The organism is Pseudomonas sp. B23(2017), from assembly GCF_002113725.1.
Classification (GTDB): Bacteria; Pseudomonadota; Gammaproteobacteria; order Pseudomonadales; family Pseudomonadaceae; genus Aquipseudomonas; species Aquipseudomonas putida_Z.
Window position 1 is genome coordinate 171,434 of record NZ_NEJM01000003.1, and the last position, 113,503, is coordinate 284,936.

Here is a 113,503-nt window from a genome sequence, read left to right on the forward strand (position 1 = left end):
CAGGTTGCCATTGCTCGAAGTGACGACTTGGCCCTGCTGCTCCACTTGGTTAGGCGTGATTGCGTCGTTGTACTTCATTACCGGGTTGCTATAGGTCGTCACCAGGTCTGGCGGATAGTCCGAGCTATTGAGCGACCCGGCATACTGCCCGAAGCGAGTATTCAGGCCTTTCACAGCAGGGCCAACCGTGTTGCCAGGCTTGGTAGCGGCGTTGTCACCGACATTTCGGCAAGCCGAGGCGCCACCAGCCATGAGTTCGCCAACCTCCTTGCCGCCCGAGCCAAAATCGAGCAGCTGAAAATTGCCCGGGCCAATCGGGTCGCTGTCCTTGGAAGCTGATTTCAAGACCTCCAGGTCACCAAAGCGATACCCCCAGAACATGCCTGTATCCGGGGTGTATTTGGTCGGGTCCCCACACACCAGCAGCGGCGCAAGATCACATGGACTGGTGGGGCTCGGCCCGGCGGTGGCAATCGCCGTCACACTTTTGGTCCCCACGGTTCCTGTACCGATTGACTGGGCGAAGCTCCAGAAAAAGCCCGCCAGTGAGTAGTTCGATACCGAGACCCGCACATAGGTGGCATTGGCCGGCCCGGGGAAGGAGAAAGGCCCATAGACATTGTCTGCCAACTCCACCACGGCAAATCCGCCAGGGTTGCCGCCGATTGCCGTCAACAGCTCCATGTTGCCAGCGGCCTTGGCATTTTCGTTGAGGGTGAAGAGCGCGGCTGCTCGCGTGGTACTGGCAGAATTGCCAGTGCCCATCACCTGGCTCAGGGTCTTGGCGCCACTGAGGGCGGCGGCGTCCACGGCATTCTGCAGTCGAGTCTTGTTCAACAACATGTGACCGCCATCGAGCACCAACGCTGCCATCATCAGTATCGCCAACAAGGCGATGACGATGATGACAGTCACTGCCCCCCGCTGTTGGCCTCGCGGCGCGGTGAACATCCGTTGAGCTCGAGGAGTCATGATCACACCCTCAATCAGCGAGTTGAATCAGTAACTTGGATCTGGATCGGCTGACCGACCTGCTGCGCATCGCCAGTCGTCCCCCGATAACCATTCATCACCTTCTCCAGCAACGGCCCATCGGCGCCGACGGCAGGCAGCTCGGTGCCTGGATTGGCGGCCACCTGCTTGTCGGCAATCTGCTGGTAGGTGGTCTGGTAGACGCTGTAACCCAGCGGGCCGACGCGCCCCTCGTCGTACGACATGCAACCGGACACCCCCGACAGCAGCGCGCAACACACGATCATGGTTCTCATGCTGGTTCTCTCCGATCAGTTCAGATCATGGCCAAAGTTGCCACCGCTGACACCGAGGCTGACAGGCACCGCGCGCCCCGGCTCACTGCCCTTGGTCTTGCCGAGCAGGTAGAAGTCCAGGTCACTGGGCTCGACGAACTTCTCGGTGGGCAGGCGCACCGCCTTGGCATCCACGGGCTTGGCGAGGTGCGGCGTCACCAGGATCACCAGTTCGGTTTCACCGTTGATGAACGATTGGCTGCGGAACAGGTGCCCGAGTATCGGCAGGTCCCCCAGACCCGGGAAACGGCTGACGAAATCGCGAGTGTTTTCGCTGATCAAGCCGGCGATGGCAATGGTCTGGCCATTGCCCAGTTCGACCGTGGACTCTGCGCTGCGCTTGGTCAGCGACGGAATAACCTGGGAAACTCCATCGCCCAGGATGCTGCTGAGGCCCGTGTCGAGTACCAGCGAGTTGGCGTTGGAAAGCTCGCTCACCGAGACATTCAGGTTGAGGTTGATACGCCCGGAGTCGAGCACCACCGGCAGGAACTTCACGCCGACACCGAATTCCTTGTATTCGATGGTGATGCCATCATCCTCGGTGATCGGCACAGGGAACTCGCCACCGGAAATGAACTCCGCCTGCTGGCCGGTCAGTGTGGTGAGGGTGGGTTCTGCCAGCACCTTGGCCGAACCATTGTCCTTGGACGCTTCCAGCACCACATTGAAGAGGAAATCGTCGGACAGGAACTGGGCGAACAAGCCTTTGCCGCCACCAATCAGCGAACCTGGCGAAAGGATCGACCCGCCGCCTGGAGTCAGGCCCAGTCCTTGACCATTGTTGAACCCGCCACCGCTCCAGTTGCCGGATGAGCCAAGGGCATTGAAGCGCACGTTGAGGTTCTTGATCAGGCTGCGCTGCATCTCTGCCACTTTGACTTCCAGCATCACCTGCTGGCTGCCACCGACGCTGAGCAGGTTGATCACCTCCAGCGACTGGGCCGGGGCCGCCTCGGCGGCTTCACCCTTGCCTTGCACAACACTCGAGGTTTGCGCGGCATAGGTCTTGGCCACTTTCATCGCTGTGTCCATGGCCGCGGCGCTGCGCACCTGGCCACGCAGTACCAACGCGCCCTGGGCGCTGAACACCTCGATGTTCTCCTCGGGCAGCAGCTGGTGCAGTTTGGTCTTGAGCCCGGTGAGGTCATGCACGACCTCCACATCCATGGTCTCGATCAAGCGGTTGTTGCTGTCCCACAGCAATACGTTGGTAGTGCCGAGGGAACGGCCGAGCAGGTAGAGCTGGGTCGGGCTGGTGATCAGGATATCGGCGATATCCGGGTTGCCGACCGAGATTTTCCTCACCGGCGTACGAGCACTGATCGTCCGCGACTTGTAGATGGGCACCTGGACCAGGTTGGTGTTGGCCGCCGGCATGGCGCTGTATCCCGATCCTGGTTCTGCAGCCTGCGTCACACCGACGAACAGCAGCTGCGTACCCAGCCCGCACAACAGGTACATCCCTAGTCTCTGCAAAGTATTCATGCACAACTCCTTGCGAGGTATTCTTGTTCCTGCCGAAGGTTAACCATTCGGACGCCAGCTGCTTTAGAACCGTGCTTTCGCTACTTCAACTTCAGTCCCACGGATGATGGTGACCGCGCCACCGTCACTACTGCGATTTACCACCGGTCTTGTTTGGGGTTTGAATGCTGGCGTTGCAGCCTTCACCGGCTCGACAGCGGCAACGGCTGGCGCCTGCTTCTGAGCGTCCAGCGGGTTGCGCAGAGCCAATTGCAACTTCCCTTCGGATTGCGCCCTGACCAGCACCTCGGCCTCTTTGGCCGACATTTCCAGGGTCACGGCACGTACCACCACCGGCTGGGTCTTGTCCGTCCCCGCTGTCTGGTCCACAGCCAATACCCGGAGGTCCTGGAGGATGGTTCTGGATTCAGCGTCATTACTACCGCCATTGCTTTGCTTGGTTGCCAGAACATCGACCCGGTTGCCCGGCAACAGGAACCCGCCCACCCCGACCACATCATCCACACGCACCGAAATGGCGCGCTTGTCTGGAGCAATCAACGAAGCCAGGGTACTGCCACCCAGGTGCTCGGCCAGGCGAGCGCTACGCAGCACATCGCCGCGCAACAATGCAAAAGTGGCAATCTTGCCAACCACCTTTTCATTGCTGTCAAAGGCATCGTCAGGTACCGCATCCTTGGGCATGCGCACGATGGCGACTTGCTGCGCCTCGATCATCTGCCCGAACGGGATCTCCACCGTGGCGACCGCCACGTTCTTCATGTTGTCATCCGGGGCGGCGTTGAGCCGACCATTGAGCCAGTTGTTCGCCATCAAGGCGGCGCCAAGCCCCAGGGTCAGGGACACGGCAACCAAGGTCAGCGTACGGGCACTCATGTCTGCATCTCCTTATCCAAGGAAGTCGATCTGCACGAAGTAGCTTTGCCAGGCCCATTTCAGCTCCTGCTCCGACAACGGCCCCTCGCCCCCCATGTAACGCTGGCGGTCAAGTGCCATGTTCAGCAGATCGCGAGGGTGGCAGGGCACCAGCGGCACGCCTTCTGCCTCGTACAGGGCCTGTAGCGCGTAACGCAACAGCAGCGGGTCGTAAGCCAGGCCCAGGCGTTCGCATTCCTGACGCCAGATGCGTTCGTACTCATCGACTTTCAGGTAGCTGAACTGCAGCTTGTAGCCAATGCGCCGCAAGAAGGCTTCGTCAGCCAACTCCAGCGGGTTGAGGTTGGTGGAGAACACCAGCACCAGATCGAACGGCAGCTCGCAATGGCGCCCGCCACCCAGGTTGAGGAAGTCGCGCTTCTCTTCCATCGGCACGATCCAGCGGTTGAACAGTTCGGCCGGGGCCATGCGCTGGCGCCCCATGTCATCGATGATGAACAGGCCGTTGCTGGCCTTGAGTTGCAAGGAGGCCTGGTACTGACGGGTACTGGGATCGAAGCGGACGTCCAGTTGCTCCATTCCCAACTCACCGCCAGTGATCACAACCGGGCGTTTGCAGCGCACCAGCCGACGATCGATTCCTTCGTTGAGCAACAGGCTGGTAGATTGGCTTTCTTCCTCCAGGCGCTGATGCACCTGGGGGTCGTATACCTCGATGACCGACTCGTTGATCTCGATGGCATGGGGTACCCAGATGGCTTCGGCGAACAGGCGGATCAGGCGGCTGCTGACGTAGGTCTTGCCGGTGCCTGCGGGGCCATAAATCATGATGGCGCGTCCGGAGTTCAGCGCTACCCCTAGCTGGTCGAGCATGCTCTCCGACAGCACTACGCCCGCAAAGGCCTTGTGCATGTCCTGCGTACTGATGCGGCCATGGTGGATGGTCTGCAGCTTGAGCAGGTCACGATAGGCACTTACCGGGAAGGGCGCCGCGCCGATGTAGCCGCTGCGCGCCAGTGCATCACGGGCGGTACCGCGGCCGCGTTCGGTCAAGCCGTAACGCAGCACCTGCCCCCCCGTTTGCACACCGACCTGGCCCAGTACTTCAACGCGGCCATCCTTGCGTAGAAAAGCCAGTATCTCCTCTACCACCGCACCGGTCAGCGCCAGGCGCTCGACCAGGCGCGACAGATCCAGCGTACCGGCGTCGTACAGGTGCTTGCACAGCAAATCACCGAGAAAGCTTTCCGCCAGTCCAGTCTCACGGACTGTGCGAGGTTGTGGTGCCAGGCTCTGCACTGCGTCCTTGTCACAGGCACCGCTGTCTCTGAGTGCGTACATTTTCAGCCTCCTAGGCTAAAGGCCAGCGGTTGCCAGAAAAGGCTGACAAGGGTTCCGAGAAGAATTGCCACGGCGTATGGGAAGGGCTTTCCGGCCACCTCATCAGCCTCCGGCGCGAAATACGCCTGTGCTCTCAACATCAACCAGTAACGCGATAAGGTCATCGGTAATTGGCCACGCACTAGAATTAGAAGAAGACCACATAGACATCCGGCAATCAGACTCAGAAGTGCCGCGTTGAGCGCGCCGTTCAAAGGAAGAAAAGCGCCGACCATAGCCATCAGCTTGACATCGCCGGCAGCCATCCCACCCAAGGCGTACATTGGGAGAAAAATGGCGAAGGCAATCAGCACCCCCAGCAACCCATAACCGAAACCACTGACTCCGACGGAGTAAGCCTGACCAGCCAAGCCCAACCCCAGCCCCACCAGAATCAGGAGGTTGGGAATGCGGTGGCGACGAATGTCGCTCGCCACCGCGATACCCAGCAGCCCCATCAGCAAAACAGTCATAACCAACTGCTCTCTGGTCATCACCGCCTCTCCCTGCTGGATGATTATTTCTATTAGCACGCCGACCCTTTGATGGCAGTGCAGAGAGTCTGCATCTTTGTTTGCACTGCAGTTCCGAGACTAGTGAATATCCCAACAACAAGTGCCGTCACCAACCCACCAGCCACCGCATATTCCACAACGGTCAGGCCATCTTCATCTTTGACGAACTTCACGACCGAAGCCTTGATTGTTTGCAGAGTCATTTCGCTCACCTCGCTAAGGACATTGTTTTTCTTCGCGGGCAGTGGCGGTTGCACTACCTGTTGGGAATCCTAGTCAGGGGGAGGCGACAGTCGTTAGGAGATTTTTGCGAATCGCTAGGACTTTTTTGCGGCCATTGGCCAGCATCCAAAAAGTGACATTGCCACCAGGAAAACAGGTAGCAAGCGTCAATATGAGAAGCACTTTCGTACGCATTTGCAGTCGGCTCAGGGAAAGGTTCTGGCACGTTTGTTCAAAGCCGACGAGCGGTCGCCATGATCAAAGACCAGCCTGGCTGCGGAACCTGTCTAACATCAGGGTTTTACAAAACGTATAGAACCCCTTAAGCAAAAACGATCTAAGTTAATAACCAAATTGCTCGTCGAACTAATAGTGTTTTGACAATACTGCTGCTCGTAGGGAAACTCCCAGCACTAAGGTTAAGTCACGATGTCTAACCCGGGCACAAAGCCGCTGTTGTTGTGGTTCGATCTGACACGCGATCATTCCACCGAAGCGCTGATGGCACAGTTCAGCCATGTCTGCGATTGCAAACTGGCGAAGGCCGTCGCGCATTCCGAACGCCAGCAGGCAGACATGATCTGCATGCATTTCGATCGCCCCGACACCCTCAACCTCAACCTGCTGCTGGAAGTGAAACGCAACTCACCATCCATCCCGGTCACCATGTTCACCGTGCAGCACTCCGAAGAGTTGGCCGTCTGGGCCATGCGTTCGCGGGTCTGGGAGTATCTGGTATTGCCGCTGACAAGCGGTGAGAAAAGTCGCTACATCGATGTCCTCAAGCAGCTGTGCGACATACGCCGCGCCAGCAAGCCCTCAGGCAATGCGCAGCGCATCGATCACCTTCCCTCCCTGCCGGACAGCATTCGCCTGACCGGCGAACACCACAAGCACCAGGCGCTCAGCAAGGTCATGCCGTACATCGACCAGCACTTTCGCGAATGTGTCGATCAAAAGGACCTCGCGCAGCGTTGCGGCATGACCACGGCCCGCTTCAGCCGCCTGTTCAAGGAAGTCAACGGCGTTGGGTTTCTGGATTACATCCTGAGCAAGCGCATGAACCTGGCCATGGACCTGCTCGTCAACAGCCAGATGCCGATTACCAGCATCGGCTATGAGGCAGGCTTCAAGGACCCGTCCTACTTCGCCCGCACCTTCAAGCAGGTCAGCAACTGCACGCCCAGCGAATACCGCCAGGCCCGCCAGCTCGAAGCGACGGCCAGCGAAAGCGAGCCCTTGAAAGATACCAATGCAGCCGTGGCAGACAATTTGTTGCAGGGCGCGGGGACTCACAAGTATCGCTGAAGCACTACCCGCTCATATGCGCTTGAAATATTGACTGCCATCGCTATGCGAGCCAGTTCAAGGGTGCCCTGGCCAATTGAGTAGCTACCCCGCGCCTGCAACCAAACCAGAATGTCGGCAAGATGCCAGAGAGCAGTGCTGCCATCGTGCACGGGGGCAGGGAAGTTATGTGAATGCGCCAACATCAATTTCCGCATGTTTTGCCGAGATACGCCTATGATTTCAGCCACGTCGGAAAGCCCTACAAGATCGGGGGTCGCTTCGATGAGGCGAGCGCCTGGCACCACTCTGCAAACATCTTTCAAAGCGCTCTCGATAGCCTCTTTCGCAGTAGGGGACTCGCGGATGAAGGCAAGCGCCAAGCGGCCCGGTTGACCTACGCCAACCACCGCATCATCGCATCCGCCTTCAGCCAGACGCTCCAGTAGCGCGTCGGTATCTTCGTTTTCGCTCAATTGATACTTGAGGGTGAACTCATATTCCACTGCTTCTACTCCTCTCCGGCATTTGGTGCGCCTAAGGCAACTTTGCTGCCCGAACAGTTATCAACCACACGCCTCAGCTGACGCGCCAAATTGCCAGGGCTCCTCGGGGTGCTCCAGATACTGGTAATGCAAAACTCCCCACACCGACAATGGGCATCGTTCCACGGGCAGTACATTTTCCCCCAACAATGCCCCCCACCCACCACTACTCTCCATCCCTTTGACTCAGCGTGCCTCAAGGCCTGCTCAACCTCCTTCCTGGCGTGACTGGGGCGTGACATCAGATTTTCTCCAGTGTGGACTTGCATGCCAAAGGTTGTCAAATGACAACCGCCCAATCGGCAAGCGTGCACGCCACACTACAGAATTGATGATGCTGGGAGTCGCTGTAAGTAACTGTTGGGAATTGTCCTACGCGGAATCGGGACTTCGACCCGAAGAATGTTTTAGAGGCCCGTAGAAGCAAGCAGTGCTATCAGAGCAACCCGTCCCCTCGCAACAACGTCTCCAGGCAATGCTCCTGCACTCCATAGAACGCCTTGAGCTGCCCGATCTTCTCCAGCAACGCGCCGTTGTCCCCTGCCTGGCGCCGCTTCACCGCAAGAATCATCTTGTTCTTGTTGGTGTGCTCCAGCGAGATGAACTCGAACACCTTGGTCTCGTACCCGCAGGCTTCCAGGTACAGCGCACGCAGGCTGTCGGTCAGCATCTCGGCCTGCTGGCCCAGGTGCAGGCCGTACTGCAGCATCGGTTGCAACAACCCCGGGCTGTGCAGTTGCGGGCGGATCTGCTTGTGGCAGCACGGCGAGCACATGATGATCGCGGCGTTGCAGCGGATGCCGGTGTGAATGGCGTAGTCGGTGGCGATATCGCAGGCATGCAGGGCGATCATCACCTCGATGGCCTCGGGCACCACGCTACGCACGTCACCACACTGGAACTCCAGGCCCGGGTGCTCCAGGCGCAAGGCGGCGGCGTTGCACAAGTCGACCATGTCCTGGCGCAGCTCGACGCCGGTTACCTGCGCTTCGCGGCCCAGGCTGTTGCGCAGATAGTCGTGCATGGCAAAGGTCAGGTAGCCCTTGCCAGAGCCGAAGTCGGCTACCCGCAGCGCCTGCTCCGCCGGCACCGGGGCGCTGGCCAGGGCGTGGTCGAAGACTTCGATGAACTTGTTGATCTGCTTCCACTTGCGCGACATGGACGGGATCAGCGCGCCTTGTGCGTCAGTCACGCCGAGGTCACGCAGGAATGGCCGCGACAGCTCCAGATAGCGCTTCTTTTCGCGGTCATGGCCGCTGCTGCTGGCAGCTTCGCGCGGTGCCTGTGCGCCGTGGCGCTGGAGCATGGGCTTGCCCTTCTTGCTGAAGGTCAACTGCACTTCACCGTCGGCGTCGAACAGGTGCGCATTGCGGAAGCTGTCCGGCAGCAACTCGGCGACCAGCGCCTGGGCCTGATCCAGCGCCAGGTTGCGGGTGATGTCGCGGGTCTGGTGGCGATAGACCAGCGACAGGCACGGCTGGCCCTTGACCTGCAGCGGCTTGGCAATGATCCGTTGCAAGCTCTGGTCGGCACCGACATGGCGCGCCAATACCAGTTTGACCAGGGTATTGCCATGCAGGGCGGCGTTCAGCAGGTCGAGAAACTGGGTGCGCGCATCCGGCGCGGATGGGGCAGAAGAACTGGCGGACATGGAAAAACGGTGCCTCGGATAGCGGGGAGCGCATGGCGCAATGCGCGCATTCTACAGGGTGGCTAACTTCCTGTGGGAGATCGCCCAGTCGTTTGGGCTGCGCTGTCGCGTAGAGAACTGAATTCGCAAGCGGTACGCGTACCCTGTGGGAGCGGCTTTAGCCGCGAAGAATCCAACTCGGTGCATGGCACCGGCTGCGCCGGTGTTCGCGGCTAAAGCCGCTCCCACAGAGTCCCTGCTAATTCAATGAGTTATGTGCAGTTCTAAGGGCGCGTCAAGCCATCGGGGTTCGGCTCAATCGAGAATCACCAACCGGTTGGGCAACTCGTTACGTGCATGGGTAGGCGGCACATGCTCGCTGAGCAGTTCGCCGCACGCCTCGATGCACTCGACAAAACCCTGCAAGGTGCGGCCCTGGCGTACCTGTTCGGCAAAGCGAGCGACGATGGCCGCGCGGGCGGTGGCATCCAGGTGGTGCTCGATGCCGCGGTCAACCAGGATCTCCACATGCCGCTCCGCCTCGCTGACAAAGATCAGTACGCCCGTGGCACCAGCAGTGCGCTGCAGGTTCTGTTCGCGAAACTGCTGGCGGGCCAGGCGCGAGGCGCGCCAGCGGCGCAGGGCCCGGGGGATCAGCCAGCCGGCCAGGCGTGGGCTGCGCAGCAGCAGGCACAAGCCGACGAACAACAGCACATTGGCCACCAGCAAGCCACGCACTCCGGGCCAACCCAGCAGCCAGTGCAACAGGGCCGGCACGGCCAGCGCCAGCACGGCGGCCCAGAACAACGGCCAGTAGGCGTAGTCATCGGCCCGGCGGGCCAGCACCGTCACCAGTTCGGCATCGGTGCGCCGTTCGGCACGGGCAATGGCTTCGGCGATCTGGCGCTGATGGTATTCGTCGAGGGGGGTCATGCCGTCGGTCTCTTGAGCGTTCTTATAGTTGTTGTCCCGGCATTCGGGGCTTCGTCCGCAGGCGACATATTCAGGCATAATCCGCCGCTGGAAGAAATGCCTGCAAATCGTACAACAATAGCCGCCTGAAAACTTCGGCCGCGCGCGTATCACCGTGGATACGGCAGAGGCCCCACAACGGAATTGATGATGAAACTGTCTTTGCTGGGCCTGGCCATGGGCCTTGCCAGTCAGGCGGCCCTCGCCGCCCCCTCCGCCCCGCCCCTGCAGGACAAGCAGGCGTTCATCGACCATCTGATCAGCCAGATGACCGAAGCCGAGAAGATCGGCCAGCTGCGCCTGATCAGCATCGGCCCGGAAATGCCCCACGACAAGATTCGCGAGGAAATCGCCGCCGGCCGCATCGGTGGCACCTTCAACTCGCGTACCGCGCCTGAGAACCGGCCGATGCAGGACGCTGCCATGCGCAGCCGCCTGAAGATCCCGATGTTCTTCGCCTACGATACCGTCCACGGCGAGCGCACCATTTTCCCGATCGGCCTGGGCATGGCCGCGACCTGGGACATGGACGCCGTCGCCAAGGTCGGCCGCACCGCCGCCATCGAAGCCGCGGCCGACGCCCTGGACATGACCTTCGCACCGATGGTCGACATCGCCCGCGATCCGCGCTGGGGCCGCACCAGTGAAGGCTTTGGCGAAGACACCTACCTGACCTCGAAGATCGGCCAGGTGATGGTCCGCTCGTTCCAGGGCAGCAGCCCGGCCAACCCCGACAGCATCATGGCCATCGTCAAGCACTTCGCCCTGTATGGCGCGGTGGAAGGCGGGCGCGACTACAACACGGTCGATATGAGCCTGCCGAAAATGTACAACGACTACCTGCCACCCTACCGCGCCGCGCTTGACGCTGGTGCCGGCGGGGTGATGGTGGCGCTGAACTCGATCAACGGCGTGCCTGCCACCTCCAACACCTGGCTGATGAACGACCTGCTGCGCAAGGAGTGGGGCTTCAAGGGCGTGACCATCAGCGACCACGGCGCCATCCAGGAGCTGATCCGCCATGGCGTCGCCCGCGATGGCCGCGAAGCCGCCAAGCTGGCGATCAAGGCCGGCATCGACATGAGCATGAACGACACCCTGTACGGCGAAGAGCTGCCAGGCCTGCTGAAGTCCGGCGAAGTGACCCAGGGCGAGCTGGACCAGGCGGTGCGCGAAGTGCTGGGTGCCAAGTACGACATGGGCCTGTTCAAGGACCCGTACGTGCGCATCGGCAAGGCTGAAACCGACCTGAAGGACTACTACGGCAACGACCGCCTGCACCGCGACGCCGCGCGTGACGTGGCGCGCCGCAGCCTGGTGCTGCTGGAAAACCGCAACCAGACCCTGCCGCTGAAAAAGGCCGGCACCATCGCCCTGGTCGGCCCGCTGGCCGATGCCCCGATCGACATGATGGGCAGCTGGGCTGCCGACGGCAAACCAGTGCACTCGGTGACCGTGCGCGAAGGCTTGCGCCGCGCCGTGGAGGGCAAGGCCAAGCTGGTCTACGCCAAAGGTTCCAACGTCACCGGCGACAAGGCGATGTTCGATTACCTGAACTTCCTCAACTTCGATGCCCCGGAAATCGTCGACGACCCGCGCCCGCCCGCGGTGCTGATCGACGAGGCGGTGAAGGCGGCGAAGCAGTCCGATGTGGTGGTGGCAGTGGTCGGTGAATCCCGCGGCATGTCCCACGAGTCGTCGAGCCGTACCACCCTGGAAATCCCCGCCAGCCAGCGGGAGCTGATCAAGGCCCTGAAGGCCACCGGCAAGCCGCTGGTGCTGGTGCTGATGAACGGCCGCCCACTGTCGATTGCCTGGGAGCGCGAGCAGGCCGACGCCATTCTGGAAACCTGGTTCGCCGGTACCGAAGGCGGCAACGCGATCGCCGACGTGCTGTTCGGCGATTACAACCCGTCCGGCAAGCTGGCCATCACCTTCCCGCGTTCGGTCGGGCAGATCCCGATGTACTACAACCACACCCGTATTGGCCGGCCCTTCACGCCGGGCAAGCCGGGCAACTACACCTCGCAGTACTTCGAGGAGCCCAATGGCCCGCTGTACCCGTTCGGCTATGGCCTGAGCTACAGCAGCTTCGAGCTGTCGGGGCTGAAGCTGTCGAACAAGGACCTCAAGCGTGGCGACACGCTGGAAGCCAAGGTGACAGTGAAGAACACCGGCAAGGTGGCAGGCGAGACCGTGGTGCAGCTGTACCTGCAGGATGTATCGGCATCGATGAGCCGCCCGGTGAAGGAACTGAAGAACTTCCAGAAGCTGATGCTCAAGCCTGGCGAATCGCGCACGTTGAGCTTCCGCATCAGCGAAGAAGACCTGAAGTTCTACAATGGCCAACTGCAGCGGGTTGCCGAGCCAGGGGAATTCAATGTCCAGGTCGGGCTGGATTCCCAGGCGGTGCAGCAGCAGAGCTTTGAACTGCTGTAACTGACAGGTTTGCCTGTACCGGCCCCTTCGCGGGTAAACCCGCTCCCACAGGTACTCCGCAAGCAGATGGCCTGCGCGATACCTGTGGGAGCGGGTTCACCCGCGAAGAGGCCCGCCCTGATATCCCATTCATCCGGATCCGCCCCATGCCCTTTTCCGTTCGCGCCCTGCGTCTGGGGCTGATCACCCTGCTGATCGTGCTGGGCACCGCCTTCAGCGCCGGCTGGGCCATGCACCAGGCCAAGCGCCAGGCCATGGAAGCCGACGCCCAGCGTGCCAGCCAGCAGTTGGGCCTGTACGCCAATGCCCTGCACACGCTGATCGACCGCTACCGCGCCCTGCCCGCCGTGCTGGCGCTGGACCCGGAGCTGATCGCCGCCCTGCGCGGCCCGGTCAGCGAACCGGTGCAGGACGCCCTGAACCGCAAGCTCGAACGCATCAATGGCGCCGCCAACTCCTCCACCCTCGAACTGCTCGACCGCACCGGCCTGGCCATCGCCGCCAGCAACTGGCGGTTGCCCAGCAGCTACGTGGGCTCCAACTACGGTTTTCGCCCCTATTTCAAGCAGACCCGCAGCCAAGGCAGTGGCCGCTTCTACGCCGTGGGCGTGACCAGTGGCGTGCCGGGCTACTTCCTCGCCAGCGCGGTGAACGACGAGCATGGCCGCTTCCTCGGCGCCATCGTGGTGAAGCTGGAGTTCCCCGAGCTGGAACGCGAGTGGCGCCAGGGCAGCGACATCCTGCTGGTCAGCGATGCCCGCGGCATCACCTTCATCGCCAACCAGGACGGCTGGCGCTACCGCGAACTGCAGCCGCTCAGTGGTGCCGACCGTGCCGAACTGGCCGAAACCCGTCAGTACGACAAGCAACCGCTGGTGCCGCTGCAGCACCAGGTGCTGACCCGCTTTGCCGACAACAGCACCCTCAGCCGCGTGCAAGGCCCGGAGGGCAGCGCCGAGTACCTGTGGGAAAGCCTGCCACTGGAGGGTGAAAACTGGACCTTGCACCTGCTGCGCAAGCCGCAGGTAGCCGCCGACGGTCGCAATGCCGCACTCGGCGCCGCCGCCGTTTGGCTGAGCCTGGTGTTCGCTGCGCTGTTCGTCAGCCAGCGCCTGCGCCTGGCCCGCTTGCGCCAGCGCAGCCGGGAGGAGCTCAAGCGCCAGGTCGAGGAGCGCACCCGTGAGCTGCGCACCGCTCAGGAGGGGCTGGTGCAATCGGCCAAGCTGGCGGCGCTGGGGCAGATGTCGGCAGCCATGGCCCATGAAATCAACCAGCCGCTGACCACCCAGCGCATGCAGCTGGAAACCCTGCGCCTGCTGCTCGACCATGGCCGACATGACGAAGCACGCCAGGCACTGGAGCCGCTGGAGCAGATGCTCACACGCATGGCCGCGCTCACCAGCCACCTGAAAACCTTCGCCCGCAACAGCCCGGTCGGCCTGCGCGAGCGCCTCGACCTGGCCACGGTGGTCGACCAGGCCCTGCACCTGCTGGAAGCACGCATTCGCAGCGAAGAAGTGGAGGTAGCCCTGTACCTGGCGCGCCCGGCCTGGGTGCGCGGCGATGCCATTCGCCTGGAGCAGGTGCTGATCAACCTGCTGCGCAATGCCCTCGACGCCATGACCGACAAGCGCTACAAACGCCTGGAGATCCGCATCGAGCCCGACGGCGAGCTGTGGCGCCTGAGCGTGCTGGATTCGGGTGGCGGCATTGCCGAGGCCGACCTGGCCAAGGTCTTCGACCCGTTCTTCACCACCAAGCCGGTGGGCGAAGGCCTGGGGCTGGGCCTGGCCATTTCCTACGGTATCGTCCACGAGGCCGGTGGCCAGCTGCAGGCCGAAAACCTGCCTGGCGGCGCGCGCCTGAGCCTTACCCTGCCCCGTGACCTGGAGCCTGTATGTTGAATTCAGTGATCGTCGTCGATGATGAAGCCAGTATCCGCACCGCGGTCGAGCAATGGCTGAGCCTGTCCGGCTTCAGCGTGCAACTGTTCACCCGCGCCGAAGAATGCCTGGCACACCTGCCACGGCACTTTCCCGGGGTAATCATCAGCGATGTACGCATGCCGGGCATGGATGGCCTGCAATTGCTCGAACGCCTGCAGGCGGACGACCCCGACCTGCCGGTGATCCTGCTGACCGGCCACGGCGATGTGCCCATGGCAGTGGATGCCATGCGCAGCGGGGCCTACGACTTCCTGGAAAAACCCTTTACCCCGCAGCACCTGCTGGGCAGCCTGCGCCGGGCCCTGGAAAAGCGCCAGCTGGTCCTGGAAAACCGCCGGCTGCACGAGCAGGCCGACCTCAAGTCACGCCTGGAAGGCACGCTGCTTGGCATGTCCCAAGGCCTGCAACAGCTGCGCCGGCAAGTGCTGGACCTGGCCAGCCTGCCGGTCAATGTGCTGATCCGCGGCGAAACCGGCAGTGGCAAGGAGCGCGTGGCCCGGTGCCTGCACGATTTTGGCCCGCGCGCCGACAAGCCGTTCGTCGCCCTCAACTGTGCAGCCATCCCCGAGTCGCTGTTCGAGGCCGAGCTGTTCGGCCATGAAAGCGGCGCTTTTACCGGTGCCCAAGGCAAGCGCATCGGCAAGCTGGAGTACGCCAACGGTGGCACGGTGTTCCTCGACGAAATCGAAAGCATGCCACTGGCCCAACAGGCCAAGCTGCTGCGGGTGATCCAGGAACAGAAGCTGGAGCGCCTGGGGGCCAACCAGAGCATCAGCGTCGACCTGCGCATCATTGCCGCGACCAAGCCCGACCTGCTCGAAGAAGCCCGCGCCGGGCGCTTCCGCGAAGACCTTGCCTATCGCCTGAACGTGGCCGAGCTGCGCCTGGCGCCATTGCGTGAACGGCGTGAGGACATTCCACTGCTGTTCGAGCACTTTGCCCGTGCCGCCGGCGAAAAGCTTGGCCGCGCAGCCCCGCCACTGTCGGGCGCGCAACTGGCGCAGCTGCTGTCGCATGACTGGCCGGGCAATGTGCGTGAACTGGCCAATGCGGCGGAACGCCATGCATTGGGGCTGGGCTCGCCGAACATCGAGGTGGCGCCTGCCGGGCAGTCGCTGAGCGAGCAGATGGAAGCGTTCGAGGCGCAATGCCTGCGCGCGGCGCTGCGCCAGCACGGGGGCGCGATCAATGCTGTGATGGAAATGTTGCAGCTGCCGCGGCGCACGCTGAACGAGAAGATGCAGCGGCATGGGTTGGTGCGCGAGGACTTCATTGGGCAGGAATGAGCGGAAATCCGCCTATCGCGCTCGGTCACTAAGCAAATAACCGCTCATTAGCAGGATTCTTTTGGGGCTGCGTTGCGGCCCTTCGCGGGCATGCCCGCTCCCACAGGGAAACGCGAAGAGTCAGACGTCACGCGGTCCCTGTGGGAGCGGGCGTGCCCGCGAAGGGTCGCGCAGCGCCCCCATTTGAAGCCCAATGCACCCATTTGGCACACCTTCTGCAATTGCCTTGGCAAGCTGCGCCACGGCGCGCTCCACAAAAACAACGAGAAGGTATCCCTGATGGATAATGCCACCTCCCTGCCAGCCGGGGCGGCCACCGCGCCTGCCACAGAAAAAACCACCGCCAGCCGCCTGAAGTCGATCTTCAGCGGGTCCATCGGCAACATGGTCGAATGGTACGACTGGTACGTCTACGCCGCATTCTCGCTGTACTTCGCCAAGGCCTTCTTCCCAGCCGGCGATTCCACCGCACAATTGCTCAATACCGCCGCGATCTTCGCCGTGGGCTTCCTCATGCGCCCGATCGGTGGTTGGCTGATGGGCCTGTACGCCGACCGCAAAGGCCGCAAGGCCGCACTGATGGCCTCGGTGCTGCTGATGTGCGCCGGCTCGCTGGTCATCGCCCTGACCCCGGGCTACGAAACCATCGGCGTCGCCGCGCCAATCCTGCTGGTCATCGCACGCCTGCTGCAGGGCTTGTCGGTGGGTGGTGAATACGGCACCTCGGCCACCTACCTCAGCGAAATGGCCAGCAAGGATCGCCGTGGCTTCTTCTCCAGCTTCCAGTACGTGACCCTGATCTCCGGCCAGCTCATCGCCCTGGCGGTATTGATCGTCCTGCAACAGACCCTGACCACCGAGCAGCTGTATGCCTGGGGCTGGCGCGTACCGTTCGTGATCGGTGCGCTGTGCGCCGTGGTGGCCCTCTACCTGCGTCGCGGCATGGAAGAAACCGCCTCCTTCACCAAGAAGGAAAAGGCCAAGGAAAGCCTGATGCGCACCCTGCTGCGCCACCCCAAGGAGCTGATGACCGTTGTCGGCCTGACCATGGGCGGCACCCTGGCCTTCTACACCTACACCACCTACATGCAGAAGTACCTGGTCAACACCGTGGGCATGAGCATCAGCGACTCGACCACCATCTCGGCCGCCACGCTGTTCCTGTTCATGTGCCTGCAGCCGGTGATCGGCGGCCTGTCCGACAAGATCGGTCGACGCCCGATCCTGATCGCCTTCGGTGTACTCGGCACCCTGTTCACCGTACCGATCCTCAGCACCCTGCACACCATCCAGACCTGGTGGGGCGCGTTCTTCCTGATCATGGCGGCGCTGATCATCGTCAGCGGCTACACCTCGATCAACGCCGTGGTCAAAGCCGAGCTGTTCCCCACCGAAATCCGCGCCCTGGGCGTGGGCCTGCCGTACGCCCTGACCGTGTCGATCTTCGGCGGCACCGCCGAGTACGTGGCCCTGTGGTTCAAGAGCGCCGGCATGGAGAGTGGCTTCTACTGGTACGTCACCGCCTGCATCGCCTGCTCGCTGCTGGTTTACGCGACCATGAAGGACACCAAGCAGCACTCGCGGATTACCACTGAGTGATGCTGGCCTGGCAGTACTGAAAAGGGGCGCTCCAGTGCATGGGGCGCCCCTTTTTTGTGATACGCGGCAGCCTGTGAGCCGATTGACGGGCCTTATTCGGCTCACAGGATGAGCCGAATAGCGCTATTATTCGGCTCACAAGATGAGCCGAATAGCCGGCTTATTCGGCTCATGGGACGGATCATGAATAGCCCCTTATGGATCTGGCAGCAACCTGCCTGGCCACGCTTCACCTGGCAAAACGAAGCCATCGCGCCAACGCTACGCAATTGCATCGACATGCAAGGACGCCTGCTGGGCAAGATCGGCAGCGTCGATGCACTCAGCGAGTGCCAGAACATCCTCGATACGCTGCTGCAAAACATCGTCACCTCTTCGGCAATCGAAGGTGAGCAGTTGAACGTGGGTTCTGTCCGCTCTTCCCTAGCTCGCCGGCTGGGCATCAAGGAGCAAGGACCTACCAATGCCCGCAGTGAAGGGCTGGCGGAGCTGATGCTGGATGCAACGCAAGGGTATGACCGACCGCTGACCCTGCAGCGCCTGTACACCTGGCACCAGTGGCTGTTCCCACTGGCACAAGGCGCCTTGAGCAAAGCGATACTGGTCGGCCAGTTGCGTGATGAAATGCCCATGCAGGTGATCTCCGGCCGGCTCGACAAACCTACCGTGCATTTCGAAGCACCACCGCGCGATGGCCTGGAAGCCCGACTCAACGAGTTTCTCGACTGGTTTGCCAACAGTCGCGATTCCACCAGCCTGGACCCACTGCTACGTGCCGGCATCGCCCACTTCTGGTTCGTCACCCTGCATCCGTTCGACGATGGCAATGGCCGTCTGACTCGGGCAATCACCGACCTGGCGCTGGCGCAAGGTGAGCGACAGGCCATTCGTTTCTATGCCATGTCTGCCAGCATCCTCGAAGACAGGGCCGGCTATTACCAAGTGCTGGAGAACAGCCAGAAAGGCGACCTGGATATCACCCGCTGGCTATCCTGGTTTCTTTCTACCCTGCTGCGCAGCCTGGAACAGGCCCTGGCCAATATCGACCGGATACTGGCCAAGGCCAGGTTCTGGCAAGCACATCGCTCAGATGGTTTGCTGCCCGAACAGGTAAAGGTGCTCAACAGGTTGCTCGATGGCGGCCCCCGAGGATTCGAGGAAGGCATCAACGCAGCGCAATACCAGGCGGTGGCGAAGGTATCAAAGGCCACTGCGACCCGCCACCTGTCCGATCTGCTCAACAAGGCCTGCCTGGTTCGCCTGCCTGGCGGGGGCCGCAGTACCCGCTACCGCATCAACACTCAGGACATCTCCAACGCCTGACGCGGCTCACGGCGCTGGTACCAGGTGGCCATCAGCACCAGTACCAGCAACACCCCGCCCAGCACCGCCGAAGAGCCAACCGTGCCGAAGTCCAGGCCACCCTTCTCGTGGGGCTTGGTGAGGAAGTCGCCCAAGGTGGCGCCGAACGGGCGGGTAAGCACGAACGCAACCCAGAACAACACCACGCCAGGAATACGTGTCCAGTAGCGGGCCACCACTACCAAGGCGATGGCACTGCCGATCAACAGTGCGCCACCGGCAAAACCGAGCCCCGAGTCATCGGCCAGGTAATCGCCCAGCGCCGTGCCGAGGGTGTTGGAAAACAGGATCGCCACCCAATAGAACAATTCGCCCGTGCGGTTCTTGATGCGGGTGACATCCAGCGGGTTGCCGCTCAGGCGCCATACCAGGAAGGTCAGCAGCAGGATGCCGATGAGGATGGCCGAACCCGCGGCGTAGCCCAGGCCCAGGGTGCGGTCCATGAAGTCGGACATGGTGGTGCCGGCGGTGCTGGTGGAGAGGATCACCAGCCAGTACAGCATCGGGTGGTAGCGGCGCGAGTACAGCTGGCCGAGCAAGGTCAGCAGGAACACGCTGATCAGCAGCAGCGAGCTGAGGGCATAGCCGATGTTCAGGGTCATCGACAGCAAATCACCCGCCGTTTCGCCAAGGGTGGTAGCGCAGATCTTCATGACCCAGAAGGCCAAGGTGATTTGCGGAAGTTTGTTCATTGTTGTGCCGCTCCGGTTTGAGGTGCGGCGATGGTGCTGAGCAGCATTTGAAAAATCGGTTGGTGATGTATGAAAAATGCGTTGAGAAGCCTTCAATGACAGATTTTTCATCCTTAACGCCCCATTAATTCCACTCCCTCAAGCTGCAATGGCTGGCAGAACGTCGGCGCATGGGCAGACACGTCCTGAGCCAGAACCGCTACCAGAGCACCAAGATGTGCGCCAATATATATCTAATTATTCGATTTTAAAGCGCTATTATTTGCGCTTTTTAATCAAGTTAATCGGCGTAGGATTAAACCCATAGAAACAAAACAACCTCAAGAACCCCTGGAGCAACGACCATGAAAAACAAACTGATCCTCACCCTGGCCCTCTCGGTTTTCGCTGCTGGCGCCTTCGCCGAAGATGGCTTCAACCGCACCAACGCCCACACCTTCGCAGCGACCCAGAGCCAATCCGCTGCTTACGCTGAAGATGGCTTCGACCGCACTGGCGGCCAGCGCTTCGCCGAAGACGGCTTCGACCGCACCGGTGGCCAGCGCTTCGCCGAAGACGGCTTCGACCGCACCGGTGGCCAGCGCTTCGCCGAAGACGGCTTCGACCGCACCGGTGGCCAGCGCTTCGCCGAAGACGGCTTCGACCGCACCGGTGGCCAGCGCTTCGCCGAAGACGGCTTCGACCGCACCGGTGGCCAGCGCTTCGCCGAAGACGGCTTCGACCGCACCGGTGGCCAGCGCTTCGCCGAAGACGGCTTCGACCGCACTGGCGGCCAACGTTTCGCCGAAGATGGCTTCGATCGCACCAACGCCCACCGCATCAGCTGATCCCTGATGCGAGCACCCAGCCCGGCTTCGGCCGGGCTTGATCATTTGCAGGCGGGCACAGGCTTGGCACACTAGGCGCCTTGTCCACCAGGAGGTAGGGCCAGCAAGCCCAGCACAGATGTATTACTACGAACCCGCCAAAGGCCACGGCCTGCCCCACGACCCGTTCAACGCCATCGTCGGCCCCCGCCCTATCGGCTGGATCTCCTCACAGGACCGCGAAGGCCGCCTGAACCTGGCGCCCTACAGCTTCTTCAATGCCTTCAACTACATCCCGCCGATCATCGGTTTCTGCAGCGTCGGGCGCAAAGACAGCCTGAACAACATCGAGCAGACCGGCGAATTCGTCTGGAACCTGGCAACCCGCCCGTTGGCCGAGCAGATGAACCAGAGCTGCGCACCGGTTGCCGCCGAGATAAACGAATTTGAATTGAGCGGCCTCACCGCCAAGCCGTCGAGCATCGTCAACGTGCCGCGTGTCGGCGAAACCCCGGTGGCCTTCGAGTGCAAGGTCAGCCAGATTGTCCAGCTCAAGCGGGCCGACCAGGAACTGGTGCCCAGCTGGCTGATCCTGGGTGAAGTGGTGGCGGTGCACATTGCCGAGCACCTGTTGAAGAACGGTATCTACGATACCGCTGCCGCCGAGCCGATCCTGCGTGGGGGTGGCCCGGCAGACTATTTCGAGCTGGGCAACCTGTTCAAGATGGCCCGCCCGCCGGCCTGATCACCAGATCAGCTCACCCTCTTCGCTGACGCCCTGCAGGCGTTGCAGCTCGGCCGTGGCCGCTTCGTCGGCGGCCACGGCGCCCTTGAACACCTGGCCGTCGAGAATCTTGTGAAAGCGCGGCGCACCGCCCATGCCCAGGGCCTTGACCGCGATGGCCGCGTTGTAGCCGCCACCTTCCACCGGGACCATCGCCGAAACCGCTTCGAAATGCGGGAATTCCCTACGTGCCATGTTGCTATCTACCTGGTTGATCAAGGGCAGCATCTTACCCCATTCACCTGTACCGGCCCTATCGCCGGCAAGCCAGCTCCCACAGGTACTGCACCGCCCTCAAGACCTGTGATAACCCTGTAGGAGCTGGCTTGCCGGCGATGAGGCCAGAACAGGCAATACCTCAATCAAAGGTATGCAGATCCAGGCTGCTGACCACCTGTTCCTGCACCAACTCACCAAACACTTCCAGCGTTGGCGAAGCAAAGTAGCCAGTCATCGCCTGCTGGTCTTGCCAGCTGCCACTGAGCAACCATAAATCGGCATCAGCCTGCGAACGCTGCACCGTGAAACTCAGGCAGCCCGGTGCCCGCAACGAGGGCTCGAGCAGGTCACGCAGGCGCGCGCCCAGCTCCGCCGAGCGCCCGCTGCTGGCACGGATGAAAGCAAGGTGGGTGACCGGTTGTGTCGGGGTCATTGCACAATCTCCTTGAAGCAGGCGGACGGAAAAGCCAGGCTGCCAAGGTTAGGGCCTCACCCGCGCGACGCGTTAGGCCATTACTGCTCGCCGATTGCCTGATCCTGCAGCGCGGCAGGATCAGGCAATCGGCGTGCAGCTTTTGACTAGCGCCCGCCATTGCCCAAACCTATGCTGCGTCGGTCAGCAGAGGAAAGCCATCATGACCACCGCCACGTCCATCGACCCAAGCCTGGAACTGCAACGCCAGGAGCTCGCCGAGCTGATCCGCCGCCACGCCGGGGAGCCCCACGGCCCGGCATCGGCCATCGATGACCTGTACCTGGTGCGCTACACCGAAAACGTGCGCTCGGTACCGACCCTGGCTCAACCCGCGCTGTGCATCCTCGCCCAGGGCAGCAAAAGCCTGTTCCTGGGTGACGAGCAGTATGCCTACGACCCGCTGCACTACATGGTGGTCTCGGTTACCTTGCCGCTTAGCGGCGTAAAGCTCGACGCCAGCCCCGAGCACCCGAGCCTTGGCCTGCGCATGGACCTGGACCCGGCCGAAATCAGCCAGCTGATCGCCGAAAGCGGGCCGATGCTGGTGCCCAACCGGCCTTCCGGTCGTGGCTTGTATGTGGAAAGAACCGATGCCGCGTTGCTCGACGCCTTGCTGCGGCTGATACGCCTGCTGGACACCCCTCGCGATATCGCGATGCTCGCGCCGCTGTTCCGTCGGGAAATTCTGTACCGCCTGCTGCGCGGGCCGCAGGGCTATCGGTTGTACGAAATCGCCTTGGCCAACAGCCAGACCCACCGGGTTTGCCAGGCCATCACCTGGCTCAACCAGAATTACCAGCTGCCTTTGCGCATCGAGGACCTGGCGCGGGAGGTCAACCTCAGCACCTCGACCTTGCACCACCGGTTCAAGGCCGTGACGTCGATGAGCCCGTTGCAGTATCAGAAGCAACTGCGCCTGCAGGAGGCGCGGCGCTTGATGCTGAATGACGGGCTCGAGGCAGCGGTGGCTGCCTACCGGGTGGGGTATGAAAGCCCGTCACAGTTCAGCCGTGAATACAGCCGGCTGTATGGCGCGCCGCCGATTCGTGATGTGGCCAGGTTGCGGGCGACTGCTGGCTGAGTTTGGCTTTGCCTGTGCCGGCCCTTTCGCGGGTAAACCCGCTCCCACAGGTTTTGCACAGATACTGAAAACTGTGCAGTACCTGTGGGAGCGGGTTCACCCGCGAAAGGGCCGGTACAGGCAATAGCTTCACTTCAACCCAACACAGCCCCCTGCCACTGATTCTGGTCAACCTGGATCAAGGTCGGCCCCTTGCGCTCCACTGCCTGCCCCAACGCCACCTGCAACTGCGCCACATCTGCCACCTGCTCCGCTGCCGCGCCCAGGGCCCGCGCCACACCGATGAAGTCCGGCGTATGGATATCCACCCCGACCGGCTCGATGGCCCGGTTGACCATGTACTTCTTGATTTCCTCGTACCCCTGGTTGTTCCACAGCAGCACGATCAGCGGCACCTGCGCTTCCACCGCGCTGGCCAGCTCCGGCAAGGTGAACTGCAAACCGCCATCACCAATCAGGCACACCGCAGGCGCACGCTCACCGACCTGCTCCGCGCTGCCCAGCCAGGCGCCCATGGCCGCCGGCAATGCATAACCCAAGGTGCCGTAGCCGGTCGAGGCATTGAACCAACGGCGTGGCTGGTCCATGTCCAGGGTCAGGTTGCCGGTGTACACCGGTTGGGTCGAATCGCCCACCAGAATGGCATTGGGCAGGCGCTCGATAATTGCATTCAGCAAACGTGTCTGGCTCAGGGTCGGCTGGTCCCAACCCGCCGCCAGTGCCTGGCGCAGCTTGGCCACCCGGGCTGCCCCCCACGTGCTTTCACGCACGGGTTGCGGCAGCGCCTGCAAGGCACCGAGCAGCGCCTCGGCCGCCAGTTCGGCATCGGCCACCAGTGACAGCGTCGGCAGGTAATTGCGCACGGTCTGGTCCGGGTCGATGTCGATGCGCAACAGGCTGCCCGGGATCTCGAAACCACCTTTGAAGGTGACGTCATAGTCGGTTTCGGCCAGTTCGGTGCCGATCGCCAGCACCACATCGGCCTCGGCCACCAGCGCCCGCGTGGCTGGCAGTGACTGGGTCGAGCCAATCTGCAGCGGGTGGCTGGCCGGCAGCAGCCCCTTGGCATTGATGGTCAGCGCCACCGGCGCCTGCAGTTGTTCGGCCAGGCGCGCCAGCGCAGCGCCCGCGGCCAATGCGCCGCCCCCGGCCAGGATCAATGGCCGCTGTGCATTGGCCAGGCGCTCGGCCATCTGCGCCACGGCCTGCGGCGCTGCCCCCGCCCGGCTGCTGCGCACCACGCGCCCCGGCAGCAGGTGGTCGGCCGGTTCGACCAGCACGTCGAGCGGGATCTCGATATGCACCGGGCGCGGGCGGGCGCCTTCGAACACGGCGAATGCCCGGGCCAGCACCTGCGGCAGGTCATCGGCACTCATCAGGGTGTGGGAAAACGCCGCCACACCCGACACCAGCGCTGCCTGGTTGGGCAACTCGTGCAGCTTGCCGCGGCCACCGCCCAGCTGGTCGCGGGCCTGCACGCTGGAAATCACCAGCATCGGGATCGAGTCGGCATAGGCCTGGCCCATGGCGGTGGTGATGTTGGTCATGCCCGGGCCGGTGATGATGAAGCACACCCCCGGTTTGCCGCGGGTCCGCGCATAGCCGTCGGCCATGAACCCGGCACCCTGCTCGTGGCGCGGGGTGACATGGCGGATGGACGAGCCCGCCAGGCCGCGGTAGAGCTCCACGGTATGTACACCAGGAATGCCGAAGACATGGTCAACGCCATAGCCTTCAAGGAGTTTTACCAGTACTTCGCCGCAGGTTGCCATCGGGTTTCACCATGAATCTTGGTTAGGTTATGCCCTTATTGGACCCAGCCACGGCTATCGCCACAATGCAAAAAAACACATACTAGCCATGTTCTGTAATCATGGCTCAGCACAATGAAACGCCTCCCGCCCCTGCCCGCCCTGCATACCTTCCTGGTAACCGCCCAGCACTGCAATTTCACCCGTGCCGGGCAGCAGTTGCATATCACCCAGGGCGCCGTCAGCCGACAGATCGCGGCCCTCGAAGAGCATCTGGGTTATGCCTTGTTCCAGCGCCAGGCCCGTGGGCTGAGCCTGACCCGTGAAGGCCAGGACTGGCTGCCAAGGGTGCAGCAGGTGTTCGCGCTGATCGAACAAGGGGTGCGCGAGGTGGGTGGGCGTAGCACTACCTTGCAGCTCAAGGCACCGACCTGCGTGATGCGCTGGCTGCTGCCACGCCTGATGGAATGGCAGGCGCTACGCCCGGATGTGCCTGTAGAGCTGACCACTACGGTGCAACATGGAGTGGACTTTCGCCGCGAGGGTTTCGATGCGGCGGTGGTGTATGGCGATGCGCCGAACCATGGGCTGCGCGTGCGCAAGCTGTTCGATGAGCAGCTGACGCCGGTGTGTGCGCCGTCATTGCGCCAAGGGCCGGTACCGTTGCAGCAGGTCGAGGACCTGGCGCTACACATGCTGCTGCACCCGTCGCGGGATGAGCATGACTGGCGGTTATGGCTGCAGGCAGCCGGGGTGACGCTGGGCACTCAAGGGCCGAAGCAGCATTTCGAGACACTGGACATGGCGATGGCCATGGCCTCGCAGGGCACCGGCGTGGCCATCGGCGACTGGTCGCTGATCGGCGATGACTTGCGCGGGGGGCGGTTGTGCATGCCGTTTGCGCTGAAAGTGATGACCGGCAAGGGGTATTACCTGGTGAGCCAGGCCAAGAGCTTGCCGCCGGGACTGGTGGAGTTGTTGGATTGGCTGGAACACCAGGCCAGCCTGCAAGGGCCCCTTCGCGGGTAAACCCGCTCCCACAAGTAATACACCGGCATCGAAATCAGTGCAGAACCTGTGGGAGCGGGTTTACCCGCGAAGGGGGCGACTCAATAGCCGACAGTGAAACGCTGCCGCGAGTGCTGCGGCTTTTCCAGTTCGTCGAGCATGGCAATCGCGTAATCGCCAAAGGTGATCCAGCTCTTGCCATCCGCGCCGATCAACAGATGATCCTTGCCCAGCTTGTAATGCCCGCTGCGCTCACCTTCAACGAACTCCGCCGACGGCGACAGGAAGGTCCAGTCCAGGTTCGGTTCCCGTTGCAACGCTTCCAGAAAATGCACCCCGGCAGTGGCCTCGGCCTTGTATGCCTCGGGGAAGTCCGGGCTGTCGATCACCCGATGCCCAGACGGCAGCAACAGGCTACCGGCCCCACCCACCACCAGCAGGCGCCTGACCCCGGCCCGCTTGACCGGCTCGATGATGGCGTGTGGCTCGATGGTCGAGAAATGCGCCGCACTCAGCACCGCATCCACACCCGCGACTGCCGCTTGCAGCGCCGCGCTGTCCTTGGCATCCAGCGCCTTGACCGTCACCCCGTCCCGCCCCTGCAACCGCGACGGGTCGCGGGCGATGGCCAGCACACTGTGGCCACGGCGCAGGGCCTCTTCCAGCAACTGGCTGCCAGCGCGGCCAGTGGCACCGATGATTGCAATCTTGCTCATGGGATACTCTCCATCAGTTGAACGGAATTACCACTTCATCTCGCCCTTGGCGACCTTGGCCCCCAGCTCCAGCGAGCTTTCATCGGCCAGCCCTGGGTAACGTCGCTTCATCGCCGCGATCAACGCACCGGCGTCTTTCGCCTTGGCGGTCTCGGCATCGAAATCACGAATGTAGTTCGCCGTGAAACGCACGGCCTGCAGCGATCGGCTGCTGTCTTCCAGGTAATGCCCGGGGATGACCGTGCGCGGCGCCAGCGCTTCGATGTGCGCCAGGGTGCCGAGCCAGTCGGCGTGGGACTTGGCCGTTTGCGTGTCGGCCATCCACACATGAATGTTCTCCGACACCACCACGCCACCGACCACCGCCTTGATCGACGGGATCCACACAAAACTGCGGTCAGGTTGCGGGCCGTCCAGGCCGACCACTTCGAGGGCCTGCCCTTCCAGCGTCAGGCGGTTGCCTTCGAGCACCTGCGGCAGCACCAGTCGCGCCGGCTTGTCCGCGCCCATCTGCGGGCCCCAGTAGGCCAGCTTGGCATCCATGGTCTGGCGGATATGGGCAACCGTGGCGGCCGATGCCAGCACCTTGGCCTCGGGGAAGGCCTGGGTCAGGGTATCCAGGCCGAAGTAGTAGTCCGGGTCGCCATGGCTGATGTAGATGCTGGTCAGCTGCTTGCCACCCGCCCGCAGGCGCTGCACCAGCTGCTCGGCCTGGGCCTTGCCGAACTGGGCATCGACGAGGATGGCGTCGTGCTCGCCGCTGACGATCACCGAACTGACCGGGAAGATCGCCTCATGCCCGGGGTTGTAAACCTCCAGCCGCAAGGGGTCGGCAGCCAGCGCCGGGCCGGCCAGGGTCACACAGGCCAGCAGCAGGCCACGCAAGGGAGTGAAAAGAGACATCGCAAACGCCCGTCAGATGAACAATGCCCAACAGCTTAGTTGCCCAATCCGTGCCAAAAAATGCGATGCTCGAACATAGTTTGTTTCTGAAACCGGGCAAATCATGGACCGTCTCAACGCCATGCGCGTTTTCGTCACCGTCGTCGACCTGGGCAGCCAGTCGGCGGCGGCGGATCATCTGCAACTGTCGCGGCCGGTGGTGTCGCGCTACCTGGCAGAGCTGGAAGACTGGGTTGGCGCACGGCTGATGCAGCGCACCACACGCAAGCTCAGCCTCACCGCCGCCGGCCAGGAAACCCTGCCCCGCTGCCGGCAACTGCTGGAACTGGCCGGCGACCTGCAGGCCGCGGTGCAGCAGCCGGATGACGCGCCCAGGGGCGCACTGCGCATCAGCGTCAGCACCTCGTTCGGCCAGGCCCAGCTGGTGGATGCAGTGGCCGCCTACGTCCGGCGCTACCCCGGGGTGAAGGTGGAACTGCAGATGCTCGATCGCACGGTCAACCTGGTGGACGAGCGCATCGACCTGGCCATCCGCACCAGCAATGACCTGGACCCCAACCTGATCGCCCGGCGCCTGAGCGTGTGCCGCTCGGCAGTGTGTGCGGCACCGGCCTACCTGCGCGAGCACGGCACGCCGCAACGGGTCGAGGATCTGAGCCGGCACAACTGCCTGACCCATGCCTACTTCGGCCACAGCCTGTGGCATTTCGAGGTGGCCGGCCAGCAAGTCGCCGTGCCAGTGGCGGGGAACATCAGTGCCAACGAGGCGATGACACTGCAGAAGGCGGCGCTGGCCGGCGCAGGTATCGCCATGCTGCCGACCTACCAGGCCGCGGAGGCCCTGCGCCGGGGTGAACTGGTGCGCCTGCTGCCCGAAGCCAGCCCACGCGAGCTGAACCTGAATGCGGTGTACACCTCGCGCAAGCACATGCCGGCGACCTTGCGCAGCATGCTGGATTTTCTGGTGCAGCGGTTCAAGGACGAACCGGAGTGGGATCAGGACTTGTAAGGCCCATGTGGGAGCGGCCTTGCGTCGCGAAAGGACCGCGCAGCGGTCCCGGGATCTTGGCCACATCAAATATTGTCGGGGCTGCTACGCAGCCCTTTCGCGACACAAGGCCGCTCCTACGGGGATGGCGTTGTCACTCCTCGACGCTCATGTATTCCTTGGCCCAGCGGATGTAGTCCTCGGGCTGGGTGTAGGTGTGCGAGAGTTCGGTGGCGCTGAGGTTTTCCGACTTGTTCTGCTGGCCGCGCTGCAGCCGCAGGCAATCGTAGGTGGCCTTGATCGCGGCAAAGTAGGCGGCGTGACCATCGACCACGATGCGCACGCCCAGGCGTGCCAGGCGCTCGTCGTCGCGCAGGCTCGGGTTGCCGTAGGTCACCAGCATCAGCGGCACCGTCAGGTGCTCGGCAATCTGCTCGAGTTGCTCGAAGTCCTTCACCCCAACCATGCAGATACCGTCGGCTCCGGCCTTCTGGTAGCTCTGGGTACGCACGATGATTTCTTCGGTGGTGAGCACGCCAGCGTTGGTCCGGGCAATTATCGACAGCGACGAATCGACCCGCGCCTCCAGCGCCGCACGGATCTTGCCGACGCCCTCTTCAACCGGGATCAGGTCGGTGGACTTGCGCCCGAACTGGGCAGGCAGCAGGGTGTCCTCGATGGTCAGCGCAGCCACGCCGGCGCGCTCCAGTTCGATGACCGTGCGCATGACATTCAGCGCGTTGCCATAGCCGTGGTCGGCGTCAGCCAGCACCGGCAGTTGCGCCACGCGACCAATACGGGTGGCCTGCTCGACGAACTCGCTGAGGGTGATCAGGGCGAAGTCCGGTGCAGCCAGTACCTGCAACGAAGCGACCGAACCACCGAGGATGCCGACCTCGAAGCCCAGGTCTGCGGCAATGCGTGCCGACATCGGGTCGAACACCGATGCGGTGTGATAACAGGAACCTGAAGCGAGCAGCTCGCGGAAGGCAAAACGCAGATCTTGATGGGAAGCCTTGGGCATGATCACTCCGCAAAATAAGTTGAAATTCGAACGGTAACTACCGACCCCTGTAATCGGGTCTACCTGGCCTGTTCCAACCGTCGCCATCTGGGCGGTCATGCTCGACATGCAGGCAGAGGAATAAAAGGTGTGGGAGACAGCGGCGCGAAAACCTGCGGCATAATGTTGCACCAAGCTGGTGCAAGCCCCCGGTTTTCAGCCTCTGTGGCATACCAACGATATCACGCAGCCATGCAGCACTGGATGAATGCGCCAATGCCGATCTTGCATAGGGGATGCAGATAGTACATAGGAAGCTACCTAACTCAGGTTACAATCCGGGGACTTCATGCTGGCCTCTTCGCGGGTAAACCCGCTCCCACAGGGACCGCGCCGTCCTCAGGAGCGACACCGGACCTGTGGGAGCGGGTTTACCCGCGAAGAAGGCCGCCACCGTCATACAAGGTATCCCCGTGACCGCCGCCCTGCCCCCCACCACCCTGCGCAACGTGCTCACCGCCCTGATGCTGGCGATCTTCCTCGGCGCCCTGGACCAGACCATCGTTGCCGTCTCGCTGCCGGCGATCTCGGCGCAGTTCAACGATGTCGGCCTGCTGGCCTGGGTCATCTCCGGCTACATGGTGGCGATGACCGTGGCCGTGCCGATCTACGGCAAGCTGGGCGACCTGTACGGGCGGCGCAGGATGATCCTCACCGGCATCAGCCTGTTCACCCTGGCCTCGATCGCCTGCGCCCTGGCCCAGGACATGCAGCAACTGGTGCTGGCCCGGGTACTGCAGGGCATTGGCGCCGGTGGCATGGTCTCGGTGAGCCAGGCGATCATCGGCGACTTCGTGCCCCCGCGAGAGCGCGGCCGCTACCAGGGCTATTTCAGCAGCATGTACGCGGTGGCCAGCGTCGCCGGGCCGGTGCTGGGCGGCTGGCTGACCGAATACCTGTCATGGCGCTGGGTGTTCTGGATCAACCTGCCGCTGGGGCTGGTTGCACTGTGGGCGATCCGCCGCGCCCTCGGCGGCATGCCGGCGCAGCGCCGCGAGGCGCAGGTGGACTACCTTGGCGCCGTGCTGCTGATTCTCGGCCTGGGTAGCCTGTTGCTGGGCATTACCCTGGTCGGCCAGGGCCACGCCTGGGCCGACCCGGCCGTGCTGGCCCTGTTCGCCTGCGCCGCGCTGGGCCTGGTGCTGTTCATCGCCCATGAGCGCCGCTGCCCGGAGCCACTGCTGCCACTCGGCCTGTTCGGCAACCGCGTGGCGGTGCTGTGCTGGGGCGTGATCTTCTTCGCCAGTTTCCAGTCGATCTCCCTGACCATGCTCATGCCGTTGCGCTACCAGGGCATCACCGGCGCCGGTGCCGACAGCGCGGCCTTGCACCTCCTGCCGCTGGTGATGGGGCTGCCCATGGGTGCCTTCACCGGCGGGCGCATGACCAGCCTGACCGGGCGCTACAAGCCACAGATCCTGGCCGGTGCACTGCTGATGCCGCTGGCCATTTTCGCCATGGCGCTGACCCCGCCGCAGTCGGCCTTGCTCAGTGCGCTGTTCATGCTGCTGACCGGCATCGCGTGTGGGCTGCAGTTCCCGACCTCGCTGGTAGGCACGCAAAGCGCGGTGGACAGCAAGGACATCGGCGTGGCCACCAGCACCACCAACCTGTTCCGCTCGCTGGGCGGGGCCATGGGGGTGGCGTGCATGTCCAGCCTGCTGCTGGCGCTGCTGCACCAGGGCGGGTTCGAGTCGCTGGGTAATCCGTTGCTGGGGAGCCTGAAGGCCGGTGAAGTGGACCTGGTGACACAGGGGCGGTTGCTCGAGACGTTCCAGCAACTGTTGATGGGGAGTGCGCTGGTTGCACTGCTTGGGCTACTGGCGGCGGTGGCATTGCCGGATCGGCAACTGCGCGGACGCTAAGAGCTGCGCGATTTTTGTAGGAGCGGCCTTGTGTCGCGATAGGGCTGCAGAGCAGCCCCAGCAATTCATGCATTGATGCTGAAATCCTGGGGCTGCTCTGCAGCCCTATCGCGACACAAGGCCGCTCCTACAGGATTTGCACCTTATGCCAGTCATCCGAAAGCATTAATCCCCCCTTAACACAAAGGGGTAACACTCCCTCACAATCCTTAACAAAGTGTCATTTGCGCAGAGCCGGGCTCAAGCGCAGCATATCCAGCCCGGTGTCGACCCACTTTTCGACATCCTTCAACAGATCGACACTGTCAGGCAGCAACAGCCAGCGCCCGATCAGGCCATCGACATAGGCAAACATGGCCACCGCCGCGCGCTCGACATCCAGCTCGCCTGGCAACTGGCCCCGGCGCACGGCATTGGCCAACGCCAGGGTGATGCCCTTGTGGCAATCCAGCACCGCACCCTGGCGCTGCTGGCGAATTTCACACATGTCATCGGTGAACTCGCACTTGTGATGCAGGATTTCATTGATACGCCGGGTTCGGGCATCGAGCACCAGCTCGTTGAACACTTGCAGCAACAGCTTGCGCATGCAGCCAAGCGGGTCCACTTCGTCCTCGCTTTCGCTCGCCCGCGCCAGGTGGTCATGGGTTTCATGCAGGCTGTCGAGCAGCGCCTGCACCAACTCGGCCTTGTTGTTGAAGTGCCAGTAGATCGCCCCCCGCGTCACACCCGCCAGTTCGGCGATGTCGGCCAGGGTGGTTCGCGCAACCCCGCGCTTGTAGAAGGCCTTTTCCGCCGCCTCGATGATCTGGGCGCGGGTTTCCTGGGCTTCTTCTTTGGTTCGACGGACCATGGCAGTACAAACCTCATCTGCCCCGAACGCGCGGCGCGTGCGGGGAACACTCCGGGGGCACCTCTGCAGGGTGCCTCGCGGAGGAGCTAATCAAGGGCTGTGGCAGTACCCGAGTACAACCCAGCGGTATTTACAAACAACCATGAATGTAAGTATATTCCTTAGCAAGCTATTTATCCACCGGATAGCAATTTTTCCAGATCAAGACTCTTCCATTACTCTTGAGCGTCTCCCAGCTCCAGCGACCCGAGGATCCTCATGCAATTCAAGCCAGCCGTTACCGCTCTGGTTTCCGCCGTCGCCCTGGCAACCCTGCTCAGTGGCTGTAAGAAAGAAGAAGCAGCGCCAGCGGCGCAGGCTCCTCAGGTCGGCGTCGTGACCATCCAGCCCCAAGCCTTCACCCTGACCTCGGAATTGCCGGGGCGTACCAGTGCCTACCGCGTCGCCGAAGTGCGCCCGCAGGTCAACGGCATCATCCTCAAGCGCCTGTTCAAGGAAGGCAGTGAGGTCAAGGAAGGCCAGCAGCTGTACCAGATCGACCCTGCCGTGTACGAAGCCACCCTGGCCAATGCCCAGGCCAACCTGCAGGCCACCCGCTCGCTGGCCGAGCGCTACAAGCAGCTGATCGACGAACAGGCTGTCTCCAAGCAGGAATACGACGACGCCAATGCCAAACGATTGCAGGCCGAGGCTTCGCTCAAAAGCGCGCAGATCGACCTGCGCTACACCAAGGTCCTGGCACCGATCAGCGGCCGTATCGGCCGTTCTTCGTTCACCGAAGGTGCACTGGTGAGCAATGGCCAGGCCAACGCCATGGCCACCATCCAGCAACTCGACCCGATCTACGTCGACGTCACCCAGTCCACCGCCGAGCTGCTCAAGCTGCGCCGTGACCTGGAAAGCGGCCAGCTGCAAAAGGCCGGCGACAACGCCGCCTCGGTGCAGCTGGTGCTGGAAGACGGCAGCCTGTTCAAGCAGGAAGGCCGCCTGGAGTTCTCCGAAGTCGCGGTCGACGAGACCACCGGCTCGGTCACCCTGCGCGCCCTGTTCCCCAACCCCGATCACACCCTGCTGCCAGGCATGTTCGTGCATGCGCGGCTCAAGGCCGGGGTCAACGCCAACGCCATCCTGGCCCCGCAACAGGGCGTGACCCGCGACCTGAAAGGCGCGCCGACCGCGCTGGTGGTCAACCAGGAGAACAAGGTCGAACTGCGCCAGCTCAAGGCCAACCGTACCCTGGGCAGCGACTGGCTGATCGAGGAAGGCCTGAACCCGGGCGACCGCCTGATCACCGAAGGGCTGCAGTACGTGCGCCCGGGCGTCGAGGTCAAGGTCAGCGAAGCCACCAACGTCAAGAAGCCGGCCAGCCCTGTTCAGGCCAACGCGGCGAAAGCAGACGCCAAAGCGGAGTAAACCATGTCGAAGTTCTTTATCGATCGCCCGATCTTCGCCTGGGTGATCGCCTTGGTGATCATGCTGGTCGGCGCCTTGTCGATCCTGAAGCTGCCGATCAACCAGTACCCCAGCATCGCGCCGCCGGCCATCGCCATCGCCGTGACCTACCCGGGCGCCTCGGCGCAAACCGTGCAGGACACCGTGGTACAGGTGATCGAGCAGCAGCTCAACGGTATCGACAACCTGCGTTATGTGTCGTCGGAAAGTAACTCCGACGGCAGCATGACCATTACCGCCACCTTCGAGCAGGGCACCAACCCAGACACCGCGCAGGTGCAGGTGCAGAACAAGCTGAACCTGGCCACCCCGCTGCTGCCGCAGGAAGTGCAGCAGCAAGGTATCCGCGTCACCAAGGCAGTGAAGAACTTCCTGCTGGTGATCGGCCTGGTGTCCGAAGACGGCAGCATGACCAAGGACGACCTGGCCAACTACATCGTCTCCAACATGCAGGACCCGATCTCGCGTACCGCGGGTGTGGGTGACTTCCAGGTGTTCGGTGCGCAGTACGCCATGCGTATCTGGCTCGATCCGGCCAAGCTGAACAAGTTCCAGCTGACCCCGGTCGACGTCAAGACCGCCGTGGCCGCGCAGAACGTGCAGGTGTCCTCCGGCCAGCTCGGCGGCCTGCCGGCCATGCCGGGTACCCAGCTGAACGCCACCATCATCGGCAAGACCCGCCTGCAGACTGCCGAGCAGTTCGAGAAGATCCTGCTCAAGGTCAACAGCGACGGTTCGCAGGTGCGTCTGGGTGATGTCGCCCAGGTTGGCCTGGGTGGTGAAAACTATGCCGTCAGCGCCCAGTTCAACGGCAAGCCGGCCTCCGGTCTGGCAGTTAAACTGGCTACCGGTGCCAACGCCCTGGACACCGCCAAGGCCCTGCGCCAGACCATCGCCGACCTGGAACCGTTCTTCCCGCCTGGGGTGAAAGCGGTATTCCCGTATGACACCACCCCGGTGGTCACCGAATCGATCAGTGGCGTTATCCACACCCTGATCGAAGCCGTGGTCCTGGTGTTCCTGGTGATGTACCTGTTCCTGCAGAACTTCCGCGCCACCATCATCACCACCATGACCGTACCGGTTGTGTTGCTGGGTACCTTCGGCATCCTTGCCGCTGCCGGCTTCAGCATCAACACCCTGACCATGTTCGCCATGGTCCTGGCCATCGGCTTGCTGGTGGACGACGCCATCGTCGTGGTGGAGAACGTCGAGCGGGTGATGTCCGAGGAAGGCTTGCCGCCCAAGGAAGCGACCAAGCGCTCGATGGAGCAGATCCAGGGTGCCCTGGTGGGTATCGCCCTGGTGCTGTCGGCGGTACTGCTGCCCATGGCGTTCTTCGGCGGCTCCACGGGTGTGATCTACCGGCAGTTCTCCATCACCATCGTCTCGGCCATGGGCCTGTCGGTGCTGGTGGCGCTCATCTTCACCCCGGCCCTGTGCGCCACCATGCTCAAGCCGCTGAAGAAGGGCGAGCACCATGTGGCCAAGCGTGGCTTCTTTGGCTGGTTCAACCGCAACTTCGACCGCAGCGTAACCGGCTACGAGCGCAGCGTGGGTACCATCCTGCGCAACAAGGTACCGTTCCTGCTGGCCTACGCGCTGATCGTGGTCGGCATGATCTGGCTGTTCGCCCGCATCCCTACCGCGTTCCTGCCGGAAGAAGACCAGGGCGTATTGTTCGCCCAGGTACAGACCCCGGCCGGCTCCAGTGCCGAGCGCACCCAGGTGGTGGTCGACCAGATGCGTGAGTACCTGCTCAGCGAAGAGGCCGACACCGTGGCTTCGGTGTTCACCGTCAACGGCTTCAACTTCGCCGGCCGTGGCCAGAGCTCGGGTATGGCGTTCATCATGCTCAAGCCGTGGGATGAGCGCTCCAAGGAAAACAGCGTGTTTGCCCTTGCCCAGCGCGCCCAGCAGCACTTCTTCACCTTCCGCGATGCGATGGTGTTCGCCTTTGCCCCGCCTGCGGTGCTCGAACTGGGTAACGCCACCGGCTTCGACGTGTTCCTGCAGGACCGCGGCGGTGTCGGCCATGCCAAGCTGATGGAAGCGCGCAACCAGTTCCTGGCCAAGGCCGCGCAGAGCAAGATCCTCAGCGCCGTGCGCCCGAACGGCCTGAACGACGAGCCGCAGTACCAGCTGACCATCGATGACGAGCGTGCCAGCGCCCTGGGCGTGACCATCGCCGACATCAACAACACCCTGTCGATTGCCCTGGGTGCCAGCTACGTCAACGACTTCATCGACCGTGGCCGGGTCAAGAAGGTGTACATCCAGGGCGAGCCGAACGCGCGGATGAGCCCGGAAGACCTGCAGAAGTGGTACGTGCGCAATGGCGCCGGCGAAATGGTGCCGTTCTCCTCCTTCGCCAAGGGCGAATGGACCTACGGTTCGCCGAAGCTGTCGCGTTACAACGGCGTCGAGGCAATGGAAATCCTCGGTGCTCCGGCCCCGGGCTACAGTACCGGTGAAGCCATGGCCGAGGTCGAGCGCATTGCTGGCGAACTGCCAAGCGGCATCGGCTTCTCCTGGACCGGCATGTCCTACGAGGAAAAACTCTCCGGTTCGCAGATGCCGGCACTGTTCGCCCTCTCGGTACTGTTCGTGTTCCTGTGCCTGGCAGCCCTGTACGAAAGCTGGTCGATCCCGATCGCCGTGGTACTGGTAGTACCGCTGGGTATCATCGGTGCCCTGATCGCCACCAGCCTGCGCGGGTTGTCCAACGACGTGTACTTCCTGGTCGGCCTGTTGACCACCATCGGCCTGGCGGCGAAAAACGCCATCCTGATCGTCGAATTCGCCAAGGAACTGCACGAGCAAGGCCGCAGCCTGTACGACGCGGCGATCGAGGCGTGCCGCATGCGTCTGCGCCCGATCATCATGACCTCGCTGGCGTTCATCCTCGGCGTGGTACCGTTGACTATCGCCAGCGGCGCCGGCGCCGGCAGCCAGCACGCCATCGGTACTGGCGTGATCGGCGGCATGATCAGTGCGACCGTGCTGGCTATCTTCTGGGTACCACTGTTCTTCGTCGCAGTGTCGTCACTGTTCGGCAGCAAAGAGCCGGAAAAAGACGTCACCCCTGAAACTCCACGTTATGAGGCTGGGCAATGACCAAGTCTTTGTTGTCCCTGGCAGTAACCGCTTTCATTCTTGGCGGCTGCTCGCTGATCCCTGACTACCAGACCCCGGAATCGCCGGTGGCTGCGCAGTGGCCGCAGGGCCCTGCGTACTCGCCGACGCAATCGGCGGAAGTTGCCGCCGCCGAGCAGGGCTGGCGCCAGTTCTTCCACGACCCGGCACTGCAGCAGCTGATCCAGACTTCGCTGGTCAACAACCGCGACCTGCGCGTTGCCGCGTTGAACATCGACGCCTACCGTGCGCAGTACCGCATCCAGCGTGCCGACCTGTTCCCGGCGGTTTCGGCCACCGGCAGCGGCAGCCGCCAGCGCGTACCGGCGAACATGTCGCAGACGGGCGAAGCGGGCATCACCAGCCAGTACTCGGCCACCCTGGGCGTCAGCGCCTATGAGCTGGACCTGTTCGGCCGCGTACGCAGCCTGACCGAGCAGGCCCTGGAAACCTACCTGTCCAGCGAGCAGGCGCGTCGCTCCACGCAGATCAGCCTGGTGGCCAGCGTGGCCAACGCCTACTACACCTGGCAGGCCGACCAGGCGCTGTTCAAGCTGACCGAAGAAACGCTGAAGACCTACGAGGAAAGCTACAACCTCACCCGTCGCAGCAACGAAGTCGGCGTAGCCTCGGCACTCGACGTCAGCCAGGCGCGTACCGCCGTGGAAGGCGCCCGGGTCAAGTACTCGCAGTACCAGCGCCTGGTCGCCCAGGACGTCAACAGCCTGACCGTGCTGCTGGGCACCGGCATTCCCGCCGACCTGGCCAAGCCTCTGGAGCTCAATGCCGACCAGCTGGCCGAAGTACCGGCCGGCCTGCCGTCGGACATTCTCCAGCGTCGCCCGGACATCCAGGAAGCCGAGCACCTGCTCAAGGCCGCCAATGCCAACATTGGCGCGGCCCGCGCAGCGTTCTTCCCGAGCATCAGCCTGACCGCCAATGCCGGCAGCCTGAGCCCCGACATGGGCCACCTGTTCTCGGGCGGCCAGGGCACCTGGCTGTTCCAGCCGCAGATCAACCTGCCGATCTTCAACGCCGGCAGCCTGAAGGCCAGCCTGGACTACTCGAAGATCCAGAAGGACATCAACGTCGCCAAGTACGAAAAGACCATCCAGACCGCCTTCCAGGAAGTCTCCGATGGCCTGGCGGCGCGCAAGACCTTCGAAGAGCAGTTGCAGGCGCAACGCGACCTGGTGCAGGCGAACCAGGACTACTACCGCCTGGCCGAACGCCGCTATCGCATCGGTATCGACAGCAACCTGACCTTCCTCGACGCCCAGCGCAACCTGTTCAGCGCCCAGCAGGCACTGATCGGCGACCGCTTGTCGCAGCTGACCAGCGAAGTCAACCTGTACAAGGCGCTTGGCGGTGGCTGGTACGAGCAGACCGGGCAGGCCAACAACCAGCAGGCAGCGGTGGAAGCACCGAAGAGCTGATTGGAGCTGTCAAAGCATCAAGCCCACCCTCGCGGTGGGCTTTTTGTTTTGTGTTGCCTGAACCGGCCTCTTCGCGGGTGAACCCGCTCCCACAATGTTTTGCATAAATGCTGAAGGCTGTGCAGTACCTGTGGGAGCGGGTTTACCCGCGAAGAGGCCAGTGCAGGAGAACAATTAACCAACCAGAACATTCTGTTCGATTATCGCCCGCTTCCGTTTGTGGCGAATTGCCTCACCCCAGCCCTACGCCGCACCATCCTCCCCACGCAACGTTGCCCCGGTTCATCCCAAAAGACCCGCACCTGCAGGCCGCATCCTGCAGCGTACCGGCTCGCCCATAAAAACAAGAGATCCACGACAGATGAGCACTTTGCAACCCGCACGCCAGCTGCTGCCCGGCCTGTTGGCCATGTCCTGCGCACTCCCCGTGTTCGCCGCCGACCAAGGTGGTTTCCTGGAGGACGCCAAGGCCACCCTCAATCTGCGCAACTTCTACATCAACCGCAACTTCGTCGACCCGGCCCATCCGCAGGCCAAGGCCGAGGAGTGGACGCAGAGCTTCATCCTCGACGCCCGCTCCGGCTTTACCCAAGGCACCGTCGGTTTCGGCGTGGATGTACTGGGCCTGTACTCGGTCAAGCTCGACGGCGGCAAAGGCACCACCAACACCCACCTGCTGCCGGTGCACGACGATGGCCGCCCGGCCGATGACTTCGGCCGCCTGGGCGTGGCACTGAAAGCCAAGCTGTCCGAAACCGAGCTGAAAGTGGGTGAATGGATGCCGGTACTGCCGATCCTGCGCTCGGACGATGGCCGCTCGCTGCCGCAGACCTTCCGCGGTGGCCAGCTGACCTCGAAGGAAATCGCCGGTTTGACCCTGTACGCCGGCCAGTTCCGCGGCAACAGCCCGCGCAACGACGCCAGCATGGAAGACATGTCGCTGAACGGTAAGGCCGCATTCACCTCCGACCGTTTCAACTTTGGCGGCGGCGAGTACACCTTCAACGACAAGCGCACCATGATCGGCCTGTGGGATGCCCAGCTCAAGGACATCTACCGCCAGCAGTACCTCAACCTGGTGCACAGCCAACCCCTGGGCGACTGGACCCTGGGCGCCAACCTGGGCTACTTCATCGGCAAGGAAGACGGCGCCGAACGCGCTGGCGAACTGGACAACCGCACCGCCTCGGCCATGCTCTCGGCGCGCTATCAGGGCCACACCTTCTACGTCGGTCTGCAGAAAGTCAGCGGCGACGACGCCTGGATGCGGGTCAACGGCACCAGCGGCGGCACCCTGGCAAACGACAGCTACAACTCCAGCTTCGACAACGCCAAGGAGCGCTCCTGGCAGGTGCGCCATGACTTCAACTTCGCCACCGTCGGCGTGCCAGGCCTGACCCTGATGAACCGCTACATCAAGGGTGACAACGTCACCGCAGGCGGCGTGGACGATGGCAAGGAATGGGCGCGGGAAACCGAATTGGCCTATGTGGTGCAGTCGGGAAGCTTCAAGGACCTGTCGGTGAAGTGGCGCAACTCCACCATGCGCCGGGACTTCAGCACCAACTCGTTCGATGAGAACCGGTTGATCGTGAGTTACCCGCTGAATCTCCTCTGAATTCTTCAGGTTCACCACAGTTTCAGAATCTGTGGTGAACCTGTGGGAGCGGGTTTACCCGCGAAGAGGCCAGAAGCCACAGCAAATAACCATAAGCTATAAACAAATCAATAAACCTTCTTTGACGACATATGCAGCAACCGCTTGAATAGGCCCCTGATCCCCGCCCCAGAGCCGTGACATGGACCTCCGTCAGCTGCGCTACTTCATCGCCCTCACCGAATACCGCAGCTTCGTCCGTGCCGCCGAGGCCATGGGCATCACCCAACCCGCCTTCAGCCGTGCCATCCAGAGCCTGGAACACAGCTTCGGCTGCCCACTGGTCGACCGCGCCAGCAAAGCCCTGCCGCCCACCCCCGAAGGCCTGGTGGTGCTGCAACATGCCCGGCGCCTGGTACAAGGTGCCGCGCAGCTGAGCAACGAAGTGCTGCAGATGACCAAGCTCGACGCCGGCGAGCTGCATTTCGGCAGCGGCCCGGCGCTGGCTGTGCGCCTGGTGCCCGACGCCCTGCGCCACTTTCTCGAACGCCACCCGGGCATCCGCACCTCGCTGCTGGTGGACAACGCCGAACGCCTCGGCCAGGCCCTGCGCCGCGAGCAGATCGAGTTTTTCGTCGACGATATCCGCCCGTTCGAGGCCGACCCCAACTTCCACACCGAGCCCCTTTCACCGCGCCCCGGCCTGTTCTTCTGCCGCCCGGGGCACCCATTGCTGGCCAAGGACAGCCTGTCGACCAACGATCTGTTCAGCTACCCGCTGGCCAGCGCCCTGCTCGCCCCCGGCGTGCGCAAGCGCCTGGCCAACCTGAGCGGGCGCAGCGATTTCACCCCGCACCTGCAAACCGAGCACCTGGCCGTGCTGCGCAGCGTGGTGGAAGCCAGCGATGCCATCGGCACCGCCAGCGAGGAAGCCGTGGCCGAAGACCTGGCCAGCGGCCGCCTGGTGCGCCTGCACTGGCGCAACCTGCCACCGGCGCTGGAAGTGCTGAGCGTGCGCTGTGGCGTGGTCAGCCGCAGCGGTTACCGGCTGTCGCCGGCGGCGCGAGCGATGATCGAGACGCTGGTGGGGCTGGATATGCCAGTGCGGGCTGCTGCCATTCGCTGAGCTGATGATGGTGGCAGGGGCGGGCTATCCTGAGCTATATCGGTCGCCTGTACCGGCCCTTTCGCGGGTGAACCCGCTCCCACAGGCACAGCGCAGCCCTCAGGAGTTGTGGTGCCCCCTGTGGGAGCGGGTTTACCCGCGAAGAGGCCAGAACAGGCAATACACCTCGATCAGGCAACCAGGGAGGCACAACAATGAAAACCCTCGTCGACCACCTGAGCCAATACGCCAGCTACCACCGCGACCCACGCAACATCGCCACCCACTTCGTCGGCATCCCGATGATCGTGCTGGCGGTCACCATCCTGCTGTCGCGCCCTGGCTGGGAGGTAGCCAGCATGTGGCTGTCCCCTGCCCTGCCGGCGGCGGCAGCCTCGGTCTGGTTCTACCTGCGCCTGGACCTGCGCTTCGGCCTGGTGATGGGGTTGTTGCTTGGGCTATGCCTGTGGGTCGGCCAGGTGCTGGCGATGCAGACGACAGCGCTGTGGCTCGGTGCCGGGCTGGGGGCGTTCGTGGTGGGCTGGATCATCCAGTTCGTCGGCCATTACTACGAAGGCCGCAAGCCGGCGTTTGTCGACGATGTCAGCGGATTGATCATCGGGCCGTTGTTCGTGGTGGCAGAAGCGGCATTCATGCTCGGCCTGTGCCCGGCCCTGAAGCAAGCCGTGGAAAACAACGCCGGCCCAGTTGCCATGCGGCAGAAGAATGCGGCCATGTAAACATTCCATGGCCCTATCGCCGGCAAGCCAGCTCCCACAGGGACTGCACTGCCCTCAAGCCTGATGCAATCCCTGTGGGAGCTGGCTTGCCGGCGATAGGGCCGGTACAGGCATTACTGCTGTCGCGACTCCACGCCCAGCTCATCCCACACCGACTCAGCCATGTGGAAGGTGGCATTGGCCGCCGGAATGCCGCAATAGATCGCGCTCTGCATCAGCACTTCCTTGATCTCGTCGCGGGTCACGCCGTTGTTGGCCGCCGCGCGCAGGTGCAGTTTCAGCTCGTCGTTGCGGTTCATGCCAATCAGCATGGCGATGGTGATCAGGCTACGGGTATGGCGCGGCAGGCCCGGGCGAGTCCAGATGTCACCCCAGGCGTGGCGGGTGATCATCTCCTGGAACTCGCCGTTGAAGTCGTTGAGCTTCTCCAGGCTGCGGTCCACGTGGGCATCGCCAAGCACTGCGCGGCGTACCTGCATGCCGGCGTCGTAACGTTGTTTCTCGTCCATGGTGGTATCCCTCAGTGAGCCAGCAGGAAGTCGAGCACGCGGCGGCTGAACGCCTCGCCGATCTCGACGTTGGACAGGTGCGCCGCCGGGAAGTCGACGTACTCGGCACCCGCGATACCGGCCTGCATGAAGCGGCCGTGCTCCGGAGTGGTCACCACGTCCTCGGTACCGGCAACGATCAGCGCCGGCACCTGGATACGGCCCAGTTGCTCGCGGTAATCGGCATCACGCACCGCCGCGCAGTTGCCGGCATAACCTTGCGGGCTGGTTTGCGCCAGCATCTGGCAGATGCGCTGGGCCTGCGCTGGCTGGGCCTGGGCGAAGCCCGGGGTGAACCAGCGGGCGATGGAGGCATCGCGCAGGTCGACCATGGCCTGCTGGCCGCCCTTGAGCACGGTGTCGATACGGGTGTTCCACACCTCGTCGTTGGCGATCTTGGCGGCGGTATTGCACAGGGTCAGGCTGTGCAGGCGCTCGCCGGCATTGATGCCCAGCCACTGGCCGATCAGGCCACCCATCGACAGGCCGACGAAGTGCGCCTTGGCAATATCCAGCCCATCGAGCAGGGCCAGCACGTCACGGCCCAGCTGTTCGATGCTGTAGGGGCCTTCAGTGACCAGCGACCCACCGTGGCCACGGGTGTCGTAGCGCAACACGCGCAAGTGCTGGCTCCACAGTGGAATCTGCGTGTCCCACATGCCCAGGTCGGTACCGAGCGAGTTGGACAGGACCAGCACCGGGGCGTTTTCCGGGCCATCGATCTGGTAATTCAAAACGCCATCGGCCAGTTGCAAGTGCGCCACAGCGGTCTCCTTCAGGCAGTGAAACGTTGATGTTCGGACACGGCGCGCGCCACCCAGACGCGGGCCTGGCCCAGGTAATGGGCAGGGTCGAGCAAGCGATCGAGTTCTTCGGCGGACAGCTCGGCGCTGACCTGCGGCTCTTCACCCAGCACGGTGCGCAGGTGGCGCTGCTCGGACACCGCGCGCAGGCAGCACTGCTCCAGCAGGTGGTGGGCGTGGTCGCGGCCCAGGCGCTGGGCAAGGACGATGCTCACCGCTTCGGCCAGCACCAGGCCCTGGGTCAGGTCGAGGTTACGGCGCATGCGCGCGGCATCCACTTCCATGCCCTCGGCAATCACCTGGGCCTGGCGCAGCGCACCAGATACCAGGCAGCAGATGTCCGGCAGGGTTTCCCATTCGGCATGCCACAGGCCGAGGCTGCGCTCATGCTCCTGGGGCATGGCGGCGAACAGCGTCGAAACCAGCCCCGGCACGCGGGTCGCGGCGCCGATCAGCACCGCGGCGCCGACAGGGTTGCGCTTGTGCGGCATGGTCGAAGACCCACCCTTGCCCGGCGCGGAAGGCTCGAACAGTTCCCCCGCCTCGGTCTGCATCAGCAGGCTGACATCACGGCCGAACTTGCCCAGGCTACCGGCGACCAGGCCCAGCACCGAGGCAAATTCCACCAGGCGGTCGCGCTGGGTGTGCCAGGGCTGCTCGGGCAGGGTCAGCTTGAGCTGCTCGGCCAGGGCTTCAGCCACCGGCATCGCCTTGCTGCCCAAGGCCGCCAGGCTGCCCGAGGCACCGCCGAACTGCAGCACCAGCAAGCGTGGGCGCAGCTCCTGCAGGCGCTGGCGGTGACGGGTCAAGGCGCCCAGCACACCGGCCAGTTTCATGCCCAGGGTCACCGGGGTGGCATGCTGCAGCCAGGTGCGCCCCACCAACGGCGTGTCGGCGTGCTGCAAGGCCTGGCGCGACAAGGTATCGGCCAGCTTGCCGAGGTCGGCTTCGATCAGGTCGAGGGCAGCACGCAGCTGCAGGACCAGCCCGGTGTCCATCGCGTCCTGGCTGGTGGCGCCCAGGTGCACATAGCGCTCGGCTTCGGGCACGCCACTGGCAATCACCTTGCCCAACGCCTTCACCAGCGGAATCGCCGAGTTGCCAGCAGTGGCGATGGCATTGGCCAGCGCGCCAACGTCATAGCGCTCGGCGTGGCACGCCGCCTCGATGGCCGCTACCGCGCTATGCGGAACCAACCCGGCAGCCGCCTCGGCCCGCGCCAGCGCCGCTTCGAAATCGAGCATGCCCTGCAGGCGGCCACGGTCTGAGAAGATCTCGCGCATGGCCGGTGCGGTGAAGTAGGCGTCGAACAGTTGGTTGGTCATGCCACGTCCTTAATCATCGTGGTGCAGGTACGCGGCCTGCTTCGGCAAGCGCAGGCTGAACAGGAAGGCAATCGCCATCATCGCTGTCACGTACCAGTAGAAAGTGTTTTCCATGCCCAAGGTCTTCAGGCCCAGGGCAACGTATTCGGCCGAACCACCGAACGCCGCGTTGGCCACTGCATAGGCCAGGCCCACACCCAGCGCACGCACCTGCGGCGGGAACATCTCGGCCTTCACCAGGCCGCTGATCGAGGTGTAGAAACTGACGATACACAACGCCAGGGTAATCAGCACGAAGGCCATGAACGGGCTGCTCACGGTTTTCAGCGCCATCAGCAGCGGCACGGTGAACAGCGTACCCAGGGCGCCGAACAGCATCATCGAATTACGCCGGCCGATGCGGTCGGAGAGCATGCCGAAGAACGGCTGCAGCACCATGAACAGGAACAGCGCGCCGGTCATCACGTAGCTGGCGTTTTTCGCAGTCATGCCGGCGGTGTTGACCAGGTACTTCTGCATGTAGGTGGTGAAGGTGTAGAAGATCAGCGAACCGCCCGCGGTATAGCCGAGCACGGTGATGAAAGCCGCCGCGTGGTTGCGGAACAGGCCCTTGATGGTACCGGCGTCCTTGTCCTGGCGGGTTTCGGCGCTGCTGGTCTCATGCAGCGAGCGGCGCAGCATCAGCGAGATCAGCGCGGCAATGGCGCCGACCACGAACGGAATGCGCCAGCCCCAGGCGCGCAGTTCATCTTCAGTGAGCAGCTGCTGCAGAATCACCACCACCAGCACCGCCAGCAACTGGCCGCCGATCAGAGTCACGTACTGGAACGAGGCGAAGAAGCCGCGCTGGCCGCGCAGCGCCACTTCACTCATGTAAGTGGCAGTGGTGCCGTATTCGCCGCCTACCGACAGGCCCTGGATCAGCCGGGCCAGCAACAGCAGCGCCGGGGCCCAGGTGCCGATGCTGGCATAGGTGGGCAGGCAGGCGATCATCAGGGAGCCGAAGCACATCATCAGCACCGAGATCATCAGGGAATTCTTGCGACCATGGCGGTCAGCGAGGCGGCCGAAGATCCAGCCACCGATGGGGCGCATCAGAAAGCCTGCGGCGAACACGCCTGCCGTGTTCAACAACTGCACGGTGGGGTCGTCGGAGGGGAAGAAAGCCGGGGCAAAGTAGATCGCGCAGAAGGCATAGACGTAGAAGTCGAACCATTCCACCAGGTTGCCTGAAGAGGCACCAACGATAGCGAAGATGCGTTTACTGCGTTCTTCGCCGGTGTAATAGGCTGAGGTCATGGTGAGTTTACTCCTGGAGGGTCGCAGGTAATTCTAGACACACCTGGTAACACACTCGTTCCGCTATCTGGCTGGCAATTAGCCTTGAGTCGCATGTGCCGGCCTCTTCGCGGGTAAACCCGCTCCCACAGGGGATGCGTGGTTCCCTGTGGGAGCGGGTTTACCCGCGAAGAGGCCGGTACAGGTCAAACCCGCTCGATGGCCAGCGCCAAACCTTGGCCTACGCCCACACACATGGTCGCCAGGCCTTTACGCCCACCGCTCTTCTCCAGCTGGTGAAGCGCAGTCAGCACCAGGCGCGCACCGCTCATGCCCAGCGGGTGGCCCAGGGCGATGGCACCGCCGTTGGGGTTCACCTGCGGTGCATCGTCGGCCACACCCAGCTCACGCAGCACCGCCAGACCTTGGCTGGCAAAGGCTTCGTTAAGCTCGATCACATCGAAATCATTCACCGCCACACCCAGGCGCTCGGTCAGCTTGCGCACTGCCGGCACCGGGCCAATGCCCATCACCCGCGGTGCAACACCGGCGCTGGCCATGCCCAGTACCCGGGCACGTGGGGTCAGGCCGTGTTTCTTCACCGCCTCGGCCGAGGCCAGGATCAACGCCGCGGCACCGTCGTTCACGCCCGAGGCGTTGCCGGCGGTGACGGTCTTGTCCGGGCCGTTGACCGGTTTGAGCTTGGTCAGGGCTTCCAGTGTGGTTTCCGGGCGCAGGTGCTCGTCATGCTCGACGACGGTCTCGCCCTTCTTGTGCGCGATACGCACCGGCACGATTTCTTCGGCGAAGAAACCGGCGGCCTGGGCGGCAGCTGCCTTCTGCTGGCTGCGCAGGGCGAAAGCATCCTGGTCAGCACGCGAAACCTGGTAATCGTCGGCCACGTTGTCGGCGGTTTCCGGCATGGAATCCACACCGTACTGGCTCTTCATCAGTGGGTTGATGAAACGCCAGCCGATGGTCGTATCTTCGAGCTTCATGTTGCGCGAATAGCCGCTTTCGGCCTTGCCCATGACGAACGGGGCACGCGACATCGACTCGACGCCGCCGGCAATCGCCAGCTCCATTTCGCCGCTGGCAATGGCGCGGAAGGCAGTGCCGATGGCATCCATGCCCGACGCGCACAGGCGGTTCAGGGTGACGCCCGGGATGCTCTGCGGCAGGCCGGCCAGCAGCAGCGCCATGCGCGCCACGTTGCGGTTGTCTTCACCGGCCTGGTTGGCGCAGCCGAAGAACACTTCGTCAACCTGATCCCACTGCACGCTCGGGTTGCGCTCGATCAGCGCCTTCAGCGGCACGGCGGCCAGGTCGTCGGCCCGCACACCGGCCAGGGCGCCGCCGAAGCGGCCGATCGGGGTACGGATGGCGTCACAGATGAATACGTCGCGCATCAGGCTTCTCCTGCCACCTGGCCATGGGCCGCGGCGGTACGGGCTTCGAGGTCACGCAGGGCGGACAGCTCGACTTCGGTAGGTTCGGCAGTGGTCTGCACATCGTCGGCAAAGCGGATCGCCCAGCCAGTGGCGGCGATGATCTGCTCGCGGGTCACACCCGGGTGGATCGCGGTGACGACGAATTCGTGGGTGCCGGCTTCCGGCTCCATGATGCACAGGTCGGTGATGATGCCGACCGGGCCATCGCCTGGCAGGCCAAGGCGTTTGCGCGAGTCGCCGCCTTCACCGTGGCCAACCGAGGTGATGAAGTCCAGCTTGTCGACGAAGGCACGCGGCGACTGCTTGAGGATGATCAGCACCTGCTTGGCGGAACCGGCGATTTCCGGTGCGCCACCGGCACCCGGCAGGCGGGTTTTCGGGGCGTGGTAGTCACCAACCACAGTCGTGTTGATGTTGCCGAAGCGGTCGACCTGGGCGGCGCCGAGGAAGCCGACGTCGATGCGCCCACCTTGCAGCCAGTAGCGGAAGATCTCGCCGGTCGGCACCACGGTGTCAGCGGTTTCGGCCAGCTCGCCGTCGCCGATCGACAGCGGCAGCACGCTTGGCTTGGCGCCGATCGGGCCGGATTCGTAGATCAGCACCACGTCTGGCGACGAGGTCAGGCGCGCCAGGTTGGCAGCCTTGGATGGCAGGCCGATGCCGACGAAGCACACAGCACCGTTGCGCAGGCGACGGGCTGCGGCGACGGTCATCATTTCGGAAGTGGAGTAGCTCATTGTGCGGCCTCCGCAGTGCTGGCCAGCTTGGCCTTGAATTCGTTGAAATCGGCAGTGCCACGGATGTAGGTGTCGATCCAGGCGGTGAACGATTCGCGGCTACGCGCGATCGGGTCCCAGGCCTGGTAGAAGCGGTTGTCACGCTCGTAGTAGCCGTGGGCATAGGACGGGTGCGCACCACCAGGTACCAGGCATACCGCGCTCAGCGCCCAGGTCGGCAGCACGCAGGCGTTCATCGGCGCCTGCAGGTCGTCGACGATTTCCTCGACGGTGACGATGCAGCGCTTGGCGGCCAGGGCGGCTTCCTTCTGCACACCGAGGATGCCCCACAGCAGCACGTTGCCCTTGCGGTCGGCCTTTTGCGCGTGGATCACGGTCACGTCCGGGCGCACCGACGGCACGGCTGCCAGCACTTCACCGGTGAACGGGCAGGTGACGCTCTTGATCAGTGGGTTGACCTTCGGCAGGTCGGAGCCGGCGTAGGCACGCAGCACGGCGAACGGCAGGCCAGAAGCACCGGCGACATAGGCGTTGGCCAGGTCGGCGTGGCTGTGTTCTTCGATTTCGATGGCGTGTGGCCATTGCTTCTCGACGGCATCACGCAGGCGGTGCAGCGAACCGACACCCGGGTTACCACCCCAGGAGAAGATCAGCTTGCTGGCGCAACCGGCGCCGATCAGCTGGTCGTAGATCAGGTCCGGAGTCATGCGCACCAGGGTCAGGTCGCGCTTGCCCTGACGGATGATCTCGTGGCCGGCGGCAGTCGGGATCAGGTGGGTGAAACCTTCGAGGGCGACGGTATCGCCATCCTGGATGAACTGCTTCACGGCTTCGTGAAGCGGGAGAATTGCAGCCATTTGGAGACTCCTGGTCAGGGTGCTTCGGTGAGCTCAGATTAAGGAGACTGGTGGGTGGCTTACAATCCGATAATCGACTATTTGTGCGATTATCGAACCGATTATTGCATCCCTACCTATCTCCCCTCACTGCCTGTAATGGCCTCATCGCCGGCAAGCCAGCTCCCACAGGTACCGCACCGGCTCGGGGCCTGATGCATTCCTGTGGGAGCTGGCTTGCCGGCGATGAGGCCATTGCGTCAGGTCGCGTCAGCGTGGCTCACCAGCCCTTTCACGATCACACCCACGGTCGCCAGCCCCGCCGGCACCAGCAACGCCGTCAGCACCTGTTCGAAGTTCCAGCCCAGCCCCAGCAGCGTCGCGCCACTCCAGGCCCCGAGAATCGCCCCGAAGCGGCCGATACCCAGCATCCACGATACCCCTGTGGCGCGGCCCTGTGTCGGATAGAAGCGCGCCGCCAGCGAAGGCATCGCCGACTGGGCGCCGTTCACGCACATGCCGGCAACCAGCACCAGCGTGGCCAATACGGTGATGTTGCCCAGGCTCTGCCCCACGGCGTACGCGAACACCCCGGCCAGCAGGTAGAAAATGCCGATCACCTTGTGCGGATTGAAGCGGTCCATGGCCCAGCCCACGCCGACGGCACTCAGCACGCCACCGAACTGGAACAGTGCGCCGATGAAGGCAGCCTGCTCCATGCTCGCGCCGCTGTCGCGCATCAAGGTTGGCAGCCAGCTGGTCAGCAGATAGACGATCACCAAGCCCATGAAGTAGGTCAGCCACAACAGCATGGTGCCCATGCCGTAGGTACCGGAGAAGATCAGCGCGAACACGTTGCGCGCGGCCACCGCCTTCTGTTCCGGCACGCTGAAGCTGCCCGCCTCGGCCACCACCTGTGGCGCGATGGGGGACAAGGTCTGGCGCACCTTGTCGGTGCCCCGATTGCGTACCACCAGGAACCGCGCCGACTCCGGCAGCCATACCATCAGCACCAGCGCCAGCAGCAACGGCAGCACGCCACCGATCACCAGCAGGCTGTGCCAGCCGTAAGCCGGGATCATCTTGGCGGAAATGAAACCACCACCGGCCATGCCCAGGTTGAAGCCGCAGAACATGCTGGTCACCAGCAACGACTTGAGGCGCTCGGGGGTGTATTCAGACAACAGCGTGGTGGCGTTGGGCATGCCTGCGCCAAGGCCCAGGCCGGTCAGGAAGCGCAACACCAGCAACTGGTCGACGTTGGTGGCATAGGCCGAGGCCAGGCTGAAGCCGCCAAATACCAGCACCGCCCCCACCAGCACGCCCTTGCGGCCAAACCGGTCCGCCAGCGGGCCGGAGCCGAGGGCACCGAAAACCATGCCGATCAATGCAGCACTCATGACTGGGCCGAGGCTGGCGCGGTCAATCCCCCACTCCTGCGACAGGGCCGGGGCGATGAAGCCCATGGCGGCGGTGTCCAGGCCATCGAGGAAGACGATCAGGAAGCACAGCAACACCACCCGCCATTGGTAGCGGGACAGCGGCTGCTGATTGATGAACGACTGGACGTCGAGGCTTTTGCCGACGTTGGTTTGCGCTTGGTTCATTGTTGTTATCCAGAATGAGGGGCACAGCCAGGCCACTGCACGCGATAAACCGGTACAGAGGACGGTAGTTTGAGGGAATGCGGCCGGCGTCAGCCTGGATATAACGGTACTGCGCGCGGGTGCGGCCGCGGCAGCGAGGGGACAGTATTCATGTAAGTGCCTCTTATTATGTTTTTCTTGTTCGGTCGGCACAGCCGACCGTTGCGAGAGACATTAATCAGCGGGCGGTGGTGGCGCAATTGACCGCGAACGACACTGTGCGTTTATCGCACAGGAAACGGTTTTTACTGTTTTATTTTGGGGCCGCTTTGCGGCCCATCGCGACACAAGGCCGCTCCTACAGGGTTACGCGATCTACCTGTAGGAGCGGCCTTGTGTCGCGAAAGGGGTGCAACGCGCCCCCGGGACACTTCAGCCAAACAACTGATGGCAAAGGTCCCGGCTGGCCGCCAGCAGGATCGGCAAGAACCGCTGCTCCAGCTCACTGCGCGTCACCCGCCCGACATGGGTACTCACATTCAACGCCGCCAACACCTGCCCCGAGGCGTCATACACCGGCACCGCAATCGAACGCAGCCCCTGCTCCAGCTCCTGGTCTACCACGCACCAGCCCTGGGCGCGCACCTGCTGGATACAGGCGAACAGCGACTCGGGGTCATGCAAGGTACGGCTGGTTCGCGCCTTCAGGTCGGCACGTTCCAGGTATTCCCGCAGGCTGGTGTCGTCCATGGCCGCCAACAGAATGCGCCCCATCGATGTGCAATAGGCCGGCAGGCGCCCGCCCACCGACAGGTCGACCGAAATCAGCCGCTCCACGGTGGCCGAACGGGCTATATAAAGAATGTCGTCACCTTCGAGCGTGGCCATGTTGGCCGCCTCGTGCAGCTGGTCGCTGATGCGGTCCAGGTAAGGCTGGGCGGAAATCGCCAGCGGCGTCGACGACAGGTACGCATGCCCCAGCGTCAGCACTTTGGGCAACAGCGAATAGGTGCGCCCGTCGGTGGTGGCGTAACCCAGCTTGATCAACGTGTGCAGGCAACGGCGTACCGCCGCACGGGGGATTTCGGTGCGGTGGCTGATCTGGGCGATGGTCAGGTGACGCTTGCGTTCCTGAAAGGCCTGGATGACTGCCAGGCCTCGCGCCAGGGAGGTCATGAAGTCCGGGTCGCCGGTAAAGGCCTGGATGCGTTTTGCCGGGGAAGCCACGATCGGCGGTGCCAGGGCTGCCGAGGCAGATCGCCCGTGCTCCGGGTTGCCCGACTCTGGATTGACGGAATCGTTGGCCAGGGTTTCGTCACTCATCGCACACCTCAAAAAAAACGCCCACTCGTGCGATTATCGAACAAACGGCCGATAATCGCAATTGACCGCTGACACTTTTACTTATACCTTTCTCATGCCACTTGTGGCTTCTTTGGAGAGACTGGTCAGGTACCCACCGTAGAAGTCCCCAGGCAACGGCCTCGCCTTTTGGCGAGGCCGTTTTTCATTACCCTCCCGGTCAACGGTCCCGCTGCTGCATTGCAACGAACTTTTGTCCGTCTTGCCTTTCAAACTTGTACGAAAGGCCCAAACTGTTGTCGGATGCATTCCGTTACTTGCGTCTGGTGATGTCAGGGTTGGGTAAATAACGATGTTCGGCGAAATATCGGTTGCTATAATCGATTGCGCAGGCCTCGACGATGCCGTGGCAATGGAACCTTCCGCTGTATCTAGCCGTTGCGGCCAGCAAGGCATGTGCACGCTGCACAGCGCATAACAACACTCATCAAACTTAATTCAGGTACTACTGTGACGAAAGATGAACTGCGCGCGGAACTCGAGCGCCAGGCTGAACGTTACAAGGATGTTTACGGTGGCGAAGTCACCACTTACGCCGCACAACCGGATCCGGAACGCAAACCTTGGCGCAAGCGCGCCAGCGTGCGCGACCAGGCCTTCAGCCAGGAACTGGAACGTATGGAAAAGGAACTGCGCAGCGACGCTCCCTGACCCCCGGGACCACGCCAGCGCGTCGTCGCCCGGCCAGCCCGGGCGCGGTCGATCTTTACTGTCCGGCCGAAGGTGAAATGGAATTACACAAATTTCATACGGCCGTTTGAACAGAAGCGAACCGGCTTTTTCTCCAGCTTTTTGCCGGTTTTCGCCAGGTTTTGCGCGTTTTAGCGGACATTTCCCTGCCTCCACGTCGCGCCGTGCACATCACGCTCCCGACAGGAAGATTGCCATCGGTCTGTCGCAGATGCATCGATTGCCAAGGTTTTCTGGCATAATCCCGCCCCCCTAAGACCGCCAGACAACCTTCATGATCGAATTATTCAGCGGACTGGATGCCTGGGTGTTGGTGAGCCTGCTGCTCGCCTTGACCTTCGTGCTCGCCTTCGAGTTCATCAATGGCTTTCATGACACCGCCAACGCGGTAGCTACCGTCATCTATACCAAAGCCATGCCGCCGCACCTCGCCGTGTTCTTCTCCGGCGTGTTCAACTTCCTTGGCGTTCTGCTCGGCGGTGTCGGGGTGGCCTATGCCATCGTGCACCTGCTGCCGGTAGAGCTGCTGATCAATGTGAACACCGGACACGGCCTGGCCATGGTCTTCTCGCTGCTGGCTGCGGCCATCACCTGGAACCTGGGCACCTGGTACTTCGGTATCCCCGCCTCCAGCTCGCACACGCTGATCGGCTCCATCCTCGGCGTCGGCCTGGCCAATGCCCTGATCAACGACATCCCGCTGGGCGACGGCGTCAACTGGCAGAAGGCGATCGACATCGCCATGTCGCTGGTGGTCTCGCCGATGGCCGGCTTCGCCGTTGCCGCTCTGGTACTGATCGGCCTGAAGTGGTGGCGCCCGCTGTCGAAGATGCACAAGACCCCCGAGCAGCGCCGCAAGCTCGACGACAAGAAGCACCCGCCGTTCTGGAACCGCCTGGTACTGGTGGTTTCGGCCATGGGCGTGAGCTTCGTGCACGGCTCCAACGACGGCCAGAAAGGCATCGGCCTGATCATGCTGGTGCTGATCGGTATCGTCCCGGCCAAGTTCGTCCTCGACCTGAACAGCACCACCTATCAGATCGAGCGTACCCGCGACGCCACCCTGCACATGAGCCAGTTCTACCAGCGCAACGCCGCCACCCTGGGCGAGTTCCTGGCACTGGGCAAGGCCAAGTCCAGCGACCTGCCGGAGCAGTTCAGCTGCAACCCGCAGCAGACCGAGCCGACCATTGCCGCGCTGCAGTCCTCGCTGCAGGGCGTGACCGACTACCACAGCCTGAGTGCCGACAAGCGTGTCGAAGTGCGCCGCTACCTGCTGTGCCTGGACGACACGGCGAAGAAGGTCGGCAAGCTGCCAGGCCTGGAAGCCCGTGAAAAGGCCGACCTGGAAAAACTGCGCAAAGACCTGACTGCCACCACCGAGTACGCCCCGTTCTGGGTGATCGTGGCCGTCGCTCTGGCCCTTGGCCTGGGTACCATGGTCGGCTGGAAGCGTGTGGTACTGACCGTTGGCGAGAAGATCGGCAAGCAGGGCATGACCTATGCCCAGGGCATGTCGGCGCAGATCACCGCGGCTTGCGCCATCGGCATGGCCAACATCTTCGCCCTGCCGGTATCGACCACCCACGTGTTGTCGTCCGGTGTGGCCGGCACCATGGTCGCCAACAAGAGCGGCCTGCAAGGCGGCACCGTTAAGACCATCCTGCTGGCCTGGGTACTCACCCTGCCTGCGTCGATGGGCCTGGCGGCCGGCCTGTTCTGGCTGGCGTCCAAAGCCATTGGCTGAGTGATACCGCAATAGATAAAGGCGCCCTCTGGCGCCTTTTTCGTATCCGCAAACGCACACGCCTCCTGTAGGAGCGGCCTTGTGTCGCGAAAGGGCTGCAGAGCAGCCCCAGCAATTTGTGCATCTGCGCTGAAATCCGGGGGCTGCTTCGCAGCCCTTTCGCGACACAAGGCCGCTCCTACAGGTACAGCGCAGGCCTGTGGATGGGGGCAGGTACAGGCAAACTACCTTTTCTTGCCCCCCAGCAACGACCCCATCAACCCACGCACCAACTGCCGACCCAACTGGTTGGCCGCCTGGCGCACCGCCGACTTGATGGCCTGCCCTGCCGCACTCTGCAAGAACTCACCAGCCTTGTCGGCAAAGCTCTCTTCATCCGCCTTGGGTTGCGGCACGGGCTCCACCGGCTCGCCCTTGCGCTGGGTCAGCATCTCATACGCCGACTCACGGTCCACCGGCTTGTCGTAACGCCCCGCCAGCGGCGAATCGGCAATCAGCGCACTGCGCTCAGCCGCACTCAACGGCCCGATACGCGACTGCGGCGGGGCAATCAGCACCCGTTGCACCATCGCAGGCGTGCCCTTTTCTTCCAGCGTCCCCACCAGCGCCTCGCCAATGCCCAGTTCGGTCAGCACCGCCAGGGTGTCGAACGCCGGGTTGGGGCGGAAGCCATCGGCCACGGCGCGCAGCGACTTCTGCTCCTTGGCGGTAAACGCCCGCAAGCCATGCTGAATGCGCAAGCCCAACTGGGCCAGCACCGCATCCGGCAAATCCCCCGGCGACTGGGTAACGAAGTACACCCCCACACCCTTGGAACGAATCAGCCGCACCACCTGCTCCAGGCGATCCTGCAATGCCTTGGGCGTATCGTTGAACAACAAGTGCGCTTCATCGAAGAACAACGCCAGCACCGGCTTGTCGGCATCACCGCGCTCAGGCAGTTGCTCGAACAACTCGGCCAGCAGCCACAACAGGAAGGTCGCGTACACCTTCGGTGCATCGTGAACCAACCGGCTGGCGTCCAGCAGGTGGATACGCCCACGGCCATCCGGGTCTGGCCGCAGGAGGTCCTCGAGCTGCAGCCCCGGTTCACCGAACAACGCCTCGGCGCCCTGCTGCTCCAGGGTCGCCAACCGGCGCAACAGCGCCTGGGTGGAGGCCGTGGTCATCAGCGCGCTGTCCTCACCCAGCAGTTTCGGGTTGTCCTTCAGGTGCGCGAGCAGCGCCTTGAGGTCCTTGAGGTCGAGCAGCAGCAGGCCTTCACGGTCGGCCACCTTGAACGCCGCATACAGCGCCGCCTGTTGGCTGTCGGTCAGTTCAAGCAGGTTGCCCAGCAGCAGCGGCCCCATTTCACTGAGGGTGGTGCGCAGCGGGTGGCCGGACTGCCCGGCAATGTCCCACAGGCTCACCGGGTAAGCCTGGGGCCTGTGCCCCAGCCAGGGCATGCCGGCGATGCGCTCGGCCACCTTGCCCTGCGGCGCACCAGCAGCGCCCAGGCCGCAAAGGTCACCTTTGACATCGGCGGCGAACACCGCAACCCCCGCGTCACTGAACGCTTCCGCCAGATGCTGCAGGGTGACGGTCTTGCCAGTACCCGTCGCGCCCGCCACCAGGCCATGGCGGTTAGCCAGCCTCATCGCTTGCCCAACTGGCTGGCCATCCGGGCCAGCACCTACAACGATGGTCGAAATTTCCGACATCTCTTTAATCCTCTGCTTAAGCTTTACCGTAATTCGGCCGATACCTGTGGGTGATATTCGCCTTAATAGAGAGGAACAACCGAAAAGGGACTTTTCGGGATGTTGCACTGCTTTGCGACTCCACGCGTGCAAACGCCTGATATGAAACCTTAGCGGAACCGATTACGCCATGAACAAAAGCCTTCGTTTCAGCCACAAGATTCTTTTGGCAGCGTCACTGATCGTGATACTCGCCTTCAGCCTTTTCACGCTCTACAACGATTACCTCCAGCGTAATGCGATCCGCGAGGACCTCGAAAACTATCTGGCTGAAATGGGCGCTTCCACTTCGACCAATATCCGCAACCTGTTCGAAGGCCGTATCAAGCTGGTGGAAAACCTGGCACAGAACATAGCCCAGGACCCGACCAACGCCGAAACCCTGATGGGCCAGAATGCGCTGGTTTCCAGCTTCCTCACCGTCTACCTGGGCAAGGTCGACGGTGGCTTCAGCGTGCGCCCTGATTCGAAAATGCCCGACGGCTACGACCCACGCACCCGCCCTTGGTACAAAGACGGCATGAATGCCGCCGGCGCGACCCTGACCGAGCCGTACATCGACATGACCACCAACAAGATGGTCATCGGCATCCTCAGCAAGGTTTCCGCCAGTGTCGGCGTGGTCGGTGGCGACCTGGCCCTGGACGGCCTGGTGCAGATCATCAACTCGCTGAACTTCGGCGGCATGGGCTACGCCTTCCTGGTCAACGACCAGGGCAAGATCCTGGTGCACCCGGACAAAGACCTGGTGATGAAGTCGCTGTCGGACCTGTTCCCGCAGCACACGCCGAAACTGACCGGTGAGCTGACCGAAGTGCAGAGCGAAGGCCAGGCCCGCCTGCTGACCTTCACCCCGATCACCGGCCTGCCTTCGGCCAACTGGTACATCGGCCTGTCGGTGGACAAGGACAAGGCCTTCTCGATGCTCAGCACCTTCCGCACCTCGGCGGTGATCGCCACGCTGGTGGCGGTGGTGATCATCATCGGCCTGCTCGGCCTGCTGATCCGTGTGCTGATGCAGCCGCTGCACACCATGACCCGCGCCATGGAAGACATCGCCGAAGGTGAAGGCGACCTGACCAAGCGCCTGCGTATTCACAACCACGACGAATTCGGCATCCTGGGCAGCGCCTTCAACCGTTTCGTCGAGCGTATTCACAGCTCGATCCGCGAAGTGTCCTCGGCCACCGAGCAGGTCAACGAAGTAGCCCTGCGGGTCATCAGTGCCTCGAACTCGTCGATGACCAACTCCGACGAACAGTCCAACCGCACCAACAGCGTGGCCGCCGCCATCAACGAACTGGGCGCCGCCGCCCAGGAAATTGCCGGCAACGCCGCCCAGGCTTCGCAGCACGCCAGTTCGGCGCGGTTGCTGGCCGAAGAAGGGCAGCAAGTGGTGGAACGCAACATTGCGGCAATGAACCGCCTGTCCGACCTGATCGTCACTTCCAGCGCGCACATCGAGACGCTGAACAGCAAGACCGTCAACATCGGCCAGATTCTCGAGGTGATCACCAGCATTTCCCAGCAGACCAACCTGCTGGCGCTGAACGCGGCCATCGAAGCGGCCCGCGCCGGTGAAGCCGGGCGTGGTTTTGCGGTTGTCGCCGATGAAGTACGCAACCTGGCGCACCGCACCCAGGAGTCGGCGCAACAGGTGCAGACCATGATCGAAGAACTGCAGGTCGGCGCGCGCGAATCGGTCGAGACCATGGACCAGAGCCAGCGCCACAGCCAGGACAGCATGCAGATCGCCAACCAGGCCGGTGAGCGGCTGGACAGCGTTACCGTGCGCATCGGCGAGATCGACGGCATGAACCAGTCGGTGGCCACCGCCACCGAAGAGCAGACCGCCGTGGTCGAGGCGATCAACATGGACATCAACGAGATCAACATGCTCAACCAGGAAGGCGTGGAAAACCTGCAGGCCACCCTGCGCGCCTGCTCCGACCTGGAGCAGCAGGCCGGCCGCCTGAAGCACCTGGTGGGCAGCTTCCGTATCTGATCGCAAACCGCGTCGCCTGCTTCGCGGGTAAACCCGCTCCCACAGGATCTCCGCCGCTCTTGAATGCGTGGTGATCCCTGTGGGAGCAGGCAAGCCCGCGAAGAAGCCCACACCGATCCCCCGCCCCGCCCAACCCCGATCGAACAAACTATCCTTCTGATAGGTCAACCTTTAGGCGCGTCATCGCCGGCCCGTTAGCGCCGGATGACAGACCCGAAGACGATCCCGGAGGGATGCTGATCGTGCACATCGCCGACATCACCATGTTCTACGCCCCCGCCAGCGGCGGCGTACGTACCTATCTTGATGCCAAACACCACCGCCTCGACGCCATCCAGGGCGTCCGCCACAGCTTGCTGATACCCGGTGCCAGTGCCCAGCACGCCGATGGCATCTACCAGGTGCCCGCACCGCCGCTGCCGTTCGGCAATGGCTACCGCTTCCCGGTGCGCCTGGCCCCCTGGTGCAATGTGCTGCGCAGGCTCAAGCCCGACCTGATCGAAGTCGGCGACCCCTACCTAACCGCCTGGGCTGCGCTGGAAGCGCGGCGCAAGCTCGATGTGCCGGTGATCGGCTTCTACCATTCCGACCTGCCGCTACTGGTCAGCAACCGCATGGGCAACTGGTTCACCCCCAATGTCGAGGCCTATGTCAGCAAGCTGTACGGCAATTTCGACCGGGTCCTGGCCCCCAGCCAGGTCATGGCCGACAAGTTGCGCCGCCTGGGAGTGCGCGATGTGCACGTGCAGCGCCTGGGCGTCGACCTGGCCACCTTCCACCCCAGCCAGCGCGACCCGCAGCTGCGTGCCGAACTGGGCATTGCCGACACCAGTCGCCTGCTGATCTACGCCGGCCGTGGCTCGCGGGAAAAGAACCTGCCGGTGCTGCTCGAGTGCATGCAGCACCTGGGCCATCCCTACCACTTGCTGCTGGTGGGTTCGAACATGCCGGCCAACGTGCCGCAGAACGTCAGTGTGATCGATCACTTCTGCCCGGCTCCGGAAGTCGCCCGGCTGATGGCCAGCGCCGACCTGCTGGTGCACGCCGGCGACCAGGAAACCTTCGGTCTGGTCATTCTCGAAGCGATGGCCAGCGCCACGCCGGTGGTGGCCGTGCGCGCCGGTGCTTTCGGCGAAATCGTCAACGAACAGTGCGGGCGCCTGTGCCGCCCCAACGATAGCAAGGCCATGGCGACGGCCGTGCAGGAGGCGTTCGAGGCCGGCGTGCGCAAGCTCGGGGCTCAGGCCCGTCGCCATGCCGAGCAGCAGTATTCGTGGGACCACGTGGTCGCCGGCCTGCTGCAGCACTACCAGGCCGTACTTGGCCACCAGCCGCAGGTCCGTGCCCATGGCTGAGCCACTGCCGCCAGCGCGCAGCCTGATGCTGGTGCTGCACGATGTCGCGCCCGAGACCTGGCCCGACTATCAACCCTTCGTCCAGGCCGTCGACGCCATCGGCGGCATCCCCATGACCTGGCTGGTGGTGCCGGACTTTCACCACCGCAACCCGCTGCAGCGCTCGCCCACCTTCTGCCGCTTGCTCGAACGGCGCCTGGCCCAGGGCGACGAGCTTGCCCTGCACGGCTTCTACCATGCCGACAACGGCCCGCCACCACGCACGCCCGGCGAATACTTCATGCGCCGTATCTATACCCATGAAGGCGAGTTCTACGCCCTGGACCAGCAGCAGGCCCTGCAACGCCTGGAGCATGGCCTGGCCCTGTTCGCCCAGCAGGGCTGGCCGGTGGCCGGCTTCGTCGCGCCTGCCTGGCTGATGAGCGAAGGCACCCGCCAGGCACTGCGCCGCCTGCCACTGCGCTACACCAGCACGCCACAGCACTTGTACCGTTTACCAGACTTTACCGCGATCAAGGCCCCGGGGCTGGTCTGGAGTGCCCGCAGCGCCTGGCGTCGCGGCCTGTCACGGGTGCTGTGCGACTGGCAATGCCGGCGCTGGCACGACGCCCAGACCCTGCGCCTGGGCCTGCACCCGGTGGACATGCGCCATCGCGCGTCCCGCGACTATTGGCTGAACACCTTGCACACGCTACTGGCACAGGGCCGCGAGCCCCTGACCAAGTCCACCTGGCTCGACCGCCAGGCCAACGCATGAACCGCCTGGCCTGGCTGGCCCTGGCACTGCTCGGCGCCGTGCTGGTGCCGGCCCTGCTCGGTGGCAGCGAGTTGCTGCCGAGGCTGCAGCGCTTCGCCCCCAGCCTGATGCTGACCCTGCTGGGCATGATCCTGCTGTGCTGGGTCATCAACGCCATCCGCTTGCGCCTGTTGCTCGGCCAGCAAGGAGCAAGGCTTGGGCGCCTGCGTAGCCTGGGTGTGGTGATGGCTACCGAGTTCGCCATCTGTACCACCCCCGGCGGCAGCGGCGGCCCATTGACCCTGATGGCCCTGCTGGCACGCGACCGGATCGGCCCGGCGCGCAGCGGCGCGGTGTTTGCCATGGACCAGCTGAACGACCTGGTGTTCTTTTTCTGCGCGATGCTGGCGATTGCCGGCTATGCACTGTTCCACAGCCTGGGCCGCAGCCAGGAAAGCATGTTGCTGGGCAGCGCGTTGCTGTTGTGCACGGCACTGGCCGGGGTGATCGGCCTGCTGCGCTACCGGCGCACGGTGATGCGCGTGAACGGCAGGTTGCTGCGCCGCCTGGGCATGAGCCGCCAGCGCAAGCGGCGCTGGGCGCGCAAGCTGCTGCGCTTCATCGACGCACTGGCGCAGACCTGGCGCCTGCCCAAGCGCACGCTGACCCTGGTGTTCACCCTGACCTGCGCCCACTGGGGCCTGCGCTACAGCGTGTTGTATCTGGTATTGAGGGGGTTGGGGGTAGACCTGGCGTGGATCCCCAGCTTTTTGGTGCAGATGCTCTCGCTCAGTGCCGGCCAGTTCAGCCTGCTGCCTGGCGGTGCCGGTGCCGCCGAGCTGACTTCGGCCAGCCTGCTGACGCCACTGGTGGGCAGTTCGACCGCGGCTGCGGCGATCCTGATATGGCGGGCGGTCACTTACTACTTTTATCTGCTGGCGGGTGGGCCGGTATTTGTGTGCCTGCTGGCGCGCCCGCTGCTGGAGCGTTGGCGGCGTCAGGCGGGTTGAGCTGCTGCCAAAGTTCGGCGGCGCCGGGGAAATCGGTGCCATCGGTGTCGGCCAGGGCTTCGGGGTCGTAGCGGGCCAGGCAGCCTTCACCGAGGGTGGGTGGGGGTGAGGCGGTGGGTTGGTTGCGCTGCTTGGCCATCGGCTTATCCCTCAGATTGCTGGGGGCGCTTCGCGCCCCTTTCGCGACACAAGGCCGCTCCTACAGGAGTTACGCGACGCAGTGCCGGTACGCGATCCCTTGTAGGAGCGGCCTTGTGTCGCGATGGGCTGCAAAGCAGCCCCAGAACCTCACAGGCAACCAGTCTGTATCAGTCAAACACCACAGTCTTGTTGCCATGCACCAGCACCCGGTCTTCCAGGTGATAACGCAGGCCACGGGCCAGCACCATCTTCTCCACATCACGGCCAAAGCGGACCATGTCATCGATGCTGTCGGCATGGCTGACACGCACCACGTCCTGCTCGATGATCGGGCCGGCGTCCAGTTCTTCGGTGACGTAGTGGCAAGTCGCGCCGATCAGCTTCACACCACGCAGAGCGGCCTGGTGATACGGCTTGGCGCCGACGAACGACGGCAGGAAGCTGTGGTGGATGTTGATCACCTTTTCAGCATAGTCCTGGCACAGTTGCGGCGGCAGGATCTGCATGTAGCGGGCCAGCACCACCACGTCGGCGGCGTGCTCCTGCACCAGGCGCGACACTTCGGCAAAGGCCGGGGCCTTGTCCTTGGGGTCGACCGGTACATGGAAGAACGGAATACCGTGCCACTCGACCATGCTGCGCAGGTCGTTGTGGTTGGAGATCACGCAAGGGATCTCGCAGTCCAGTTCATCGGTGTGCCAGCGGTGCAGCAGGTCAGCCAGGCAGTGCGACTCGCGGCTGGCCATCAGCACCACGCGCTTTTTCTGCGCCGAGTCGGTAATGCGCCAGGTCATGGAGAACTCTTCGGCGATCGGCGCAAACGCCTCGCGGAAGGCTTCGATACCGAATGGCAGCGATTCGGCGCGGATTTCATGGCGCATGAAGAACCAACCGCTCTGCTCATCGGAGTGGTGGCTGGCTTCGTTGATCCAGCCATTGTACAAGGCCAGGAAATTACTGACTTTCGCCACGATGCCAACACGGTCGGGGCAGGCGATCACCAGACGATAGGTGCGCATGAATGAGACTCCAGAACTTCGCAAAGGCGCTCATTCTAGCGGCCCGCCAGGAAAAACGCAGTATTGATCGCAGCGGCCGTGGCCTGTGTTCCTGAAGAGATGCACTGCTGGCATTCTCTGACAGACATGACGAAATGCAGGGTTAATTGTAAATTTTTGTTCACGTAGAGAAATGGTTGTCACAGCTTAGTTAACAGTTAATTGCCCAACAATATGTTTACTTGCGAGTATTGCCTGTCTATTATTGCCCCACACATTTCTGAACACGCATTAAGGAACACTCCATGTCCCTGATCAACGAGTACCGCGCTACCGAAGAAGCCATCAAGGAACTTCAGGCCCGCCTGGCCAACCTGTCGCAGGATGACAAGCTGAAGAAAGAACTGGAGTTCGAAGGCAAACTGCGCACACTGATGGGCGAGTACTCCAAGTCGCTGCGCGACGTGATTGCCCTGCTCGACCCAGAGTCGAAACTGAGCAAGGCACCTCGTGGTGCGGTCAAGACTACCGCCACCAAGCGTGCACGCAAGGTCAAGCAATACAAGAACCCGCACAACAATGAAGTGATCGAAACCAAAGGCGGCAACCACAAGACCCTGAAAGAATGGAAAGCCAAGTGGGGTGGCGATGTGGTTGAAAGCTGGGCGACCCTGCTGGACTGATTGTCCGCACACGCCTGCTGCTTATCGCAACAAGAACGCCGGCATATTGCCGGCGTTTTTGTTTGTCCGCGTTTTGTGTCGGCGCTCAGCCAATTGCAAACTGTGCCTGCAATTGCCGGGCATGTACCTGCCACGCGTCCAGCACACGCCGCCCCGCCTCGTCGGCGCCCTCCCAGGCCTGCTGCCGCGCCTGTTCGAAGTCGCCCAGCGTATTCGGCGCGCCCCAATGCGGGTCGCTAAGGCGCTGCTGGCAGAAGCTGAACCAGCGTTGCCGCTCTTCGCCTGTCAGGGTCTCGGGGAAGTTGCGCGCCCGATAGCGGAACAACAGCTCAGGCAGGCGCGGGTCATCGAACATCCACTGCCCACGGCCCAACTGCGCCGGTTCCAGTGCACGAACTTGCTCACATAAGCGGCGGTCACGATCCCCCAGAAAACCGTCATACAACTGTTGTTCCGGGTCTTCACTCGGGGTGAAGTCTTCCTTGCCGTAGATGTGTTCCAGCTTGTCTTGCCATTGCGCCTGTTGCTTGGCCAATTCTTCGCCGCGCAATTGTAACAACGTCAAGTCCAGGCCCAACCGTTGTTGATCAGCCGGGCGCAATACCGAAAGTGGCGCCAGTACCGGGCAGCGATTGATCTGCACCAATTTGAGCGGCACGGGTAATTCGCCTTCAGCCAGTTCTTCATGGCGGGTATACAAACGCTGGCGTAGAACTTCAGCACTTTCCCGTAGTAACGGTAGGGTTTCCTGATGCAGGTCGCACACAATCAGTGCATTGCGATTACGCGGGTGCCAGGCCAGTGGCAATACGACACCAAGGTAATTGCGTGCCGCCGAGAAGCGCCCGGATATATGCACCAGTGGCTGCAACAAACGAATCTGCTCCATCACTTTATGCTTGCTGCGCAACTGGAACAGCCAGTCATACAACTTGGGCTGTTTCTGCCGGATCAAGCGGGCCAGGGCGATGGTTGCCCGCACGTCGGAAAGCGCTTCGTGGGCATGCCCATGGTCGATGCCATTGGCCTTGCTCAGCAGCTCCAGGCGCAGGCTGGTGCGCCCGTCCTGCTGCGGCCACTCGATGCCCTCCGGGCGCAATGCATAGGCCGTGCGTACGATGTCGATCAGGTCCCAGCGGCTGTTGCCACCCTGCCACTCTCGGGCATAAGGGTCGAAAAAGTTGCGGTACAGGCTGTAGCGGGTCACTTCGTCGTCGAAGCGCAGGGTGTTGTAGCCGGCGCCACAGGTACCAGGGTGCGCCAGCTGCGCATGCACCCGGGTCATGAACTCGGCTTCGCACAGGCCCTGCTCGGCCAGCAGTTGCGGGGTGATGCCGGTCACCAGGCAGGCGGCCGGGTGCGGCAGGATATCGTCGGAGGGCCGGCAATAAAGGCTGATCGGCTCGTCGATTTCGTTGAGGTCGAAGTCGGTGCGCACGCCGGCCACCTGCAGCGGCCGGTCGCAGCGCGGGTTGATGCCGGTGGTTTCGTAGTCGTGCCAGAAAATGCTGGAGGTCACGGGGTCGTCCTGTATCGAGGTCGACCCGATTCTAGCGCGATTCTGGCGCGACTCCAGCGAGCCTGGGCCCGAGGCTCAGGCAGAGGCGTTGGCGGGGTGGAAACTGAAATAGTCGCGCAACGAGCGGACGAATTCGTCGTACTCGCGGGGCGCCTGCAGCAGCATGAAGCCCGAATCGTAGTGCCCGGGCGTCTGGTCTTCGCGGCACCACAGGCAGCTGGCGGTAAGGTTGACGAATTGATGCCCGCCACCAACCAGCGGCAGGCGTAATTGCAGATCGTAGTCGGGCCCGACCAGCACAGGTAGCTGGCTTATCAGCATCAGCCCGTCTTCGGAGGCGTTGCCCAGCTGGCCGATGGCCTGGCCGGTAATGCGGTTGAACACCTTGAGAACACAAGGCAGCTGATGGCGTTCGATGTGGCGCTTGTTGAACATGATCGCAAGTGCAGTCCGTATCCGATGCCAGGAATACGTGGAACTGGCGGTTGTTGTAACAGCTGAGTTACAGATTAGCGCAGCACGCGCGGCAAATCCCGTGAAATAAATCACACCTTGGTGTTAACGCCAAGGTGCGGCGGTCACCGGGTTTGCCACAGCGGCTTCGGCGCCGCGCAAATGGCCGAGTTTCTCTAGGGTCTGCAGGCGTGCCTGGGCGCGATAGGTGTATTCATTGCCCGGGTACTGCTGGATCAGGTACTGGTAGGTCTGCGCCGCATCCACGTACAAGGCCTGGCGCTCCAGGCACTGGCCGCGCAGCAGCGACACCTCGGGGTGGATGAACGGTCGCGCACGGCTGGTGCGGTCGACCTGCGACAGCTCGAGCATGACCCGTGCGCAATCACCACGGTCGTAGGCGCGGTAGGCATTGTTCAGGTGGTGGTCCATGGACCAGCGGGTGCAGCCGACGGCGCTGGCCGCCAGGGCTAAAACGATCAGGGCTCGCATGGGGGTCTCCTTTGATGCCAGTGTATCGGCCTTTGCCGGCAAATCTTCACACCCTTTTGCAAGGATACCCTGCCCGTTCAAATGCCACCCTGCCTTGGTCGCAGGTAGTGCAACGGAACAATGACTACAGCGAGATTCAGGAGTAGCCTTTCGCTGCGCTTCACTATAGGAGTCTGTGCATGAGCATCCGCCGTACCAAAATCGTCGCCACCCTTGGCCCCGCCAGCAACTCGCCGGAAGTGATCGAACAGCTGATCCTCGCCGGCCTGGACGTGGCACGCCTGAACTTCTCCCACGGCACTCCGGACGAGCACAAGGCCCGCGCGCGCCTGATCCGTGACATCGCCGCCAAGAACGGCCGCCATGTTGCACTGCTGGGCGACCTGCAGGGTCCGAAGATCCGCATCGCCAAGTTCGCCAACAAGCGCATCGAATTGAAGATCGGTGACAAGTTCACCTTCTCCACCGCCCACCCGCTGACCGAAGGCAACCAGGACATCGTCGGTATCGACTACCCCGACCTGGTCAAGGACTGCGGCGTTGGTGACGAGTTGCTGCTCGACGATGGCCGCGTGGTGATGCGCGTCGAGACCGCCACCGCAGATGCCCTGCACTGCGTGGTGATCATCGGTGGCCCGCTGTCGGACCACAAAGGCATCAACCGTAAAGGTGGCGGCCTGACCGCACCGGCCCTGACCGAGAAAGACAAGGCCGACATCAAGCTGGCCGCGGAAATGGACCTGGACTACCTGGCCGTGTCCTTCCCGCGTGACGCCAGCGACATGGAATACGCGCGCAAGCTGCGTGACGAAGCCGGTGGCAGCGCCTGGCTGGTGGCCAAGATCGAACGCGCCGAAGCGGTGGCCGACGACGAAACCCTCGACAAGCTGATCCTCGCCTCCGACGCCGTCATGGTCGCCCGTGGCGACCTGGGCGTGGAAATCGGCGACGCCGAGCTGATCGCCATCCAGAAGAAGATCATTCAGCACGCCCGCCGCAACAACAAGGCGGTGATCGTGGCGACCCAGATGATGGAGTCGATGATCCAGAACCCGATGCCGACCCGTGCCGAAGTGTCCGACGTGGCCAACGCCGTGCTGGACAACACCGACGCGGTGATGCTGTCGGCCGAGAGTGCCGCCGGTGCCTACCCGATCGAAGCCGTCCAGGCCATGGCCCGCATCTGCCTGGGTGCCGAAAAGCACCCGACCAGCCAGAAGTCCAGCCACCGCCTGCATACCACCTTCGAGCGCTGCGACGAGAGCATCGCGCTGGCGGCCATGTACACCGCCAACCACTTCCCGGGCGTGAAGGCGATCATCGCCCTGACCGAGAGTGGCTACACCCCGTTGATCATGTCGCGCCTGCGTTCGCACGTGCCGATCTTCGCCCTGTCGCCGCACCGTGCTACCCAGGCCCGTGCCAACATGTTCCGCGGCGTGTACCCGATCGCCTTCGACCCGGCCTCGCTGCCGGCCGACAAGGTGAGCCAGGCAGCGGTCGACGAACTGCTCAAGCGTGGCCTGGTGGAGCAAGGTGATTGGGTAATCCTGACCAAGGGTGACAGCTACCACACCATCGGTGGCACCAATGGCATGAAGATCCTGCATGTCGGTGATCCGCTGGTCGGTTGATGTGCTTCAGAGGGGGCCGCTCTGCGGCCCTTCGCGACGCAAGGCCGCTCCTACAAGGGATACGCATTCCCCTGTAGGAGCGGCCTTGTGTCGCGAAAGGAGGGCAAAGCCCTCCCCTGCTCACTCAGACATGCTCGACAAACACATCGGCAAACACCTGCCCCCGCGGCACCCCGGCAATGAACAGCCGCCGGGCAAACCGCTCGACACTCCCCGGCGCCCCGCACACCAGCGCCACCGTCTGCCGCGATGACGGCCGCAACCCTGCCAACGCCTCATCCAGTTGCTCTGCCAGTACCAACTCGACATTCACATCCGCCATCTCCCGCAACGGCTCGGCCAGATAATGCCCAACGCCCTCGCGCGCCACATGCATGACCCTGATTTCCCCTTGGTGCCCCTGCCGCAGAGCCTCGCGCAAGATGCCCCACAACGGCGCCAGCCCGGTCCCCGCCGCCAGCAACCACAGCGGCCGCTGCTGCCAGTCCGGGTCGTAATGCAAGGCCCCACCCCTTAGCTCGCCCAGGCGCAGCACATCACCCAGCTGCAAGCCACGGGCCTTGTCACAAAAGGCGCCGGGGTGCTGGCAGTCGATATGAAACTCGAGGAAATCATCTTCGCCCGGCAGGCTGGCCAAGGAGTAAGGCCGCGCCACCGCGCCATTCCACAGCACCACATGCTGCCCCGCCTGGTAACGCATTGCCCGTTCGGGCCGCAGCCGCACGCGCAGCACATCGCCGAACCAGTCCAGGGCACAGACCTGCGCCGGCACGCCATCCTGCTGCGGGTCGAACAGCGCCACGCGCAGGTCCTCGACTACCCGGCACTGGCAGGCCAGGCGCCAGCCCTGGGCATGCTTGTACGGTGCCAGGGCCTCGGGCATGGCATCCAGCGGTTGCCCGCCCAGGCAGTGCACCAGGCAGGCATGGCAACTGCCGGCACGGCAACTGTAGGGCACATTCAGCCCGGCCTCGTTCAAGGCATCGAGCAGGTTGCTGCCGGTCGGCACCGCCCAGCGGCGCTCGCCCACGCAAAGTTCGGGCATTTTCAGCTATCTCTTCCAGCTCTTGAGTTTCTGGGGCCGCTTTGCGGCCCCCTCCAAGCATCCTATCTCTACAACAAGTCAGCAAGAACAATGCCTGCCACCTGCCGACCATGGTCCAGACCGGCCGCAGGTGTGCCCGGCACGGATGCGCGCTATACTGCCGCGCCTTTTTCCGTCGGCCTGACCTGCCGGCGCCTTGCAAGGCGCTTCGACACGCTGGTCGGCACCGTCGAGCGCCGTAATGAATGTTCCCGTCTTTAAGAGGAGCGCGCTGCATGACCGTGATCAAGCAAGACGACCTGATTCAGAGCGTCGCCGACGCCCTGCAATTCATCTCGTACTACCACCCCGTCGATTTCATCCAGGCCATGCACGAGGCCTATCTGCGTGAAGAGTCGCCTGCTGCGCGCGATTCCATCGCCCAGATCCTGATCAACTCGCGCATGTGCGCCACCGGCCACCGCCCGATCTGCCAGGACACCGGTATCGTCACCGTGTTCGTGCGCGTGGGCATGGACGTGCGCTGGGACGGCGCCACCCTGAGCGTCGACGACATGATCAACGAAGGTGTGCGTCGCGCCTACAACCTGCCAGAAAACGTCCTGCGCGCTTCGATCCTGGCCGACCCGGCCGGTGCCCGCAAGAACACCAAGGACAACACCCCGGCAGTGATCCACTACTCCATCGTCCCCGGCGACAAGGTCGAGGTCGATGTCGCTGCCAAGGGCGGCGGCTCGGAGAACAAGTCGAAGATGGCCATGCTCAACCCGTCCGACTCGATCGTCGACTGGGTACTGAAGACCGTCCCGACCATGGGCGCTGGCTGGTGCCCGCCTGGCATGCTCGGCATTGGCATCGGCGGTACCGCCGAGAAGGCCGCCGTGATGGCCAAGGAAGTGTTGATGGAGTCCATCGACATCCACGAACTGAAAGCCCGTGGCCCGCAGAACCGCCTGGAAGAAATCCGCCTGGAGCTGTTCGAGAAGGTCAACCAGCTGGGCATTGGCGCCCAGGGCCTGGGTGGCCTGACCACCGTGCTCGACGTCAAGATCATGGACTACCCGACTCACGCCGCTTCGCTGCCGGTGTGCATGATCCCCAACTGCGCCGCCACCCGCCACGCCCACTTCGCGCTCGATGGCTCCGGCCCGGCCGAGCTGGAAGCGCCGTCGCTGGACGCCTACCCGGAAATCGTCTGGGAAGCCGGCCCGAGCGCCCGTCGCGTCAACCTCGACGCCATCACCCCGGAAGAGGTCGCCAGCTGGAAGCCGGGCGAAACCATCCTGCTCAACGGCAAGATGCTGACCGGCCGCGATGCCGCGCACAAGCGCATGGTCGAAATGCTCAACCGTGGCGAAGAGCTGCCGGTGGACCTGAAAGGCCGCTTCATCTACTACGTTGGCCCGGTCGACCCGGTCGGTGACGAAGTGGTAGGCCCAGCCGGCCCGACCACCGCCACCCGCATGGACAAGTTCACCCGCCAGATCCTCGAGCAGACCGGTCTGCTGGGCATGATCGGCAAGTCCGAGCGCGGCCCTGCCGCCATCGAAGCGATCAAGGACAACAAGGCCGTGTACCTGATGGCCGTCGGCGGCGCTGCCTACCTGGTGGCCCAGGCCATCCGCAAGTCGAAGGTCCTGGCCTTTGCCGAGCTGGGCATGGAAGCGATCTACGAGTTCGAGGTCAAGGACATGCCGGTGACCGTCGCCGTGGACAGCAACGGTGAGTCGGTACACATCACTGGCCCTGCCCTGTGGCAGAGCAAGATTGCCCAGAGCCTGGCAGTCGAAGTGAAGTAAGCCTGATGTAACAGTGTCGCCTTCTTCGCGGGTAAACCCGCTCCCACAGGGACAGCGCAAGCCTGGGGCTACGCGCTACCTGTGGGAGCGGGTTCACCCGCGAAGAGGCCGCCCCTGTTCTACACAATTCTTTCGAACTGCTCCGGCCAATCCCTTCGGGTAAACACCTGCCCTTCCCGCCTCACCCGCCGTACTTCCTCAAGGTCCACCTCACAGACCAGCCACTGACTGGTTGCAGGGCTCGATTCTTCACTCAAGGCCACCACCCCATCCCCCGGCATCCCATGATCCGGCGGCACGAACAGCCCTGCCCGGCCGATATTCTCGTCCAACGCCGGCGACCAGGGCGCCAGCCCGACCGTAGGGCTCTGCAACACCGCAATCTGGTTCTCCAGCGCCCGCGCCTGGGCACCGATACGCACCCGGTGGTAGCCCGCCTCGGTATCGGTACAGCTCGGGGCGAGGATCAGGTCGGCACCACCCTCGGCCAGACGCCGTGCCAGCATCGGGAATTCGTTGTCGTAGCAGATCAGGATGCCCAGGCGCCCCAGTTCGGTGTCGAACACCTGCAACCCCTGGCCTGCGGCTATATCCCATTGCTCCCGTTCGAAACGGGTCATCATCAGCTTGTCCTGATAACCCAGCACGCCCTTGGGGCCGAACAACCAGGCACGGTTGCGGTAGCGCCCATCGCTGTCCAGCACCGGTACGCTACCCGGTTGCAGGTAGATTCCCCAGCGCCGGGCAAGGCTCTCGCACAAGGCCTTCCAGGGCTCGATCAGCGGCTGGATACCGGCGATGGAGGCCTTAAGGTCACCCCGCTGCTCGGCACTCAGCTGCCCGCTGAGCACCAGCCCGGCGTACTCCGGCAACAGCAGCAGGCGGGCCCCCGCCTCCACCGCTTCGGCACACAGGCCTTGCAGGTGGTCGGCGTAGGCCTCCCAGGTTTCATGCAGCTCAATGGCGTACTGGCAGGCCGCCAGGCGGATCATATCGGCAGTTCCTTGAGCCAGAACGACATCAGCTTGTCGGAGCTTTCCTGCTCGTCCAGGTCGCGCCAGGCGTAGCTGGTGCGCAGCGACGGGTCGTGCAGGAAGCCGCGGTTACGCCAGAAGCCATGCAATGGTTTGTAGTCCGCTGGCCGCCGTGGATGCACGCCTGGCCGCTCGACCGCACAGAACGCGCAGTAGTCGAACTCGGCCAGCTTGTGTGCGTAGGACTCGCGCTCGATGAAAAAGCGCACCCCCAGGCCCTGGCCACGGTACTCGGGCAGTACCACCGATTCACCGAAGTAGTACACGCTGGCCGGGTCGCGCCCCTGAGCCAGGAACGGCTGCTGGAACTCGGGGGCGACATCCACCAGCGGCAGGCCGGTGGAGGCACCAACGACCTTGCCGTCGTCCAGTGCCAGCACTACCAGGCTGCGCCCGGAGCGGGCATAGGTGGCCAGGTAATCGGCCTCGTACTCCGGGGTGCCGTCGTAAAGGTAGGGAAACTCGCGGAACACGGTAAGGCGCAGGCGAGCGAGGTCATCGATGTAAGGCGCGATAGCAGCGCCGTGCAACAGGCGTATTTCCATGCTTGGCGGTCGTTTTGTCGATGTGGATGACGCGCTCGGCTAAGCCGGGCTTGAGGGGAAACCCTATCATCCGGAGCAACGACCCGCCTTTTCCCTCCACGACAGGTATTGTTCCATGACCGCTACCGAACTGGTAAATGCTTACTACGCCGCCTTCAACGCTGGCGACATGCCGGCCTTTCTCGCCCTGCTCAGCGAGGATGTGATCCACGACATCAACCAGGGCGAGCGGCAGATGGGCAAGGCCCGGTTTGCAGCGTTCATGGACAAGATGAACCGCTGCTACCGCGAGCGCCTGGCCGATATCGTGGTGATGCAGAACGCCGACGGCAGCCGCGCGGCGGCGGAGTTCACCGTGCATGGGGAATATCTGGCCGATGACGAAGGGTTGCCGGCGGCCAACGGGCAGACCTATGTACTGCCGGCGGGGGCGTTTTTCTATATCCATTGCGGGAAGATTGCCCGGGTGACCAACTACTACAACCTCAATGACTGGGTTGAGCAGGTGGCCTGATTAGAGTGTATTGCCTGTACTGGCCTCTTCGCGGGCACGCCCGCTCCCACAGGGATCCCACACGACTTGAGCGCAGTGAGGTACATGTGGGAGCGGGCATGCCCGCGAAGAGGCCCTGTCAGGCAATACGGGTACCAAGCACCTTGAGGAATGCCGCCAGCCACGCCGGATGCGCCGGCCATGCCGGTGCCGTCACCAGGTTGCCGTCCACATGCGCCTGGTCCACCGCGATATCGATGAATGTCCCGCCCGCCAAGCGCACTTCCGGGGCGCACGCCGGGTACGCACTGCATTCGCGCCCTTCCAGCACGCCGGCCGCCGCCAGCAACTGGGCACCATGGCATACCGCCGCGATCGGCTTGCCGGCCTGGTTGAATGCGCGCACCAGCTCCAGGACCTTTTCATCCAGGCGCAGGTACTCCGGTGCACGTCCACCCGGGATCAGCAACGCGTCGTAACCCTCGGCACGCACCCGCACGAAATCGTAGTTCAGGGCAAAGTTGTGCCCCGGCTTTTCGCTGTAGGTCTGTTCGCCCTCGAAATCATGAATCGCGGTACGCACGGTCTGCCCCGCGACCTTTTCCGGGCATACCGCATGCACCGTGTGCCCGACCATGCTCAGCGCCTGGAACGGCACCATGACTTCGTAATCTTCGACGTAGTCGCCGACCAACATGAGAATTTTCTTCGCCGTCATCGCACCCACTCCTTCGATTGCCTTGAGACAGTCACTGCACGATAGCCGGTCTCAGTCGCGACGGTCGAGCAAGTTGACCACCAACCGGTCCAGCCAACCCCACAACCGCTGCTTGACCCGGCGCCACAGCGGCCGGGCATTCCAGTGGCCCAGGTCGACCACCTCGCTCAAGGCGAAATCACGCTCGAAACTGGCCTGCACGGCAGCCGTCAGCGGCGGGTCGAGTGCCTCGACATTGGCCTCGAGGTTGAAGCGCAGGTTCCAGTGATCGAAGTTGCATGAGCCGATACTGACCCAGTCGTCGATCAGCACCATCTTCAGGTGCAGGAAACACGGCTGGTACTCGTAGATGCGCACCCCGGCGCGCAGCAGACGCGGGTAATAGCGGTGCCCGGCGTAACGTACCGAGGGGTGATCGGTGCGCGGCCCGGTCAGCAGCAGCCGCACATCGACCCCCTTGCCGGCAGCCCGGCGCAGCGACCGGCGCACGCTCCAGGTCGGCAGGAAGTAAGGCGTGGCCAGCCACACTCGCTGCTTGCCGCTGTTGATCGCCCGCACCAGCGAATGCAGGATGTCCTGGTGCTGGCGGGCGTCGGCATAGGCCACCCGGCCCATGCCCTGCCCCTGCGCAGGCACCTTGGGCAGGCGCGGCAGGCCAAAGCCCTCGGCGGGGCGCCAGGCAGTGCGACGGTTGTTGGCGTGCCACTGGCGGTCGAACAGCAACTGCCAGTCGCTTACCACCGGCCCCTGCATCTGCACCATCACCTCGTGCCATTCACTGGTCGCCTCGCCCGGTGTCCAGAACTCGTCGGTGACGCCCGTGCCGCCCACCACTGCCCAGCGCTCGTCCACCAGCAGCAACTTGCGGTGATCGCGGTACAGGTTGCGCAGGCCACGCTTCCAGCGCAGGCGGTTGTACCAGCGCAGGTACACACCTGCGTCCAGCAGGCGCTGACGCAACTGGCTGTTGAAAGCCAGCGAGCCATAGTCGTCGAACAGGCAGCGCACCCGCACGCCACGTCGGGCAGCCTGCTCCAGCGCTTCGACCACCGCATCCGCGCAGTCACCGGCTTCGACCAGGTACAGCTCCAGGTCGACCTGGAACTCGGCGCGCATGATCGCCAGGAGCATGCGCGGAAAAAACTCGGGGCCGTCGATCAGCAGTTCGAACTGGTTGCCATCCCGCCAGGGAAAGACCGGCCCCGGCATGTCAGCGGGCGGTGAAGATCAGCACCGCGCTAACCGGCACCGACGGGTTGATGGACTTGAGCCCGGCGAGCTTGCGCAGGCGTTGCAGCCCCGGCAACAGGCCGAAATCCTCGGCGCGCAGCACCAGGGGCTCAAGGGTCACCACCTGGAAGCGTCGCTCGTCCAGGCGGGTGGCCAGCAGCAGGGCGTTGTAGCTGTGCGACTGGCCATGCAGGGTCACGGTCAATGGCAGGCGCAATTCGATCTGGGCACCGTTGGCCAGGTCGTTGATCGGCCGCAGGTCCAGTTGCGCCTGCACCTTGGCTTCGGCAAAGCGCTCGACCTCGAACAGGTCCTCGCGCATGCGTTCATCACGCAGCGGAATACCGCTGCTCACCGAGTCCATCTCGATGCTCAACCCGGCCACACCCTTGCGGTCGACCGTGCCATGCAGCACCAGGAAGCGGTGCACTTCGGCGGTGTTACCGTTCTTGCCGGTAATGAACGAAAGGCGCGAAGACTCGCCATCGAGGTGCCAGTTGGCATGGGCGGGCAGGCAAAAAGCCAGCAACAAGGCGGGCAGCAGGCGGGGCAGCTTGAACATGACAGATCTCGTGAAACCAGGCCGCCAACCTTACCCGCCCGCCTTCACGGCAGCAAGCGGCAGCCCTCGCGCGGGCCTTGCCAGGCGGCCTGATTGCGACGGCCCAGGCCTTCAGCGGTGATCTGCCGCTGTTGGCTGTCTTCCTCCAGCAGGCTCAGCGGCAGCCATTGCTTCACGTAGCCTTGGCAATACGCCGGCTCGAACCCCATGACGAAGCGGCACGAGCAATATTCCTTGGCCGAGTAGGCCGAAAGGATACCGGGGAAGTCCGCCAAGGCCTGGCGCTCGTGCCAGGCCCAGTACACCAGCCCCAGCAACACCACCAGCAGCACCCGCTTCATGCCCCCTCCCCGGCCAGCGCCGCGAGTATCCGCTTGAGCAGTTCGTCGTGCTGGTAGCTGCCGTCGCGGTCATCGGCGTAACGCACGATCACCAGCTTTCGCGCGGGCAGCACGTACAGCGCCTGGCCCCAGTGGCCAAGGGCTGCGTAGGTGTCTGCGGGCGCACTCGGCCAAGGCCGGGCAGCACCGGCCAGCGGCTGGTTGAGCCACCAGTGGCCACCGGGGTTGGCCTCGCCGGGCAGCGCTTGGGCCGCGGCAAACGGCGTGCGGTTGAAAGCCACCCAGGGCTTGGGCAGCAATTGCCGATCCTGCCAGCGCCCGTCGCGCTGCATCAGCAGGCCGATGCGCGCCAGGTCGCGAGCGCTGAGGTACAGGTAGGACGAACCCACATAGGTACCTGCGCGGTCACGCTCCCATACCGCGCTGTCGATCCCCAACGGAGTGAACAGCGCATGCCAGGGGTAGTCGGGGTACTGACCGGCATCGAGCATGCCGCGCAACGCGGCGGCCAGCAGGTTGCTGTCGCCACTGGAATAGAGAAACCGCTGGCCCGGGCTGGCCACCGCTTCCCGCGCCGCCGCATAGGCCGCCATGTCCTCGCGACCACGGGTATACAGCATGGCCACCACCGAGGACTTGAGCGGGGCGTACTCGTAGTCTTCCTGCCAGTCCAGGCCGCTGGCCCAATGCAGCAGATCGGCCATGCGCACGCCGGGATGGGCGTGCATGGCCGGGTAGAAGCGGGTGACCGGGTCCTGCAGCTGGAAGCGGCCTTCGCCCTGGGCTACGCCCAATAGCGTGGCGAGTACGCTCTTGCTGATCGACCAGGTCAGGTGGGCGGTGGCGGCGGTGCTGGGGGCGGCGTAGCGTTCGTGGAGGATGCGGCCGTCGCGGATGATCAGCAAGGCGTCGGTGCGGATGCCGCTGCGTTCGGGGGTGGTGTGTGCGGGGAAGGCGTAGGCGTCGACGGCTTGCCAGTCGAGGGGGGTGTTGTCGATTGGCCAGTCCGGCGTTGGCCAGACCTCGGCTTTGGCGGTTCCCGTAGCCATGCAAAAAAGCAGCAGCAGACTTTTCAGCATCCCGTTTCAGGCTCGCAATTTTGGGGCTGCTGCGCAGCCCTTTCGCGACACAAGGCCGCTCCCACAGGGAACAGCGCTGCTCTCGCTTTTGTGGGAGCGGCCTTGTGTCGCGAAAGGGCCGCAAAGCGGCCCCAGGATTCATCGGATCACACAAGCCTATCAGGCATTCATGACAATCCCGCAGCAGCCCAAGCCTTGTTCAGCCGCTTCTCCCGCGCCGCCGCCGCCAGCGCCATCACCCCCTGGTCACGCTGCCAGATCTGCGCCCACTGCGCCGGCCCCGCCGCCAACGCAGCATCGATCTCCCCTCGCAGCGCCTGGAACTGTGCAAAAAATCCCCCCAGCAACAAATGGCAGCCAACGCTATCGGCGCACTGCCGGCTACCTTCGGCACACCCGGCCAGCAGCCCAAGCAGCTGCAGGCGCAGGGCCTGCGGCCAGGCGCACTCCTGCCCCACGCCATACAGCCAGGCCGTCAACGCCGTAAGCACATACAAGTCTTCCAGCGAACGGAACGGCTTCACATAGGCATCCCAACCATCACCGGCCAGCAACTCGCACGCCGCCTGGTCCAGCACCAGTCGCCCATGGCCCACCTCCGGCATCAGCGGCAGGGTCGGCAGCGCTTCCAGCGTCACACCAGGCTCCCCGGGGTAGACCACCGCCAGGTTCAACTGCGGCGCCGCGCCCGTCGCCTCGCAGCGCGCCGCCACCAGCAGCCATTCCGCCTCCAGGCCGGCAGTGACGAAGTCCTTGCTGCCGGTCAGCCGCAAGCCGTCCAGGCGCGTGCGCATCTCCGCCGGCCGCACGCTGCGCCGTTCGGTGGCGCACAGGGCACCGAGGCTCGGTGGAGCACTGGGCCACAGCACGCGCAAGGCGGCCTGGTAGCCGACCAGGAAGGCCAGGCCCGGGGTGGCCATCGCGCGCCCGCCGAGCACCGCCAGTTCGAACGGGGCAACCGGACCAAGGCGCTCGAGCAGCGCGGCATAGGTTTCGCCCAGGGTGCCCGCCAGCGCTTGGCGAAGCGGGTCGTTGAGTCGTTGCAACCAGGCCATCGGTCGGCTCCTTGCTGAAGGGCTTTCAGTTGAGGCTCAGGGGGTGTCACGCAAGCATCACCAAAGATTCACAGGGGTGACACCCCATCTACCTAGGCTGACTTTGCACAACAAAGCCGACCGGCCGCAACCCTTCATGGCTGGCTTATGGAGACTCGTAATGACTCGGATCGCTCACGCTGGCGACAACAGCACCGAACGCCGTCTGCAAGCCGAACGCCTGGTTGGCGCTGCGGCCCTGCAGGAAGCCCAGGCCCTGCGCTACAAAGTGTTCAGCGCCGAATTCAAGGCCAAGCTCAAAGGAGCCGAGCAAGGCCTGGACATGGACGACTACGACGTGCACTGCCGCCACATTGGCGTACGCGACCTGAGCACCGGCGAGCTGGTTGCCACCACCCGCCTGCTCGACCATCAGGCCGCCAGCAGCCTGGGCCGCTTCTATAGCGAAGAGGAATTCAGCCTGCACGGCCTGTTGCAGCTGCAGGGCCCGATCCTGGAGCTGGGCCGCACCTGTGTAGCCCCCGATTACCGCAACGGCGGCACCATCGCCGTGCTCTGGGGCGAACTGGCCGAAGTGCTCAACGAAGGCCGCTACAGCTACCTGATGGGCTGCGCCAGCATCCCCATGCAGGATGGCGGGGTGCAGGCCCACGCGGTAATGCAGCGCCTGCGTGACCGCTACCTGTGCACCGAGCACCTGCGCGCCGAGCCGAAGAACCCGTTGCCCAACCTGGCCCTGCCGAACAACGTCATTGCCGAAATGCCACCGCTGCTCAAGGCGTACATGCGCCTGGGCGCGAAGATCTGCGGCGAGCCGTGCTGGGACGAAGACTTCCAGGTGGCCGACGTGTTCATCCTGCTCAAGCGCGACGAACTGTGCCCACGCTACGCCCGCCACTTCAAGGCAGCGGTCTGATGCCGAAGCTGCGGGTAATAGCCCGCCTGACTCGACTGCTGCTGGTACTGCTGCTGGGCATGCTGATGGCCAGCGTGATCGCCCTGGGCGAACGCCTGGGGTTCAAGGCGCCCATCGAGCGCCGCCAGCGCTGGACCTGCCTGTTCATGAAGCGCCTGGTCGCGGCCCTGCCCTTCGATGTGCAGGTGGTCGGCGAGCTGCCGCAGCGGCCCATGCTGTGGGTCAGCAACCACGTGTCCTGGACCGATATTCCGCTGCTCGGCATGCTGCTGCCGCTGTCGTTCCTGTCCAAGGCCGAAGTGCGCCACTGGCCGGTGGCCGGCTGGCTGGCGGAAAAGGCCGGCACCCTGTTCATCCGCCGTGGCGGGGGCGACAGCCAGCGCCTGCGTGAACAGATCGCCGGGCAGCTGGGCCTTGCCCGGCCGCTGCTGATCTTCCCGGAAGGCACCACCACCAGCGGCCGTACCCTGCGCACCTTCCATGGCCGCCTGCTGGCAGGCGCCATCGACCGTGGCGTGGCGGTGCAGCCCGTCGCCATCCAGTACCTGCGCGATGGCCAGATCGACCCGATTGCACCGTTCATTGGTGACGATGACCTGGTGTCGCACCTGATGCGCCTGTTTGCCCTGCCGCGGGGCGAGGTATGCATTCACCTGCTGCAGCCGATCGGCAGCGTGGGCAAGGAGCGAGCGGTGCTGGCGTTGCAGGCGCAGCAGGCGATTCACCTGGCGTTGTTCGGGGTTGAAGACGTTGAGCTGGCGCCACGGCGGCAGGCGCGGGCCGCCTGAGTTTATGCATTGCCTGTTCTGGCCCCTTCGCGGGTGAACCCGCTCCCACAGGGACCGCACTCATCCTGAGTTCTGTGGTGTACCTGTGGGAGCCACAGGGATGGCACTCATCCTGGGTTCTGTGGTGTACCTGTGGGAGCCACAGGGATGGTACTCATCCTGAGTTCTGTGGTGTACCTGTGGGAGCCACAGGGATGGCACTCATCCTGGGTTCTGTGGTGTACCTGTGGGAGCCACAGGGATGGCACTCATCCTGGGTTCTGTGGTGTACCTGTGGGAGCCACAGGGATGGCACTCATCCTGGGTTCTGTGGTGTACCTGTGGGAGCCACAGGGATGGCACTCATCCTGGGTTCTGTGGTGTACCTGTGGGAGCCACAGGGATGGCACTCATCCTGGGTTCTGTGGTGTACCTGTGGGAGCCACAGGGATGGCACTCATCCTGGGTTCTGTGGTGTACCTGTGGGAGCGGGTTTACCCGCGAAGAGGCCGGCAACGCCAGCGCAGGACTAACTGCCAGACAACCGGCCAGCCGCTGCAAACGCCTGCAACTGTGGATAAAACTCCCTGAAGTCCGCCAGCAATGGCTCATACAGCCGCTCCAGCTCCCCCATCACCCCAACCATCCCCTCCGGCCGCGACAAGCGCCGGGCAATACCGTTGAACACCTGCTCCAGCGTGGCAAAGTCGCCATACGCCCCCAGCCAGTCATCCGCCGCCATGAACGGCGCAATCCGCGCAAGCCGCCCCGGCAACTCGGGCTCCGCCAGCAACACCCGATAAAAGTCCCCGGTGAACTGCGCCAGCGGCTGCTCGGCATAATCCCGCCAATGCCGGGCCAGGCAATGGTCGAAAAACACATCCAGAACAATGCCGGCAAAGCGCCGCCGCTCCCGCGGAAAGCGCGCCAGTGCCGCCAGCACCAACGGGTGCTGGTCGGTATAGCTGTCGATATGCCGGTGCAGCCGGATGGCCGCCTCCAGCGCAGGCGGGAAGCGCCCTTCCAGCGAGCCTTTGACGAAGTCGCCATACAGGCTGCCAAGCAGTTGTTGCGGCGCCGGGCCGCCAAGGTGCAGGTGTGCGAGGTAGTTCATGAGCGCAGTCTAGCACCGCCGCCGCCTATATCGTTATAACGCGATATAGCGATTCGTGCTCAGCTCAGAACCTCTTCATATTTGTATATCGGGAATCCACGATTTACATTTCGCCCTATCGCGATATACCGCTACAACGAGCCTCAACCCATGCCTCTCGATCTCGACGAAATCATAAAAGCGCTGGCCCACCCGGTCAGGCGAGAAATCCTCAGCTGGCTGAAGGACCCGGCAACGCAATTCCCCGACCAGTACCACAGCACCGAGAACGGTGTGTGTGCCGGGCAGATCGACCAACGCTGCGGCCTGTCGCAGTCGACCGTCTCCGCCCACCTGGCCACCCTGCAGCGCGCCGGGCTGATCAGCAGCCAGAAGATCGGCCAATGGCACTTCTTCAAACGCAACGAAGCCACTATCCAGGCGTTTCTCGAACAACTGCGCCAAGCACTCTGAACAGGCAGGTAACCGTCATGACCACGCTTTTCGATCCGATCACCCTGGGCGACCTGCAACTGCCCAACCGCATCATCATGGCCCCGCTCACCCGCTGCCGGGCCGACGAAGGCCGCGTGCCCAATGCGCTGATGGCCGAGTACTACGTGCAGCGCGCCAGCGCCGGGCTGATCCTCAGCGAGGCGACCTCGGTCAGTGCCATGGGCGTCGGCTACCCGGATACCCCTGGTATCTGGAACGACGAGCAAGTGCGTGGCTGGAACAATGTGACCAAGGCCGTGCATGCCGCTGGCGGGCGCATCTTCCTGCAGCTGTGGCACGTTGGCCGCATCTCCCACCCCAGCTACCTGAACGGCGAGCTGCCGGTAGCCCCCAGCGCGATCCAGCCCAAGGGCCATGTAAGCCTGGTGCGCCCGCTCAGTGACTACCCCACCCCACGCGCGCTGGAAACAGAAGAAATCATCGACATCGTCGAGGCCTACCGCAGCGGTGCCGAGAATGCCAAGGCTGCCGGTTTCGATGGCGTGGAGATCCACGGTGCCAACGGCTACCTGCTCGACCAGTTCCTGCAGAGCAGCACCAACCAGCGCACCGACCGCTACGGCGGCTCGCTGGAAAACCGTGCGCGGCTGCTGCTGGAAGTGACCGATGCGGCCATCGAGGTGTGGGGCGCAAACCGCGTGGGCGTGCACCTGGCGCCGCGTGCCGATGCCCATGACATGGGCGATGCCGACCGTGCCGAAACCTTTACCTACGTGGCCCGTGAGCTGGGCAAGCGGGGTATTGCCTTCATCTGCTCGCGGGAAAAGGAAGCCGATGACAGTATCGGCCCGCTGATCAAAGAGGCGTTCGGTGGCCCGTACATCGTCAATGAGCGGTTTGACAAGGCCAGTGCCAATGCAGCCCTGGCCAATGGCAAGGCCGACGCCGTGGCGTTTGGCGTGCCGTTCATTGCCAACCCTGACCTGCCGGCGCGGCTGGCGGCGGATGCGCCGTTGAACGAGGCGCGGCCGGAGACTTTCTATGGCAAGGGGCCGGTGGGGTACATCGATTATCCGCGGTTGTAACTGAAATCGCCGGGGCCGCTTTGCGGCCCTTTCGCGACACAAGGCCGCTCCTACAGGGGAACGCGATTTCCTGTAGGAGCGGCCTTGTGTCGCGATAGGAGGGCAAAGCCCTCCCCTACAATGTCACGGGCGGGCGTTGATCTGCTGCTGCAGGTTCTGGATCTGGCTCTGCAAGGTATTCAGGTTGCGGGTCGTCTGCGCCCGGAAGGCGTCGAATTCCTGCACCGAAGCACCACTGGACGCCGCCGCGGCCGGGCGGTTGTCGATCTGGCTCTTGAGCACCAGGATGTCCTGCTCCAGGTCCTGGATGGCCGCGCTCGGGTTACCCTGCTTCTTCAGCGCTGCCACCTCGTTGCCCAGGCTCTTGAGCTGCCCGTCCAGCTTGGCGCCATCAGCCTGCGCGGCCTTCAGCGCAGCAACCTGTTCGTTCAGGCCCTTGAACTGCGTATCCAGCTTGCCACCATCGACCTGCCCCGAGCGCAACGCGGCCAGCTCGCCATTCACTGCCTTCAGTTGCGCCTGCAACTGGCTCTGCAGCTCGGTCACGGCCTTCTGCTGTTCACGGGTATCGGCCAGCACCTGCTCCAGGCGCTTGCCCAGGTCACCGGTCTGCCCGGCCACACCCTTCTGCAACTGGCGCAGCTGCAGCTTCAACGCCTCGCTGTTGGTAGTGGCGCCGGATTCGCTGGCCGCCACCTTGCCGCTGATCGCCTGCAGGCGCCCGGCAGCCTCTTCGCTGATGCGGGCGAAGCTTTCCTGGGTCGCCACCAGTTGCTGCTCCATCAGCGAGATCTGCTGGAAGCTCCACCAGCCAAGGCCCGCCAAGGCGATGAACGAGGCCCCGAGCAATGCCCATAGCGGCGCCGTGCTTGCACCGCGAGCGGCTTTCTGGCGGCTGCGCACCACGTGCGCCGGCATCAGTTCGTCATCGTCATGGGTGCCGGCCCGCAGGGTAGGCACGTCATCGTAGTCATCGTGAGCATGGTTACGCATGGATACATTCAACCGCGGTAGTCGCAAAGAGGCACGAGTATAAACCGCCAGCGCAGCGCGTTGATGACCATTGTCAGCCGAGCGGCTTCACTGCCCCGGCGGCTGGTGCTTCCACCAGGCACAGAATTCATCCAGCGCCGTCCACAGGCTGACCTTGGGCTGGTAGTCCAGGTACTGCCGGGCGCGGCTGATATCCAGGGTGAAATCGCGGCTCATCACCTGCATCCCCAGGCGCGACAGGGTCGGTTGCGGGCGCCCCGGCCACAACATGCAGGCCGCCTCGTTCAGCGCGGCCAGGCTGTAGGCCAGGCCGTAGGAGCGGTACCGGGTAACCTGCGGCAACTGCATCTGGCGCATCACGTAGTTGACCACATCCCACAGCGGCAGCGGCTGGCCGTTGCTGATGTTATAGGCCTGGCCCAGCGCCCGGTCGTCAGCGAACAGGGCACTGAGCAGCGCTTCGTTGAGGTTGTGCACGCTGGTGAAATCGACTTTGTTCAGGCCGTTGCCGATGATCGCCACACGCCCCTTGCGCTGCATCTGCATCAGCCGCGGGAAGATACTGGCATCGCCGGCGCCGGTGACGAAGCGCGGGCGCAGCGCCAGCACCTCGAGGCCGAACTCCTGGGCACCGAACACTTTCTGCTCGGCCATGTGCTTGGTCTGCCCGTAGTGGTCATGGAAGCGGCGCGGCACCTGCTCTTCCCGGATGTCCAGGCGCGAGCGGCCATTGAAGTAGATCGACGGCGACGACAGGTGTACCAGCCGCCGTACGTGCTCCTTCAAGCAGCCCTCGACCACGTTTTCGGTGACCACCACATTGCCTTGATAGAAGTCCTGGTAGCGCCCCCAGTTGCCCACTGCGCCGGCGCAGTGCACCACCGCCTCGACGCCTTGGCACAGGCGGCGGGCCAGCTCGGCATCACCCAGGTCGCCGGGGATGAACTGGGCGCCGCGCTTGACCAGGTGCTCGACCCCTTCGGCTCGACGGCCGCTGACCCGCACGTCCAGGCCCTGCTCCAGGGCAAAGCGCGCAAAGCGCCCGCCAATGAAGCCACTCGCGCCGGTGACCAGAATTCGCATGTAAGACTCCGTCTTGCCAGATTTCAGATGCAACTGACGCCAGCCGTGGCTACAAGGGCACCAGCCATTGCCGTGCGGTGTGCCGCAGGTGGTCGGTCAGTTGCGCGAGCAGTTGCCCGCCATTGCGCCAATGATGCCAGTACAGCGGCACATCGATGGGGGTATCGCTGCAGATTTCCACCAACTGGCCGCTGACCAGTTGCTCGCGAGCCTGCAGTTCCGGCACCAGGCCCCAGCCCAGGCCGGCTTCGGTCATGCGCAGGAAGCCTTCGGACGACGGGCACAAGTGGTGCAGGAAGCCATCCTCGATGCCCAGCGATGCCAGGTAGCGGTGTTGCAGGAAGTCGTCCGGGCCGTACACGATCGCCGGGGTACGGGCCAGGCGGCTGGCAGCGAAGCCCTGCGGAAAATGCCGCGCCATGAACCCGGGGCTGGCCAGCGCCCGGTAGCGCATGGCGCCCAGCGGCAGGCTGCGCGCGCCGGCCACCGGCCGCTCGCTGCCACACAGGCAGGCCGCCACTTCGCCCGCACGCATGCGTTTCAGGCCCACTTCCTGGTCTTCCACCACCAGGTCGGTCAGCACGTTCTGCTGTGCGCAGAAGTTGCCCACTGCGCCGGCCCACCAGGTAGCCAGGCTGTCGGCGTTGAGGGCGATGCGCAGGCGCTCCGGCATGCCCTCCTCGTCCAGCGCCGGCACCTGGCGCTGCAGGTCGCGTTCGAGCAGGCGCACCTGCTGCACATGGTTGAGCAACTGGCGGCCGACTTCGGTCGGGCTGGGCGGTGTGGCACGCACCAGCACCGGCTGGCCGACCCGCGCCTCGAGCAGCTTGATGCGCTGGGAGATGGCCGACTGCGACAAGCCCAGCACCTGCGCCGCGCGTTCGAAACCGCCCTGCTCGATCACCGCGGCAAGGGCGGCCAGCAGCTTGTAGTCGAACATCGATTTTCCTAATGACGGATCAGCTCTATTTGTTTTTCTTATACAGCGTGGTTCATCACAATGACCAGCATCTTTTGGACTCATTGGAGAGCACGCCATGTGGCAAAGCTATCTCAACGGCATGCTCGTGGCCTTCGGCCTGATCATGGCCATCGGTGCACAGAACGCCTTCGTCCTCGCCCAGAGCTTGCGCCGCGAGCATCATTTGCCGGTGGCGGCACTGTGTATCGTCTGTGACGCCATCCTGGTGGCGGCCGGAGTGTTCGGCCTGGCCACCGTGCTGGCGCACAACCCGACGTTGCTGGCGGTCGCCCGCTGGGGCGGTGCGGTGTTCCTGATCTGGTACGGCGCCAAGGCTTTGCGCAGCGCCTGCTCCAGGCAGAGCCTGCAACACCAGCAAGGCCAGGGTGCACGCTCACGCCGCGCGGTACTGCTCAGCGCCCTGGCGGTGACCCTGCTGAACCCGCACGTGTACCTCGACACGGTGCTGCTGATCGGCTCACTGGGCGCCCAGCAGGCTGCGCCTGGCGCCTACGTGGCCGGCGCTGCCAGCGCCTCGCTGCTGTGGTTCTCGACCCTGGCGATCGGTGCGGCCTGGCTGGCACCGTGGCTGGCCAGGCCGGCGACCTGGCGCATGCTCGACCTGATGGTGGCGGTGATGATGTTCGCGGTGGCGGCGCAGTTGATCTTCAACTGAGCTGGGCTTGTCACAACATTTTAGCGCCTGTGAGATCGAGCGCCGCCCGCGCGGCGCTCGATCTCACAGGCGCCACAAGGGATAAGCCGAACACCACCGGTCGGCACGCCCCGACCGCTCTGGAACCTCTATTCCCTATCTTTGTTGCGTGGTTATGCGCCGGGCCCGGTGCTATGATCCAGCCCTTGCGTCGCAAAGAGTACAAACTCGCCGACGCTCATCGGGCCGCCCGTGATCGGCCTTGCGCAAACCGCAAACAGACCTGAATCAGGAGATCCACCATGGCTTTTGAATTGCCGCCGCTGCCGTACGCCCACGATGCCCTGCAGCCGCACATCTCCAAGGAAACCCTGGAGTATCACCACGACAAGCACCACAACACCTATGTCGTGAACCTGAACAACCTGGTCCCAGGCACCGAATTCGAAGGCAAGACCCTGGAAGAGATCGTCAAGAGCTCTTCGGGCGGCATCTTCAACAACGCCGCTCAAGTCTGGAACCACACCTTCTACTGGAACTGCCTGGCACCAAACGCCGGTGGCCAGCCGACCGGTGCCCTGGCTGACGCCATCAACGCCGCTTTCGGTTCCTTCGACAAGTTCAAGGAAGAGTTCACCAAGACTTCGGTTGGCACCTTCGGTTCCGGCTGGGGCTGGCTGGTGAAGAAGGCTGACGGTTCCCTGGCCCTGGCCAGCACCATCGGCGCCGGCTGCCCGCTGACCAGCGGCGACACCCCGCTGCTGACCTGCGACGTCTGGGAACACGCCTACTACATCGACTACCGCAACCTGCGTCCGAAGTACGTCGAGGCGTTCTGGAACCTGGTCAACTGGGCCTTCGTTGCCGAACAGTTCGAAGGCAAGACCTTCAAGGCCTGAGTCATTCAGCCCTGAACGAAAAACCCGGCCCGGTGCCGGGTTTTTTTATGCCTGTACCGGCCTCTTCGCGGGTGAACCCGCTCCCACAGGTACGGCGCAGCTTGTGGACTTGATGCTATCCCTGTGGGAGCGGGTTTACCCGCGAAAAAGCCAGCACGGTTTTGCTTGCTCAGCCCGCATAGCACGCTAACATCAAACCTCTGGAAGATTGTTACAGCGCATTCAAGTTGCGGGGTCAGGCAACCGATACACTATTGATGGTCGGCCGATAGTGTATCGTCATCGTTGATGGCAAAATGATGCCATGCGCATGGATTAAGGAAACCCCATTGAAGCTGGAATTGCGGAACAGCTTGTCGGTCAAGTTGCTCAGGGTCGTGCTGCTGTCGGCGCTAGCGGTCGGTGTCGTGCTCAGCTGTGCGCAAATCGTCTACGACACCTACAAGACCCGCCAGGCCGTGAACAACGATGCCCAGCGCATCCTCGACATGTTCCGCGACCCCTCGACCCAGGCGGTATACAGCCTCGACCGCGAAATGGGCATGCAGGTGATGGAAGGCCTGTTCCAGGACGAATCGGTACGCATGGCCTCCATCGGCCACCCCAACGAAACCATGCTGGCGGAAAAGTCCCGCCCGCTGCAGGACATGTCCATGCGCTGGCTGACCGACCTGATCCTCGGCCAGGAACGTACCTACACCACGCAACTGGTCGGCCGCGGCCCCTACAGCGAATACTACGGCGACCTGAGCATCACCCTGGACACCTCGTCCTACGGCGAAGACTTCCTGATCAACGCCGTGATCATCTTCATCTCCGGTGTGCTGCGGGCCCTGGCCATGGGCCTGGTGCTGTACCTGGTCTACCACTGGCTGCTGACCAAACCGCTGTCGAAGATCATCGAGCACCTCACCCAGATCAACCCCGACCGCCCAAGCCAGCACCAGCTGCCGCTGCTCAAGGGCCACGAGAAGAACGAGCTGGGCCTGTGGGTAAATACCGCCAACCAGCTGCTGGCCTCGATCGAGCGCAACACCCATCTGCGCCACGAGGCGGAAAACAGCCTGCAACGCATGGCCCAGTACGACTTCCTCACCGGCCTGCCCAACCGCCAGCAGCTGCAGCAGCAACTGGACAAGATCCTCGTCGACGGCGGCCGCCTGCAACACCGCGTGGCGGTACTGTGCGTAGGCCTGGACGACTTCAAGGGCATCAACGAGCAGTTCAGCTACCAGGTCGGCGACCAGCTGCTGCTGGCCCTGGCCGACCGCCTGCGCGCCCACAGTGGCCGCCTGGGCGCCCTGGCACGCCTGGGTGGTGACCAGTTCGCCCTGGTGCAGGCCAATATCGAGCAGCCCTACGAGGCGGCCGAACTGGCGCAGAGTATCCTCGACGACCTGGAAGTGCCGTTCGACCTCGACCACCACCAGCAGATCCGCCTGCGCGCTACCATCGGCATCACCCTGTTCCCGGAAGACGGCGACAGCACCGAGAAGCTGCTGCAGAAAGCCGAACAGACCATGACCCTGGCCAAGGCCCGTTCGCGCAACCGCTACCAGTTCTACATCGCCAGCGTCGACAGCGAGATGCGCCGCCGTCGCGAGCTGGAAAAGGACCTGCGCGAAGCCCTGCCGCGCAACCAGCTGTACCTGGTGTACCAGCCACAGATCAGCTACCGCGACCACCGCGTGGTCGGTGTCGAGGCATTGCTGCGCTGGCAGCACCCGGAGCTGGGCATGGTGCCGCCAGACCAGTTCATCCCCCTGGCCGAACAGAACGGCAGCATCATCAGCATCGGCGAATGGGTGCTCGACCAGGCCTGCCGGCAATTGCGCGAATGGCACGACATGGGCTTCAGCGAGCTGCGCATGGCGGTCAACCTGTCGACTGTGCAGCTGCACCACAACGAACTGCCGCGGGTGGTCAACAACCTGCTGCAGGCCTATCGCCTGCCGCCGCGCAGCCTGGAGCTGGAAGTCACCGAGACCGGCCTGATGGAAGACATCAGCACCGCCGCCCAGCACCTGCTGAGCCTGCGCCGCTCCGGAGCACTGATTGCCATCGACGACTTCGGCACCGGCTACTCGTCGCTCAGCTACCTGAAATCGCTGCCGCTGGACAAGATCAAGATCGACAAGAGCTTCGTCCAGGACCTGCTGGACGACGATGACGACGCCACCATCGTTCGCGCCATCATCCAGCTCGGCAAGAGCCTGGGGATGCAGGTGATCGCCGAAGGCGTGGAAACCGCCGAACAGGAAACCTACATCGTCGCCCAGGGCTGCCACGAGGGCCAGGGCTACCACTACAGCAAGCCGCTGTCGGCCCGTGAGCTGACCAACTTCCTCAAGCAGGCGCAGCGAAACCAGGTTTCGATGTTCTGAGTCGCCTGCCCGGTTACAGGCCGTGACCGGCATTTACACGAATTGCATGCCCGCCCCCTTTACAGCAAATGCAAATCTTTCGCATGATGTTGCGGTTTCGCGTGCCACGGCGCACGGTCCACCCCTTGGTCCAACCACACGACGCAGGAAAACCAATAATGATTCGAATGCCTCTGGCCTCCGCCAGTCTGCTGGCCATTGCCATCGCTCTCGCCGGTTGCGGTGAAGGCAAGGACGACAAGGCCGCCGCGCCGCAAGCCCAGGCACCTGCTGCCGCCAGCACCACCGCTGCGGCGCCCGGGGCTGTCGACGAAGCCGCCGGCAAAGCCGTGGTCAAGCATTACGCCGAGCTGGTCTACGCCGTGTACAGCGATTCGCTGAGCACCGCCAAGACCCTGCAGACCGCAGTCGACGCGTTCCTGGCCAAGCCCAACGACGAAACCCTGAAGGCAGCCAAAGAAGCCTGGGTCGCCTCGCGCGTACCGTACCTGCAGAGCGAAGCCTTCCGCTTCGGCAACACCATCATCGACGACTGGGAAGGCCAGGTGAACGCCTGGCCGCTGGACGAAGGCCTGATCGACTACGTCGACAAGAGCTATGAGCACGCCCTGGGCAACCCGGCGGCCAACGCCAACATCATCGCCAACACCGAGATCCAGGTGGGCGAAGAGAAGATCGACGTCAAGGACATCACCCCCGAGAAGCTTGCCAGCCTGAACGAACTGGGCGGCTCCGAGGCCAACGTCGCCACCGGCTACCACGCCATCGAGTTCCTGCTCTGGGGCCAGGACCTGAACGGCACCGGCCCGGGCGCGGGCAACCGTCCGGCGTCGGATTACCTCGAAGGCAAGGGCGCCACCGGTGGCCACAACGACCGCCGCCGTGCCTACCTGAAAGCGGTCACCGACCTGCTGGTCAAGGACCTCGAAGAGATGGTCGGCAACTGGGCACCGAACGTCGCCGACAACTACCGCGCCAAGCTGGAAGCCGAGTCGGTCAACGACGGCCTGCGCAAGATGCTGTTCGGCATGGGCAGCCTGTCGCTGGGCGAACTGGCTGGCGAACGCATGAAGGTTTCGCTGGAAGCCAACTCGCCGGAAGACGAGCACGACTGCTTCAGCGACAACACTCACTACTCGCACTTCTACGACGCCAAGGGCATCCGCAACGTCTACCTGGGCGAGTACACCCGCCCGGACGGCAGCAAGGTGACCGGCCCGAGCCTGTCGTCGCTGGTGGCCAAGGTAGACCCGGCCGCCGACGCCACCCTCAAGGCCGACCTGGAAGCCACCGAAGCCAAGATCCAGGTGATCGTCGACCACGCCCTCAAGGGCGAGCACTACGACCAGCTGATCGCTGCCGACAACGCAGCCGGCAACCAGATCGTGCGTGACGCCATCGCCTCCCTGGTCAAGCAGACCGGTGCGATCGAGCAGGCCGCGGGCAAGCTGGGCATTGCCAACCTGAACCCGGATACCGCGGATCACGAGTTCTGATCCTGCTGTAGCGGTTCTGAAAGAGGCGGCCTTCGGGTCGCCTTTTTTGCTTCCGGCCCTATCGCCGGCAAGCCAGCTCCCACAGGTACCCCACAGGGCTCAAGGGCTGTGAAGTACCTGTGGGAGCTGGCTTGCCGGCGATAGGGCCCGACCAGGCAACCACAGACCATGGCCAACTGACACCGATTTCATCCAGCAATTGCAAATTGCTCTTATTCAAACTCCCTCACCCTGCTAAGCTTGCACGCCGGTTTTTCGCTCACGCCCAGGATTCTCGATGTCCTTGTCGCTGTCCCGACTCTCCCCCCTGCTGCTGGCCTTTGCCCTCGCCGCCTGTGACGACGCCCCGCGTTTCACCCAGGCCGAGCCCGGCGAAGCGTTGTCGGGCGGCAAAGCCACCGTGCAGCGCACTGACCGCAATGCCTATTCCCTGCCCTCGGCCAACCTCTCGCCCGAGCGGCGCCTGGACTTCGCCGTAGGCAACAGCTTCTTCCGCAACCCCTGGGTGATCGCCCCGTCCACCACCACCGCCCGTGACGGCCTGGGCCCGCTGTTCAACACCAATGCCTGCCAGAACTGCCACGTGCGCGACGGCCGCGGCCACCCGCCAGAGCCGGGCGACAGCAACGCCGTATCGATGCTGGTACGCCTGTCGATCCCCGACCAGCCCTACCTGGCCAAGGTGGTCGAACGCCTCGGCGTGGTGCCGGAGCCGGTCTATGGCACCCAGCTGCAGGACATGGCCATCCCCGGCGTGACGCCGGAAGGCAAGGTGCGGGTGAGCTACACCAGCGAAACGGTGTCGTTCGAGGACGGCCACCAGGTCGAGCTGCGCAAGCCGGCCCTGCAGATCACCCAGCTCGGCTATGGCGTGATGCACCCCGACACGCGCTTTTCGGCGCGGGTGGCGCCGCCAATGATCGGCCTGGGCCTGCTCGAAGCCATCCCCGAAGCCGACCTGCTGGCCAACGAAGACCCGGATGACCGCAACCGCGACGGCATCCGCGGCCGGGCCAACCGGGTGTGGGACGACGCCCAGGGCAAGACCGTGGTCGGCCGCTTCGGCTGGAAGGCCGGGCAGCCCAACGTCAACCAGCAGAACGTGCACGCCTTTGCCGGCGACATGGGCCTGACCACCTCCCTGCAGCCCAACGATGACTGTACCCCGGCGCAGGCCGACTGCCTGGCCGCGCCCAACGGCGACGGTGCCAATGGCGAGAAGGAAGTCAGCGACAACATCCTGCGCCTGGTCACCTTCTACACACGCAACCTGGCCGTGCCGGCCCGCCGCGACGTGGGCTCGCCGCAGGTGCTGGCAGGCAAGAACCTGTTCTACCAGGCCGGCTGCCAGGGCTGCCATACACCGCAGTTCACCACCGCCGCCAATGCCGCCGAGCCGGAGCTGGCCAACCAGCTGATCCGTCCCTACAGCGACCTGCTGCTGCATGACATGGGCCCGGGCCTGGCCGACGAACGCACCGAATTTGCCGCCAACGGCCAGGACTGGCGCACCCCGCCACTGTGGGGCATCGGCCTGAGCGAAACGGTCAGTGGCCACAGCCAGTTCCTGCACGACGGCCGCGCCCGCAACCTGCTCGAAGCCGTGCTCTGGCACGGTGGCGAGGCCGAGGCGGCACGCAATTTCGTACTCACTTTCAATGCCGAGCAGCGTGCCGCGTTGCTGGCGTTCCTGAACTCACTTTAAAAAGCGCAAAGGAGCCGGGCATGTTCCGACCCAAACTGTTGTTCACCAGCCTCGCCGCACTCGCCCTCGGCGCCTGCTCGCCGCAGGACCCGCAAGCCGTGACCTCCGCTGCCATCGCCAAGCAGGTGATCCTGCCCACCTACAGCCGCTGGGTCGAAGCCGACCGCACGCTGGCCGCCAGCGCCCTGGCCTACTGCGAAGGCAAGGAAACCCTGGACAAGGCCCGTGCCGACTTCCTCAACGCGCAAAAGGCCTGGGCCGAACTGCAACCGCTGCTCGTCGGCCCGCTGGCCGAAGGCAACCGCGCCTGGCAGGTACAGTTCTGGCCCGACAAGAAGAACCTGGTCGGCCGCCAGGTCGAGCAACTGGTCAACGCCGACCAACCGGTCGATGCCGCGGCCCTGGGCAAGGCCAGCGTGGTGGTACGTGGCCTGTCGGCCTACGAGTACATCCTGTTCGACAGCAAGCCGGACATCGCCACAGCCGAGCAGAAAGCCCGCTACTGCCCGTTGCTGGTCGCCATTGGTGAACACCAGAAGGCCCTGGCCGAAGAGATCCTCAAGGGCTGGAACAGCACCGACGGCATGCTCTCGCAGATGACCAAGTTCCCCAACCAGCGCTACGCCGACTCCCACGAGGCCATCGCCGACCTGCTGCGCGCCCAGGTCACCGCCCTGGACAGCCTGAAGAAAAAGCTCGGTGCGCCGATGGGCCGCCAGAGCAAGGGTATCCCGCAGCCACTGCAGGCCGAAGCCTGGCGCAGCCACAGCTCGCTCAAGAGCCTGGAGGCCAGCCTCAAGGCCGCCGAAGCGGTCTGGGTCGGGGTCGACAACCAAGGCCTGCGCGGCTTGCTGTCCAGCGATCAGAAAGCCCTGGCGGACAAGATCGACGCCGCCTACGCTGCCTCGCTCAAACTGCTGGCCGCCAACCAGAAGACCCTGGGCGAGCTGCTGGCCGACGACGCCGGCCAGCAAACCCTGAACCAGATCTACGACAGCCTCAACGCCGTCCACCGCCTGCACGAAGGCGAGCTGGCCAAGGCATTGAACATCCAGCTGGGCTTCAATGCCAACGACGGTGACTGATCATGCTGCGACGCCAGGCCCTCAAACTCGGTAGCGTATTGCTCAGCGCCCTAACCCTGGGCGGCTGGAGCCTGTTCCGCAACAAAGGCAGCGAGCCCCTGCTGCTGTCGGCGCGTGACGACGGCGACGGCAAGCACTATGCGGTCGGGTTCCGCCTGGACGGCACCCAGGTGTTCAGCACCCAGGTCGCCCAACGCTGCCATGCCATCATCCATCACCCGGACCTGCCGATCGCCCTGTTCGTCGCCCGCCGCCCCGGCACCGAAAGCTACCTGGTCGACCTGCGCGACGGGCGCCTGCTGCAGACCGTCACCTCGCAGCCGAACCGGCACTTCTACGGCCACGCGGTCATTCACAAAAGTGGCGAATGGCTGTATGCCACCGAGAACGACACCACCGACCCGGGGCGTGGCGTACTCGGTGTGTACCGTTTCGAAGGCGAGCGCCTGGTGCACAGCGGGGAGATTCCGACCCACGGCATCGGCCCGCACGAAGTGGCCTGGCTACCGGACGGCGAAACGCTGATCGTGGCCAACGGCGGTATCCGCACCGAAGCCGAAAGCCGGGTGGAGATGAACCTCGACGCCATGGAGCCGAGCCTGGTGCTGCTGCAGCGCGACGGTACCCTGCTGAGCAAGGAAACCCTGGCCCAGCAGATGAACAGCGTGCGCCACCTGGCGGTAGGCAGCGATGGCACCATCGCCGCCTGCCAACAGTTCATGGGTGATGCCGATGAAACCGCAGAGCTGCTGGCGATCAAGCGCCCGGGCGAGCCGTTCAAGGCCTTCCCGGTGCCGGAACGGCAGTTGCAGGCCATGGCCCAGTACACCGCCAGCGTGGCTATCCACAGCGAGCTGCGGCTGGTGGCGCTGACCGCGCCACGGGCCAACCGCCTGTTCGTCTGGGACCTGGACAGCGGCGCGGTGCGGCTGGATGCGCCAATGCCCGATTGCGCGGGGGTGGGCGCGGTACAGGACGGCTTTGTCGTCACCTCCGGGCAGGGCCGTTGCCGGTTCTATGATTGCCGCAAGGCCGAGCTGGTCGGGCAACCGATGAACCTGCCGTCCGGTTTCTGGGACAACCACCTGCATCTCGTCTGATTTTCGGGTTGGCTGTACTGGCCCCTTCGCGGCTAAAGCCGCTCCCACAGGAATAGCGCAACCCGCTGACTGCGCGGTCCCTGTGGGAGCGGCTTCAGCCGCGAAGGGGCCGGCCCAGGCATTCCACTCCCCTTCCCCCCAAAAACAGTCAATACTTGCCCCATCCACACGTGGGCAGGATCGCCCGTTGTCGTGTCTAAGCGAATAACAACCGCATCCAAGGAACCGGACCTATGCTGCGCCGCCGCATGCTCATCATGTTGGCCGTGGTTCTGCTGATCGTGCTGGCCCTGGGGGGCTACAAAGCCTTTTCGATCTACCAGCAGATCCAGATGTTCACTGCCCCCAAGCCGCCCATCACCGTGGCGGCCGCCTTGGCCGAACAGCGCCCGTGGCAAGAGCGCCTGCCCGCCGTCGGCAGCCTCAAGGCGCTACAGGGCGTGGAGCTGAGCCTGGAGGTGGAAGGCATCGTCAAGGCCCTGCATTTCGACTCGGGCCAGCAGGTCAAGGCCGGGCAACTGTTGCTGCAACTCAACGACGACCAGGAAACCGCCCTGCTCGGCACCGCCCAGGCCGACCTGGGCCTGGCCAAGGTAGATTTCGGCCGTGGCAGCCAGCTGGTCGGCGACTCGGCCATCTCCCGCGGCGAGTTCGACCGCCTCACCGCCCAGTACCGGCGCAACCAGGCGGTGGTCGACCAGCTCAAGGCATCGAAGACCAAGAAGAGCATCAGCGCCCCGTTCAGCGGCACCATCGGCATTCGCCAGGTGGACGTCGGCGACTACCTGGCCGCCGGCACGGTGATCGCCACCCTGCAGGACACATCCAGCCTCTACGTCGACTTCAACGTACCGGAACAGGCCCTGCCGCACCTCAGCCTGGGCCAGCAGGTGCTGGTGCAGGTGGCCGCCTACCCGGGCCAGACCTTCCCAGCCAGCCTCAGCGCCATCAACCCCAAGGTCGAGGAAACCACGCGCAACCTGCTGGTGCGCGCGACCATGGCCAACCCGGACGGCAAGCTGCTGCCTGGCATGTTCGCCAGCCTGCTGATCCTGCTACCCAACCCGCAGCCACAAGTGGTAGTGCCGGAAAGCGCCATCACCTACACCCTGTATGGCAACTCGGTATACGTCGCCACGCCGAAAAAGGGCAAGGACGGCAAGCCGGAAAACGACGACAAGGGCCAGCCGCAGCTCACCGCCGAGCAGCGCACGGTGCAGACCGGCGAGCGCCGTGACGGCGTGGTGGTGGTCAGCAAGGGCCTGCAGGCCGGGGAACAGGTGGTCACCGCCGGCCAGTTGAAGCTCACCCCCGGCGCCGCGATCCGCATCGGCCAGGACAAAGCCCTCAAGCCCGCACAGGGCGCGCCGGGCAAGGACTGACAGGAGGCTGACATGGCGTTCACCGACCCGTTCATTCGCCGCCCGGTGCTGGCCAGCGTGGTCAGTCTGCTGATCCTGCTGCTGGGCTTCCAGGCCTGGAACAAGCTGCAGATCCGCCAGTACCCGCAAATGGAAAACGCCCTGATCACAGTGACCACCGCCTACCCCGGCGCCAACGCCGAGACCATCCAGGGCTATATCACCCAGCCGCTGCAGCAAAGCCTGGCCAGCGCCGAAGGTATCGACTACATGACCTCGGTGAGCCGGCAGAACTTCTCGATCATTTCCATCTACGCCCGCATCGGCGCCGACAGCGACCGGTTGTTCACCGAACTGCTGGCCAAGGCCAACGAAGTGCGCAACAAGCTGCCCCAGGACTCGGAAGACCCGGTACTGAGCAAGGAAGCCGCCGATGCCTCGGCGCTGATGTACATCAGTTTCTACAGCAAGGAGATGAGCAACCCGCAAATCACCGACTATCTGTCACGGGTGATCCAGCCCAAGCTGGCGACCCTGCCGGGCATGGCCGAAGCGGAAATCCTCGGCAACCAGGTGTTCGCCATGCGCATCTGGATCGACCCGGTGAAACTGGCAGGCTATGGCCTGTCGGCCACCGACGTGACCAATGCCGTGCGCCGCTACAACTTCCTTTCCGCGGCCGGCGAGGTGAAGGGCGAATACGTGGTCACCAGCATCAACGCCAGCACCGAGCTGAAGTCGGCCGAAGCGTTCGCCGCCCTGCCGGTCAAGACCAGTGGCGACAGCCGCGTGCTGCTGGGCGATGTGGCACGGGTCGAGATGGGGGCGGAAAACTACGACACGGTCAGCTCGTTCGACGGCACCCCATCGGTGTACATCGGCATCAAGGCCACACCGGCCGCCAACCCGCTGGACGTCATCAAGGAAGTGCGGCGCATCATGCCCGAGCTGGAAAGCCAGCTACCCTCGGCGCTGAAGGTATCGATCGCCTACGACGCCACGCTGTTCATCCAGGCCTCCATCGATGAAGTGATCAAGACCCTCGGCGAAGCGGTACTGATCGTCATCGTGGTGGTGTTCCTGTTCCTCGGTGCCCTGCGTTCGGTGCTGATCCCGGTGGTAACCATTCCGCTGTCGATGATCGGCGTGCTGTTCTTCATGCAGATGATGGGCTACTCGCTCAACCTGCTGACCCTGCTGGCCATGGTGCTGGCCATCGGGCTGGTGGTGGACGACGCGATTGTCGTGGTGGAGAACATCCACCGGCACATGGAAGAAGGCAAGTCACCGTTCGACGCCGCCCTCGAGGGCGCCCGCGAAATCGCCATGCCGGTGGTGTCGATGACCATCACCCTGGCAGCGGTGTATGCACCGATCGGCTTCCTTACCGGGCTCACCGGCGCGCTGTTCAAGGAGTTTGCCCTGACCCTGGCCGGTGCGGTGATCATCTCCGGCATCGTTGCCCTCACCCTGTCACCGATGATGTGCGCCCTGCTGCTGCGCCAGGAACAGAACCCCAGCGGCCTGGCCCACCGCCTGGACATGCTGTTCGAACGCCTGAAGGTGCGCTACCAGCGCCTGCTGCACACCACCCTCGACAGCCGGCCTGTCGTGCTGGTGTTTGCCGTGATCATCCTGTGCCTGATTCCGGTACTGCTGAAGTTCACCCAGAACGAACTGGCGCCGAACGAGGACCAGGGGGTGATCTTCATGATGAGCAGTTCGCCGCAGCCGGCCAACCTTGATTACCTCAACGCCTATACCGACGAATTCACCCCGCTGTTCAAGGCTTTCCCCGAGTATTACTCGTCGTTCCAGATCAACGGTTTCAATGGCGTGCAGACCGGCATCGGCGGCTTCCTGCTCAAGCCCTGGAACGAGCGCGAGCGCACGCAGATGGAGCTGCTGCCGCTGGTGCAGAGCAAGCTCGAGGAAATCAGTGGCCTGCAGATCTTCGGCTTCAACCTGCCGTCGCTGCCCGGCACCGGCGAGGGCCTGCCATTCCAGTTCGTCATCAACAGCGCTGGCGACTACCCGGCACTGCTGGATGTGGCCCAGCGCATCAAGGCCCGCGCCCAGGAATCCGGCAAGTTCGCCTTCCTCGACATCGACCTGGCCTTCGACAAGCCCGAGGTGGTGGTGGATATCGACCGGGCCAAGGCGGCGCAGATGGGGGTGTCGATGGACACCTTGGGCAGCACCCTTGCTACCTTGCTGGGCGAGGCGGAAATCAACCGCTTCACCCTCGAAGGCCGCAGCTACAAGGTGATTGCCCAGGTCGAGCGGCCGTACCGCGACAACCCCGGCTGGCTGAACAACTACTACGTGAAGAACGACCAGGGCCAACTGCTGCCACTATCCACCCTGATCACCCTCACCGACCGCGCCCGCCCGCGCCAGCTCAACCAGTTCCAGCAGCTGAACTCGGCGATCATCCAGGGCGTGCCCATGGTCAGCCTGGGCGAGGCGCTGCAGACCGTGCAGGGCATCGCCCGCGAAGAGGCTCCGGAAGGCTTCGCCTTCGACTATGCCGGCGTGGCGCGCCAGTACGTGCAGGAAGGCAGCGCGCTGTGGGTGACCTTCGGCCTGGCGTTGGCGATCATCTTCCTGGTGCTGGCGGCGCAGTTCGAAAGCTTCCGCGACCCGCTGGTGATTCTGGTGACGGTACCGTTGTCGATCTGTGGCGCGCTGCTGCCGCTGTTCCTGGGCGTATCGAGCATGAACATCTACACCCAGGTCGGGCTGGTGACGCTGATCGGGCTGATCAGCAAGCACGGCATCCTCATTGTCGAGTTTGCCAACCAGTTGCGTGAGGAGCGCGGCCTGAGCGTGCGCGAGGCGATCGAGGAAGCCGCGGCGATTCGCCTGCGGCCGGTGCTGATGACCACGGCGGCGATGGTGTTCGGCATGGTGCCGCTGATCCTGGCGACCGGGGCGGGGGCGGTCAGCCGCTTCGACATCGGGACGGTGATTGCCACCGGGATGTCGATCGGCACGCTGTTTACCCTGTTTGTGTTGCCTTGTATCTACACGTTGCTGGCGCACAAAGAGGTGGCCAGAGCGACATCGGTTGCCTGAACCGGCCTCTTCGCGGGTAAACCCGCTCCCACAGGTACGGCACCGGATCCGGAATGGGTGCAGTACCTGTGGGAGCGGGTTCACCCGCGAAGAGGCCGGCAAGGCAGATGCAAAAATGCCAGAGGCCCCGCAATCGCGAGGCCTCTGGCATTTCCATCTACCACCGGGTTCAACCGAACGGCCGCAACCCCTGGCGCATGCCGAACAGGAACAGCAACAGGTCCTGATCCGGCGCGGCCTCGGCCTGTTGCTGCGGTTTCACATCCCGCGGCAACGCGCACTGGTCGGCCAGCTCGGCCTTGCTGAACACTGTCGGCCTCGGCTCTTCCCACGCAGCCACCGCCGCGGTGGTCACCGCCAGGCCAGCTACCAGGAACAAAGCTCGAGCTATTTCTAGTTTCATTGCCCTAACCCTTTGACAGCGCTGCCAAACGCCATCTGGTAAAAGTAGAGCAGTGTTTGCCATTCCGCGTCATTGATCGACGAATGGCGGCGCAACTGGCGCAGGTCATTGCCCGCCGCGCGCTGGCAGCTGATGCGCCGCCGGCATTTTTCCAGGTCCAGCAGGGCGACTTCGACCCGGGCCTGCTCGCCCTCGCCAATCACCTTGATGAACACGTGCTTGCCATACAGGCAGCCGTGCTGCCAGTGCCCCAGGTGCATGCGCGCCAGGTTGTCCGCCAGGTCCTTGAGCATGCGCTCATGCACCACCTGCGGGTAACGCTCGCGGGCACCTTCGGCATGCCAGGTGTCGAGTTCGACGAAGCCGTCGAGTGCTTCGCTCACCAGCAACGCACGCCACTGCTGGTCGGCACCACGCTCGGCGCCACAGAAGACGATGCGCGGTACACGCACGCCCAGTTGCTCGAAGCTGTTCAACGCATCGAGTTCACGCAATACGGTCGGCCGGCCGAAAGGGTGCAGCAGGCTACGGTAGATATGCCCGACCTGGCGCTTGGCATACAGCAGCTTGCCATTGCCATCGTCGAGGCGTTGCACACCACTCTCGCCACCACGGCGCTGGTTAGGCTCCTCGACCCACTCGCCTTGCTGGCGCCAGTAAAAATCGAACCGCGACTCCCCTCTCTGGGCTACAGCCATCAAACACTACCCCTTACGCAATACATAGACCCGCCACATGGCATAGAACGGCAGGAAGTCGAGGCGTTCCTGGATTCTGAAGCCGGCGGCTCGGAATTCTTCTTCGACCGTGTCGGCCGGTAACACAAAACGGTTCTGGTAATTGTCCTGGTCGCCCTTCCTGGCGCTGCGACGCTGTTCCAGTTTTTTCCGGCGCCAGGCCTTGAAGTTACCATCCACCCACAATGACAGGATCACACTATCACGGCTAACCCGTTGAAATTCCGAAAGAATGGTCTTTCTGTGCGCCGCTTCGCCAATGTGGTGGAACAAGCGCATGCAGAAAATGCTGTCCACCGAGTTGTCCGGCAAGTCGATGGCAAATGCCGAAGTCTGCAAAGGCCGTACCCGTGCCACCACCTCTGGCGCTTGCGCGGTACAGGCTGTCTCGATCATCGCTTCGGAGTTGTCGGCGCCGATGATCACCCGGTTGGGCTTTTCTGCCAGCAACGGCCAGAAGCGGCCGGCACCGCATGGCAGGTCGAGGACTAGCCCAGGCTCACCAGCCAATGCCAAGGCGCGACGCGCCAGTTGCTCATCACGCTTGTGGGAAAGGCGTCGCGCCAGGCCATCCTGGTGCTTGAGAAAGTACTCGCGCGCATGTTCTTTGTCGTACTTCTCGGAAAATTCAAGCTTGATGGGGCTACGCATTGGGCATCTCCTGACTCCATTCCGCCCACATTAGGTAAGCAAGCGTAGGAATCAGGTCATGCTGATGTGAAAAATATGTTGAGCGCCGAATGACCTGTTACAACAGATTACTCGACCAAAGCCTCCGGGTCGCCCTTGGCCGCGGTATTGCTCAGGTCCACCATGAAACGGCAGCCGTGCGGCAAGGTCGAGGTCAGGGTGACATGCCAGCCCTGGTCGTCGCAGATCCGCTGTACCAACGACAGGCCCAGGCCCAGGCCCTCGCCGCGCCGCTCGTCGCCGCGCACGAACGGCCGGAACATCGCCTCGCGCTGCTCCTCCGGGATACCTACGCCGCTGTCCTCCACGCTGAAGCCGTTGGCTTCCAGGCTCAGGCGGATGTAGCCACTGTCGGTGTAGTGCGCGGCATTGCGCAGCAAGTTGCCCATCACCGATTGCAGGAAGGTGGCGTTGTACAGCACCGGGCTGGCACTGACGCGACCATCGAAATACAGGGCCAGGCCCTTCTGTTCGATGGTGTCGCGCCAGACCCCGACCAGTTCGTCCGCCACTTCCCGCAGGGTGGCCCGCGAAGCCACGGCGCCCTCGTCGCGCTGTGCCCGGGCCAGCATCAGGAAGGTCTTGACCAGTTCGCGCATTTCTTCCGTGGCCCGCGCCACACGCTCCACCTGGCTGCGCGAGCGGGCGTCCAGCGTCGGGTTTTCCATCAGCAGTTCGCACGAGGTGGCCAGCACCATCAAGGGCGTGCGCAGTTCATGGCTGACGTCGCTGGTGAACAACCGTTCGCGGGTCAGCGCATCGCGCAGGCGGCCCAGGGTATCGTCGAAGGCTACCGCCAGCTGGCCGACTTCGTCCGCGGCATAGTCCGGCGCCAGCGGCGGGGCCAGGCCCAGCAACTGGTCACGGTGGCGTACCTGGCGCGCCAGGCGGATCACCGGCGCCATCACTCGGCGCGCCACCAGCCAGCCGAGGATGACCGCCAGCACCAGGCTGAGCAGGAAGCCCACCACCACCACCGCAAACAGCACGCGCTCGCGTTCCTCGAAGTCGCTCTGGTCCTGCAGCAGCACATAGCGGCGGCCATCGACGATCTCGACCATGGCGTGGTACGACAGCTGATCGCGGAATACCTCGTGGAAGCCGCGGTCGAGGTGGCGCAGGTCCTTGGGCAGCTCGAAGTCGTCACGCCCGCCGCTGAAGTAGAACAGCTGGTCGGGACGTGGCCGGTGGCTCCAGTCGCTGACGCTGTCCATGCGCAGCAGGCGTTGCAGGTCACCACCCAGCACCGAGGAAATCAGCCGCTCTTCGACCAGGTGCACGGTGCCGACGATGCCGAAGGCGAAGGCCCCGGCCACCAGCGCGCTCATCAGGGCAAAGGCGATGATGATGCGCTGGGCAAGGCTTTGCTTAAACTCCATCACGGCCCTCGGCGAGGCGATAGCCGACGCCATGGACGGTATGCAGCAGCGGTTTTTCAAACGGCTTGTCGATCACCTGGCGCAGCTGGTGCACGTGGCTGCGCAGGCTGTCGCTGTCAGGGCAGTCATCGCCCCACAGGGCTTCTTCCAGCACTTCGCGACGCAATACGTGCGGGCTCTTCTGCATCAGCACCGCCAGCAGCTTGAGGCCGACCGGGTTGAGCTTGAGCAAGCGGCCCTGGCGGGTGACTTCGAGGGTGTCGAGGTCATAGCTGAGGTCGGCCACCTGCAAGGTGCGGCGCCCGCCACCCTGGGCCCGGCGCAGCACCGCCTCTATGCGAGCGGCCAGCTCCGACAGGGCGAAGGGCTTGAGCAGGTAATCGTCGGCACCGGAGCGGAAGCCTTGCAGGCGATCGTCCAGTTGGTCGCGGGCGGTGAGCATGATCACCGGCGTATCGCGGCGGGCGTCTTCGCGCAGGCGCTTGCACAGGGTGTAGCCGTCGATGCCCGGCAACATGATGTCGAGCACGATCAGGTCGTAGTGCTCGGTGGCTGCCAGGTGCAGGCCGGACAGGCCATCCTGGGCGCAGTCGACGGTGTAGCCCTTCATGCCCAGGTAATCGGCCAGGTTGGCCAGGATATCGCGGTTGTCTTCAACCAAAAGAATGCGCATCGGTTTCTCCTGTGCGGCGCTTCTCGCTGTGGTGCGCGGCAGGCGCAGCTTAAGGCCTATGCCTGCAGGGTGCCAGCCCCAGGGAAAATTCAGCGCACTTGACGGTTTTTTCACTGATCCTTCACGGACACAGGATAGCGGGCGGCCGACAATGCCCGATCTTTTTCGCGCCCTGGAGCCGTCATGCAGCAACCAACCCGCCCTCGCCCGATCAATTTCTGGCTGTACCTTGGGCTACCCCTGGCGACCGCGCTTGGCCTGATCCTGCTGGAACTGACCTCGGTCGACATGGACATTGCCAACCTGTTCTTCGACCCTGCTGCCGGGCAATTCATCGGCCGCCACAGCTATTTGCTGGAGAACATCCTGCATGACCGGGTCAAACAGGGGGTGATCCTGCTGGGCGTGATGTCGCTGGTGACCTTTGCTGCCAGCTTCTTCTGGAAGCGCCTGTTCGGCTGGCGCCGTGAGCTGGGCTGCCTGGTACTGGCACTGGGCCTGTCCACGGCGTTTGTCACACCGCTGAAGAAAGTGACTCAGGTGCAATGCCCGTGGAGCCTGACCCAGTTTGGCGGCAAGGAAACCTACAGCAAGCTGCTGGAGCCGCGGCCGGCGACCGACAAGCCCGGGCTGTGCTGGCCGGGCGGGCATGCCGCCACCGGGTTCTGCCTGTTCGGGCTGTTCTTCATGTTGCGTGATCGCAAGCCGAGGCTGGCGCGGGTGGCGTTGACGGTGGCCTTAGTGGCCGGGTCGGTGCTATCGCTGGGGCGGATGATGCAGGGGGCGCACTTCCTGTCGCACAACGTGTGGACGGCGGTGTTCTGCTGGTTGATCGGCTTGGGGTCGTATTACCTGGTTCTGTATCGTCGGGGAATGGCTGAGGTGCCTGCTGCCGAGCGTAGCGTCGCCTGACCCAGGGGCCGCTTTGCGGCCCTTTCGCCGGCAAGCCAGCTCCAGGTACAGCGCAAGTCCCAGTGTTGGCGCAATCCTGTAGGAGCGGCCTTGAGTCGCGATGGGCTGCAAAGCAGCCCCAATGGCCCCAACAGGAAAAACAAAAAAGCCCCGGTTCTCGCGAACCGGGGCTTTTCATGGTGCAGGGGGTAAGGCTGGCTTACATCATGCCGCCCATGCCACCCATGCCGCCCATGTCAGGCATGCCAGCAGCTGGCTTGTCTTCCGGCAGGTCGGCAACCATGGCTTCGGTGGTGATCATCAGACCGCCGATCGAAGCAGCAGCTTGCAGCGCCGAACGGGTGACCTTGGCTGGGTCCAGGATGCCCATCTCGATCATGTCGCCGTATTCGCCGGTAGCAGCGTTGTAACCGAAGTTACCCGAACCTTGCTTGACCTTGTCAGCGACAACGCTTGGCTCGTCGCCGGCGTTGGCAGTGATCTGGCGCAGCGGCGCTTCAACGGCGCGACGCAGCAGGGCGATACCGACGTTCTGGTCTTCGTTGTCGCCTTTGAGGTCGGCAATGGCAGCCAGGGAGCGAACCAGGGCCACACCACCGCCAGGCACCACGCCTTCTTCAACGGCTGCACGGGTAGCGTGCAGGGCGTCTTCAACGCGGGCTTTCTTCTCTTTCATTTCAACTTCGGTGCCGGCACCGACCTTGATCACGGCAACACCGCCAGCCAGCTTGGCCAGACGCTCTTGCAGCTTCTCGCGGTCATAGTCCGAGGAAGTCTCTTCGATCTGGGCACGGATCTGCTTGACGCGTGCTTCGATCTCGGTGTCGGCGCCAGCGCCGTCGATGATGGTGGTGTTTTCCTTGGACAGGATGACGCGCTTGGCGTTACCCAGGTGCTCCAGGGTAGCTGTTTCCAGGGACAGGCCGATTTCTTCGGAGATGACCTGGCCGCCAGTCAGGACGGCGATGTCCTGCAGCATGGCCTTGCGGCGGTCGCCGAAGCCCGGAGCCTTGACCGCAGCAACCTTGACGATGCCGCGCATGTTGTTGACTACCAGGGTAGCCAGGGCTTCGCCTTCAACGTCTTCGGCAACGATCAGCAGTGGGCGGCCGGCCTTGGCAACGGCTTCCAGAACTGGCAGCAGCTCACGGATGTTGGAGATCTTCTTGTCGACCAGCAGCAGCAGCGGGCCTTCCAGCTCGGCAACCATGGTGTCCGGCTTGTTGACGAAGTACGGCGACAGGTAGCCACGGTCGAACTGCATGCCTTCCACGACAGACAGTTCGTTTTCCAGGCCCGAGCCTTCTTCAACGGTGATCACGCCTTCTTTACCGACTTTTTCCATGGCTTCGGCGATGATTTCACCGATGGAGTTGTCGGAGTTGGCGGAGATGGTACCTACCTGGGCGATGGCCTTGGAGTCGGCGCATGGCTTGGACAGGTTCTTCAGCTCGGCGACGACGGCAGCGGTGGCCTTGTCGATGCCGCGCTTCAGGTCCATCGGGTTCATGCCGGCAGCGACGGCTTTCAGGCCTTCGTTGACGATGGCCTGAGCCAGGACGGTAGCGGTGGTGGTGCCGTCACCGGCAGCGTCGTTGGCCTTGGAAGCAACTTCCTTGACCAGCTGGGCGCCCATGTTCTCGAAGGCGTCTTTCAGCTCGATTTCCTTGGCGACGGAAACGCCGTCCTTGGTGATGGTCGGCGCGCCGAAGCTCTTGGCCAGCACCACGTTACGGCCTTTCGGGCCCAGGGTCGCTTTTACCGCGTCAGCCAGAACGTTGACACCAACCAGCATTTTCTTACGAGCGGAGTCGCCGAATTTTACGTCTTTAGCAGCCATGATCGTTTAATCCTTGGAATTCTTTGGAGTAACGGGAAGTCGGGGAAATCAGCCTTCGATAACGGCGAGGATTTCGTTCTCGGCCATGACCAGCAGGTCTTCGCCATCGACTTTCACGGTGTTGCTGCCCGAGTAAGGGCCGAAAACCACTTTGTCACCCACTTTCACGGCCAGCGCGCGAACTTCGCCGTTGTCCAGGATGCGACCGGTGCCGACGGCGACGACTTCGCCGCGGTTTGGTTTTTCAGCGGCCGAACCCGGCAGGACGATACCGCCAGCGGTTTTCGATTCTTCTTCGCTGCGACGGATAACGACGCGGTCATGCAGAGGACGAAGCTTCATTGTCGATCTCTCCCAAATAGTGGTTTTCATCGGCCGGTGTCGACACCGGCGGTTTGATGCAGTCCGGCGTTGCCGGGGGTGATCCGCAATGGGCGAAGCACCTGTGTAATGTCTGGTGTCGCCACCAGAAACCTTGCGGTGACCACATACATGAGGCCGCCATATTCAATTACAAGGCTTGTTTCAGAAAATTTTTCATTAGCCTGAAAAGCTTGGGGCCGCTTCGCAGCCCTATCGCGACACAAGCCGCTCCTACAGGGGTTCGCGTACTCTGTAGGAGCGGCCTTGTGTCGCGATAGGGGCGCGAAGCGGCCCCCGGCTATTACTTGTCGCGGCGCTCGTACTCGCCTTCGATCACATTCGGCCGATGCCCGCCATCCTGCGGCCGGGCCTGGAACGGGTCGTCCTGGAAGGCGCGCTGGCGCATGGCCTGGGCCTCGGCACGCTCGCGCATCTTGCGCGCGGCCAGGTGACGGGTGAATGGCAGCAGGCACAGCAGGCCCAGCACGTCGCTGATGAAACCTGGCAGCAACAGCAGGCCACCACCAACGGCCAGCATCATGCCCTGGAACATGTCCTCGGCGGGCAGTTCGCCACGCTGCAGGCTTTCACGGGCGCGCAGTGCGGTGGCCAGACCGGCCACGCGCATCACCAGCACACCCAGGGCGGAGCCGGCGATGATCAGCAGCAGCGCCGGGAAGAAACCGATGGCGGCACTGACCTTCACGAAGACGAACAGCTCCAGCACGGGAAACAGTAGAAACAACAGTAGAAAAGCACGCATCAAAGCATTCCTCGTCGGAAGAGACCCTTCCTGTAAGACCAACAAATGGATGCGGGCGCTCGGCTTTTCAACCCTCGACTTCCGTCGCAACCGGCCACTGGTCGGCGCGCGCCAGCAAAACCAGGGCTTCGCGGACTTGTGTCGGCGTATTGCAAGTACTTGGGAAAGGCAACCAGTGCACCGCCTGGCCGATACGCAGGTGCATGCCTTCGCTGTCTACCCCGACCATCTGCGCTGGCGCATGGTTTGGCAGCTCGGTCAGTTGCACATAGTGGGCGATGGCGTTGGCGTGGTCGTTGTTCATGTGCTCGACCATGCTCGCCTCGGCTTTACCGGCGAACGGGTTGGCCAGGGTTACCTGGTCAAGCCAGTGGATCGCGCCGAAGCCGCCGATGTAGCGGTGGCGCACCGGCTGCAGCACCCAGAAGTCGAAGTCGTGGGCTTTGTGGTAGTTGGCCGCGTCCGGGAAATAACGGTAGTAGCGCTCGGCGGCGGCCTCGATGGCGGCCTCCTCCACCAGCTTGTGCGCCTCGGCCATCACCGTCAGGCGCCCCACGGCCTGCACGTCCTCGGCTTCGCGTTCGCCCACCAGCAGCGAGCACTTGGGGTCTTTCTGCAGGTTGTGGGTGTGCTGGGCGATGCGGCTGATGAGGATCAGCGGGTTGCCCTGAGCGTCCAGGCAGTACGGCACGACCGAGCCGAAGGGGAAGCCGGGCATCGACTTGGAATGGGTCGAGAGCACGCCGCGGTATTCCTTGAGCAGCAGCTCCCGGGCGGGGCGGATGGCATTGGTACTCACTTGGGGGCGGCTCCTGATATCGGGCTGGATGGGACAAGATAAGCATTATCAGATCCAGTGCCAATGGGGCTGCTTTGCAGCCCATCGCGACATAAGGCCGCTCCTACAAGGGATCGCGTACATCCTGTGTCGCGATAGGCCGCAAAGATTTACCAGGTAACGCCGAAGCCTGCGGTATAGCGGGTCTTGTTCAGGTCACTTTCACGCGTACCGGTGATGACGTCCTTCTCCGCCTTGAGGTTGAGCGAGGCCCACTCGGTGACCTTGTAGCGCAGGCCAATCTCGGCATCCAGCGCGTAATCGGCCACGCCACCCAGCGGCTTGGCGAACTCGCCGTTGGTGAACAGCTGCACGTTCTTGCCAATCAGGTAGCGGGTGTAGTCCCACTTCACCGCCGCGGAATAGAAGTTGTCCTTGGCGCCATCCTGGTATTCGAAGTCGGTACGGTTGATCAGCGAACCCAGCGAGAATGCGCCCAGTTCGTCGTCCCAGAACTGGTAACCCGGGCCAGTACCCACGGTGCGCTGGCGGGCGAGGTCTTCGATGCGGTCGCGCTTGTACTCTGCGCGCCCCTGCCAGAACCACTTCTCGGTAAGGAAGCGGTCCAGGGCGTACTCGGCACTCCAGTTGTCGGTGGTGGTGACGTCGTCCTTGGTCTCGCGGTTGTATTCGCCTTCGGCGTTGTGCCGCCAGCGGCCATGGCGGGCGCTGGTCTTGAAGCCGATGTCGTAGTCGTCGGTGTCGTTCTCGGCGCGCTTGTAGTCCAGCGCCACGTCGACGTTGCCCTTCCACACGAAGTCCTCGACCAGTGGCTTGGGCTTCATGATCTGCTCGATGCTGGCCAGCTCCACGGTCTTCGGCGCCTCGCCATTGGCCAAGGTCACCTTGCCGGGCTCGGCGGCCTTCAGCGACTTGGCGCGCTCACCGCTGTAGGCGTCCTGCTTGACCAGCATCTCCTGGTCGCTCTCCAGGGTCTGGACTTCTTTCCAGTCCAGGGCGATGGAACCGCCATAGGGGGTTTCCAGCAGCAGCTTGCCGCCGTCGAAGACTTTGATCTTGCCGCTGAGCCGGTCGCCGTTCTTCATCCACACGGTGTCGGCGAACACCGGGGAGGCGCACAGGGAAACAGCAAGCAGGCACAACAAGGATCTAGAATACATAAGCGGGCTATGATTTGCGGACTACGGGTTCGATTTGACGAAAAAAGCCGGGCATTATCCAGATAACCACGACCAGAGCAAGGAAAGACCGGGAGCATGCCGTTGAGTTCAACTCTCATTTGCCAGACCGCCGGTCCGGTTTCATCTGCAGCCCAGTGGGGGCCTGATGTCTGACGGATATGAGCACGCCCTGGACTCCGCCGAGGGCCGACGAACGGCGCTGTATTCGGTACTCGGCCAAGTGCCGGCCGGCAAGGTGGTCAGCTATGGCCAGTTGGCCGAACTGGCGGGGCTTGGGCGGGCGGCACGCTGGGTCGGGCGTACCCTCGGGCAACTGCCCGCGGACACTCGCCTGCCCTGGCACCGGGTGCTTGGCGCAGGTGGCCGGCTGAGCCTGGCACTGGGTACCCCGTCTGGGGATGAACAACGGGCGCGACTGCGTGCGGAGGGTGTGAATGTAACCAACAATCGTGTGGATATGACGCGCCATGGCTGGCGCCCGATGGAGCACAGCGGTTAGAGTGCGCGCTTTGTTTTCGCAAACTTGAGGCAGATGTTGGCCCATGCCCCGTAAAACCTGGCGCGCTGCGCTTGCTGCCTATGCCAGCCCGTCAACCTTGGTACTTTTGCTGCTCGGCTTCGCTGCCGGTCTGCCTTACATGCTGGTGTTCTCCACCCTTTCGGTGTGGTTGCGCGAAGCCGGCGTGGCCCGCGAGACCATTGGCTACGCCAGCCTGATCGGCCTGGCCTACGCCTTCAAGTGGGTGTGGTCGCCGCTGCTCGACCAATGGCGCCTGCCACTGCTCGGCAGCCTGGGGCGTCGGCGTTCGTGGCTGCTGCTGTCGCAGGCGCTGGTGGTGGTCGGGCTGGTCGGCATGAGCCTGTGCGATCCGCAGCAGCACCTGTCATGGCTGATCGCCCTGGCAGTGCTGGTGGCCTTCGCCTCCGCTACCCAGGACATCGCCGTCGATGCCTACCGCCTGGAAATCGCCGACGACCAGCGCCAGGCTGCGCTCGCTGCCAGCTACATGGCCGGCTACCGCGTGGCGGCCCTGCTGGCCACGGCTGGTGCACTGTTCTTCGCCGAGTGGTTCGGCTCCACCGGTTTCAGCTACCTGCACAAGGCCTGGGCCGGCACCTACGTCATGTTCGCGGTGATGATGCTGCCCGCCGTGTTCACCACCCTGATCATGCGCGAACCGCCCGTACCCATGCGTACCCAGCTGTCGGCAGCGCGCTATGGGCTGGTGCACCAGCTGGCCTCGGTGTTCGTATTGATCATCCTGCTGGTTTCGGTACCGGCGAGCTTCACCCAGATGTTCAATACCGGCTGGTCCAGCGTCATCTCCGGTGATGCCACGCCACTGGACCTGCTGCTGGAAGACCGCGCCTTCCTGCGCCTGATCCTCTACGTGCTGCTGACCTGGGCGTGCCTGTCGAGCCTGGGCCGTCGTGGCCTGGCCCCGGTGCTGACCCCGGTCAACGACTTCATCGCCCGCTACCGCTGGCAGGCCCTGCTGCTGCTCGGCCTGATCGCCACCTATCGCATGTCGGACACGGTGATGGGCGTGATGGCCAACGTGTTCTACATCGACATGGGCTTCACCAAGGACCAGATCGCCAGCGTCAGCAAGATCTTCGGCCTGATCATGACCCTGGTCGGCGCCGGGGTTGGGGGCCTGCTGATCGTGCGCTTCGGCATCATGCCGATCCTGTTCATCGGCGGTGTGGCCTCGGCGGGCACCAACATCCTGTTCCTGATGCTGGCCGACATGGGCCCGAACCTGCAGATGCTGGTGGTGACCATCTCGCTGGACAACTTCAGCTCCGGCATGGCCACCTCGGCCTTCGTCGCCTACCTGTCGAGCCTGACCAACCTGAAGTTCTCGGCTACCCAGTACGCGTTGCTCAGTTCGATCATGCTGCTGTTGCCAAGGCTGATCGGGGGTTATTCGGGGGTGATGGTGGAGAAGTTCGGTTACCACGACTTCTTCCTGATCACTGCCCTGCTGGGCGTGCCGACCTTGATCCTGATTGCCCTGCAATGGCGCCAGGAGGCCGGGCCGGGCAAACCGGTGGCAGAGGAAGGTTCGGCGGCCGAGCGGCCCTGACAGATTTGTATTGCCTGTACTGGCCTCTTCGCGGGTAAACCCGCTCCCACAGGTACAGCACAGCTCTCGAGGGCAGTGCTGTACCTGTGGGAGCGGGTTTACCCGCGAAGAGGCCGGTACAGGCAATAAAGTTTACTGAGCAACAGCCCCCTCACCAGGCCGCCCACCCACCACAAACCACAGTGGCCACAGCGCCAAGGCCCCCGCCACACCCGCCGCCAGGGCAAAGTGCAGCAAGCTGGCCCCGGCGCCAATCATCGCCAGCACCGCCCCACCCAACCCCAGCAAGGCGATGGTGATCATCCCCAGCATGGCCGATACCAGGCCCTTGCTCTGCTCGCTGGCGAACAGCGTCATGCGATACAGCACCGCGTTGGCCACGCCCAACCCCAACGCGTACAGCGACATGCCCGCCACCACGCTGGTCACGCTCGGCCAGTACCAGGTCGCCAGCACCATCAGGCACAGGCCGGCCAGGTATGGCCACAACGCACCCCGCACCAGCGCCGGCAGCGGATAGCGGTCGGCGATGCGGTTGATGATCAGGTTGCCCAGGATCAGCCCGCCAAACACCGGCAACTGCCACAAGGCGTACTCCATGGTGCTCAGCCCCTCGTCGTGGATCAGCAGCACCGGCGACAGGCCGATCCAGCCAATCAGCGGCAGACCGACCAGGCCCAGAGCCGCGCTACCAGCGACAAAGCGGCGGTTGGCCAGCAACTGGCCGTAACCGGCCAGCAGCGGCAGCAGGTGGATCGGCGTGAATGCCAGGCGCGAGCCATCACGGCGCTCCACGCCAAGGGTTTCCGGCATCAGCCGGTGCAACAGTAGCCAGGCCAGAACCGCGCCGATGGCAAAGGCCACGAACAGCCAGCGCCAGTCCAGCCACTGCAGCAGCAAGGTGCCCACCAGCGGCCCGAGCAGTGGCGAGAGCAAGGCGATGTTGGCCAGCAGGGCCATCATGCGCACGGCGTCCGCTTCGCTGAAGGCTTCGTTCAGGGCCGGGTAGCTGACCGTGACCACAAAGCCCAGGCCGATGCCCTGCAGCAGGCGCAGCAAGTTGAACAGGCCGATGTCGTGGACCCAGAAGGTAGCCAGGCAGGCCAGGCCGAAGAACGCGCAGCCGATCAGCAGCAACGGGCGCCGGCCATAACGGTCGGCCAGCGGGCCGATCAGCCATTGCAGCACCACGCCACCCAGCAGGTACAGGTTGAGGGCGTGGGGAATGTATTCGGGGCTGGCGTTCAGGTCGCCGACCACCACCGGCATGGCCGGCATGACGGCGTCGCTGGCCAGGTAGGTGAGCAGCTCGAACAGCGCCAGGGTCAGGCCGAACAGCAAGGCGCGCAGGGGGGTGATGTACAGCAGTGGTTTCATGATGGCGTATCGGGTGTGGCAGGTGGGGTCAGGCTATATGCCAGAAATGGCGGGGTATTGCTGTGAACAAGTGTAAAAAGCCGGGGCCGCTTCGCGCCCCATCGCGACACAAGGCCGCTCCTACAAGGGTTACGCGATTCCCTGTAGGAGCGGCCTTGTGTCGCGAAGGGGCGCGAAGCGGCCCCAACCGATGACAACGCGGTATTACTGCGCTGCAGTCTCCTGCACCACGCGAATCACCCGCTGCGGGAACGGAATGTCGATCCCTTCAGCCTTCAACCGGTCGCGCGCATGCTCGTTGAGCATGAACATCACATCCCAGTAATCGGCAGTCTTGGTCCACAAGCGCAACGACACGGTGATCGAGCTGTCGCCCAGGGTCGCGACCACCGCCTGCGGCGCCGGGTCGGGCAGCACACGCGGGTCCTGCGCCAGCTCCAGCAGCACGTTGCGGGCCTTCTGCAGGTCGGCGTCGTAGTCCACGCCCACATCGAACACCACCTTGCGCGTCGGCTGGCGGTTGGTGTTGGTGATGATGCCGTTGGACAGGCTGCCGTTGGGCATGATCACGGTCTTGTTGTCACCGGTGCGCAGCACGGTGTGGAAGATCTGGATGCTGTCGACGGTGCCAGCCACGCCTTGCGCCTCGATCCAGTCACCGATGCGGAACGGGCGGAACATCAGGATCAGCACACCGCCGGCGAAGTTCGCCAGGCTGCCCTGCAAGGCCAGGCCGATGGCCAGGCCCGCGGCACCGATGGCGGCAACGAACGAGGTGGTCTCGATACCGATCATCGATGCCACGCTGACGAACAGCAGCACCTTCAGCACGATATTCGACAGGGTGCTGATGAAGCCTTGCAGCGCCAGGTCGGCGTTGCGCAGGCCAACCAGCCTGCCCAGGCGGGCGCTGACCTTGTTGATGATCCACCAGCCGACCGCCAGGGTCAGCAGCGCCAGCAGCACACGGCTGCCGTATTCCATGATCAAGGGAATCCAGGTCTGGGATTGGCGGACCAGCTGATCGACTTCAGCGTTCAAATCCATATTCATCTCCTGATGCCGAGCGGCAAGTACACGGTAGAACAGGCCGCGCGCGATTGCGCAGCCCCGGCCCCCATGGACATCATTTGGCCATCGGGGTTCCGGGTGGTGCCCACATCAGTCGCGGAAGTTGTTGAACTGCAACGGCATGTCGAATTCCTTGGTACGCAGCAGGGCAATGGCTTCCTGCAGGTCGTCACGCTTTTTGCCGGTAACGCGTACCTGTTCGCCCTGGATGGCGGCCTGCACTTTCAGCTTGCCATCCTTGATGGTGGCGACGATCTTCTTCGCCAGGTCCTTGTCGATGCCTTCGCGGAACTTGGCTTCCTGTTTCTTTTCCTTGCCCGAGGCGTACGGGTCCTTGGTTTCCAGGCACTTCACGTCGATCTTGCGCTTGACCAGCGCCAGGCGCAGGATTTCCAGCATCGCTTCGAGCTGGAACTCTTCCTCGGCGGTAAGCATCACGGTCTGCTCTTTGTCCTTGAACTCGAAGGTACCCTTGCCCTTGAGGTCGTAGCGGCGGTCCAGGTCCTTGATGGCGTTGTCGACCGCGTTCTGCACTTCGTGCTTGTCCAGTTCCGATACCACGTCGAACGAAGGCATGGTTGTTCTCCCAAAATAAAAGCGCGCTCAGGCTGAAGATGGAGCGCGCTGGGTTTGACGGTTAAAATGCGGGCTCATTATAACGGGTTGCGAAACGCATATGAGCAGCACCTGGCATATTCTCGGCGCCGGTAGCCTGGGCAGCCTGTGGGCTTGCCGCCTGGCGCGCGCGGGCAAGGCAGTACGCCTGATCCTGCGTGACGGGCAACGGCTGCAGGCCTACCAGCAGGCCGGCGGCCTTACCCTGGTCGAACAGGACCAGCCCCGCCACTACGCCATCCCCGCCGAAACCGCGCAGGCACGCGGCCCGATCCACCGTCTGCTGGTGGCCTGCAAGGCCTACGACGCTGCCCCGGCCATTGCCGGCGTGGCAGCGCGCCTGGCCGAGGGCGCCGAAGTGGTGCTGCTGCAGAACGGCCTGGGCAGCCAGGACGAAGTCGCCGACCTGGTGCCCCACGCGCGCTGCATCTTCGCCTCCAGTACCGAAGGGGCGTTCCGCGAGGGTGACTGGCAGGTACGCTTTGCCGGCCACGGCTTCAACTGGCTGGGCGACCCACGCAACCCGACGATCCCGACCTGGTTCGATGACCTGCACGAGGCCGGCATCCCCGCCGAGTGGACGGTGGATATCCTCACCCGCCTGTGGCGCAAGCTGGCGCTCAATTGCGCCATCAACCCGCTGACCGTGCTGCACGACTGCCAGAACGGCGGGCTGCTGGGGCACCTGGGCGAAGTGGACGCCCTGTGCGTCGAGCTGGCCCAGCTACTGCGCCACTGTGGTCAGCCAGAAGCGGCAAACGGGCTGGACGAAGAAGTACAGCGGGTGATCCTCGCCACCGCAGCCAACTACTCTTCCATGTACCAGGATGTACGCGCTGGCCGGCGCACCGAGGTGCACTACCTGCTTGGCCACGCCTGCCGCGTCGCTGGCCGTCATGGCCTGCATCTGAAAGAGCTGGAACACCTGCGGCAGCGCCTGG

At 63.6% G+C, this 113,503-nt stretch carries 102 protein-coding genes and 3 pseudogenes (2 of these 105 cut by a window edge); 46 read left to right on the top strand and 59 right to left on the bottom strand.

The window, feature by feature from the left end:
- From CAG46_RS06495 to CAG46_RS06525, 7 genes are all read right to left on the bottom strand, one after another.
- Positions 1-975 carry the 5' portion of a TadE/TadG family type IV pilus assembly protein gene (locus CAG46_RS06495; RefSeq protein WP_371917534.1) on the bottom strand. Its footprint begins 369 nt before the window's first position, so 975 of the gene's 1,344 nt are visible here — the first part of the coding sequence; it begins with the start codon at positions 973-975; its stop codon lies off the left edge, out of view.
- Between the two features lie 11 nt (positions 976-986).
- A complete protein-coding gene (locus CAG46_RS06500; protein ID WP_085614251.1) occupies positions 987-1,268 on the bottom strand; it encodes a hypothetical protein in 282 nt (93 codons plus the stop codon).
- A gap of 15 nt (positions 1,269-1,283) precedes the next feature.
- Positions 1,284-2,771, bottom strand: coding sequence for a type II and III secretion system protein family protein (locus CAG46_RS06505; RefSeq protein WP_085614252.1), 1,488 nt, complete (start codon positions 2,769-2,771; stop codon positions 1,284-1,286).
- An 87-nt stretch (positions 2,772-2,858) separates the two neighbouring features.
- Positions 2,859-3,671, bottom strand: coding sequence for a Flp pilus assembly protein CpaB (gene cpaB / locus CAG46_RS06510; protein WP_085614253.1), 813 nt, complete (start codon positions 3,669-3,671; stop codon positions 2,859-2,861).
- Positions 3,672-3,683: 12 nt separating this feature from the next.
- Positions 3,684-5,012 carry an AAA family ATPase gene (locus tag CAG46_RS06515; protein WP_085614254.1) on the bottom strand — a complete coding sequence of 443 codons (1,329 nt, stop codon included), beginning with the start codon at positions 5,010-5,012 and terminating at the stop codon, positions 3,684-3,686.
- Between the two features lie 2 nt (positions 5,013-5,014).
- Positions 5,015-5,545 carry a prepilin peptidase gene (locus CAG46_RS06520; protein WP_085614373.1) on the bottom strand — a complete coding sequence of 177 codons (531 nt, stop codon included), beginning with the start codon at positions 5,543-5,545 and terminating at the stop codon, positions 5,015-5,017.
- A gap of 32 nt (positions 5,546-5,577) precedes the next feature.
- Complete coding sequence (locus CAG46_RS06525) at positions 5,578-5,769, bottom strand: Flp family type IVb pilin (protein ID WP_054571983.1); 192 nt, start codon at positions 5,767-5,769, stop codon at positions 5,578-5,580.
- Positions 5,770-6,217: 448 nt separating this feature from the next.
- Between CAG46_RS06525 and CAG46_RS06530 the strand changes: the two genes are divergently transcribed.
- Entirely contained in the window at positions 6,218-7,096 is an 879-nt protein-coding gene (locus CAG46_RS06530; protein WP_085614255.1) for a DNA-binding response regulator, read from the top strand.
- Here CAG46_RS06530 and CAG46_RS06535 read toward each other — a convergent pair.
- From CAG46_RS06535 to CAG46_RS06550, 4 genes are all read right to left on the bottom strand, one after another.
- The gene (locus CAG46_RS06535) at positions 7,081-7,581 is read right to left on the bottom strand and encodes an AlpA family transcriptional regulator (RefSeq protein WP_025340462.1); all 501 of its coding nucleotides are present in this window, start codon (positions 7,579-7,581) and stop codon (positions 7,081-7,083) included. The two genes, CAG46_RS06530 and CAG46_RS06535, sit on opposite strands and share 16 nt — an antisense overlap.
- Before the next feature lie 5 nt (positions 7,582-7,586).
- The gene (locus tag CAG46_RS29045; protein ID WP_080604900.1) at positions 7,587-7,862 is read right to left on the bottom strand and encodes a hypothetical protein; all 276 of its coding nucleotides are present in this window, start codon (positions 7,860-7,862) and stop codon (positions 7,587-7,589) included.
- A 194-nt stretch (positions 7,863-8,056) separates the two neighbouring features.
- Positions 8,057-9,271: an SAM-dependent methyltransferase gene (locus CAG46_RS06545; protein ID WP_085614256.1), complete on the bottom strand. Its 1,215-nt coding sequence runs from the start codon at positions 9,269-9,271 to the stop codon at positions 8,057-8,059.
- A gap of 294 nt (positions 9,272-9,565) precedes the next feature.
- Complete coding sequence (locus tag CAG46_RS06550; RefSeq protein WP_075046203.1) at positions 9,566-10,183, bottom strand: TPM domain-containing protein; 618 nt, start codon at positions 10,181-10,183, stop codon at positions 9,566-9,568.
- A 186-nt stretch (positions 10,184-10,369) separates the two neighbouring features.
- Between CAG46_RS06550 and bglX the strand changes: the two genes are divergently transcribed.
- The 5 genes from bglX to CAG46_RS06575 all read left to right on the top strand — a co-directional run bounded on the left by bglX (position 10,370) and on the right by CAG46_RS06575 (position 18,815).
- Positions 10,370-12,661: a beta-glucosidase BglX gene (gene bglX, locus CAG46_RS06555; RefSeq protein WP_085590337.1), complete on the top strand. Its 2,292-nt coding sequence runs from the start codon at positions 10,370-10,372 to the stop codon at positions 12,659-12,661.
- 146 nt (positions 12,662-12,807) lie between these two features.
- Positions 12,808-14,565: an ATP-binding protein gene (locus CAG46_RS06560; protein WP_085614257.1), complete on the top strand. Its 1,758-nt coding sequence runs from the start codon at positions 12,808-12,810 to the stop codon at positions 14,563-14,565.
- Positions 14,559-15,893 carry a sigma-54 dependent transcriptional regulator gene (locus tag CAG46_RS06565; RefSeq protein ID WP_085614258.1) on the top strand — a complete coding sequence of 445 codons (1,335 nt, stop codon included), beginning with the start codon at positions 14,559-14,561 and terminating at the stop codon, positions 15,891-15,893. Before CAG46_RS06560 ends, CAG46_RS06565 begins: the two co-directional genes overlap by 7 nt.
- Before the next feature lie 279 nt (positions 15,894-16,172).
- Complete coding sequence (locus CAG46_RS06570) at positions 16,173-17,492, top strand: MFS transporter (RefSeq protein ID WP_075046206.1); 1,320 nt, start codon at positions 16,173-16,175, stop codon at positions 17,490-17,492.
- 183 nt (positions 17,493-17,675) lie between these two features.
- Positions 17,676-18,815, top strand: coding sequence for a Fic family protein (locus CAG46_RS06575; RefSeq protein WP_085614259.1), 1,140 nt, complete (start codon positions 17,676-17,678; stop codon positions 18,813-18,815).
- Here CAG46_RS06575 and CAG46_RS06580 read toward each other — a convergent pair.
- On the bottom strand, positions 18,794-19,546 hold the full coding sequence (locus CAG46_RS06580; RefSeq protein WP_025340470.1) for a membrane protein: 753 nt from the start codon (positions 19,544-19,546) through the stop codon (positions 18,794-18,796). The two genes, CAG46_RS06575 and CAG46_RS06580, sit on opposite strands and share 22 nt — an antisense overlap.
- A gap of 344 nt (positions 19,547-19,890) precedes the next feature.
- Between CAG46_RS06580 and CAG46_RS06585 the strand changes: the two are divergent.
- Both CAG46_RS06585 and CAG46_RS06590 read left to right on the top strand, forming a co-directional pair.
- A pseudogene (locus tag CAG46_RS06585) lies at positions 19,891-20,253 on the top strand (heme utilization protein); the annotation flags it as partial.
- A 238-nt stretch (positions 20,254-20,491) separates the two neighbouring features.
- Positions 20,492-21,097 (top strand): flavin reductase family protein, encoded by a 606-nt coding sequence (locus CAG46_RS06590; protein WP_085614260.1) that lies wholly within the window; start codon positions 20,492-20,494, stop codon positions 21,095-21,097.
- Here CAG46_RS06590 and CAG46_RS06595 read toward each other — a convergent pair whose 3' ends face one another.
- Both CAG46_RS06595 and CAG46_RS06600 read right to left on the bottom strand, forming a co-directional pair.
- Positions 21,098-21,364, bottom strand: coding sequence for a hypothetical protein (locus CAG46_RS06595; protein WP_015271637.1), 267 nt, complete (start codon positions 21,362-21,364; stop codon positions 21,098-21,100). It abuts the gene before it with no gap.
- Between the two features lie 130 nt (positions 21,365-21,494).
- Positions 21,495-21,788, bottom strand: a complete 294-nt coding sequence (locus CAG46_RS06600) for a putative quinol monooxygenase (protein WP_075046210.1) — start codon at positions 21,786-21,788, stop codon at positions 21,495-21,497.
- A 202-nt stretch (positions 21,789-21,990) separates the two neighbouring features.
- Between CAG46_RS06600 and CAG46_RS06605 the strand changes: the two genes are divergently transcribed.
- Entirely contained in the window at positions 21,991-22,911 is a 921-nt protein-coding gene (locus CAG46_RS06605) for an AraC family transcriptional regulator (RefSeq protein ID WP_025340474.1), read from the top strand.
- 134 nt (positions 22,912-23,045) lie between these two features.
- Here CAG46_RS06605 and CAG46_RS06610 read toward each other — a convergent pair whose 3' ends face one another.
- Positions 23,046-24,683 (bottom strand): 5-guanidino-2-oxopentanoate decarboxylase, encoded by a 1,638-nt coding sequence (locus tag CAG46_RS06610; protein ID WP_085614261.1) that lies wholly within the window; start codon positions 24,681-24,683, stop codon positions 23,046-23,048.
- 114 nt (positions 24,684-24,797) lie between these two features.
- Here CAG46_RS06610 and CAG46_RS06615 point away from each other — a divergent pair, with 114 nt between their 5' ends.
- The gene (locus CAG46_RS06615) at positions 24,798-25,691 is read left to right on the top strand and encodes a LysR substrate-binding domain-containing protein (protein ID WP_085614262.1); all 894 of its coding nucleotides are present in this window, start codon (positions 24,798-24,800) and stop codon (positions 25,689-25,691) included.
- 80 nt (positions 25,692-25,771) lie between these two features.
- Here the strand turns inward: CAG46_RS06615 and CAG46_RS06620 are convergent, their stop codons facing one another.
- Together CAG46_RS06620 and CAG46_RS06625 are read right to left on the bottom strand one after the other, a co-directional pair.
- On the bottom strand, positions 25,772-26,386 hold the full coding sequence (locus CAG46_RS06620; RefSeq protein WP_085614263.1) for an NAD(P)-dependent oxidoreductase: 615 nt from the start codon (positions 26,384-26,386) through the stop codon (positions 25,772-25,774).
- Positions 26,387-26,413: 27 nt separating this feature from the next.
- The gene (locus CAG46_RS06625; protein ID WP_085614264.1) at positions 26,414-27,289 is read right to left on the bottom strand and encodes an MBL fold metallo-hydrolase; all 876 of its coding nucleotides are present in this window, start codon (positions 27,287-27,289) and stop codon (positions 26,414-26,416) included.
- A gap of 103 nt (positions 27,290-27,392) precedes the next feature.
- On the opposite strand from CAG46_RS06625, the gene CAG46_RS06630 reads away from it, so the two are divergent.
- The gene (locus CAG46_RS06630; RefSeq protein WP_085614265.1) at positions 27,393-28,298 is read left to right on the top strand and encodes a LysR family transcriptional regulator; all 906 of its coding nucleotides are present in this window, start codon (positions 27,393-27,395) and stop codon (positions 28,296-28,298) included.
- A gap of 133 nt (positions 28,299-28,431) precedes the next feature.
- Here the strand turns inward: CAG46_RS06630 and CAG46_RS06635 are convergent, their stop codons facing one another.
- Positions 28,432-29,301 (bottom strand): oxaloacetate decarboxylase, encoded by an 870-nt coding sequence (locus CAG46_RS06635; RefSeq protein ID WP_025340480.1) that lies wholly within the window; start codon positions 29,299-29,301, stop codon positions 28,432-28,434.
- Positions 29,302-29,753: 452 nt separating this feature from the next.
- Between CAG46_RS06635 and CAG46_RS06640 the strand changes: the two genes are divergently transcribed.
- Positions 29,754-31,205, top strand: a complete 1,452-nt coding sequence (locus CAG46_RS06640) for an MDR family MFS transporter (RefSeq protein ID WP_085614266.1) — start codon at positions 29,754-29,756, stop codon at positions 31,203-31,205.
- 220 nt (positions 31,206-31,425) lie between these two features.
- On the opposite strand, the gene ttgR is transcribed toward CAG46_RS06640, so the two are convergent.
- Positions 31,426-32,058, bottom strand: coding sequence for an efflux transport transcriptional regulator TtgR (gene ttgR / locus CAG46_RS06645; protein WP_025340482.1), 633 nt, complete (start codon positions 32,056-32,058; stop codon positions 31,426-31,428).
- A gap of 258 nt (positions 32,059-32,316) precedes the next feature.
- On the opposite strand from ttgR, the gene ttgA reads away from it, so the two are divergent.
- The 6 genes from ttgA (at position 32,317) to CAG46_RS06675 (ending at position 41,523) form a co-directional block, all read left to right on the top strand.
- On the top strand, positions 32,317-33,471 hold the full coding sequence (ttgA, locus tag CAG46_RS06650) for a toluene efflux RND transporter periplasmic adaptor subunit TtgA (RefSeq protein ID WP_025340483.1): 1,155 nt from the start codon (positions 32,317-32,319) through the stop codon (positions 33,469-33,471).
- Between the two features lie 3 nt (positions 33,472-33,474).
- Complete coding sequence (ttgB, locus tag CAG46_RS06655; protein WP_075046219.1) at positions 33,475-36,627, top strand: multidrug efflux RND transporter permease subunit TtgB; 3,153 nt, start codon at positions 33,475-33,477, stop codon at positions 36,625-36,627.
- Positions 36,624-38,081 carry an AdeC/AdeK/OprM family multidrug efflux complex outer membrane factor gene (locus CAG46_RS06660; protein ID WP_025340485.1) on the top strand — a complete coding sequence of 486 codons (1,458 nt, stop codon included), beginning with the start codon at positions 36,624-36,626 and terminating at the stop codon, positions 38,079-38,081. Before ttgB ends, CAG46_RS06660 begins: the two co-directional genes overlap by 4 nt.
- A 361-nt stretch (positions 38,082-38,442) precedes the next feature.
- A complete protein-coding gene (locus tag CAG46_RS06665) occupies positions 38,443-39,699 on the top strand; it encodes an OprD family porin (RefSeq protein ID WP_075046220.1) in 1,257 nt (418 codons plus the stop codon).
- A gap of 181 nt (positions 39,700-39,880) precedes the next feature.
- Positions 39,881-40,804, top strand: coding sequence for a LysR family transcriptional regulator (locus CAG46_RS06670; RefSeq protein ID WP_025340487.1), 924 nt, complete (start codon positions 39,881-39,883; stop codon positions 40,802-40,804).
- A gap of 194 nt (positions 40,805-40,998) precedes the next feature.
- Positions 40,999-41,523 (top strand): DUF962 domain-containing protein, encoded by a 525-nt coding sequence (locus CAG46_RS06675; protein ID WP_085614267.1) that lies wholly within the window; start codon positions 40,999-41,001, stop codon positions 41,521-41,523.
- A 113-nt stretch (positions 41,524-41,636) separates the two neighbouring features.
- Here the strand turns inward: CAG46_RS06675 and pcaC are convergent, their stop codons facing one another.
- The 9 genes from pcaC to pcaR form a co-directional block, all read right to left on the bottom strand.
- Positions 41,637-42,032, bottom strand: a complete 396-nt coding sequence (gene pcaC, locus CAG46_RS06680; RefSeq protein WP_003259581.1) for a 4-carboxymuconolactone decarboxylase — start codon at positions 42,030-42,032, stop codon at positions 41,637-41,639.
- 11 nt (positions 42,033-42,043) lie between these two features.
- The gene (gene pcaD / locus CAG46_RS06685) at positions 42,044-42,835 is read right to left on the bottom strand and encodes a 3-oxoadipate enol-lactonase (protein WP_015271650.1); all 792 of its coding nucleotides are present in this window, start codon (positions 42,833-42,835) and stop codon (positions 42,044-42,046) included.
- An 11-nt stretch (positions 42,836-42,846) separates the two neighbouring features.
- On the bottom strand, positions 42,847-44,199 hold the full coding sequence (locus CAG46_RS06690; RefSeq protein ID WP_085614268.1) for a 3-carboxy-cis,cis-muconate cycloisomerase: 1,353 nt from the start codon (positions 44,197-44,199) through the stop codon (positions 42,847-42,849).
- A gap of 9 nt (positions 44,200-44,208) precedes the next feature.
- Positions 44,209-45,498, bottom strand: coding sequence for an MFS family transporter (locus CAG46_RS06695; protein ID WP_025340491.1), 1,290 nt, complete (start codon positions 45,496-45,498; stop codon positions 44,209-44,211).
- Between the two features lie 185 nt (positions 45,499-45,683).
- Entirely contained in the window at positions 45,684-46,889 is a 1,206-nt protein-coding gene (pcaF, locus tag CAG46_RS06700; RefSeq protein WP_178080684.1) for a 3-oxoadipyl-CoA thiolase, read from the bottom strand.
- Positions 46,886-47,665, bottom strand: coding sequence for a CoA-transferase subunit beta (locus CAG46_RS06705; protein WP_015271653.1), 780 nt, complete (start codon positions 47,663-47,665; stop codon positions 46,886-46,888). The genes pcaF and CAG46_RS06705 overlap by 4 nt, the downstream gene beginning before the upstream one ends.
- The gene (locus tag CAG46_RS06710; RefSeq protein ID WP_015271654.1) at positions 47,662-48,522 is read right to left on the bottom strand and encodes a CoA transferase subunit A; all 861 of its coding nucleotides are present in this window, start codon (positions 48,520-48,522) and stop codon (positions 47,662-47,664) included. The genes CAG46_RS06705 and CAG46_RS06710 overlap by 4 nt, the downstream gene beginning before the upstream one ends.
- Before the next feature lie 239 nt (positions 48,523-48,761).
- On the bottom strand, positions 48,762-50,108 hold the full coding sequence (locus CAG46_RS06715) for an MFS transporter (protein ID WP_025340493.1): 1,347 nt from the start codon (positions 50,106-50,108) through the stop codon (positions 48,762-48,764).
- A 411-nt stretch (positions 50,109-50,519) separates the two neighbouring features.
- Positions 50,520-51,410, bottom strand: coding sequence for a pca regulon transcriptional regulator PcaR (pcaR, locus tag CAG46_RS06720; protein WP_256575059.1), 891 nt, complete (start codon positions 51,408-51,410; stop codon positions 50,520-50,522).
- Between the two features lie 489 nt (positions 51,411-51,899).
- Here pcaR and CAG46_RS28880 point away from each other — a divergent pair, with 489 nt between their 5' ends.
- Entirely contained in the window at positions 51,900-52,100 is a 201-nt protein-coding gene (locus CAG46_RS28880; RefSeq protein WP_178080683.1) for a hypothetical protein, read from the top strand.
- Positions 52,101-52,413: 313 nt separating this feature from the next.
- Positions 52,414-53,886, top strand: coding sequence for an inorganic phosphate transporter (locus CAG46_RS06730; protein ID WP_085590382.1), 1,473 nt, complete (start codon positions 52,414-52,416; stop codon positions 53,884-53,886).
- Between the two features lie 224 nt (positions 53,887-54,110).
- Here the strand turns inward: CAG46_RS06730 and CAG46_RS06735 are convergent, their stop codons facing one another.
- Positions 54,111-55,586 (bottom strand): helicase HerA-like domain-containing protein, encoded by a 1,476-nt coding sequence (locus tag CAG46_RS06735; protein WP_085614270.1) that lies wholly within the window; start codon positions 55,584-55,586, stop codon positions 54,111-54,113.
- Between the two features lie 169 nt (positions 55,587-55,755).
- Here CAG46_RS06735 and CAG46_RS29290 point away from each other — a divergent pair.
- From CAG46_RS29290 to CAG46_RS06755, 5 genes and pseudogenes are all read left to right on the top strand, one after another.
- Positions 55,756-56,772: pseudogene (locus tag CAG46_RS29290) on the top strand (cache domain-containing protein); the annotation flags it as partial.
- A gap of 261 nt (positions 56,773-57,033) precedes the next feature.
- Positions 57,034-57,630: pseudogene (locus tag CAG46_RS29295) on the top strand (methyl-accepting chemotaxis protein); the annotation flags it as partial.
- A 233-nt stretch (positions 57,631-57,863) separates the two neighbouring features.
- Positions 57,864-58,985: a glycosyltransferase family 1 protein gene (locus CAG46_RS06745; RefSeq protein WP_025340498.1), complete on the top strand. Its 1,122-nt coding sequence runs from the start codon at positions 57,864-57,866 to the stop codon at positions 58,983-58,985.
- On the top strand, positions 58,978-59,742 hold the full coding sequence (locus tag CAG46_RS06750; RefSeq protein WP_085614271.1) for a DUF2334 domain-containing protein: 765 nt from the start codon (positions 58,978-58,980) through the stop codon (positions 59,740-59,742). The genes CAG46_RS06745 and CAG46_RS06750 overlap by 8 nt, the downstream gene beginning before the upstream one ends.
- Positions 59,739-60,731, top strand: coding sequence for a lysylphosphatidylglycerol synthase transmembrane domain-containing protein (locus tag CAG46_RS06755; protein WP_061551882.1), 993 nt, complete (start codon positions 59,739-59,741; stop codon positions 60,729-60,731). Before CAG46_RS06750 ends, CAG46_RS06755 begins: the two co-directional genes overlap by 4 nt.
- Before the next feature lie 308 nt (positions 60,732-61,039).
- Here CAG46_RS06755 and purU read toward each other — a convergent pair whose 3' ends face one another.
- Positions 61,040-61,891: a formyltetrahydrofolate deformylase gene (purU, locus tag CAG46_RS06765; RefSeq protein ID WP_023662871.1), complete on the bottom strand. Its 852-nt coding sequence runs from the start codon at positions 61,889-61,891 to the stop codon at positions 61,040-61,042.
- A 284-nt stretch (positions 61,892-62,175) separates the two neighbouring features.
- On the opposite strand from purU, the gene mvaT reads away from it, so the two are divergent.
- Entirely contained in the window at positions 62,176-62,553 is a 378-nt protein-coding gene (mvaT, locus tag CAG46_RS06770) for a histone-like nucleoid-structuring protein MvaT (protein ID WP_003259590.1), read from the top strand.
- A gap of 85 nt (positions 62,554-62,638) precedes the next feature.
- Here mvaT and sbcB read toward each other — a convergent pair whose 3' ends face one another.
- The 3 genes from sbcB to CAG46_RS06785 form a co-directional block, all read right to left on the bottom strand.
- Entirely contained in the window at positions 62,639-64,072 is a 1,434-nt protein-coding gene (sbcB, locus tag CAG46_RS06775) for an exodeoxyribonuclease I (RefSeq protein ID WP_085614273.1), read from the bottom strand.
- Positions 64,073-64,147: 75 nt separating this feature from the next.
- Positions 64,148-64,507: a PilZ domain-containing protein gene (locus CAG46_RS06780; protein ID WP_085614274.1), complete on the bottom strand. Its 360-nt coding sequence runs from the start codon at positions 64,505-64,507 to the stop codon at positions 64,148-64,150.
- A gap of 123 nt (positions 64,508-64,630) precedes the next feature.
- Positions 64,631-65,017 (bottom strand): tol-pal system YbgF family protein, encoded by a 387-nt coding sequence (locus CAG46_RS06785; protein WP_085614275.1) that lies wholly within the window; start codon positions 65,015-65,017, stop codon positions 64,631-64,633.
- 179 nt (positions 65,018-65,196) lie between these two features.
- On the opposite strand from CAG46_RS06785, the gene pyk reads away from it, so the two are divergent.
- Positions 65,197-66,651, top strand: coding sequence for a pyruvate kinase (pyk, locus tag CAG46_RS06790; RefSeq protein ID WP_013974057.1), 1,455 nt, complete (start codon positions 65,197-65,199; stop codon positions 66,649-66,651).
- Positions 66,652-66,775: 124 nt separating this feature from the next.
- Here pyk and CAG46_RS06795 read toward each other — a convergent pair whose 3' ends face one another.
- Positions 66,776-67,696, bottom strand: a complete 921-nt coding sequence (locus CAG46_RS06795) for an iron-sulfur-binding ferredoxin reductase (RefSeq protein ID WP_085614276.1) — start codon at positions 67,694-67,696, stop codon at positions 66,776-66,778.
- A gap of 275 nt (positions 67,697-67,971) precedes the next feature.
- Between CAG46_RS06795 and CAG46_RS06800 the strand changes: the two genes are divergently transcribed.
- Entirely contained in the window at positions 67,972-69,495 is a 1,524-nt protein-coding gene (locus CAG46_RS06800; RefSeq protein WP_085614277.1) for a fumarate hydratase, read from the top strand.
- 119 nt (positions 69,496-69,614) lie between these two features.
- On the opposite strand, the gene CAG46_RS06805 is transcribed toward CAG46_RS06800, so the two are convergent.
- The gene (locus tag CAG46_RS06805; RefSeq protein ID WP_085614278.1) at positions 69,615-70,487 is read right to left on the bottom strand and encodes a carbon-nitrogen hydrolase family protein; all 873 of its coding nucleotides are present in this window, start codon (positions 70,485-70,487) and stop codon (positions 69,615-69,617) included.
- Positions 70,484-71,074, bottom strand: a complete 591-nt coding sequence (locus tag CAG46_RS06810) for a GNAT family N-acetyltransferase (protein ID WP_013974061.1) — start codon at positions 71,072-71,074, stop codon at positions 70,484-70,486. The genes CAG46_RS06805 and CAG46_RS06810 overlap by 4 nt, the downstream gene beginning before the upstream one ends.
- Before the next feature lie 115 nt (positions 71,075-71,189).
- On the opposite strand from CAG46_RS06810, the gene CAG46_RS06815 reads away from it, so the two are divergent.
- Complete coding sequence (locus CAG46_RS06815) at positions 71,190-71,588, top strand: nuclear transport factor 2 family protein (protein ID WP_025340507.1); 399 nt, start codon at positions 71,190-71,192, stop codon at positions 71,586-71,588.
- A 118-nt stretch (positions 71,589-71,706) separates the two neighbouring features.
- On the opposite strand, the gene CAG46_RS06820 is transcribed toward CAG46_RS06815, so the two are convergent.
- From CAG46_RS06820 to CAG46_RS06845, 6 genes are all read right to left on the bottom strand, one after another.
- Positions 71,707-72,285, bottom strand: a complete 579-nt coding sequence (locus tag CAG46_RS06820; protein ID WP_025340508.1) for a DJ-1/PfpI family protein — start codon at positions 72,283-72,285, stop codon at positions 71,707-71,709.
- A gap of 51 nt (positions 72,286-72,336) precedes the next feature.
- The gene (locus tag CAG46_RS06825; RefSeq protein WP_085614279.1) at positions 72,337-73,494 is read right to left on the bottom strand and encodes a phosphatidylserine/phosphatidylglycerophosphate/cardiolipin synthase family protein; all 1,158 of its coding nucleotides are present in this window, start codon (positions 73,492-73,494) and stop codon (positions 72,337-72,339) included.
- 1 nt (position 73,495) lies between these two features.
- Positions 73,496-74,077, bottom strand: a complete 582-nt coding sequence (locus CAG46_RS06830; protein WP_025340510.1) for a YceI family protein — start codon at positions 74,075-74,077, stop codon at positions 73,496-73,498.
- A 44-nt stretch (positions 74,078-74,121) separates the two neighbouring features.
- The gene (locus CAG46_RS06835; protein ID WP_085614280.1) at positions 74,122-74,418 is read right to left on the bottom strand and encodes an amidase; all 297 of its coding nucleotides are present in this window, start codon (positions 74,416-74,418) and stop codon (positions 74,122-74,124) included.
- Entirely contained in the window at positions 74,415-75,497 is a 1,083-nt protein-coding gene (locus CAG46_RS06840; protein ID WP_085614281.1) for a serine hydrolase, read from the bottom strand. The genes CAG46_RS06835 and CAG46_RS06840 overlap by 4 nt, the downstream gene beginning before the upstream one ends.
- A 167-nt stretch (positions 75,498-75,664) precedes the next feature.
- Entirely contained in the window at positions 75,665-76,552 is an 888-nt protein-coding gene (locus CAG46_RS06845) for an acyl-CoA dehydrogenase (RefSeq protein WP_085614282.1), read from the bottom strand.
- Positions 76,553-76,712: 160 nt separating this feature from the next.
- Here CAG46_RS06845 and olsB point away from each other — a divergent pair, with 160 nt between their 5' ends.
- A complete protein-coding gene (gene olsB / locus CAG46_RS06850) occupies positions 76,713-77,468 on the top strand; it encodes an L-ornithine N(alpha)-acyltransferase (protein WP_015271672.1) in 756 nt (251 codons plus the stop codon).
- Positions 77,468-78,256: a lysophospholipid acyltransferase family protein gene (locus CAG46_RS06855; protein WP_085614283.1), complete on the top strand. Its 789-nt coding sequence runs from the start codon at positions 77,468-77,470 to the stop codon at positions 78,254-78,256. The genes olsB and CAG46_RS06855 overlap by 1 nt, the downstream gene beginning before the upstream one ends.
- A 508-nt stretch (positions 78,257-78,764) precedes the next feature.
- Here CAG46_RS06855 and CAG46_RS06860 read toward each other — a convergent pair.
- Complete coding sequence (locus CAG46_RS06860; protein WP_085592081.1) at positions 78,765-79,349, bottom strand: ACP phosphodiesterase; 585 nt, start codon at positions 79,347-79,349, stop codon at positions 78,765-78,767.
- Between the two features lie 150 nt (positions 79,350-79,499).
- Here CAG46_RS06860 and CAG46_RS06865 point away from each other — a divergent pair, with 150 nt between their 5' ends.
- The gene (locus CAG46_RS06865; protein ID WP_003258229.1) at positions 79,500-79,802 is read left to right on the top strand and encodes a helix-turn-helix transcriptional regulator; all 303 of its coding nucleotides are present in this window, start codon (positions 79,500-79,502) and stop codon (positions 79,800-79,802) included.
- A gap of 17 nt (positions 79,803-79,819) precedes the next feature.
- Entirely contained in the window at positions 79,820-80,869 is a 1,050-nt protein-coding gene (locus tag CAG46_RS06870; protein ID WP_013974072.1) for an alkene reductase, read from the top strand.
- A gap of 123 nt (positions 80,870-80,992) precedes the next feature.
- On the opposite strand, the gene CAG46_RS06875 is transcribed toward CAG46_RS06870, so the two are convergent.
- The 3 genes from CAG46_RS06875 to CAG46_RS06885 all read right to left on the bottom strand — a co-directional run bounded on the left by CAG46_RS06875 (position 80,993) and on the right by CAG46_RS06885 (position 83,885).
- Positions 80,993-81,862, bottom strand: coding sequence for a hypothetical protein (locus CAG46_RS06875; protein ID WP_025340516.1), 870 nt, complete (start codon positions 81,860-81,862; stop codon positions 80,993-80,995).
- Between the two features lie 87 nt (positions 81,863-81,949).
- On the bottom strand, positions 81,950-82,945 hold the full coding sequence (locus tag CAG46_RS06880; RefSeq protein WP_085614284.1) for an NAD(P)-dependent oxidoreductase: 996 nt from the start codon (positions 82,943-82,945) through the stop codon (positions 81,950-81,952).
- 49 nt (positions 82,946-82,994) lie between these two features.
- Positions 82,995-83,885, bottom strand: a complete 891-nt coding sequence (locus CAG46_RS06885) for a LysR family transcriptional regulator ArgP (protein WP_025340518.1) — start codon at positions 83,883-83,885, stop codon at positions 82,995-82,997.
- 97 nt (positions 83,886-83,982) lie between these two features.
- On the opposite strand from CAG46_RS06885, the gene CAG46_RS06890 reads away from it, so the two are divergent.
- The 9 genes from CAG46_RS06890 to CAG46_RS06930 all read left to right on the top strand — a co-directional run bounded on the left by CAG46_RS06890 (position 83,983) and on the right by CAG46_RS06930 (position 97,669).
- On the top strand, positions 83,983-84,582 hold the full coding sequence (locus CAG46_RS06890) for a LysE/ArgO family amino acid transporter (RefSeq protein WP_085592088.1): 600 nt from the start codon (positions 83,983-83,985) through the stop codon (positions 84,580-84,582).
- Positions 84,583-84,863: 281 nt separating this feature from the next.
- A complete protein-coding gene (locus tag CAG46_RS06895; protein WP_013974076.1) occupies positions 84,864-85,460 on the top strand; it encodes a superoxide dismutase in 597 nt (198 codons plus the stop codon).
- Positions 85,461-85,789: 329 nt separating this feature from the next.
- Positions 85,790-87,844: a bifunctional diguanylate cyclase/phosphodiesterase gene (locus CAG46_RS06900; RefSeq protein WP_085592090.1), complete on the top strand. Its 2,055-nt coding sequence runs from the start codon at positions 85,790-85,792 to the stop codon at positions 87,842-87,844.
- Positions 87,845-88,002: 158 nt separating this feature from the next.
- Positions 88,003-89,340: an imelysin family protein gene (locus CAG46_RS06905; protein WP_025340520.1), complete on the top strand. Its 1,338-nt coding sequence runs from the start codon at positions 88,003-88,005 to the stop codon at positions 89,338-89,340.
- Positions 89,341-89,617: 277 nt separating this feature from the next.
- The gene (locus CAG46_RS06910; protein ID WP_085614285.1) at positions 89,618-91,045 is read left to right on the top strand and encodes a di-heme oxidoredictase family protein; all 1,428 of its coding nucleotides are present in this window, start codon (positions 89,618-89,620) and stop codon (positions 91,043-91,045) included.
- A gap of 20 nt (positions 91,046-91,065) precedes the next feature.
- Positions 91,066-92,130: an imelysin family protein gene (locus CAG46_RS06915; RefSeq protein WP_025340522.1), complete on the top strand. Its 1,065-nt coding sequence runs from the start codon at positions 91,066-91,068 to the stop codon at positions 92,128-92,130.
- Positions 92,131-92,132: 2 nt separating this feature from the next.
- Positions 92,133-93,230, top strand: a complete 1,098-nt coding sequence (locus tag CAG46_RS06920) for a DUF1513 domain-containing protein (RefSeq protein WP_085614286.1) — start codon at positions 92,133-92,135, stop codon at positions 93,228-93,230.
- A gap of 233 nt (positions 93,231-93,463) precedes the next feature.
- Positions 93,464-94,612 carry an efflux RND transporter periplasmic adaptor subunit gene (locus CAG46_RS06925; RefSeq protein ID WP_085614287.1) on the top strand — a complete coding sequence of 383 codons (1,149 nt, stop codon included), beginning with the start codon at positions 93,464-93,466 and terminating at the stop codon, positions 94,610-94,612.
- A gap of 12 nt (positions 94,613-94,624) precedes the next feature.
- Positions 94,625-97,669, top strand: coding sequence for a multidrug efflux RND transporter permease subunit (locus CAG46_RS06930; RefSeq protein WP_075046246.1), 3,045 nt, complete (start codon positions 94,625-94,627; stop codon positions 97,667-97,669).
- 169 nt (positions 97,670-97,838) lie between these two features.
- On the opposite strand, the gene CAG46_RS06935 is transcribed toward CAG46_RS06930, so the two are convergent.
- From CAG46_RS06935 to colR, 5 genes are all read right to left on the bottom strand, one after another.
- Positions 97,839-98,072 carry a hypothetical protein gene (locus CAG46_RS06935; RefSeq protein WP_085592097.1) on the bottom strand — a complete coding sequence of 78 codons (234 nt, stop codon included), beginning with the start codon at positions 98,070-98,072 and terminating at the stop codon, positions 97,839-97,841.
- Positions 98,069-98,770 (bottom strand): lipopolysaccharide kinase InaA family protein, encoded by a 702-nt coding sequence (locus CAG46_RS06940; protein WP_025340526.1) that lies wholly within the window; start codon positions 98,768-98,770, stop codon positions 98,069-98,071. Before CAG46_RS06940 ends, CAG46_RS06935 begins: the two co-directional genes overlap by 4 nt.
- Before the next feature lie 6 nt (positions 98,771-98,776).
- Complete coding sequence (locus tag CAG46_RS06945; RefSeq protein ID WP_025340527.1) at positions 98,777-99,460, bottom strand: class I SAM-dependent methyltransferase; 684 nt, start codon at positions 99,458-99,460, stop codon at positions 98,777-98,779.
- Between the two features lie 107 nt (positions 99,461-99,567).
- Entirely contained in the window at positions 99,568-100,878 is a 1,311-nt protein-coding gene (locus tag CAG46_RS06950; RefSeq protein WP_025340528.1) for a HAMP domain-containing sensor histidine kinase, read from the bottom strand.
- Positions 100,868-101,551, bottom strand: coding sequence for a two-component system response regulator ColR (gene colR / locus CAG46_RS06955; protein ID WP_003255215.1), 684 nt, complete (start codon positions 101,549-101,551; stop codon positions 100,868-100,870). Before colR ends, CAG46_RS06950 begins: the two co-directional genes overlap by 11 nt.
- A 183-nt stretch (positions 101,552-101,734) precedes the next feature.
- On the opposite strand from colR, the gene CAG46_RS06960 reads away from it, so the two are divergent.
- Positions 101,735-102,463, top strand: a complete 729-nt coding sequence (locus CAG46_RS06960) for a phosphatase PAP2 family protein (RefSeq protein ID WP_085614288.1) — start codon at positions 101,735-101,737, stop codon at positions 102,461-102,463.
- Between the two features lie 199 nt (positions 102,464-102,662).
- Here CAG46_RS06960 and groL read toward each other — a convergent pair whose 3' ends face one another.
- The 5 genes from groL to CAG46_RS06985 form a co-directional block, all read right to left on the bottom strand.
- Positions 102,663-104,303, bottom strand: a complete 1,641-nt coding sequence (gene groL / locus CAG46_RS06965) for a chaperonin GroEL (protein WP_085592107.1) — start codon at positions 104,301-104,303, stop codon at positions 102,663-102,665.
- Positions 104,304-104,351: 48 nt separating this feature from the next.
- Entirely contained in the window at positions 104,352-104,645 is a 294-nt protein-coding gene (locus tag CAG46_RS06970) for a co-chaperone GroES (protein ID WP_003260750.1), read from the bottom strand.
- A gap of 322 nt (positions 104,646-104,967) precedes the next feature.
- Complete coding sequence (locus CAG46_RS06975; protein WP_025340530.1) at positions 104,968-105,429, bottom strand: FxsA family protein; 462 nt, start codon at positions 105,427-105,429, stop codon at positions 104,968-104,970.
- A 67-nt stretch (positions 105,430-105,496) separates the two neighbouring features.
- A complete protein-coding gene (locus CAG46_RS06980; protein WP_085614289.1) occupies positions 105,497-106,228 on the bottom strand; it encodes a HugZ family protein in 732 nt (243 codons plus the stop codon).
- Between the two features lie 149 nt (positions 106,229-106,377).
- A complete protein-coding gene (locus tag CAG46_RS06985) occupies positions 106,378-107,388 on the bottom strand; it encodes a DUF481 domain-containing protein (RefSeq protein WP_085614290.1) in 1,011 nt (336 codons plus the stop codon).
- Positions 107,389-107,554: 166 nt separating this feature from the next.
- Here CAG46_RS06985 and CAG46_RS06990 point away from each other — a divergent pair, with 166 nt between their 5' ends.
- Both CAG46_RS06990 and CAG46_RS06995 read left to right on the top strand, forming a co-directional pair.
- Positions 107,555-107,908, top strand: coding sequence for an MGMT family protein (locus CAG46_RS06990; RefSeq protein ID WP_085592113.1), 354 nt, complete (start codon positions 107,555-107,557; stop codon positions 107,906-107,908).
- 43 nt (positions 107,909-107,951) lie between these two features.
- Positions 107,952-109,499, top strand: a complete 1,548-nt coding sequence (locus CAG46_RS06995) for an AmpG family muropeptide MFS transporter (protein ID WP_025340534.1) — start codon at positions 107,952-107,954, stop codon at positions 109,497-109,499.
- Positions 109,500-109,631: 132 nt separating this feature from the next.
- Here the strand turns inward: CAG46_RS06995 and CAG46_RS07000 are convergent, their stop codons facing one another.
- The 3 genes from CAG46_RS07000 to CAG46_RS07010 form a co-directional block, all read right to left on the bottom strand.
- Positions 109,632-110,876: an MFS transporter gene (locus tag CAG46_RS07000; protein ID WP_025340535.1), complete on the bottom strand. Its 1,245-nt coding sequence runs from the start codon at positions 110,874-110,876 to the stop codon at positions 109,632-109,634.
- Positions 110,877-111,080: 204 nt separating this feature from the next.
- On the bottom strand, positions 111,081-111,923 hold the full coding sequence (locus CAG46_RS07005; protein WP_025340536.1) for a mechanosensitive ion channel family protein: 843 nt from the start codon (positions 111,921-111,923) through the stop codon (positions 111,081-111,083).
- 114 nt (positions 111,924-112,037) lie between these two features.
- A complete protein-coding gene (locus CAG46_RS07010) occupies positions 112,038-112,523 on the bottom strand; it encodes a YajQ family cyclic di-GMP-binding protein (protein WP_016713577.1) in 486 nt (161 codons plus the stop codon).
- Between the two features lie 100 nt (positions 112,524-112,623).
- Here CAG46_RS07010 and CAG46_RS07015 point away from each other — a divergent pair, with 100 nt between their 5' ends.
- On the top strand, positions 112,624-113,503 hold the 5' portion of the coding sequence (locus CAG46_RS07015; RefSeq protein WP_085614291.1) for a putative 2-dehydropantoate 2-reductase. 38 nt of this gene lie beyond the right edge of the window; only the first 880 of its 918 coding nucleotides appear in the window; it begins with the start codon at positions 112,624-112,626; its stop codon lies off the right edge, out of view.

What these genes read in the sequence shown, in the direction of transcription:
- groL (WP_085592107.1), bottom strand. Translation starts at nt 104,303, where the DNA reads ATGGCTGCTAAAGACGTAAAATTCGGCGACTCCGCTCGTAAGAAAATG.
- ttgR (WP_025340482.1), bottom strand. Translation starts at nt 32,058, where the DNA reads ATGGTCCGTCGAACCAAAGAAGAAGCCCAGGAAACCCGCGCCCAGATC.
- pcaC (WP_003259581.1), bottom strand. Translation starts at nt 42,032, where the DNA reads ATGGACGAGAAACAACGTTACGACGCCGGCATGCAGGTACGCCGCGCA.
- CAG46_RS06795 (WP_085614276.1), bottom strand. Translation starts at nt 67,696, where the DNA reads ATGCCCGAACTTTGCGTGGGCGAGCGCCGCTGGGCGGTGCCGACCGGC.
- CAG46_RS06520 (WP_085614373.1), bottom strand. Translation starts at nt 5,545, where the DNA reads ATGACCAGAGAGCAGTTGGTTATGACTGTTTTGCTGATGGGGCTGCTG.
- CAG46_RS06925 (WP_085614287.1), top strand. Translation starts at nt 93,464, where the DNA reads ATGCTGCGCCGCCGCATGCTCATCATGTTGGCCGTGGTTCTGCTGATC.
- CAG46_RS06750 (WP_085614271.1), top strand. Translation starts at nt 58,978, where the DNA reads ATGGCTGAGCCACTGCCGCCAGCGCGCAGCCTGATGCTGGTGCTGCAC.
- CAG46_RS06670 (WP_025340487.1), top strand. Translation starts at nt 39,881, where the DNA reads ATGGACCTCCGTCAGCTGCGCTACTTCATCGCCCTCACCGAATACCGC.
- CAG46_RS06880 (WP_085614284.1), bottom strand. Translation starts at nt 82,945, where the DNA reads ATGCGAATTCTGGTCACCGGCGCGAGTGGCTTCATTGGCGGGCGCTTT.
- CAG46_RS06730 (WP_085590382.1), top strand. Translation starts at nt 52,414, where the DNA reads ATGATCGAATTATTCAGCGGACTGGATGCCTGGGTGTTGGTGAGCCTG.
- CAG46_RS06690 (WP_085614268.1), bottom strand. Translation starts at nt 44,199, where the DNA reads ATGACCAACCAACTGTTCGACGCCTACTTCACCGCACCGGCCATGCGC.
- CAG46_RS06825 (WP_085614279.1), bottom strand. Translation starts at nt 73,494, where the DNA reads ATGCCGGGGCCGGTCTTTCCCTGGCGGGATGGCAACCAGTTCGAACTG.
- CAG46_RS06610 (WP_085614261.1), bottom strand. Translation starts at nt 24,683, where the DNA reads ATGGCAACCTGCGGCGAAGTACTGGTAAAACTCCTTGAAGGCTATGGC.
- CAG46_RS06815 (WP_025340507.1), top strand. Translation starts at nt 71,190, where the DNA reads ATGACCGCTACCGAACTGGTAAATGCTTACTACGCCGCCTTCAACGCT.
- CAG46_RS06530 (WP_085614255.1), top strand. Translation starts at nt 6,218, where the DNA reads ATGTCTAACCCGGGCACAAAGCCGCTGTTGTTGTGGTTCGATCTGACA.
- CAG46_RS06915 (WP_025340522.1), top strand. Translation starts at nt 91,066, where the DNA reads ATGTTCCGACCCAAACTGTTGTTCACCAGCCTCGCCGCACTCGCCCTC.
- CAG46_RS06835 (WP_085614280.1), bottom strand. Translation starts at nt 74,418, where the DNA reads ATGAAGCGGGTGCTGCTGGTGGTGTTGCTGGGGCTGGTGTACTGGGCC.
- CAG46_RS06885 (WP_025340518.1), bottom strand. Translation starts at nt 83,885, where the DNA reads ATGTTCGACTACAAGCTGCTGGCCGCCCTTGCCGCGGTGATCGAGCAG.
- CAG46_RS06570 (WP_075046206.1), top strand. Translation starts at nt 16,173, where the DNA reads ATGGATAATGCCACCTCCCTGCCAGCCGGGGCGGCCACCGCGCCTGCC.
- CAG46_RS06695 (WP_025340491.1), bottom strand. Translation starts at nt 45,498, where the DNA reads ATGACCTCAGCCTATTACACCGGCGAAGAACGCAGTAAACGCATCTTC.
- CAG46_RS06565 (WP_085614258.1), top strand. Translation starts at nt 14,559, where the DNA reads ATGTTGAATTCAGTGATCGTCGTCGATGATGAAGCCAGTATCCGCACC.
- CAG46_RS06675 (WP_085614267.1), top strand. Translation starts at nt 40,999, where the DNA reads ATGAAAACCCTCGTCGACCACCTGAGCCAATACGCCAGCTACCACCGC.
- ttgA (WP_025340483.1), top strand. Translation starts at nt 32,317, where the DNA reads ATGCAATTCAAGCCAGCCGTTACCGCTCTGGTTTCCGCCGTCGCCCTG.
- CAG46_RS06935 (WP_085592097.1), bottom strand. Translation starts at nt 98,072, where the DNA reads ATGAAACTAGAAATAGCTCGAGCTTTGTTCCTGGTAGCTGGCCTGGCG.
- CAG46_RS06620 (WP_085614263.1), bottom strand. Translation starts at nt 26,386, where the DNA reads ATGAGCAAGATTGCAATCATCGGTGCCACTGGCCGCGCTGGCAGCCAG.
- CAG46_RS06710 (WP_015271654.1), bottom strand. Translation starts at nt 48,522, where the DNA reads ATGGCTGCAATTCTCCCGCTTCACGAAGCCGTGAAGCAGTTCATCCAG.
- CAG46_RS06840 (WP_085614281.1), bottom strand. Translation starts at nt 75,497, where the DNA reads ATGCTGAAAAGTCTGCTGCTGCTTTTTTGCATGGCTACGGGAACCGCC.
- CAG46_RS29045 (WP_080604900.1), bottom strand. Translation starts at nt 7,862, where the DNA reads ATGTCACGCCCCAGTCACGCCAGGAAGGAGGTTGAGCAGGCCTTGAGG.
- CAG46_RS06870 (WP_013974072.1), top strand. Translation starts at nt 79,820, where the DNA reads ATGACCACGCTTTTCGATCCGATCACCCTGGGCGACCTGCAACTGCCC.
- CAG46_RS06920 (WP_085614286.1), top strand. Translation starts at nt 92,133, where the DNA reads ATGCTGCGACGCCAGGCCCTCAAACTCGGTAGCGTATTGCTCAGCGCC.
- CAG46_RS06905 (WP_025340520.1), top strand. Translation starts at nt 88,003, where the DNA reads ATGATTCGAATGCCTCTGGCCTCCGCCAGTCTGCTGGCCATTGCCATC.
- CAG46_RS06950 (WP_025340528.1), bottom strand. Translation starts at nt 100,878, where the DNA reads ATGGAGTTTAAGCAAAGCCTTGCCCAGCGCATCATCATCGCCTTTGCC.
- CAG46_RS06560 (WP_085614257.1), top strand. Translation starts at nt 12,808, where the DNA reads ATGCCCTTTTCCGTTCGCGCCCTGCGTCTGGGGCTGATCACCCTGCTG.
- CAG46_RS07005 (WP_025340536.1), bottom strand. Translation starts at nt 111,923, where the DNA reads ATGGATTTGAACGCTGAAGTCGATCAGCTGGTCCGCCAATCCCAGACC.
- CAG46_RS06715 (WP_025340493.1), bottom strand. Translation starts at nt 50,108, where the DNA reads ATGAACCAAGCGCAAACCAACGTCGGCAAAAGCCTCGACGTCCAGTCG.
- CAG46_RS06515 (WP_085614254.1), bottom strand. Translation starts at nt 5,012, where the DNA reads ATGTACGCACTCAGAGACAGCGGTGCCTGTGACAAGGACGCAGTGCAG.
- CAG46_RS06960 (WP_085614288.1), top strand. Translation starts at nt 101,735, where the DNA reads ATGCAGCAACCAACCCGCCCTCGCCCGATCAATTTCTGGCTGTACCTT.
- CAG46_RS07010 (WP_016713577.1), bottom strand. Translation starts at nt 112,523, where the DNA reads ATGCCTTCGTTCGACGTGGTATCGGAACTGGACAAGCACGAAGTGCAG.
- pcaR (WP_256575059.1), bottom strand. Translation starts at nt 51,410, where the DNA reads ATGAGTGACGAAACCCTGGCCAACGATTCCGTCAATCCAGAGTCGGGC.
- CAG46_RS06600 (WP_075046210.1), bottom strand. Translation starts at nt 21,788, where the DNA reads ATGACCCCGACACAACCGGTCACCCACCTTGCTTTCATCCGTGCCAGC.
- CAG46_RS06940 (WP_025340526.1), bottom strand. Translation starts at nt 98,770, where the DNA reads ATGGCTGTAGCCCAGAGAGGGGAGTCGCGGTTCGATTTTTACTGGCGC.
- CAG46_RS06810 (WP_013974061.1), bottom strand. Translation starts at nt 71,074, where the DNA reads ATGGAAATACGCCTGTTGCACGGCGCTGCTATCGCGCCTTACATCGAT.
- colR (WP_003255215.1), bottom strand. Translation starts at nt 101,551, where the DNA reads ATGCGCATTCTTTTGGTTGAAGACAACCGCGATATCCTGGCCAACCTG.
- CAG46_RS06580 (WP_025340470.1), bottom strand. Translation starts at nt 19,546, where the DNA reads ATGAACAAACTTCCGCAAATCACCTTGGCCTTCTGGGTCATGAAGATC.
- CAG46_RS06590 (WP_085614260.1), top strand. Translation starts at nt 20,492, where the DNA reads ATGTATTACTACGAACCCGCCAAAGGCCACGGCCTGCCCCACGACCCG.
- mvaT (WP_003259590.1), top strand. Translation starts at nt 62,176, where the DNA reads ATGTCCCTGATCAACGAGTACCGCGCTACCGAAGAAGCCATCAAGGAA.
- CAG46_RS06705 (WP_015271653.1), bottom strand. Translation starts at nt 47,665, where the DNA reads ATGAGCTACTCCACTTCCGAAATGATGACCGTCGCCGCAGCCCGTCGC.
- CAG46_RS06800 (WP_085614277.1), top strand. Translation starts at nt 67,972, where the DNA reads ATGACCGTGATCAAGCAAGACGACCTGATTCAGAGCGTCGCCGACGCC.
- CAG46_RS06625 (WP_085614264.1), bottom strand. Translation starts at nt 27,289, where the DNA reads ATGTCTCTTTTCACTCCCTTGCGTGGCCTGCTGCTGGCCTGTGTGACC.
- CAG46_RS06875 (WP_025340516.1), bottom strand. Translation starts at nt 81,862, where the DNA reads ATGCGTAACCATGCTCACGATGACTACGATGACGTGCCTACCCTGCGG.
- CAG46_RS06755 (WP_061551882.1), top strand. Translation starts at nt 59,739, where the DNA reads ATGAACCGCCTGGCCTGGCTGGCCCTGGCACTGCTCGGCGCCGTGCTG.
- bglX (WP_085590337.1), top strand. Translation starts at nt 10,370, where the DNA reads ATGATGAAACTGTCTTTGCTGGGCCTGGCCATGGGCCTTGCCAGTCAG.
- CAG46_RS06990 (WP_085592113.1), top strand. Translation starts at nt 107,555, where the DNA reads ATGTCTGACGGATATGAGCACGCCCTGGACTCCGCCGAGGGCCGACGA.
- CAG46_RS06615 (WP_085614262.1), top strand. Translation starts at nt 24,798, where the DNA reads ATGAAACGCCTCCCGCCCCTGCCCGCCCTGCATACCTTCCTGGTAACC.
- CAG46_RS06860 (WP_085592081.1), bottom strand. Translation starts at nt 79,349, where the DNA reads ATGAACTACCTCGCACACCTGCACCTTGGCGGCCCGGCGCCGCAACAA.
- olsB (WP_015271672.1), top strand. Translation starts at nt 76,713, where the DNA reads ATGACTCGGATCGCTCACGCTGGCGACAACAGCACCGAACGCCGTCTG.
- CAG46_RS06500 (WP_085614251.1), bottom strand. Translation starts at nt 1,268, where the DNA reads ATGAGAACCATGATCGTGTGTTGCGCGCTGCTGTCGGGGGTGTCCGGT.
- CAG46_RS06995 (WP_025340534.1), top strand. Translation starts at nt 107,952, where the DNA reads ATGCCCCGTAAAACCTGGCGCGCTGCGCTTGCTGCCTATGCCAGCCCG.
- CAG46_RS06505 (WP_085614252.1), bottom strand. Translation starts at nt 2,771, where the DNA reads ATGTACCTGTTGTGCGGGCTGGGTACGCAGCTGCTGTTCGTCGGTGTG.
- CAG46_RS06785 (WP_085614275.1), bottom strand. Translation starts at nt 65,017, where the DNA reads ATGCGAGCCCTGATCGTTTTAGCCCTGGCGGCCAGCGCCGTCGGCTGC.
- CAG46_RS06550 (WP_075046203.1), bottom strand. Translation starts at nt 10,183, where the DNA reads ATGACCCCCCTCGACGAATACCATCAGCGCCAGATCGCCGAAGCCATT.
- CAG46_RS06910 (WP_085614285.1), top strand. Translation starts at nt 89,618, where the DNA reads ATGTCCTTGTCGCTGTCCCGACTCTCCCCCCTGCTGCTGGCCTTTGCC.
- CAG46_RS06985 (WP_085614290.1), bottom strand. Translation starts at nt 107,388, where the DNA reads ATGTATTCTAGATCCTTGTTGTGCCTGCTTGCTGTTTCCCTGTGCGCC.
- purU (WP_023662871.1), bottom strand. Translation starts at nt 61,891, where the DNA reads ATGCGCACCTATCGTCTGGTGATCGCCTGCCCCGACCGTGTTGGCATC.
- CAG46_RS06975 (WP_025340530.1), bottom strand. Translation starts at nt 105,429, where the DNA reads ATGCGTGCTTTTCTACTGTTGTTTCTACTGTTTCCCGTGCTGGAGCTG.
- CAG46_RS06945 (WP_025340527.1), bottom strand. Translation starts at nt 99,460, where the DNA reads ATGCGTAGCCCCATCAAGCTTGAATTTTCCGAGAAGTACGACAAAGAA.
- pyk (WP_013974057.1), top strand. Translation starts at nt 65,197, where the DNA reads ATGAGCATCCGCCGTACCAAAATCGTCGCCACCCTTGGCCCCGCCAGC.
- CAG46_RS06820 (WP_025340508.1), bottom strand. Translation starts at nt 72,285, where the DNA reads ATGACGGCGAAGAAAATTCTCATGTTGGTCGGCGACTACGTCGAAGAT.
- CAG46_RS06830 (WP_025340510.1), bottom strand. Translation starts at nt 74,077, where the DNA reads ATGTTCAAGCTGCCCCGCCTGCTGCCCGCCTTGTTGCTGGCTTTTTGC.
- CAG46_RS06970 (WP_003260750.1), bottom strand. Translation starts at nt 104,645, where the DNA reads ATGAAGCTTCGTCCTCTGCATGACCGCGTCGTTATCCGTCGCAGCGAA.
- CAG46_RS06660 (WP_025340485.1), top strand. Translation starts at nt 36,624, where the DNA reads ATGACCAAGTCTTTGTTGTCCCTGGCAGTAACCGCTTTCATTCTTGGC.
- CAG46_RS07000 (WP_025340535.1), bottom strand. Translation starts at nt 110,876, where the DNA reads ATGAAACCACTGCTGTACATCACCCCCCTGCGCGCCTTGCTGTTCGGC.
- CAG46_RS06855 (WP_085614283.1), top strand. Translation starts at nt 77,468, where the DNA reads ATGCCGAAGCTGCGGGTAATAGCCCGCCTGACTCGACTGCTGCTGGTA.
- CAG46_RS06635 (WP_025340480.1), bottom strand. Translation starts at nt 29,301, where the DNA reads ATGCCCAAGGCTTCCCATCAAGATCTGCGTTTTGCCTTCCGCGAGCTG.
- CAG46_RS06735 (WP_085614270.1), bottom strand. Translation starts at nt 55,586, where the DNA reads ATGTCGGAAATTTCGACCATCGTTGTAGGTGCTGGCCCGGATGGCCAG.
- CAG46_RS06890 (WP_085592088.1), top strand. Translation starts at nt 83,983, where the DNA reads ATGTGGCAAAGCTATCTCAACGGCATGCTCGTGGCCTTCGGCCTGATC.
- CAG46_RS06930 (WP_075046246.1), top strand. Translation starts at nt 94,625, where the DNA reads ATGGCGTTCACCGACCCGTTCATTCGCCGCCCGGTGCTGGCCAGCGTG.
- CAG46_RS06845 (WP_085614282.1), bottom strand. Translation starts at nt 76,552, where the DNA reads ATGGCCTGGTTGCAACGACTCAACGACCCGCTTCGCCAAGCGCTGGCG.
- CAG46_RS06865 (WP_003258229.1), top strand. Translation starts at nt 79,500, where the DNA reads ATGCCTCTCGATCTCGACGAAATCATAAAAGCGCTGGCCCACCCGGTC.
- CAG46_RS06525 (WP_054571983.1), bottom strand. Translation starts at nt 5,769, where the DNA reads ATGACTCTGCAAACAATCAAGGCTTCGGTCGTGAAGTTCGTCAAAGAT.
- CAG46_RS06545 (WP_085614256.1), bottom strand. Translation starts at nt 9,271, where the DNA reads ATGTCCGCCAGTTCTTCTGCCCCATCCGCGCCGGATGCGCGCACCCAG.
- CAG46_RS06575 (WP_085614259.1), top strand. Translation starts at nt 17,676, where the DNA reads ATGAATAGCCCCTTATGGATCTGGCAGCAACCTGCCTGGCCACGCTTC.
- CAG46_RS06745 (WP_025340498.1), top strand. Translation starts at nt 57,864, where the DNA reads ATGCTGATCGTGCACATCGCCGACATCACCATGTTCTACGCCCCCGCC.
- CAG46_RS06630 (WP_085614265.1), top strand. Translation starts at nt 27,393, where the DNA reads ATGGACCGTCTCAACGCCATGCGCGTTTTCGTCACCGTCGTCGACCTG.
- CAG46_RS06595 (WP_015271637.1), bottom strand. Translation starts at nt 21,364, where the DNA reads ATGCTGCCCTTGATCAACCAGGTAGATAGCAACATGGCACGTAGGGAA.
- CAG46_RS06805 (WP_085614278.1), bottom strand. Translation starts at nt 70,487, where the DNA reads ATGATCCGCCTGGCGGCCTGCCAGTACGCCATTGAGCTGCATGAAACC.
- CAG46_RS06895 (WP_013974076.1), top strand. Translation starts at nt 84,864, where the DNA reads ATGGCTTTTGAATTGCCGCCGCTGCCGTACGCCCACGATGCCCTGCAG.
- CAG46_RS06605 (WP_025340474.1), top strand. Translation starts at nt 21,991, where the DNA reads ATGACCACCGCCACGTCCATCGACCCAAGCCTGGAACTGCAACGCCAG.
- CAG46_RS06780 (WP_085614274.1), bottom strand. Translation starts at nt 64,507, where the DNA reads ATGTTCAACAAGCGCCACATCGAACGCCATCAGCTGCCTTGTGTTCTC.
- cpaB (WP_085614253.1), bottom strand. Translation starts at nt 3,671, where the DNA reads ATGAGTGCCCGTACGCTGACCTTGGTTGCCGTGTCCCTGACCCTGGGG.
- ttgB (WP_075046219.1), top strand. Translation starts at nt 33,475, where the DNA reads ATGTCGAAGTTCTTTATCGATCGCCCGATCTTCGCCTGGGTGATCGCC.
- CAG46_RS06665 (WP_075046220.1), top strand. Translation starts at nt 38,443, where the DNA reads ATGAGCACTTTGCAACCCGCACGCCAGCTGCTGCCCGGCCTGTTGGCC.